This window comes from Pontibacter sp. 13R65 (genome assembly GCF_047525655.1).
Lineage (GTDB): Bacteria > Bacteroidota > Bacteroidia > Cytophagales > Hymenobacteraceae > Pontibacter.
Genome location: NZ_JBLIQL010000022.1, coordinates 1 through 98,158, shown reverse-complemented (window position 1 = coordinate 98,158; position 98,158 = coordinate 1). Strand labels below are relative to the sequence as shown.

Annotated in this window: 73 protein-coding genes and 1 tRNA gene; 33 read left to right on the top strand and 41 right to left on the bottom strand. The window is 45.6% G+C overall.

Annotated elements, in window-relative coordinates; translation table 11 throughout:
* Nucleotides 1–112: 112 nt before the first annotated feature.
* The 3 genes from ACMA1I_RS19570 to ACMA1I_RS19560 all read right to left on the bottom strand — a co-directional run bounded on the left by ACMA1I_RS19570 (nt 113) and on the right by ACMA1I_RS19560 (nt 7,268).
* Complete coding sequence (locus ACMA1I_RS19570; RefSeq protein WP_337070169.1) at nt 113–5,761, bottom strand: HAMP domain-containing protein; 5,649 nt, start codon at nt 5,759–5,761, stop codon at nt 113–115.
* 146 nt (nt 5,762–5,907) lie between these two features.
* On the bottom strand, nt 5,908–6,654 hold the full coding sequence (locus ACMA1I_RS19565; RefSeq protein ID WP_337070168.1) for a ParA family protein: 747 nt from the start codon (nt 6,652–6,654) through the stop codon (nt 5,908–5,910).
* 122 nt (nt 6,655–6,776) lie between these two features.
* Nucleotides 6,777–7,268 (bottom strand): SixA phosphatase family protein, encoded by a 492-nt coding sequence (locus tag ACMA1I_RS19560; RefSeq protein WP_337070167.1) that lies wholly within the window; start codon nt 7,266–7,268, stop codon nt 6,777–6,779.
* A gap of 155 nt (nt 7,269–7,423) precedes the next feature.
* On the opposite strand from ACMA1I_RS19560, the gene topA reads away from it, so the two are divergent.
* From topA to ACMA1I_RS19545, 3 genes are all read left to right on the top strand, one after another.
* Nucleotides 7,424–9,874, top strand: coding sequence for a type I DNA topoisomerase (gene topA, locus ACMA1I_RS19555; protein ID WP_337070166.1), 2,451 nt, complete (start codon nt 7,424–7,426; stop codon nt 9,872–9,874).
* 411 nt (nt 9,875–10,285) lie between these two features.
* A complete protein-coding gene (locus ACMA1I_RS19550) occupies nt 10,286–10,981 on the top strand; it encodes an NAD-dependent deacylase (protein WP_337070165.1) in 696 nt (231 codons plus the stop codon).
* A gap of 132 nt (nt 10,982–11,113) precedes the next feature.
* On the top strand, nt 11,114–11,983 hold the full coding sequence (locus ACMA1I_RS19545; protein WP_337070164.1) for a shikimate dehydrogenase: 870 nt from the start codon (nt 11,114–11,116) through the stop codon (nt 11,981–11,983).
* A gap of 25 nt (nt 11,984–12,008) precedes the next feature.
* On the opposite strand, the gene ACMA1I_RS19540 is transcribed toward ACMA1I_RS19545, so the two are convergent.
* Nucleotides 12,009–12,995, bottom strand: coding sequence for a pectinesterase family protein (locus tag ACMA1I_RS19540; RefSeq protein WP_337070163.1), 987 nt, complete (start codon nt 12,993–12,995; stop codon nt 12,009–12,011).
* Nucleotides 12,995–13,759, bottom strand: coding sequence for a rhamnogalacturonan acetylesterase (locus tag ACMA1I_RS19535; protein ID WP_337070162.1), 765 nt, complete (start codon nt 13,757–13,759; stop codon nt 12,995–12,997). Before ACMA1I_RS19535 ends, ACMA1I_RS19540 begins: the two co-directional genes overlap by 1 nt.
* A 579-nt stretch (nt 13,760–14,338) precedes the next feature.
* Here ACMA1I_RS19535 and ACMA1I_RS19530 point away from each other — a divergent pair.
* On the top strand, nt 14,339–15,058 hold the full coding sequence (locus tag ACMA1I_RS19530; protein WP_337070161.1) for a DUF4197 domain-containing protein: 720 nt from the start codon (nt 14,339–14,341) through the stop codon (nt 15,056–15,058).
* 56 nt (nt 15,059–15,114) lie between these two features.
* Here ACMA1I_RS19530 and ACMA1I_RS19525 read toward each other — a convergent pair whose 3' ends face one another.
* The gene (locus ACMA1I_RS19525) at nt 15,115–16,269 is read right to left on the bottom strand and encodes a hypothetical protein (RefSeq protein WP_337070160.1); all 1,155 of its coding nucleotides are present in this window, start codon (nt 16,267–16,269) and stop codon (nt 15,115–15,117) included.
* 271 nt (nt 16,270–16,540) lie between these two features.
* Between ACMA1I_RS19525 and ACMA1I_RS19520 the strand changes: the two genes are divergently transcribed.
* The 5 genes from ACMA1I_RS19520 to ACMA1I_RS19500 all read left to right on the top strand — a co-directional run bounded on the left by ACMA1I_RS19520 (nt 16,541) and on the right by ACMA1I_RS19500 (nt 23,780).
* Nucleotides 16,541–17,638, top strand: a complete 1,098-nt coding sequence (locus tag ACMA1I_RS19520) for a T9SS type A sorting domain-containing protein (RefSeq protein ID WP_337070159.1) — start codon at nt 16,541–16,543, stop codon at nt 17,636–17,638.
* 301 nt (nt 17,639–17,939) lie between these two features.
* Entirely contained in the window at nt 17,940–18,347 is a 408-nt protein-coding gene (locus ACMA1I_RS19515) for a VOC family protein (RefSeq protein ID WP_337070158.1), read from the top strand.
* Between the two features lie 535 nt (nt 18,348–18,882).
* The gene (locus ACMA1I_RS19510) at nt 18,883–19,716 is read left to right on the top strand and encodes a Cof-type HAD-IIB family hydrolase (RefSeq protein WP_337070157.1); all 834 of its coding nucleotides are present in this window, start codon (nt 18,883–18,885) and stop codon (nt 19,714–19,716) included.
* Between the two features lie 38 nt (nt 19,717–19,754).
* The gene (locus ACMA1I_RS19505) at nt 19,755–20,879 is read left to right on the top strand and encodes a hypothetical protein (RefSeq protein ID WP_337070156.1); all 1,125 of its coding nucleotides are present in this window, start codon (nt 19,755–19,757) and stop codon (nt 20,877–20,879) included.
* 417 nt (nt 20,880–21,296) lie between these two features.
* Nucleotides 21,297–23,780, top strand: coding sequence for a PBP1A family penicillin-binding protein (locus ACMA1I_RS19500; protein WP_337070155.1), 2,484 nt, complete (start codon nt 21,297–21,299; stop codon nt 23,778–23,780).
* Nucleotides 23,781–23,916: 136 nt separating this feature from the next.
* On the opposite strand, the gene gnd is transcribed toward ACMA1I_RS19500, so the two are convergent.
* The 3 genes from gnd to ACMA1I_RS19485 all read right to left on the bottom strand — a co-directional run bounded on the left by gnd (nt 23,917) and on the right by ACMA1I_RS19485 (nt 27,561).
* Nucleotides 23,917–24,879 (bottom strand): phosphogluconate dehydrogenase (NAD(+)-dependent, decarboxylating), encoded by a 963-nt coding sequence (gnd, locus tag ACMA1I_RS19495; protein ID WP_337070154.1) that lies wholly within the window; start codon nt 24,877–24,879, stop codon nt 23,917–23,919.
* Between the two features lie 190 nt (nt 24,880–25,069).
* On the bottom strand, nt 25,070–26,350 hold the full coding sequence (locus tag ACMA1I_RS19490; RefSeq protein ID WP_337070153.1) for an anthranilate phosphoribosyltransferase: 1,281 nt from the start codon (nt 26,348–26,350) through the stop codon (nt 25,070–25,072).
* Between the two features lie 257 nt (nt 26,351–26,607).
* Nucleotides 26,608–27,561: an NADP-dependent oxidoreductase gene (locus tag ACMA1I_RS19485; RefSeq protein ID WP_337070152.1), complete on the bottom strand. Its 954-nt coding sequence runs from the start codon at nt 27,559–27,561 to the stop codon at nt 26,608–26,610.
* Nucleotides 27,562–27,896: 335 nt separating this feature from the next.
* On the opposite strand from ACMA1I_RS19485, the gene ACMA1I_RS19480 reads away from it, so the two are divergent.
* Entirely contained in the window at nt 27,897–28,127 is a 231-nt protein-coding gene (locus tag ACMA1I_RS19480; protein ID WP_337070151.1) for a hypothetical protein, read from the top strand.
* A 142-nt stretch (nt 28,128–28,269) separates the two neighbouring features.
* On the opposite strand, the gene ACMA1I_RS19475 is transcribed toward ACMA1I_RS19480, so the two are convergent.
* Nucleotides 28,270–29,493 (bottom strand): PQQ-dependent sugar dehydrogenase, encoded by a 1,224-nt coding sequence (locus tag ACMA1I_RS19475; protein ID WP_337070150.1) that lies wholly within the window; start codon nt 29,491–29,493, stop codon nt 28,270–28,272.
* A gap of 726 nt (nt 29,494–30,219) precedes the next feature.
* Here ACMA1I_RS19475 and ACMA1I_RS19470 point away from each other — a divergent pair.
* Entirely contained in the window at nt 30,220–31,359 is a 1,140-nt protein-coding gene (locus ACMA1I_RS19470; protein WP_337070149.1) for a BamA/TamA family outer membrane protein, read from the top strand.
* A gap of 371 nt (nt 31,360–31,730) precedes the next feature.
* A complete protein-coding gene (locus ACMA1I_RS19465) occupies nt 31,731–34,088 on the top strand; it encodes a glycoside hydrolase family 127 protein (protein ID WP_337070148.1) in 2,358 nt (785 codons plus the stop codon).
* Between the two features lie 309 nt (nt 34,089–34,397).
* Here ACMA1I_RS19465 and ACMA1I_RS19460 read toward each other — a convergent pair whose 3' ends face one another.
* The 3 genes from ACMA1I_RS19460 to ACMA1I_RS19450 form a co-directional block, all read right to left on the bottom strand.
* Complete coding sequence (locus ACMA1I_RS19460) at nt 34,398–39,344, bottom strand: DNA repair ATPase (protein ID WP_337070147.1); 4,947 nt, start codon at nt 39,342–39,344, stop codon at nt 34,398–34,400.
* Nucleotides 39,345–39,667: 323 nt separating this feature from the next.
* Nucleotides 39,668–41,836 carry a flotillin family protein gene (locus ACMA1I_RS19455; protein ID WP_337070146.1) on the bottom strand — a complete coding sequence of 723 codons (2,169 nt, stop codon included), beginning with the start codon at nt 41,834–41,836 and terminating at the stop codon, nt 39,668–39,670.
* A gap of 2 nt (nt 41,837–41,838) precedes the next feature.
* The gene (locus ACMA1I_RS19450) at nt 41,839–42,465 is read right to left on the bottom strand and encodes a hypothetical protein (RefSeq protein ID WP_337070145.1); all 627 of its coding nucleotides are present in this window, start codon (nt 42,463–42,465) and stop codon (nt 41,839–41,841) included.
* A 1,167-nt stretch (nt 42,466–43,632) separates the two neighbouring features.
* Between ACMA1I_RS19450 and ACMA1I_RS19445 the strand changes: the two genes are divergently transcribed.
* The 3 genes from ACMA1I_RS19445 (at nt 43,633) to ACMA1I_RS19435 (ending at nt 48,444) form a co-directional block, all read left to right on the top strand.
* On the top strand, nt 43,633–44,175 hold the full coding sequence (locus tag ACMA1I_RS19445) for a YsnF/AvaK domain-containing protein (RefSeq protein WP_337070144.1): 543 nt from the start codon (nt 43,633–43,635) through the stop codon (nt 44,173–44,175).
* Between the two features lie 44 nt (nt 44,176–44,219).
* Nucleotides 44,220–45,113, top strand: coding sequence for a YsnF/AvaK domain-containing protein (locus tag ACMA1I_RS19440; protein WP_337070143.1), 894 nt, complete (start codon nt 44,220–44,222; stop codon nt 45,111–45,113).
* A gap of 391 nt (nt 45,114–45,504) precedes the next feature.
* Nucleotides 45,505–48,444 carry an FAD-binding and (Fe-S)-binding domain-containing protein gene (locus ACMA1I_RS19435; protein ID WP_337070142.1) on the top strand — a complete coding sequence of 980 codons (2,940 nt, stop codon included), beginning with the start codon at nt 45,505–45,507 and terminating at the stop codon, nt 48,442–48,444.
* A gap of 91 nt (nt 48,445–48,535) precedes the next feature.
* Here ACMA1I_RS19435 and ACMA1I_RS19430 read toward each other — a convergent pair whose 3' ends face one another.
* The 4 genes from ACMA1I_RS19430 to ACMA1I_RS19415 form a co-directional block, all read right to left on the bottom strand.
* On the bottom strand, nt 48,536–49,342 hold the full coding sequence (locus ACMA1I_RS19430; protein WP_337070141.1) for a DUF1206 domain-containing protein: 807 nt from the start codon (nt 49,340–49,342) through the stop codon (nt 48,536–48,538).
* 182 nt (nt 49,343–49,524) lie between these two features.
* Nucleotides 49,525–50,688 carry an iron-containing alcohol dehydrogenase gene (locus ACMA1I_RS19425; RefSeq protein WP_337070140.1) on the bottom strand — a complete coding sequence of 388 codons (1,164 nt, stop codon included), beginning with the start codon at nt 50,686–50,688 and terminating at the stop codon, nt 49,525–49,527.
* 443 nt (nt 50,689–51,131) lie between these two features.
* Nucleotides 51,132–52,391, bottom strand: a complete 1,260-nt coding sequence (locus ACMA1I_RS19420) for a pyridoxal phosphate-dependent aminotransferase (protein ID WP_337070139.1) — start codon at nt 52,389–52,391, stop codon at nt 51,132–51,134.
* Between the two features lie 383 nt (nt 52,392–52,774).
* Nucleotides 52,775–53,233 (bottom strand): AAA family ATPase, encoded by a 459-nt coding sequence (locus ACMA1I_RS19415; protein WP_337070138.1) that lies wholly within the window; start codon nt 53,231–53,233, stop codon nt 52,775–52,777.
* Between the two features lie 249 nt (nt 53,234–53,482).
* Between ACMA1I_RS19415 and ACMA1I_RS19410 the strand changes: the two genes are divergently transcribed.
* Both ACMA1I_RS19410 and coaD read left to right on the top strand, forming a co-directional pair.
* Entirely contained in the window at nt 53,483–54,370 is an 888-nt protein-coding gene (locus tag ACMA1I_RS19410; protein ID WP_337070137.1) for a DUF3822 family protein, read from the top strand.
* A gap of 2 nt (nt 54,371–54,372) precedes the next feature.
* On the top strand, nt 54,373–54,852 hold the full coding sequence (coaD, locus tag ACMA1I_RS19405) for a pantetheine-phosphate adenylyltransferase (protein ID WP_337070136.1): 480 nt from the start codon (nt 54,373–54,375) through the stop codon (nt 54,850–54,852).
* Here coaD and ACMA1I_RS19400 read toward each other — a convergent pair.
* Nucleotides 54,806–55,486: an NUDIX hydrolase gene (locus tag ACMA1I_RS19400; protein WP_337070135.1), complete on the bottom strand. Its 681-nt coding sequence runs from the start codon at nt 55,484–55,486 to the stop codon at nt 54,806–54,808. The genes coaD and ACMA1I_RS19400 overlap by 47 nt on opposite strands.
* 105 nt (nt 55,487–55,591) lie before the next feature.
* Between ACMA1I_RS19400 and pyrE the strand changes: the two genes are divergently transcribed.
* Nucleotides 55,592–56,230 (top strand): orotate phosphoribosyltransferase, encoded by a 639-nt coding sequence (gene pyrE / locus ACMA1I_RS19395; protein ID WP_337070134.1) that lies wholly within the window; start codon nt 55,592–55,594, stop codon nt 56,228–56,230.
* 444 nt (nt 56,231–56,674) lie between these two features.
* Nucleotides 56,675–57,172: a metallophosphoesterase family protein gene (locus ACMA1I_RS19390; protein ID WP_337070133.1), complete on the top strand. Its 498-nt coding sequence runs from the start codon at nt 56,675–56,677 to the stop codon at nt 57,170–57,172.
* Nucleotides 57,173–57,284: 112 nt separating this feature from the next.
* On the opposite strand, the gene ACMA1I_RS19385 is transcribed toward ACMA1I_RS19390, so the two are convergent.
* Nucleotides 57,285–57,470, bottom strand: a complete 186-nt coding sequence (locus ACMA1I_RS19385; protein WP_337070132.1) for a hypothetical protein — start codon at nt 57,468–57,470, stop codon at nt 57,285–57,287.
* Between the two features lie 74 nt (nt 57,471–57,544).
* Here ACMA1I_RS19385 and ACMA1I_RS19380 point away from each other — a divergent pair, with 74 nt between their 5' ends.
* From ACMA1I_RS19380 to ACMA1I_RS19355, 6 genes are all read left to right on the top strand, one after another.
* Nucleotides 57,545–58,579, top strand: coding sequence for a GntG family PLP-dependent aldolase (locus tag ACMA1I_RS19380; RefSeq protein ID WP_337070131.1), 1,035 nt, complete (start codon nt 57,545–57,547; stop codon nt 58,577–58,579).
* Between the two features lie 768 nt (nt 58,580–59,347).
* Nucleotides 59,348–59,686: a P-II family nitrogen regulator gene (locus ACMA1I_RS19375; RefSeq protein WP_337070130.1), complete on the top strand. Its 339-nt coding sequence runs from the start codon at nt 59,348–59,350 to the stop codon at nt 59,684–59,686.
* 55 nt (nt 59,687–59,741) lie between these two features.
* On the top strand, nt 59,742–61,049 hold the full coding sequence (locus tag ACMA1I_RS19370; RefSeq protein WP_337070129.1) for an ammonium transporter: 1,308 nt from the start codon (nt 59,742–59,744) through the stop codon (nt 61,047–61,049).
* Nucleotides 61,050–61,310: 261 nt separating this feature from the next.
* Nucleotides 61,311–62,444, top strand: a complete 1,134-nt coding sequence (locus ACMA1I_RS19365) for a porin (RefSeq protein ID WP_337070128.1) — start codon at nt 61,311–61,313, stop codon at nt 62,442–62,444.
* Between the two features lie 978 nt (nt 62,445–63,422).
* On the top strand, nt 63,423–64,175 hold the full coding sequence (locus ACMA1I_RS19360) for a DUF6733 family protein (protein ID WP_337070127.1): 753 nt from the start codon (nt 63,423–63,425) through the stop codon (nt 64,173–64,175).
* A 375-nt stretch (nt 64,176–64,550) separates the two neighbouring features.
* On the top strand, nt 64,551–65,174 hold the full coding sequence (locus tag ACMA1I_RS19355) for a DNA-3-methyladenine glycosylase 2 family protein (RefSeq protein WP_337070126.1): 624 nt from the start codon (nt 64,551–64,553) through the stop codon (nt 65,172–65,174).
* A gap of 256 nt (nt 65,175–65,430) precedes the next feature.
* Here the strand turns inward: ACMA1I_RS19355 and ACMA1I_RS19350 are convergent, their stop codons facing one another.
* Complete coding sequence (locus tag ACMA1I_RS19350; RefSeq protein ID WP_337070125.1) at nt 65,431–66,342, bottom strand: DUF58 domain-containing protein; 912 nt, start codon at nt 66,340–66,342, stop codon at nt 65,431–65,433.
* Nucleotides 66,343–66,351: 9 nt separating this feature from the next.
* Entirely contained in the window at nt 66,352–66,768 is a 417-nt protein-coding gene (locus tag ACMA1I_RS19345; protein WP_337070124.1) for a septal ring lytic transglycosylase RlpA family protein, read from the bottom strand.
* Between the two features lie 133 nt (nt 66,769–66,901).
* Here ACMA1I_RS19345 and ACMA1I_RS19340 point away from each other — a divergent pair, with 133 nt between their 5' ends.
* A complete protein-coding gene (locus ACMA1I_RS19340; protein ID WP_337070123.1) occupies nt 66,902–67,231 on the top strand; it encodes a DUF3276 family protein in 330 nt (109 codons plus the stop codon).
* A gap of 381 nt (nt 67,232–67,612) precedes the next feature.
* On the top strand, nt 67,613–68,710 hold the full coding sequence (gene ychF, locus ACMA1I_RS19335) for a redox-regulated ATPase YchF (protein ID WP_337070122.1): 1,098 nt from the start codon (nt 67,613–67,615) through the stop codon (nt 68,708–68,710).
* 517 nt (nt 68,711–69,227) lie between these two features.
* Here ychF and ACMA1I_RS19330 read toward each other — a convergent pair.
* Nucleotides 69,228–69,521 carry a DUF1330 domain-containing protein gene (locus tag ACMA1I_RS19330; protein WP_337070121.1) on the bottom strand — a complete coding sequence of 98 codons (294 nt, stop codon included), beginning with the start codon at nt 69,519–69,521 and terminating at the stop codon, nt 69,228–69,230.
* A 93-nt stretch (nt 69,522–69,614) separates the two neighbouring features.
* Nucleotides 69,615–70,940: a DUF5103 domain-containing protein gene (locus ACMA1I_RS19325; RefSeq protein ID WP_337070120.1), complete on the bottom strand. Its 1,326-nt coding sequence runs from the start codon at nt 70,938–70,940 to the stop codon at nt 69,615–69,617.
* 363 nt (nt 70,941–71,303) lie between these two features.
* On the opposite strand from ACMA1I_RS19325, the gene ACMA1I_RS19320 reads away from it, so the two are divergent.
* Entirely contained in the window at nt 71,304–72,164 is an 861-nt protein-coding gene (locus tag ACMA1I_RS19320; protein WP_337070119.1) for an SDR family oxidoreductase, read from the top strand.
* On the opposite strand, the gene ACMA1I_RS19315 is transcribed toward ACMA1I_RS19320, so the two are convergent.
* Nucleotides 72,161–72,619 carry an OsmC family protein gene (locus ACMA1I_RS19315; RefSeq protein WP_337070118.1) on the bottom strand — a complete coding sequence of 153 codons (459 nt, stop codon included), beginning with the start codon at nt 72,617–72,619 and terminating at the stop codon, nt 72,161–72,163. The two genes, ACMA1I_RS19320 and ACMA1I_RS19315, sit on opposite strands and share 4 nt — an antisense overlap.
* Nucleotides 72,620–73,909: 1,290 nt before the next feature.
* Here ACMA1I_RS19315 and ACMA1I_RS19310 point away from each other — a divergent pair.
* Nucleotides 73,910–77,068 carry a TonB-dependent receptor gene (locus tag ACMA1I_RS19310; protein ID WP_337070117.1) on the top strand — a complete coding sequence of 1,053 codons (3,159 nt, stop codon included), beginning with the start codon at nt 73,910–73,912 and terminating at the stop codon, nt 77,066–77,068.
* Between the two features lie 639 nt (nt 77,069–77,707).
* Here the strand turns inward: ACMA1I_RS19310 and ACMA1I_RS19305 are convergent.
* The 3 genes from ACMA1I_RS19305 to ACMA1I_RS19295 form a co-directional block, all read right to left on the bottom strand.
* The gene (locus ACMA1I_RS19305) at nt 77,708–77,836 is read right to left on the bottom strand and encodes a hypothetical protein (protein ID WP_337070116.1); all 129 of its coding nucleotides are present in this window, start codon (nt 77,834–77,836) and stop codon (nt 77,708–77,710) included.
* Nucleotides 77,837–77,907: 71 nt separating this feature from the next.
* Nucleotides 77,908–79,269 (bottom strand): sensor histidine kinase, encoded by a 1,362-nt coding sequence (locus ACMA1I_RS19300; protein WP_337070115.1) that lies wholly within the window; start codon nt 79,267–79,269, stop codon nt 77,908–77,910.
* On the bottom strand, nt 79,259–80,659 hold the full coding sequence (locus tag ACMA1I_RS19295) for a sigma-54 dependent transcriptional regulator (RefSeq protein WP_337070114.1): 1,401 nt from the start codon (nt 80,657–80,659) through the stop codon (nt 79,259–79,261). The genes ACMA1I_RS19300 and ACMA1I_RS19295 overlap by 11 nt, the downstream gene beginning before the upstream one ends.
* Nucleotides 80,660–81,129: 470 nt before the next feature.
* Between ACMA1I_RS19295 and ACMA1I_RS19290 the strand changes: the two genes are divergently transcribed.
* The 3 genes from ACMA1I_RS19290 to ACMA1I_RS19280 all read left to right on the top strand — a co-directional run bounded on the left by ACMA1I_RS19290 (nt 81,130) and on the right by ACMA1I_RS19280 (nt 84,480).
* Nucleotides 81,130–81,834 (top strand): ABC transporter ATP-binding protein, encoded by a 705-nt coding sequence (locus ACMA1I_RS19290; RefSeq protein ID WP_337070113.1) that lies wholly within the window; start codon nt 81,130–81,132, stop codon nt 81,832–81,834.
* 25 nt (nt 81,835–81,859) lie between these two features.
* Nucleotides 81,860–84,262, top strand: a complete 2,403-nt coding sequence (locus ACMA1I_RS19285; protein WP_337070111.1) for an ABC transporter permease — start codon at nt 81,860–81,862, stop codon at nt 84,260–84,262.
* A gap of 143 nt (nt 84,263–84,405) precedes the next feature.
* Nucleotides 84,406–84,480 (top strand) — tRNA-Glu (locus ACMA1I_RS19280).
* On the opposite strand, the gene ACMA1I_RS19275 is transcribed toward ACMA1I_RS19280, so the two are convergent.
* From ACMA1I_RS19275 to ACMA1I_RS19255, 5 genes are all read right to left on the bottom strand, one after another.
* Entirely contained in the window at nt 84,440–86,098 is a 1,659-nt protein-coding gene (locus ACMA1I_RS19275; protein WP_414703946.1) for a recombinase family protein, read from the bottom strand. The genes ACMA1I_RS19280 and ACMA1I_RS19275 overlap by 41 nt on opposite strands.
* A gap of 94 nt (nt 86,099–86,192) precedes the next feature.
* Nucleotides 86,193–86,495 (bottom strand): hypothetical protein, encoded by a 303-nt coding sequence (locus ACMA1I_RS19270; RefSeq protein WP_337070105.1) that lies wholly within the window; start codon nt 86,493–86,495, stop codon nt 86,193–86,195.
* Nucleotides 86,496–86,765: 270 nt separating this feature from the next.
* Nucleotides 86,766–87,716, bottom strand: coding sequence for a hypothetical protein (locus tag ACMA1I_RS19265; RefSeq protein WP_337070103.1), 951 nt, complete (start codon nt 87,714–87,716; stop codon nt 86,766–86,768).
* Nucleotides 87,717–88,012: 296 nt separating this feature from the next.
* Entirely contained in the window at nt 88,013–90,190 is a 2,178-nt protein-coding gene (locus ACMA1I_RS19260) for a VapE domain-containing protein (protein WP_337070101.1), read from the bottom strand.
* Between the two features lie 317 nt (nt 90,191–90,507).
* Nucleotides 90,508–91,266, bottom strand: a complete 759-nt coding sequence (locus tag ACMA1I_RS19255; RefSeq protein ID WP_337070099.1) for a hypothetical protein — start codon at nt 91,264–91,266, stop codon at nt 90,508–90,510.
* Nucleotides 91,267–91,754: 488 nt separating this feature from the next.
* On the opposite strand from ACMA1I_RS19255, the gene ACMA1I_RS19250 reads away from it, so the two are divergent.
* Nucleotides 91,755–92,060 carry an integrase core domain-containing protein gene (locus ACMA1I_RS19250; RefSeq protein WP_414703945.1) on the top strand — a complete coding sequence of 102 codons (306 nt, stop codon included), beginning with the start codon at nt 91,755–91,757 and terminating at the stop codon, nt 92,058–92,060.
* Between the two features lie 418 nt (nt 92,061–92,478).
* Here the strand turns inward: ACMA1I_RS19250 and ACMA1I_RS19245 are convergent, their stop codons facing one another.
* From ACMA1I_RS19245 to ACMA1I_RS19205, 9 genes are all read right to left on the bottom strand, one after another.
* Nucleotides 92,479–93,081: a hypothetical protein gene (locus ACMA1I_RS19245; RefSeq protein WP_337070097.1), complete on the bottom strand. Its 603-nt coding sequence runs from the start codon at nt 93,079–93,081 to the stop codon at nt 92,479–92,481.
* 98 nt (nt 93,082–93,179) lie between these two features.
* Nucleotides 93,180–93,581: a hypothetical protein gene (locus ACMA1I_RS19240; protein WP_337070095.1), complete on the bottom strand. Its 402-nt coding sequence runs from the start codon at nt 93,579–93,581 to the stop codon at nt 93,180–93,182.
* Between the two features lie 79 nt (nt 93,582–93,660).
* A complete protein-coding gene (locus tag ACMA1I_RS19235) occupies nt 93,661–94,299 on the bottom strand; it encodes a hypothetical protein (protein WP_337070093.1) in 639 nt (212 codons plus the stop codon).
* A gap of 95 nt (nt 94,300–94,394) precedes the next feature.
* On the bottom strand, nt 94,395–94,853 hold the full coding sequence (locus ACMA1I_RS19230; protein ID WP_337070091.1) for a macro domain-containing protein: 459 nt from the start codon (nt 94,851–94,853) through the stop codon (nt 94,395–94,397).
* Between the two features lie 90 nt (nt 94,854–94,943).
* Nucleotides 94,944–95,573: a hypothetical protein gene (locus tag ACMA1I_RS19225; RefSeq protein WP_337070089.1), complete on the bottom strand. Its 630-nt coding sequence runs from the start codon at nt 95,571–95,573 to the stop codon at nt 94,944–94,946.
* Nucleotides 95,574–95,645: 72 nt separating this feature from the next.
* On the bottom strand, nt 95,646–96,119 hold the full coding sequence (locus tag ACMA1I_RS19220) for a hypothetical protein (RefSeq protein ID WP_337070088.1): 474 nt from the start codon (nt 96,117–96,119) through the stop codon (nt 95,646–95,648).
* A 96-nt stretch (nt 96,120–96,215) separates the two neighbouring features.
* On the bottom strand, nt 96,216–96,902 hold the full coding sequence (locus ACMA1I_RS19215; RefSeq protein WP_337070087.1) for a hypothetical protein: 687 nt from the start codon (nt 96,900–96,902) through the stop codon (nt 96,216–96,218).
* Between the two features lie 90 nt (nt 96,903–96,992).
* Complete coding sequence (locus tag ACMA1I_RS19210; protein WP_337070085.1) at nt 96,993–97,481, bottom strand: hypothetical protein; 489 nt, start codon at nt 97,479–97,481, stop codon at nt 96,993–96,995.
* A 109-nt stretch (nt 97,482–97,590) separates the two neighbouring features.
* Complete coding sequence (locus ACMA1I_RS19205) at nt 97,591–98,016, bottom strand: hypothetical protein (protein ID WP_414703944.1); 426 nt, start codon at nt 98,014–98,016, stop codon at nt 97,591–97,593.
* Nucleotides 98,017–98,158: the final 142 nt, after the last annotated feature.

The following is a 98,158-nucleotide window of genomic DNA, read 5'->3' as shown; positions in this document are numbered from 1 at the left end:
TGAGAACAAGAAACAGAAGAGCAGTACGCAGAACAGCCTGTTTTTCTAAAAAACAACTAAATCACGAAAATGCAATGAAACTAACTTTCTTCTATAGAAACTATCATACATTCTAGACCACAACCGATTTCTGAACCTCTGTCGCGGTTAAGATGTCCTGTGTAGACCGCAGCGTTTCGCCACTGGTAGCCGCAATGTTTTTAAATGCACCGGATGCCTCAAACGTAGCGTTCTTACCTTTTAGTACGCGCCCTTCCATGGTAGAAATGGCGGTAGCGGCAGAGGCGGTGTCTTTTTTCACATCGTCTACGAGTGTCGCAATTTCATTTGCTGATTTCCGTGAACCTTCGGCCAGTTTTCTGATCTCTTCGGCTACTACTGCAAAGCCTCGGCCAGCCTCACCAGCACGGGCCGCCTCAATGGCAGCGTTCAGGGCCAGCAAGTTTGTTTGAGAAGCTATATCGGTAATTACCCCAAGTGACTTAGAAATTTCCTGAGACCGTGTGCTAAGTACATCAATGGTTTTGGCTGTAAGGGCGGCTGAACTGGAGATTTCTTCCATGTTCTTTACCACTTCCGCCACAGTTTTAAGACCAAGCTGGGAGGTTTCCTCACCAAGTAAAGCAGCCTTATTCACTACTTCCGCTCTGTTGGCTGTTTCTTTGGTGCCTTTCATGATCTCCTCAATCAGCTTGAAGGCCTGGTCTGTTTTGAGTGCTTGGTTTTGAGCACCTTCCGCCATTTGCTGCATCGCCAGGGCCACATCCAGTGTCACACGGTTCATGTCCAGTCCTTTGCTGGCCATTTCTTCAGAAGAAGAACCAACCACCAGCGAGGAGTCATTTATTTCGCCAAGTAAAGCGTTCAGGTTGTCAACGGCCAGGTTCAAAGCGTTGGCCATATCCAAAATATCACCGGCAGTCATGGCTTCTACTTTCTGGGTCAGGTCACCTTCTGAGATGGCCCGTACCACACGAGAAACCTCCAGCACCGGCGTTACAATAGATTCCAGCAGATCGTTGAGGGTGTCTACCAGTTCTTTCCAGCTGCCGCCTACACCTTGCAGGGTAGCACGTTCGGTGAGTTTACCTTCCACGCCCGCTACTCTGGCTACCCGGCTAACTTCACCAGCCAGCCTGTTTAGGTCCACCACCATGGTGTTGATGGTATCGGCCAGTTCTGCTACTTCACCACGTGCTTCCAGCGTCAGTTTCTGCGTAAGGTCACCTTTTGATACCGCTGTTACTACTTTCACAATTCCCCGCACCTGCGTAGTGAGGTTAGAGGCCATGGTGTTTACATTGTCGGTAAGGTCCTTCCAAACACCGGCTACATTGGGCACGTTTGCCTGGCCGCCGAGTTTACCTTCGGTACCTACTTCTAATGCCACACGGGTTACCTCACCGGCAAAGATGTTCAGGTAGTCTACCAGCTGGTTAATATTTTCTTTTAGTTCGCCTAGCTCGCCTTTCACGTCTACCGACACTTTCTGCGTCAGGTCACCTTTTACTACGGCTGTGGCTACTTTAGCAATGTCGCGTACCTGAGAAGTCAGGTTGCTCGCCATGGTGTTCACGTTGTCGGTCAGTTCTTTCCAGGTACCTCGTACTTTTGGCACATTAGCCTGGCCGCCCAGTCTTCCTTCTGTTCCCACCTCACGGGCCACTCGGGTTACTTCATCCGCGAAGATGTTGAGTGAGTCCACCATTTGGTTCAGGTTTTCCTTCAGCTCAGCAATTTCACCGCGGGCTTCTACTGTAATTTTCTGGCTCAGATCACCTTTCGCTACGGCTGTGGCTACTTTGGCAATATCGCGCACCTGAGAGGTCAGGTTGCTAGCCATATAATTAACATTGTCAGTCAGTTCTTTCCAGGTGCCGCCTACGTTTGGTACATTGGCCTGGCCGCCCAGTTTACCCTCTGTTCCTACTTCTCGTGCCACACGGGTTACCTCATCGGCAAATATGTTGAGCGAGTCCACCATCTGGTTGAGGTTCTCCTTCAGGTCCAGGATTTCACCCCTAGCTTCTACAGATACTTTCTGCGTTAAATCGCCTTTGGCAACAGCAGTAGCTACTTTGGCGATGTCGCGCACCTGAGAAGTCAGGTTAGAGGCCATGGAGTTCACGTTGTCGGTGAGGTCCTTCCAGGTGCCGCCCACGTTCGGAACGTTGGCCTGGCCGCCCAGCTTTCCTTCTGTACCTACTTCGCGGGCCACTCGGGTCACCTCGTCGCCGAAGATGTTGAGCGAGTCCACCATGAAGTTGATGTTCTCCTTGAGCTCGGCGATCTCGCCACGGGCCTCCACTGTGATCTTCTGCGTTAGGTCGCCCTTGGCTACCCCGATGGCCACCTTAGCGATACCTCTTACCTGCGTGGTAAGGTTAGAGCCCATGGTATTTACGTTGTCGGTGAGGTCTTTCCACACACCGGCTACGTTTGGTACTACTGCCTGGCCACCTAGCTTACCCTCTGTTCCCACTTCACGGGCCACACGGGTCACCTCATCGGCAAAGATGTTAAGCGAGTCCACCATCTGGTTCAGGTTTTCCTTCAGGTCCAGGATTTCACCAAGTGCTTCCACCGATACTTTCTGCGTTAAGTCGCCTTGTGCAACAGCAGTGGCCACTTTGGCGATGTCGCGCACCTGAGAAGTCAGGTTAGAGGCCATGGAGTTTACGTTGTCGGTGAGGTCCTTCCAGGTGCCGCCCACGTTCGGAACGTTGGCCTGGCCGCCCAGCTTTCCTTCTGTTCCTACTTCGCGGGCCACTCGGGTCACCTCGTCGCCGAAGATGTTGAGCGAGTCCACCATGAAGTTGATGTTCTCCTTGAGCTCGGCGATCTCGCCACGGGCCTCCACTGTGATCTTCTGCGTTAGGTCGCCCTTGGCTACCCCGATGGCCACCTTAGCGATACCTCTTACCTGCGTGGTAAGGTTAGAGCCCATGGTATTTACGTTGTCGGTGAGGTCTTTCCACACACCGGCTACGTTTGGTACTACTGCCTGGCCACCTAGCTTACCCTCTGTTCCCACTTCACGGGCCACACGGGTCACCTCATCGGCAAAGATGTTAAGCGAGTCCACCATCTGGTTCAGGTTTTCCTTCAGGTCCAGGATTTCACCAAGTGCTTCCACCGATACTTTCTGCGTTAAGTCGCCTTGTGCAACAGCAGTGGCCACTTTGGCGATGTCGCGCACCTGAGAAGTCAGGTTAGAGGCCATGGAGTTTACGTTGTCGGTGAGGTCCTTCCAGGTGCCGCCCACGTTCGGAACGTTGGCCTGGCCGCCCAGCTTTCCTTCTGTTCCCACTTCGCGGGCCACTCGGGTCACCTCGTCGCCGAAGATGTTGAGCGAGTCCACCATGAAGTTGATGTTCTCCTTCAGCTCAGCGATCTCGCCGCGGGCCTCCACTGTGATCTTCTGCGTCAGGTCGCCCTTGGCTACCCCGATGGCCACCTTGGCGATACCTCTTACCTGCGTAGTCAGGTTAGAAGCCATGGTGTTCACATTCTCAGTGAGGTCTTTCCACACACCGGCCACATTCGGCACAATAGCCTGGCCACCTAACTTACCGTCTGTACCTACTTCGAGAGCCACACGGGTTACCTCGCCGGCAAATACATTCAAATATTCAACTAATTGGTTTATATATTCTTTCAGTTCGCCCAGCTCGCCTTTCACGTCCACCGACACTTTCTGCGTCAGGTCGCCTTTGGCGATGGCGGTGGCTACTTTGGCGATGTCGCGCACCTGAGAAGTAAGGTTGGAAGCCATGTAGTTTACGTTATCTGTGAGGTCTTTCCACACACCACCTACATTCGGCACGGTTGCCTGGCCACCTAATTTACCTTCCGTACCTACTTCACGGGCCACACGGGTTACCTCATCAGCAAAGATGTTGAGCGAGTCCACCATTTGGTTTACGTTCACCTTCAGGTCAGCCAGCTCACCTTTTACATTGACTGTAATTTTCTGGCTCAAATCACCTTTCGCTACAGCTGTAGATACGTTTGCAATGTCCCGCATCTGGGCTGTCAGGTTGGAAGCCATGTAGTTTACATTGTCGGTAAGGTCTTTCCAAATACCTGCTACGTTGGGCACGTTGGCCTGGCCTCCTAATATTCCTTCGGTGCCTACTTCACGTGCCACACGGGTTACTTCCGCGCCAAACACGTTCAGCCTGTCTACCATTTCGTTGAGGATATCTTTTAGGTCACCCAACTCTCCTTTCACATCCACCGACACCTTTTGCGTTAAATCACCTTTTGCCACGGCAGTGGCTACATTGGCAATATCACGCACCTGCGAGGTAAGGTTACCAGCCATCAGGTTTACATTGTCGGTCAGCTCCTTCCAGGTACCTTCCACTTTTGGCACATTGGCTTGTCCGCCCAGTTTACCCTCTGTTCCTACTTCACGCGCTACCCGGGTTACCTCGCCGGCAAATATATTCAGGGAATCCACCATCGCATTCAGAATATCTTTCAGCTCGGCGATCTCACCTTTTACGTTTACAGTAATTTTCTGAGTTAAGTCACCTTTCGCAACAGCCGTGGCCACATTGGCGATGTCGCGCATTTGCGAGGTGAGGTTGCTGGCCATGGTGTTTACATTGTCAGTCAGATCTTTCCACACACCGGCTACGTTCGGAACCTTAGCCTGGCCACCCAATCTTCCTTCTGTTCCCACTTCACGGGCCACTCGGGTTACCTCGTCAGCAAAAATGTTGAGCGAGTCCACCATCTGGTTTACGTTGTCCTTCAGCTGGGCAAACTCACCGCGCACATCCACCGACACTTTCTGGGTGAGGTTACCCTTTGCAACTCCAATTGCCACATTGGCAATGTCTCGCACCTGAGCAGTCAGGTTGCTGGCCATGGTGTTTACATTGTCGGTGAGGTCTTTCCAGATGCCGGCTACGTTTGGCACTGAAGCCTGACCACCGAGTTTTCCTTCTGTTCCCACTTCGAGGGCCACACGCGTTACCTCACCTGCGAACAGGTTCAGGTTATCGATGGTGCGGTTAATAGTTTCAGCCATTACCTTAAAGTCCCCAGAAACCGGGATCTGGAAGGTTTCGTCGAGATTACCGCGTGAGATATTTTTTAGAACTTTTCCTACTTCGAGTACCGGAACGGCAATAGAGTCAACAAGTCCGTTTATGTTGTTGATCATGTCTTTCCAGAATCCGGAGGCGCTTTCGGCTGAGGCCCGGGCCTTAAGGTTACCCTCTACTCCAGCTACCTTCGAGATACGGGATACTTCCCCTCCTACACCACCTATCATCTCCACCATGGAATTATAGGCTTCTGCAATCTCCGCAAAGATATCGTTGTCCTGCTTGGTGAGGCGTACAGATATATCTCCTTTTTTAAAGGCATCCAGCGCATAAAGCACTTTATAAAGCTGCTCGTTTATATAAGCGTTGTCCTGGTGCTTTAAGCCATTTTTCTTTTCTTCATCTTTTCCGTTTCTGCCAGCAGCCATGCCTGAAGTTTCAGAAGTTTTAGCTCCGTTGCTGGCAGCCTTTGCAGCTGAAGTAGTTGGGTCGGGAACAGCGGGAGACTGTGCTGTCGTGTTTACTTTGGCAGGAGGTGCAGGTGCAGGATCAGCTGCTTTACGAGCAGATGCTTCTTCCACTGTTGTTACCGGAGTCTTCGCTTCAGCCTTTGCTGCGGGCGCAGGCTTTTTCTCTTCTTTGGCATCTACTTCACTAATGAGCTTATCCTTGCTCAACTTCAAATTTTTACCTAAGGCCATATTAAGTGTGATTTGGAAAAATTCAATTTGATCAGAAGAAAAGGTACTTGCATTCTTGCAAACACAGCCCCCTCACCTCGGCTAAATCAAAACCAATGCAATTTAACTATTTTAATCTTATGTTAAAACAGCAATAATAACCTAGTTTAGGCTCCTACAAGTTCGGCGGCGAGTGCTTTATAGTCTTTTGCGCCATTAGACGAGGCATCATAATCTAATACACTTTTCCCAAAAGATGGAGCCTCTGCCAGTTTCACGTTTAGTCGGATCTGGCTCTCGAAAATTCTTTCTTTTACGTTTTCCTGAAGGTATTCCAGTACTTCCTGACTAAGCTTGCGCCGGCTATCAAACATCACCACTACGATACCTTTCACTTTTAGTTTAGGATTGAAAGCTTTTTTCACCTTTGTAATGGTGTTGAGTATCTGGTCTAGCCCCTGTAGTGTCAGCACTTCCATCTGAAGCGGTATGAGTACCTCGTTGGCTGCCGTGAGGGCGTTAAGTGTTAACACCGACAGAGAAGGTGGGCAATCGATCAGCACATAATCGAAACCTTTGGCATCGGTCAGCACATTTTTCAGAAATTTCTCCCGCTCGGGTTGTGTCACAAGCGATATTTCTACATCTACCAGGTCGTTAGAGCCGGGAGCCATCCACATGCCGCCGGTTTCTACCAGAATATCAGATATGTTGCGGTTACCAAGCAGCACATCGGCCAAAGTACCGTCGGGGTTAGTGACTGCCAGCGAATAAGAGAGGTTACTTTGTGGGTCCAGGTCTATGAGCAGCACTTTTTTACCAAGCTTGCTCAGCGCACTTCCAAGGTTTATGGTGGTAGTAGTTTTTCCAGTGCCGCCCTTCTGGTTAATGACGGCCACAACCGTTGTCTTCATAAGATATATGGTAGAAACCTGCAGGCGAAAATGCCTGTTCAGAAGCTAAATCTATTAAATTTATGCTGAAGCCGAAAGTTTTATGCTATTCATTTTAAGGTGAGGGAACTAAGTACCACCGGTTAAATGTGGTTCATATTGTGCGAGAGAAGCTCTCCCTTGCCCACATAGATATCCTGCCACTGCTCCAGCTCCAGCCTGATGGCCAGCACGTTGGCCGGCTCGAGGTAGCCGATGTGCTTATCGAGCAGGTGGCGGGCCAGCTGTGTTATACCAGGGTTGTGGCCGATTAGTAAAATCGTTTTAACTTTGTCGGGTAATGTGCTAATGGCCTCCATCAACTTAGGCTCGCCTGCATTATATAGCTCCGGCACGTACAAAATATCCTGATCGTCGTAGTAAAGCTTTTCAGCCAAGATGCGGGCCGTGGCACCAGTACGCCGGGCAGGACTTGTAACAATAGCATCAACACGGCTAAAGTTATCTCTGATCCAGTGGCCAGTCTGGTGCGCTTGCAGCATTCCGCTTTTTGTGAGCTCTCTTTCGAAATCCGGTTGTAAAGAATAATGTTCCGTCGCTTCCGCATGACGGCATACGAGTACTTGTCTTTGCATATAGTCCGTATAGTTACTAATATTAAGGCTTGCTTGGATGACTTACAACAAATTTGCACCTTGTTGGCTAATGATATACGTGTGCGTTTGTTTTTGTTGGAAAAATTAATTGAACTTTAGGCAAATTTTGGCTGAAGCCGCCAGTAAAATAAAGGATGATAAAAAACTTAGTTATAGTAGAGTCGCCTGCAAAGGCAAAAACGATAGAAGGATATCTCGGAAAAGATTTTGTGGTGAAATCGAGTTTTGGCCATGTGCGTGACCTGCCTAAAGGCAACAACGCCATCGATATTCAAAACGGGTTTAAGCCAACATATGTCGTTTCGAGCGATAAGAAAGAAGTTATTTCTCAACTGAAGAAACTAGCGAAGGAGGCCGAATTGGTGTGGCTCGCGTCGGACGATGACCGTGAGGGAGAAGCTATTTCGTGGCACTTAACAGAAGCTCTGGACCTGAACCACACTAAAACTCGACGGATCGTTTTCAGAGAGATTACTAAAAATGCCATTCTAAATGCCATCAGCTCGCCTCGTGGCATCGACATGGACCTGGTAAATGCCCAGCAGGCCCGTCGGATTCTAGACAGGCTGGTGGGTTTTGAGTTGTCGCCTGTGCTCTGGAAAAAGATTAAAACCGGGCTCTCGGCAGGAAGAGTGCAGTCGGTGGCAGTACGACTGGTGGTAGAGCGTGAGCGTGAGATTGAGCGCTTTAAAGCAGAAGCCACTTTTAGAGTAACTGCCAAATTCGATGTGCAGGGCAAAACGCTGGAAGCAGAGTTACCAGCTAAGTTCAAGACAGAAGAAGAGGCGCAGGCCTTTTTGCAGCGCTGCCTGGGTGCCAGCTACACCATTGATAACCTGGAAACCAAGCCACTCAAACGTAGCCCTGCTCCTCCGTTTACAACCTCTACGCTACAGCAGGAGGCCAGCCGGAAGCTTTACTTTTCGGTAGCCCAAACCATGACGGTGGCCCAGCGACTCTACGAAGCCGGTAAAATCTCCTATATGCGTACCGACTCCCTGAACCTCTCCGACGAGGCAATTCAAGGAGCAGCTAACGCTATTAAAAACTCTTTTGGGGAGCGTTTTGTAAAAACCCGGAAATTCAAAACCAAATCGCAGGGGGCACAGGAGGCGCACGAAGCCATTCGTCCAACCGATTTTTCGGCACTTGTAGGCAGCACCGACCGTAATGAGCAACGCCTCTACGAGCTGATCTGGAAACGGGCCATTGCCTCGCAGATGGCGGATGCCGAAATAGAAAAAACCACGGCCTCCATTGCCATTGGCTTTAAACAAGGCCCTGGCGACCATAATAGATTGGTGGCTACTGGAGAAGTAATCAAGTTCGAAGGTTTTCTGAAAGTATATATAGAGTCGAAAGACGATGAAGATGCTGAAACAGCCGACGACGATGTAAAAGGTATGCTGCCTCCGCTGAGCATTGGCCAGCAGTTGCAACTGCGCCAGATGCAGGCCCTGGAGCGCTACTCTCGTCCGGCTCCTCGGTATACAGAAGCCAGCCTGGTAAAAAAACTGGAGGAAATGGGAATTGGAAGGCCATCTACCTACGCTCCTACTATATCTACTGTCCAAAAACGTGGGTATGTAGAAAAAGATAGTCGCGACGGCAAAGAACGGAGATTCAGAGTGCTTACGTTGCAAAATGACGACATCACTTCTCAAACCAAAACAGAAATAACAGGAGCTGAAAAGAACAAACTCTTTCCTACCGATACGGCCATGGTCGTAAACGATTTTCTGATCGAGCACTTCCCGACTGTTATAGATTACTCTTTTACAGCTAATGTAGAAGCCGAGTTTGATGAAATTGCGCATGGAACCAAAGAATGGGAAAGCATGCTGGACAACTTTTATCAAAAGTTTCACAAGCGGATTGAGTCGAGCGAGAACATATCGAGAGCCGATGTGTCTGGCGCGCGCGAGCTGGGAGTCGACCCAGCCACCGGCAAAACAGTGGTGGCCAAACTCGGCCGGTTTGGCCCTTACGTGCAGTTAGGTGAGGAAGACACAGAAACCGGTACCAAGCCCATTTACGCCAGCCTCCGGAAAGGACAGTTTATTGAGAGCCTGACGCTGGAAGATGCACTGGAGCTTTTTAAACTGCCTCGCATTGTTGGTACCTACGAAGACAAAGATATGACTGCGGCCATTGGCAGGTTTGGACCTTACATACGGCATAACAGCAAGTTTTACTCTTTGCCTAAAACCATAGATCCGCTTACTGTTACTCCCGACGAAGCCATAGCGCTAATCGAAGCCAAACGTAAGGCAGATGCCGAAAAGCTGATAAAAGAATTCCCCGAGAACCCAGATGTGCAGGTGCTGAATGGTCGTTTCGGACCTTATATAGTGGCGGGCAAAAAGAACGTTAAGATTCCGAAAGGCAAAGAGCCATCGGAGCTGACGCTGCAGGAATGTTTGGATTTGGCAGAAGCCACTCCCGAGAAAAAGGGTCGCTTCGCTAAAAAAGCAGCTCCAGCAGCCGAGAAGAAGGCACCAGCCGAAAAGAAAACAACAGCTAAAAAGCCCGCAGCTAAGAAACCGGCAGCCAAAACCACCAAAGCGGCTCCAAAAAAGAAATAAAATATCCCTTACAAGAAAGCCACCAGCTCCGGTGGCTTTTTTGTTAAAGCTTTCTTCCGGAACTATAAAAGACCCATGAGCAACTAATGCCCAATATACCTCTGGAAGGCTAATTTCATTAGCAGAATTGGAAGTTGGTTCATGATTTTTGGTTGTTAATTGTTAGATTGTGGGTAGCCGGAAACCTGGCAGCATGCTCAGCTACTGTGGGTGTATTAAACGTGAGAAAATCATAATGTAAAGCCTTGCACCTGAAATCATCAAAGTGTCTCCGGAAGGGTAAAATCATTAAAATAATTTCTCCTGGCCTAATCTATCATAGGAGCCGGTACATTAAATAAAGCTGTATAGAGCAGAAGCAGCATAAGGCATTTTTCCGTATGCTGAAGGAACACTAAATGTAGCTAACATATGAAAAAGCGACTTGTAGTTTTAACTGGAGCTGGAATTAGTGCAGAAAGCGGCATTGCAACTTTCAGAGATGCCGATGGTCTTTGGGAAGGACATGATGTAATGGAAGTGGCATCGCCGCAAGGCTGGCGCAGGAACCCTGAACTGGTGCTAAACTTTTACAACGAACGTCGTAAAAACGCCCACTCCGCCAAACCTAACGCCGGGCATCTGGCGCTGGCGGACTTAGAGAAGGATTTCGATATTTGTATCATCACCCAAAATGTAGACGACCTGCACGAGCGCGCCGGCTCCACCAACGTAGTACACCTGCACGGCAAGCTGTTTGAAAGCCGCAGCACCCTCGACGAAAACCTAGTATACCAAATGGAAGGTTGGCAGCTCAACCTGGGAGACAAATGCGAGCGTGGCTCTCAGCTTCGGCCTAACATCGTATGGTTTGGTGAGGCCGTGCCCATGATGGACAAAGCCATAGAAGAAACTTTTAAAGCTGATATTTTTATGGTAGTGGGTACCTCCCTGCTAGTTTATCCGGCAGCGGGTTTAGTGGACCTGGTGAGCGACGAAACTCCTGTGTTTGTGATTGACCCTAAATTACCCAACGTGCGGAAACGCCCCAACCTGCACCTCTACGAAGAAAAAGCAAGCACCGGCATGGAAAAAGTAGTAAAGGTGCTACGTACACAATATGCCTGAAGCTCTAAAACCACATCTACTTTTCACTTTCACCAAGGTATAATTTATTATAGAATTAGGGCCTCTGTAGCGCCCCTACCAGCTTTAGTAAAGTAGGGAAAAGCTATTCTTTACCATATAGAAAATTACGAAATGTCACGTAACCCAGCAGGTTTTCAGGTAAACCTTAATATTCAAACCAAATTTTTGCTGTCGACCTCCGGTAGCCAGTCGTCTATTGAAAAACATAACAAAGCGCTGCAACAGATTAAGGCTAACCTGGTGTATTTCACTTTAGCCGATGACATTACGCCTGAAGTTTACGCAGGCTTGCTGAAATCTCCCATGGTGCGCGGGGCAGCTGTTACAGGAAAAGGAGGATTAAAGTCCACTATTATTCCTTACCTGGATGAAGTGGAGCCCCTAGCGAAAAAAACACTGGCGGTTAATACAGTGGTTAATAAAGCGGGTAAGCTTTACGGCTATAACACCGATGCCTTTGGACTGAAAACAGCCTTGCAGAATGGTATAGCAGAGGCTGGCTACGAAATTAGAACTGCTGTAATTTACGGAAATGGCGGTGTATCGGGTGTTGCGTACCATGTGCTGCGGGAGCTGGGTATACAGGCCACCTTCGTAGGCCGAAGCCAGGAGCGGGTTATGCAAAAAAGGCGGGAACTCGGTCTGGAACATATCGCGCATTTTAAAGGCCCGTATGACCTGGTAGTAGATGCCACCCCAATTTCTTCTGACCCGGATTTTTTGCAGGCAGCTCATTTTGCTGACATACTTGCTGGCTGTAAGATGGTGTTTTGCCACAACATGCCTGAAAAAGACAACAAAACAAATTACCTCCAGCAATACTGCGCCGACCACCACCTTTACTATGTGCCAGGAAAATGGATGTACAATGCGCAGCTGGTAAAACAATACCAACTGTATTTAGATGGCTACACCAAAGCCGACGACGGCACCACTCCTGTTTCAGAAAATGACATCCTGTCGGCTTGGGACCTTTACTAATAGAAATTTCCTGATCTGTTAACGCTTACAAATTGGGGTTCCAGCCAGCTTTACCAGCAAAGATGTTCTCAAGTGTATACTGCTTTGCCTGTTTTTTACTCAGTTGCTTCGACCAGGCTACACGTTCGTTGGGAGCTGCGCCCGGGCCTTTACTGTTGTACTCGGCATAGAAGCTTGTTTTTTCGTTATCGGGGTTGCGCCAGTTGTCCCAACCTTCGGGCCGTATGTGGCTGGCCATATCGGTATTGATGAACACGGTTTTGGCATAAGGCCGCCAAGGCCGGCCCAGAAATACTTTGGTGGCCTCCGGGTCGGCAATTAATTTGCAATTGAGGAACACAAATCCGTAGGCTTGCCGGGGAGTAGTAGAGGCAGCTGTAATGTAAGAGTTGGAGAGGCTTTTGATGGTGCAGTTCTGAAAAACTGCTGTTGCTTCCCCAAAAATAAAATCAGTGGTGCCTTCTATAAAGCAATCCTGGTAGTATTGGCGGCTATTTTCGGTAGCGGCATAAATGGTATCCTGGTTACCGAGAAGTCGGCAGTTTTTCAGTACGGCTCTGTCGCCCTCCACGTGCAGCGCCACCCCCTGCCCTACTCTGCCTGACGCGTTTTGAATAGTCAGGTTCTCTGCTTTAAAATCGTGGCCCTGCACCAGCAGGGTGTACGAGGTAAAGGTGCCAAATTTGTCTTTACCAGACGGATCTTTGCCCGGAAAATCTTTGCCGGTATGGTCGCTGTTGGTAATAATGGTGCCTTCTGCACTCTCGCCTAACAGATAAACTTTTGTTTTCCAGGTCGGGATAACCAGCTTTTCGGCATAAACACCATTCGCAATATGGATGGTTACCTGCTGCTGCGACAGGTCGCGAACGGCATTTATGGCTTCCTGAATTGTTTTAAAATCGCCGCTTCCATCCTGAGCTACTTTAAAGGACCTTGGGTAGGTAGCAGGCTGAGCAACAGCAGGAACAATGGCAAGTAAAGTAAAAAAAAGGAGAATCAGATGTCGCATTAGTTAGCTTTTGAGTCGGAATTCACAATTCTGGAAGCCAGCTCCAGATTTAAATTTTTAATTTCGGCTAATACCAATTGAGCCATTTTGCGTGCTCCCAATTCGCTGAAGTGGGTATTGTCGTCGGAGCCTTTGGGGTAATTGGGATGCTCGCCTGGCTCCAGCTGCAGAAATAGCAATTTAGATTGTTCTTCGCCGAACTGCTGCAACAATTCCTGGCTCTTCCGGTCGAGGTCTATTAGCGGAGTTTTAGTTTCTTTGGCAACCCGACGCACAAGTTCAGAATAAGCATCGTGCGTGCCTACAATTTTACCGTTAACATCGAACTTTCGGCGTGCTGCAGGTGTAATCAGCACTGGATTCGCTTTTTTGCTTCTTGTTTCTGAAATGAACCGCTTTAGGTTTGCCTGGTACGCCTCTTCGGTGGTATAGCTTTTTTTAGTCGGCACCTCATCGTTATGTCCGAATTGTATCAACACATAGTCACCTGCTTTCAGGTTTTCAGAAACCGGCTGCCATAGCTTCTCCTCAATAAAAGTGCGGGTGCTGCGGCCGTTTTTTGCACGGTTGTCTACCGTTACACTTTTGTCGAAGAAGTAAACAAAAGGCATTCCCCAACCGGTTTCCGGATACTTGTTGGTGTCTTTAATCGAAATGGTGGAGTCGCCGATCAGATAGACTTTTATAGGTTTTTTCTCCTGCGAAATAAAAGACATCAGCACCAGGCTAAGCACTACAAAAGCTGAAACGAGTATACTTTTCATATAATAAGGGTTTTGGTAGTTTCCGTTCTGCGGCCTGTTCTTACAGAGCGTCTTTTTAAAAGGTGATATGGGATATAGCTCCGCTACTGGTATGGCCTTCTTTTCCATTCCTTCACGTTCCAAACATTGGCCCTATGGATCCTAAAAGTAAAAAATGCTCCGGAAGATTATTTTCATTAGCAGAATTTACTCTTCAGACTTATCAGACCTGAATGAATGTTTGTAAATGAACAGGATTAAAAATGTAAATATAATAGTCTTGATCAAAGTTAAAGCCAGTTTTACTTACTATAACCTTTCATTTTATTTATAGGTGGCAAGAATGAGACGAACAGCTTCTTAAAAAAGCATGGAACCTGCTGCACTTGCGGTTGCCAGGCCCTCATGCTTTTGTCTGAGGCAAAACACATTCTCCTGGTAAAGAGCTGACAACGAAAGAGTAGTAACGAATGGCATGGTACACAATAAATATCGATAGTTGCGTTGCTAAGTGTAGAGCCCTCAGTATCAAAGAAAGTATAAATTACTTTCTTTAGGAGATTTCCTTTTACATTGCTGTACATTATACCAACTCAGAACATGAAGCAAGTCCTATTAATAGCAGTCTGGTTACTTGCCGGAAGTGGGGCCATGGCCCAGATCAACCTCAATAAAGTTAAGCAAGCTATCGGCACCGGCTCCACCAGTCAACTATCTACAGACGAAGTAGCAGAGGGATTAAAACAAGCCCTGACCACAGGAGCTACGAAAGGAACTGACATGGTTTCGCAGGTAGATGGTTACCTGAAGAATCCAGCCATTATGATTCCTTTTCCGCCTGAAATAAAGCGGGTAGAAGACAGGTTGCGCCAAATTGGAATGGGCGGCGAAGTAGATAAATTTGTGGTGGCCCTGAATCGCGCTGCTGAAGATGCAGCACAGGAAGCTAAGCCTATTTTTGTGTCGGCCATAAAACAAATGACCATTCAGGATGCCTGGTCTATTCTAAAAGGACAGGATGACGCAGCCACGGTATACTTAAACCGCACTACCTCCGCGCAACTAAACGAGAAATTCAAGCCCATTATCCAGAGTTCGCTGAGCAAAGTAAATGCCACCGAGTACTATACCAACCTAATTACGGCCTACAACAAACTGCCTCTGGTACAAAAGGTGAATCCTAACCTGGACGAATATGCCACGGGAAAAGCAATAGACGGACTTTTTGTAATGGTAGCAAACGAAGAAAAGAATATTCGCCAGAACCCTGGCGCCAGAAGCACTGCGCTCCTGCAAAAAGTTTTTAGTGCACAAAAATAAGCTACAGCTACTGCCCAGTAAGTCTAGCTACCTGTTAGGTGCAAGCCAACAGGTAGCTATTTTTTTACCCCAAGCAATCGCAGTTCGTCATCAATCTTCTTGTTCCAGCGGTCTTGAGCCAATGAATCGAGGCTGTGGCGTGTTTCGCGGTCGTACTGCTCCTGCATCTGGTTAAGTTCCCGGTAAGCCTCCAGGTACTGATACTGTATCTGGCTGTTATAATCTTCTACCGTCAGGTTTTCAGGGTCAATTCTTTTCTTAAACCGCTCGGCCACCAGTTTGGCAATATCGAAGTGCCGCTGCTCGTGGTTGAGCGAATAGTCATCGCGGGCCATCGGTTTTACCCAAGAAGAGCTTTGCACCATAAATACATTCAGTGTTACATTCAGGTGGACAATACCATTCTTCACTTCGGTATCGCCCTGGTAACTGAAACCCGGAAAAACAGAGGCAGCATAATGACTCGATTTGCCCGGCTGTCCCGTAAAGTCATTCCAGGTTAGCGGGCGGTTAACCTGGTAAAAAACGGTATCTAATGTGCTCAGGTCTTTCTGCTCCAGAAAGTTAATTTTGATGCCTTTAGCTAGCTTTTCGTGCCGGTTGGCTTCGTTGTTCATCCAGGTGTTAAGGTATTGCAACCCTCCAGCTAATGACTGCCGCAGCGTTGGCTCCACCATTCCTCGCTGGCTCGGCGACCGCACATATCGCGCACCGCCTGTGTACTCCACCAATCGCACCCTATCACTTTCGCGCTGCAGGTCAAAGGCCATTTTTACCACTACACGGCCATTTATCTGGCCTTTTTCTCCAGGAGTTTCGCGCACCATGCACTCCTGCAGCCTTATAACCACCGGCCGCAGTTTGGTATTGCGTGGGAGGCTCTGCTTTACATACTCCCTTAGGGCAGGAAGCTCACCGCCCTGCAGATTTACTGGTTGCACAGTAGCACCAACAGCCAGCACATTGCCCGCCGGGTAAAGGTAGGCCACTGCTTTCCTGTCTTTGCGTTCATCCAGAATATCGGCGATATAAAACTCCTCCGGCGTAAAGGGCAGCCGCTCCGACTTGAGCACCAGAGGCTCCGCGTTGGGGATGGTAGACTGGCTGGCCGTGCTCATAAGCACCAGCAGGCTACCGAGCAGGCTGCGCAACACTGCCCATACCCGCCCCTTCCGAAGCCGAGATTTTATTTTTTTTGATAAAGCCATCATTAACGAGATAATTAGATGGAAAGCGCCACCCCTAAAAATGGGCTGCCAAAAGAAACCCTGCTTCTTTGCTGAACATCAGACCACTAATTTCGGTTCGAAGACCTGCCTGCTTTCAATACTTTACACTTAAATTATTCTATCGCCTATACAGGCAAGCCACTTCTCCTGATCAAGTATGCGAAGAGTTTAGTTAGAAAAGTAGCTTTATGCGAAAGTGATGCGTACTAAAGAGAAGGTAGTGTCGGCCTTAATCGGCCTAATAAGCTTTTATATGAAATATCTACTGCTATTCCTGCTTTTGGTAATGATTACCCCGCTGGGACAGGCTCAATCTCCGGTTGTGGAGGCCTTAACGCCACTGGCTGCCGGCTTAAAAGAGAATTCAGGACTTCTGAACTTGAATGGCACCCTTATTACTCACAACGACTCCGATGGCGACAGCAGCTTGTTTGAAGTAGATTCCGAAACAGGGGCCATTACCCGAACCGTAGTTGTAACCAATGCAGAGAACCACGACTGGGAAGACATTGCCCAAGACCCGATGTACATTTACATTGGTGACTTTGGCAACAACAATGGCGACCGCACCAACCTCCGCATCTACCGCATAGCTAAGAGCGATTACCAGGACCGCAACAATTCTGTACAAGCAGATCTGATTGCATTCAGCTACCCCGACCAAACCGATTTCACACCTAACGTCAATACCAACTTCGATGCTGAAGCCCTGGTTGTTCTCCAGGACAGCCTCTATATCTTCACCAAGAACTGGGCTAACAGGCAAAGCACCGTGTACTCTCTACCCAAAACACCTGGCACTTACGTGGCCAAAAAACTCGGCAGCCTCGAAACGCAGGGGTTGGTAACCGGCGGCACCTACCATACCGAGAAAAATGAAATCATGTTGGTTGGCTATACTCCCTTACAGGCTTTTGCATACAGCCTCAGCGAGATTAATGGCTACAACATATTGGCAGCTAAACAACAACGGCTCGAGCTAAACCTGGGCGTTAGTGCGCAGGTGGAGGGAATTTGCTCCAGCAACGACAATGGTTACTTTATTTCCTCAGAAGGCACTGTACTGGCCCCCGCTACCTTGTATCACCTTAGCTTTGGCACTACCACGAGCTCTGGCAACCTGGCCGCAGTTGCTCCTGTTACCCTGTACCCCAACCCAACAAAAAGCTGGTTGCATGTGGTGCATCCGCAACAGGTGCTCACAGAAATATTTGATACTACTGGCCGAAAAATACTAGTGACCAGCCATACCCGAATTAACCTCGCGCACCTACGCCGGGGAGTGTACCTGGTCCGCATCAGCAAAGAAAACGGAGAGACGCTAGCCGCTGAAAAGCTATTGCTGGAGTAGCCTTTGCTATCATAATTTCACCACCTGCGACTCGGTATAGACCAATTCTTCTAACCAAAATGGCCTTCCGGAGCTTTTCCAAAGTCACACCGCCATAGGCCTTTGCCTGGTAATTGTCTTTAATAAATTTCTGTTGAGTAAGTAAGCCACAGCAAGAGGAAGAGCTACTCATAGCCGTTTCCTTTACTCCTAAATACTTCGTTATACTTGTCGCAAATCCCCCTCAAATTGTCGTAATAGCACATGCGCCCAAAAGCTTGTATTCAGTAGCTTTGTAATGTTCAATCAAACTCATACTGTTATGGCAAAGCAAATTTTCATCAACTTACCGGTAAAAGACCTCAACAGGTCTAAAGAGTTTTTTTCTAAACTTGGATTTACTTTTAACGAACAATTCAGCGATGATAAGGCAGCCTGCCTGGTGCTTGGCGATAATATTTTTTCCATGCTCCTGACTGAGCCCTTTTTCAAAGGTTTCACCAAAAAAGAGATCAGCGATGCCACCCAAAGCACAGAAGTACTGATTGCCATAGATGCCGAAAGTCGCGAAAAAGTAGACGAAATGGTTCGTAAGGCAGTAGAGGCTGGTGGCTCCAGCTACATGGCCCCACAAGATCATGACTGGATGTACCAGCACAGTTTTGCAGATCCTGACGGCCACCAATGGGAAATAATGTATATGGACGAAAGCGCTATGCCCCAAGGGTAAGCGCTGCATATACTTCTATCATTCGCAAATACTTCCAACATCTGCCATAGCTCCCCTACCAGGCACGCTGAATGGCAGATGTTTTTGCATTTGGCCAAGTTGCATGACTTACATGGCTTACACCTAAAGGTGCAATAAAAGGCCTTTAAACTAGCTTAACTACATAATACCATACAGCAACCAGTTCTGGACCAGAAACAATTAAATCAACTGAGCAATTTGCACCAGTATGATGCAAAAGGAACTGCATCGGGACCATACAGCTAAATTATTCGAATAAAAATAGCCTTCCAGAGCCTTTAACTTCAGTTTAAAAGCCAGGCACCTCTCCTTTCCTCAGATCTACATTTTAGCACCACCTGTCGTAGCAGCAGCACCTCTGCCGAAATATCGTAATCTGATTTTGCTCCAGATCAGACAAGTGCCTGTCGAGCTTTGGGAAGTATTTGGCTGTTGCTCCCAAAAATCCTTTGTAACTTTGGGGTACCTCTTGCTACACTAGAGCGAGAGGTGCGAACCAAATTTCTGATTACTTATGAAATACCGTGCGATCTGTACTGACATAGACGGCACCCTCCTCGACAGCCGACGTGAGCTTTCGCCCAGGACCATAGAAGCGTTCCAGAAGCTGGATAAAAATATTCCGGTTATTCTGGCTTCTTCCAGAATGCCCAGCGCCATGCGTCATCTGCAACAGGAATTAGGCATTTTGCATCACCCCATGATTTGTTTTAATGGCGGTTATGTTATCATCTATGAAGGAGACAACACAGCGCCGCTTGTAATCGATACTGTAGAAATACCAGTTTCCATCTGTCTTGATATTTTACTCCGTGCCCGCAACACCGATATACATGTGAGCCTGTATGTGGAGGACTTGTGGTACGCCCCTAAAATTGATCAGTGGACGGAGAAAGAAGAAAAAGTAACCAAGGTATCGGCTAACATTACAGAACTGGAAACACTGCTGCAAGGTTGGCAGGAAACCAACACAGGCGCTCACAAAGTAATGTGCATGGGCCCTGAGGAAGAAATAAAAGCCATGTACGAAGGTTTGCAAAGTACCTACGGAGACCAGATTCATATTTACAGATCTAAATCTACTTACCTGGAAATTGCTCCCCGCTCTATTTCCAAGGCGACAGCGCTCGAGATGATTCTGAAAGATCGCTTTGGTATATCTATGGACGAAGTGGTAGCTTTTGGAGACAACTACAATGACATTGAGATGCTCCAAGCTGTCGGAATGGGTATAGCCGTAGACAATGCCAGAGAAGAAGTTAAAGCGGTTGCCAACGAGATAACGCTCAACAACAAAGAAGACGGCGTGGCTATAGCCATCGAGAAAATTTTTCATTCAACAAAGTAAAGCAGCGGTTAGCGTTTGTTTGGTAAATAGCATTAGTAATGATGGCTGCTCCTGCCCCTCAGGAATTTTTCAGGCTTAACCGGAATACTTCAGAAGTAAAAGCTGAAATACTGCGGCAATTTCTGCCAACCTGGTACCGCATTCAAGTGGGAGCCTCTAGCCTCAAGCCAACAGTAATTGCTGATTTACTGGCTGGGCTGGAATTGCAGGAAACGCAGACTGAGGATGGGCTATGGCAGCTGCTATCTCATTATCTGCCATCAGCATCACCGGAAAGTACACTACGCCTGTTTCTGGGAGCTTCTTCCAAACCGGAGCTGGAGGTGCTAAAAAAACAGCAAGTGGTATTGGCTTCAGAAGGAGAACCAGACCACCCGCCCCTGCTCCTGCACGAACCTGAAACACAGCAGGCACTTATTGAATTGCTGATGCAGGCAAGTCCGGCTTTGCTGGTCTCTGATCCGTTTGCCAGCCCGCAAGCTCAACAACTGCTGCTGGAGAGCTTTACCGCACCTGCTGCCGATTTGCTCTTACTGCTACAGCCAAAAAAATTACGCACAGCCGTAACCGCAAAAAAAACAGCTACAACGGCCAGCGCCATCTTCGGCAGCAGGTGGGGCAATGTGCAGGCATTCTGTCACAAAGAAAAGCATCCGCAGCGACAGGAAGCCTTTTTGGTAAGCACCCTGGAAGAGGTACTGCAGCAGCATGGCTACCTCACCCTGCATTTCCGGGCAGATGCTCCTGATAAAGAGCAAACCAGCCTGCTCGTGCTGCTGGCAACCAAAACGGCAGAAGTCTACAAAGCCTGTAAAGTGCAGCTCCTGCCTTACAGCGATTATCAGCAGGACGGGGTGCCGCTTTTTGGTGCAAACCTGAAGCAGCTGCAACAGCTATCGTTGTTTCCGGAGCAGTTAAAGTTTTCGGTTCAGAAGCTGGCAGAGGATTTAAGCAAAAAAGCAAATCTGTACAATTACAAAACAATTGAAAAGGTAGCTGAAGATCATCATACCGGTACGCCTTACATTCCTGAAAATTACCGTATGGCCTTCGAAAAGCTCCGCGATCAGGGCCTGGTGGAGATACTGAACCCCAAAACTTTGCAAACTGTACGAAAAGCTACCCTAGCCTCTCCTGTAAAATACAAAACCAGAACGAGCTAGGCAGCCCATTTACAACGCTCCAGTACTACGCTGCATCAGGTACTAAGGAAAAAACAGCTAACTAGCTGAAAGGAAGGAGGTGAAGAACTTCTCCTGATGGAGCTGAAGGTGTAGGCAGGACAACTTTCAAAGGGTATGCAAAGGAAAAGTTGGATATTAAGAGCTCTTATACCTAATCCGTCAGATTGCTTCTGGGAGGCCTTTTTCATTAGAATAATTTAATTTGACAGTACTAGGCACCTGCAGTTTTGGCTGTGGCTCTGGCGCAATTCTTGCGAGGGGCAGTAGCAGCAGCAGGCGAAAGGAACTTGAAAGGCAAACAAGGTGTAACTAATCCCACTAATTGTCTGTACAGGAATCACCTCCCTGGTCTGTCTTAATATTGGTGTCGCATATAGCTTCTTATTATAAAAACGAGTGCTTCGAAAATTTCTAAACTTTATATTTCTCGGGCTTGTCTTCCCGGTTTTCAGATTTCTAAAAAAAGAGTTCTCCGAATTCTTCCTGAGCCAAAAGCCAAAATTTACAGCCCGATACTGGAAGAAAAAATGGCAAGGTTTCCGAAACTTTAACTGGAGCAAGGCCCGCCCGTCGAGTTTTCTTTTTCTGTTCCGATGGGCTTATAAGCTGGGACTTTTTCTGCTGGTGCTCGCGCTCTCGTTTTACCTGGCTATTTATATGGGAGCCCTGGGTCACATTCCATCGCGCAAAGAGCTGAAAGCCACCCAAAACAGCACCGCCTCCGAAGTGTACTCTGCCGACAATGTGCTACTGGGTCGGTACTACCTGCAGGATCGCACTAACGTGAAGTACGAAAACATATCGCCAGCTGCCATAGAAGCCCTTATTGCTACTGAAGATGCGCGTTTTTACGAACACAGTGGTATCGATTTCCGGAGCCTGGGCCGTGTGTTTGTAAAAACGCTTTTAATGCGCCACGAAAGCTCGGGTGGCGGAAGTACACTTAGCCAGCAGCTGGCCAAGAACCTGTACCCCCGCAAAGATTACCTCCTCTGGGACATGACTGTGAACAAGATCCGCGAAATGATTATTGCCCGGAAGCTGGAAAGCATCTACTCCAAACAGGAACTGCTGGAGCTTTACCTGAACACAGTGCCCATGGGCGGTAATTTGTATGGCATTGAGCGCGCTTCTCGCCGCTTTTTCAATACCTCCGCCGATTCTCTTAAAACTGAGGAGGCGGCAGTTCTTATTGGTATGCTAAAAGCGACCACTTCTTACAACCCGCGCCTTGACCTGGAGCGATCTCGAAAGCGGCGGAACGTGGTGCTGAACCAAATGGCCAAGTATGAGTTTTTGACCCAGACCAAAGCCGATTCGCTAAAACAGCTGCCCCTCACGCTCCGCTACCGGTACGAAACACATAACGATGGCATGGCTCCCTATTTCAGAGAAATGTTGCGGCAGGAACTGGTAAAGTGGTGTGCTACCCAAAAGAAAAAAAACGGCGACCCATACAACCTTTATACCGATGGGCTAAAAATTTACACCACCTTAGATGCAGGTATGCAGGCGCATGCCGAGCGGGCGGTGCGACAGCGAATGGCCGCGCTACAGAAACAGTTTGATGCCCACTGGCAAGGCCGCTCCCCGTGGGGCAACGATCCTGCAGTAATCACTAATGCCCTGCACCGCTCCGAGCGCTACAAAAAAATGAAAGCTGCCGGCAAGTCCGAAGACGAAATTCGGGATGTCTTCAGAGAGCCGATTCAAATGAACGTGTTCAGCTGGAGTGGTATTTCCAAGAAGAACATGAGCCCGCTCGACTCCCTGCGCCACCACCAGAAATTCCTGAACACAGGCTTACTGGCTATGGAGCCTCACACGGGCTATATCAAAGCATGGGTGGGAGGAATAAACCATCATGTTTTTAAATATGACCATGTGCGCTCCAGGCGGCAGGTGGGGTCTACTTTTAAGCCCATTGTGTATGCTGCCGCCCTAGAGAAAGGAATTGCACCCTGCACCTTTTTCCCTAACGAGCGACAAACTTACACAGAGCACGAGGGCTGGTCGCCCCGCAATGCCAATGAAGTGTACGGTGGAGAATATTCTATGCGCGGGGCACTGGCTAATTCGGTTAATACAGTTTCGGCGCAATTGATTATGCAGGCCGGAGTAGAGCAAACCGTAGGCCTGGCTCGCCGGATGGGGATTCAGAATGAATTGCCGCCGGTGCCATCGCTGGCGCTGGGAACGGCCAACCTGTCGCTTATGGAGATGGTACGAGCTTATGCTTCCTTTGCCAGCGAAGGCTATAATGTTCAGCCTGTTTATATAGAGCGCATTACCGACCGCACCGGCAAAGTGATAAGAGAGCACCAGCAACCAAACACAAATAGAGCCCTATCTCGCACCAATGCTGCTATTATGTTGCAACTGATGCAAGGTGTGGTAGAAGAAGGTAGTGCCGGCCGCTTACGAACAGAGTTTGGTTTGAAAATGGATATAGCCGGCAAAACGGGCACTACACAGGAGCAGGCCGATGGCTGGTTTATTGGTATTACACCTAACCTGGTTACGGGTGTTTGGGTAGGTGCCGAAAGTCCGAAAGTTCGTTTCCGAACACTGGAGCTGGGGCAAGGTTCACGAACTGCGCTACCTATATGGGGCGATTTCACAAAGCGTGTGGCGCAAGATCCTGCTTATGTTGGGTTTTACAACAGTCGGTTTAAAGCCTTACCACCCGAATTACAAGCCAGGCTGGCCTGCGAATCTTACCGGGAGGCGGCACCGGACCAGAACATTTTTGAGCGGGTTTTCGATTCCATTACAGACAAAGTAAACCAAACTTACGACGATTGGAAGAACCAACGCAAGAGCCGCCGGGAAGAGAAGAAGCGCGAAAGGCAGGAAAAACGAAAGAACAAAAAGAACTAGCACCTGCACTGTTTGCTTATCAGCAATTGGTTTGGCTAGTTGTGAATAAGGGGGAACAGATACTAAAAAGATAAGCCGTTCTGATTAAGGTTGAACTCTTATCAGAACGGCAGATCTTTTTATGTTAATTTTTAAGCTATAAATCTCTTGGGAAGTCGCCAATTCGGCTGTAGGCTCGGTAAGAGGCAATAAACTCGTTTGGCCCAAAAGGGTGATTGCCGAAGCCATTGCGCATCATAGCCACTGCCTTTGCCCATGTTTTGTCTTTGTCGCGGGAGGCCAGGAGCTGCATTACAGATTGTGCAATAACAGGAATGGGCACTTCCATGTTCATGGCATCGTTTACCAACCAGTTTACTTCTCCGGTGTCTTCTACGTGGCTTGGCACTTCATGAAAGCCTCCTCGCTCGCTATAGGCCCTTCCCATAAGTTCTACCAGCCAAGAGCGTATAACAGAGCCGTGGTTCCAGTTATTCAGTATGCCCTCAATGTCTAGTTTATCTCTGTAGTTTTCGAGCAGATCCACCCCTTCTCCAATGGCCTGCAACATGCCAAACTCGATGCCATTGTGTACGAGCTTTGTAAAATGCCCTGCTGCAGGTGGACCAGCATGTACATATCCGCCTGGTACGGCCAGACTTTTTAGGATTGGTTCTACCCGCTGCACAGCTTCGGGCTCCCCTCCCACCATAAAGCAGGCACCGTTTCTGGCCCCCTCTACCCCTCCACTTGTACCACAATCTATAAACTGAATGCCACGCTCTTTTAGCATGCGGTATCGGCGTAGTGAGTCTCCCCAGTACGAGTTACCTCCATCCAGGATGATATCGCCCGGATCAAAAACTTCTGCAGCTTCTTGTATAATGGCTTCTACTATAGGTCCTGCAATTACATAAATGAACACAATGCGCGGACTAGGCAAACAATCTTTTAGTTCCTGAAAAGATAAACAGTTTTGAAGACCAGCCGCCAGCAGATCGTTTGTGGCACCTGCCCTATCATAGCCGACCACCTGATAACCGCGGTCCAACGCCTGCAGGGCCAAATTGCCCCCCATTCTACCTAACCCTATTACACCAATTGTATTATTATCTTCCATCTTTTTAGATTCTATGTTGCTCCTGTAGGAGTTATAGTCTGATGCGAAGGCTTTTGTTACAGATATCCGGAATAGTTTGCAGAAGATTCCCCTAGAGCATCCTGAGGCTAAAACACCTCTGGAAGGGCTTATTCATTAGCATAATTTAACAGATAAGTGAAAAGCGGCGGAAGTATGGTACCTGCCCCTCTTAAGAAAGCTGCCAGTGTTCCTGCACCCAGTTAAGCCCCTGCTGGTATAAAGCGAACGCCAGGTGCACACGTTTATCAAAATCGAGGTTACCGGTAGCTTCGTTTTCTGTAAATGTGTTTATGAGCCTGATGTTCTCGTTTACTTGCAGTGGTTCTACGTTTTCGTCGGCCTCAGCTCTGTAGGCCTCCAAAGTAGTAGAGGCTGCATCGAATGTTTGGGTAAGAAAGGTGCCATCTTGTTGCCTGGCAGCACATAAAATACCACTAGCTTTTGCCAGCGATGGTGCCAGAGTACCTTCCAGCCCCCGCTTCAGAATAATCACACCTTTAAAGCCGGCCATATTGGCAAGCTTGACCATTTTTTCCATGTAGGTGATATGGAACACGGACGTAATTAGTACATGAGCTCCAGTAGGGTTCAGCACTTTTTCTGATGTAGCCAGAAAGGGGCGTTTAAAAATTTGTCTTCTGCGATCCACCCACTGATCGAGGGCAGGAGAAAGGATTTTCTGGTCCAGTACCCAGCCAAAGCGGGGTGCTTGCTGCTGCAGGTCAGTATTTGCCTGAAGAAAAGAAGCAGGTAGTTGGTGGAACAAATCAAGTGCATTTAATGCCAGCTTAGGACCAGAAGACCTGCCTACGGTGCTAATTACTTTATAGCCTAATTGCTGAAGCTGAAAAGCAAGCAAGGGAGTAATCATAAAAGAATGTTCCACGCCATCAAAAGGCTCCGCCAGTTGTACCAGCACCCCTTTTTGCTTTGGCACCTGCTCTCTAAAGCCGGGGGTGTAAGTAGGTTCGGCAGATTCAATCAGCCCCTGGTACTCTTCTTCTGTTTCGTACCGGATGCGGAGCATGCTGGCTGCCATTCCTCTGAAACTCTCACCGGGCAGGTCAGAGTAAAGGTATTCTCCTAGTTGCCGCGCCTCTTTCAGGTTTAAAAACTCCTTTTGCAGCAGTTTCACACCAATTTTTTTCATAGAAGAAGGCGCATCTGTACACAGACTGTTGTAAATTTCTTCTATAGTGGGTGCTGTGGTTCCCGGCACAAGCGCTTGCAGGAGTTGCTTTTCCAGCTCTGTTGGTCCTTTGGCCAAAAGAGCACCATAAAACGCTCCCAGCTGAATTGGCACAGCATGGCTACTTTGCATGTAGTCCAGAATCTGGTAAAGCAGGTCCTCGGGAAGAGGCTTGCTGCCGTGCTTTCCTATCCCTATAAATTTTATTCCCTGCACAATGGGATTTTCGAGCGGGGTGTATGTTGCTGGTGGAGTTTCCATGTTCTAAAAAAGCTTTTGTAGGGGCTGAATTTTGCTTTAAAGGCATACGGCTTTTAACCTTTTAAAAGTAGCAGCCTTTTACAAATATAGAACAGCCGCTTGTTAAATACCGCTGCAACAAAATTGTTTCTACAAGCTGAGTGATAAAGCAGAGCATTTTGCTCAGAACCTCACATGTCGGAAGCAGGATTAGCTGCTCACATAGGTTAGTAGGAAAAGCCGCTACAGCTTGTTTTATTTGCTGCAGCGGCACCAAATTAAGCTGACACAATTACGATTTTACCTTTTGTATGAAGTGTCTGAATTTGTTTCTGGGCTTCTATAGCCTCCTCTAATCTGTAGGTTTTACTCACGTGCACCTGCAGTTGGTTCGACTCCACCAGTTCTCTAAGCTGATAGAGTTGCCTTGCATTAGGCTCCACAAAAACATATTTGAAATCTATATTCGGATCTAATCCTTCGCCCTGGTGTAAAATAGAAACGAGCTTACCGCCAGGCTTTAAGACTTGAAGGCTCTGTTCCAGTGTTTCGCCACTGGCACAGTCAAAAATCAGGTCTACACCATTGGGCATCAGTTTCTTTGCAACTTCTCCTACGTGGTTGTTTTTATAATCCAGCGTAAAATCCGCTCCGAGCTCTTTCATATACGCATGGTTTCTTTCGCTAGCGACACCTATTACCTTTGCACCCTTTGCTTTTGCCAGTTGAATAGCAAGGCTGCCTACTCCTCCAGACGCGCCTAAAATAAGCACAGTCTGTCCTTCCTGCAGCTTACCTGCATCGAACATCGATTGCCAGGCCGTGAGCCCTACTAAAGGAATACCAGCCGCTTCTTCCCATGATATGTTCTGTGGTTTTTTGGCCAGGTATGTTTCTGGCAAAACAATATACTCGGCATAGGTGCCATTTTGTACATGAGGTCTTCGGGCATAGGCATATACCTCGTCACCCGGTTCAAATCGCCTGGCACTAAATCCTCTGTCTTCTACCACACCGGCTACATCCCAACCCGGAATTATAGGAAAAGATGAAGGAAGATAGTCTTTTAGGTAGCCTTCCCGCACCGCATAATCAACAGGATTTACGCCTGCGGCCTTTATCCGGACCAGTACCTCCCCTTCCTTCAGCTCGGGTACTGGAACTGTCTGTACCTTTAGTTTATCAGGACCACCAAACTCTTCGTATAGTACTGCCTTCATTTGTTTTGCCATAGCTTATTTCTTTTAAGATACTTATAAATCAGAATTAACTGATACATACCATAATTACCGCTAAAGGTTTATAAATGGCAGGAGTTTACAACCTGTAGATAACAAACCCTGAATAAATAAAAGACAGCACTGCTTAGGTTTATTTACAAATAAAACTAACCTAAGATTCTAGTTAGTCTTCTCACGTTTTACAAGCTGATAAACTATTGTATCATATTTTTTTGAAACAAGGCAAGAGTAACATCATCAAAATATTAATTTGAAATATTTTATTCATAAATTTTGAAAACAAGACAATACCATATAATATCGCATATCATTTTCATAAGTAAACAATGCCCCAGTTAAAATATAGAAAACATATAGACAGTGTATTTGAAGTGCTTCGTACTCCTTTCATGTCTGATTATACTTTCAAAGAATTAATAGATAGTATGGGAAAGGATTATGGACTTACTTACGAACAGATGGAGCGGGACATTGAGGAAGGTGTACAACATGGCTTTTCTCCAGAATTTCAGCTGAGGCTCTTTAAAGACCTACTGGCCAGCCAAATCAGGAAGTAAATGTATTATCATTAATTTCCCTCCATACACCGGCTCAGGTTTTTCCAGGCATATCCTTTTTAATTTCCTAATCTCCTGAAAATAAAAGAAGCCTCTGCTACTATCAAACAGAGGCTTCTTCACAATTTAAATAAGGAGTTTTTTATGGTCTGTAAGCTATTCTGTAAATCACGCCGTTTGTATCGTCAGACACAAGTAACGAACCATCTTCGTTAACAGCCAAACCTACTAAGCGAGCGAAATGTGACTGGTTATTGTTTATCAGGAAACCGGTCAGGAAATCTTCGAACCGCCTTGGTTGTCCGTTTTCAAATATCAAGCGCACCACTTTGTAACCAACCGGGTTACTGCGGTTCCAGGAGCCGCGCATGGCCACAAAGGCACTACCTTGATAATCGGCCGGAAAGCTTGTTCCAGTATAGAAAACCATATCCATTGGGGCTGCATGTGCTTCCTGGTAAAGTAGCGTAGGAATGGTAGTCATGTTGCGGTATTGCTGGTAGGTAGTGTCTCCCTGCGGACGCTCCAACGGGTTGTATTTGCCATCGTCGTAGATGTAAGGCCAACCATAATGCTTGCCTTCCTCTATTTTGTTTAGCTCTTCTTTCTGCTCCTGGTCACCAAGCCAGTCGGTTCCGTGGTCCATGCCCCAAAGTTCTCCAGTTTGCGGATGCCAGCCAAAGCCGATGGTATTGCGCAGGCCCCTAGCAAATATTTTTCGGTCGGAGCCGTCCGGGTTGGCACGTAGCATTGTAGCATGCTCCGGATTTGATTCAGTGCAGGCGTTACAGGTACTTCCAACCGAAATATAGAGCTTGTTATCCGGACCAAAAGCAATGGTTCTGTTCGGGTGCTGCCCACCATCCGGCAGGTCATCCTGGAGTAGTTCCGGCTGCCCTAAAGTTCCATTTGGATTTATGGTGGCAGCATACAATTCCTTCACCGAAACAATGTAAAGTTTTCCTTCATGAATGGTGAGACCGTGAGCCTGCTTAATTTCTGCCACTGTCTCCTTCCGATCGGCCACACCATCTCCATTAGTGTCTTGCAGAAGGAGTACTTTGCCTGCTTCACGATCGGTTGCATAAATATGGCCATTGCTGCCGGCCACTATAATGCGGGGTTTGCCTACATTCTCTGCAAATTTATTAACCTGAAATCCCTGCGGCACACGCAGTTGCTGCACATTGGCATCTGTGGGTTGTGCCACAGCTGGGCGGAATACGTAGCCAGAAATTTGGGAGGTGGTGGGACTATCATCTGTCTCCGGAACCATCCAGTCCCAGAAATCATCGTCTTTGCTACATCCAATAACTCCTAAAGCTAAGGTAGCTACTACTACTCCTGATTTAATCCAGTTTCTCATTTTAAAGTAATTATTGTTTTCATAGATTCACTTATTTAAAAACAGCTATATAAACTATATTAAATATAACTTATCAAATACTACTTAAGGTTACGATCAAATGCAGAGGAGGTTCTGGGCATAAAAACGCGCTTTACAGGAAAATATCCAGAGCAGGTTTGAGAACAAAATTATATTGTAGGATTATTCTAACACCAGTTTTATTAATAGAGAAATTTCAAAAGCAAGATTTGCAATAAATTCAAAAACATAATATCCCTAATATATACACTTCATATATTAATACCATCTTTTTTGGTTCATCATCTGAATTGTTGCTATTGTTACATGTCTACCCTAGAAAGGCTAGCTCTTGGCGTGGCTATTATTTAATTCTCCCAAGATGTACTTAGTTTCCAGGCAAGCTATACTTCTATAGAAAAATACTTAAGAAATAGTTGTTGCTATAGAGTAAGATAGGAAAAGCGGCAACCTAAAGCCTCTATTAGCGCACACTACTTTAGTGAATAAAATTTGTGAAGGCATCGCAGAATTCGACCATCAGCAGCAGATACACTTTAATCGATTATTGTGTAACTTCGCACCTGAGTTACAACATCCATCTTAATTAAAATACAGTTCAACATTCCTGCACTTCTTTTGTTTAAGGATATATTTAGCCTTGCACGAACGAATCATAAGGAGGTGTAATTTGCTGCAATTATTGCCTACGCGAAACATTAAACTATGAAATTCTACATAATTTCGCTCTGCCTTGTACTGTGTACACTCATCAGTACAGGTGCCAATGCTCAGAAAAACAATATCGTTAGCAGGTATTTTAATAAACTGGTAAACGATACGAGCGATGTTTCGCAGCCTCAGTTTCTGGTGTATCCTACGTTGGCATACTCTCCTGAAACAAGCTGGGAAATTGGCCTTAGCAGCCTCTATGTTTATTATGCTAAGAACGACACTGCTAATCGGCTAAGTGAAATTAACGGGTTCAGTTTTCTGACTCTGGAAAACCAATACGGCATCTGGTTTGACCACGCACTATACTCGCATGAGAGCAAGTGGTTTTCGTTGGGCCGCATCCGCTACCAGAGTTTCCCGTTGCTTTACCATGGTATTGGCCCAACCTCGCCCGAAAATTATCTGGCATTGGTAGACGCCCGTCAGTTGCAGGTAAAAGAACGGATTTTGCGCAGAGCAAGGCCTAACCTGTACATGGGCATTGAAATAGATTATCAACGGCTCGGCTCTGTTAGGTTTAACACTGATTCAGAAGCCCCATTAGCCATGCCAACAGGCAGCGAGGGCTCCTCTAATTTAGGGTTTGGCATGGGCATTATTTACGACAATCGCCATAACATTTTGAATGTGCGGGAAGGGCTTTTCTCGGAGCTGGCGTTTATTCGCTACAACAGGCTCTGGACCAGCGACTATACTTTTGCGGCCATTACATCAGATACCCGTATTTACAAAACCATTCACAAAAACAACGTGCTGGCAGCGCAGTTGCTGGGGCAATTTAATATAGGAAACGTACCTTTTAACCAATTGGCCCTAATGGGTGGAGAAAGTATGATGCGCGGGTACTACCTGGGCCGTTTTCGCGATAAAAACCAATTGGCCGCACAGGTAGAATACCGGTTTCTGCCGCTTCCCCTGAGCTTTTCTAACAGAATTGGAGCCGCCGTATTTGCCAGCACCGGAACAGTATTCCCGGACCTTAACAGCTTAAATGCCCGCCACCTACAAGTAGCAGGAGGCGGTGGCTTGCGTTACCTGCTCTTCCCTAAAAAAGATATTTTCACGCGTCTGGATGTAGCATTCACCAAAGAAGGATCAGGCTTCTATATCTTTATTGGGGAGTCGTTTTAAAACTATTCCAATCTGCATTGTTCCTTTCTTTAATTAGTGGCACCTTTGACTGTGTTGCACAAGAGCCTTATCCTGCTTGCAAATTATGCTAATGAAAACGGCCCTCCGGAGCCTTATTCTTTAGTAGCAGCCCTTAATGGATGCTTGCCTGAGTTCATATAGTCTTTCTTCCTTATAGGTTTACCCTAAGAGCCTTGAATTCCAACACCCATCTGTAAGGGCATTTTCATTAGAATAATTCAGGCATCGAACCTTGGTTAACAGTAGACTGTAACCGTTTAACTAAATGTGCTGCCACTAATTTATTATTGTCAATCAAACAGTTAAAAAAATTTACTAACTTTGGTTAGTTTCACATGCTTCTTAAATAAATGAAAATAAGGCTTTATTTCTCAATTGCCCTGCTTGCCGTAGCACCTTTTTGCTACAGCCAAACAAATCCTGCCCTTCAGTATTTTCCATTAACAGCCGTATCTCTGCAAGAAAGCCCCTTTCTTAAGGCTCAGCAAACAGATATGCAGTATATTCTGGCTTTGGAGCCTGATCGATTGTTAGCCCCTTTTCTGCAGGAAGCTGGTTTACAGCCGAAGGCCAAAAGCTACGGTAACTGGGAAAACACCGGTCTGGACGGGCACATCGGGGGGCACTACCTTACAGCCTTATCGCTGATGTATGCATCTACCAAAAACGAAGAATTGTTGCAGCGGCTCAACTACATGGTAGATGAACTGGCTAAATGTCAGCAAAAAAACGGCAATGGCTATGTAGGCGGCATACCGGGTGGTGAAGCCATGTGGCAGCAGGTTGCAGCCGGCAACATAGAGGCCGACAACTTTTCACTAAATAAAAAGTGGGTACCACTCTATAATATTCATAAACTGTATGCAGGCCTTGCAGATGCCTACAGAGTGGCCGGGAACCGACAAGCCCTGGAGGTGCTGGTAAAGCTATCGGATTGGTGTATTGACATAACTCAAAACCTGACCGACGCCCAGATGCAGCAAATGCTGCGCAGCGAGCATGGCGGCATGAACGAAGCTTTTGCAGATGTAGCCGAAATAACCGGCGGCCAGAAATACCTACGGCTGGCGGAGCGCTTTTCTCACCAGAGTATCCTGAATCCGCTACTCGAACAAAAGGATGCGCTCAATAACCTGCACGCTAATACTCAAATTCCTAAAGTTATAGGTTACAAACGTGTGGCCGATGTCGCAGATAACAAAGCCTGGGATGAAGCCGCTACCTTTTTCTGGGACAAGGTCATAAACGAGCGCACCGTATCGATTGGTGGAAACAGCGTAAGAGAGCACTTTCATCCGGCCGACAATTTTACATCCATGATCGAATCGGAGCAGGGTCCGGAAACGTGCAACACCTATAACATGCTGAAGCTTACAAAGCTCCTGTTCGCTACGAACCCCGATGTAAAGTACCTCGATTACTATGAGCGCGGCTTGTACAATCACATATTGTCTTCGCAGCACCCAACCAAGGGCGGGTTTGTCTACTTTACGCCCATGCGTCCACGGCATTACCGCGTGTACTCTAATACCCAGGAAGATTTCTGGTGCTGTGTAGGGTCCGGCCTCGAAAATCATGGAAAGTATGGGGAACTTATTTATGCCCATACTTTCCATGATCTTTATGTGAACTTATTTATTCCTTCCACTTTGGAATGGAAAGAAAAAGGCTTAACCCTGCAGCAAAAAACTTCCTTTCCGTTCAAAGAGTCTTCTCAGCTGCAACTAAAGCTGAAGAAATCTCAAAAGTTTACGCTAAACCTCCGTTATCCGGGCTGGGTTAAAGCTGGTGAGTTAAAGGTAAAGGTAAACGGTAAAGAAATAAAAACAGATGCTGCTCCCTCTTCTTTTGTACGCATCGACCGCAAATGGAAAAACGGGGATGTGATTACGCTTGCCTTGCCCATGCACACAGAGGCAGAATTTCTGCCTGATGGCTCCTCCTGGGCCTCCTTTGTTCATGGCCCAATAGTATTGGCCGCAATAACCGACACGACCGATATACCGGGCCTGTGGGGCGATGGCAGTCGGATGGGGCACGTGGCCAATGGCCCCATGTACCCCATCGACCAGGCTCCTGTAATTGTTGCGAACAAACCCGAAGCAGCTGCCACCCTAAAACCAGTAGCCGGCAAACCTTTAACATTTACTGCTGCGGCTGTTTCTCCGGAAAAATTTAATAACGTGCAGTTAATTCCTTTCTTCCAGGTGCACGAAGCGCGGTACATGCTATATTGGCCGGTACTCACACCCGAAGAAAAGGAAAAGCAACAGTTGCTCCTACAGCAGGCAGAACAGGAAAAGCTGGCTCTGGAAACGAAAACAGTAGACCAGGTGGCAACCGGGGAGCAGCAACCCGAATCGGACCATAACTTTAAAGGCGAAGGCACCGATATGGGCACGCACCAGAACCGCTTCTGGCGCCACGCCACCAAATGGTTCAGCTACGACCTCCGAAACAAAAACCGCGAAGCCAAAATGCTCCGCATCACTTATTTCGGGCAGGATAAAGATCGCTCTTTCGATATTTTGGTGAACGATGTACTGGTAAAAACAGTGAAGCTGGATGGCTCAAAAGGTGATACATTTTATGAGGAAGATTACCAACTGCCCCAAAAAGTGCAGCAATCAGAAAAGCTGACCGTAAAATTTGTAGCCCATAAAGGTTCTGTAGCAGGTGGCATTTACCATGTGAGGTTGATGAAGTAGCAGATTAAGATAGAAGTCGAAGAAGGGCTTCTATCTCAGAGTTGGAGTTTTCAGCCTCTTTGCCATATAGTTTGGTAGAGAGGCTGATTTTTTTTCATTTGATAGGTCCATTCCAACAAAAGCTCTCCCTATGCCGCAAGTTTAGCAATAGCGTAATTTGTGGTTGTACAAGAGGAAAGGTAGTAATTTGAAACAGTTTGAAAGGAGAAAGTCTACGCAGTCTAAAAACCTAACTTCTTCCTATTCAATCAGTTGCTACTTTGCTCTACCTGAGGTTTACTGGGGACTGCAGAGAAAACCCAAACTTACCTATTCCTTCAGTCCCTGCATTACCTCCTTAATTCCCACCAACCCTTCAGAAATATTCTCCAGCTGCGTAAGCACCTGCCCAACCTGGTTGTTGTCGCCAAAGCCTTTTAGTTTCTGGTTACGCACGAAAGTCGTTTTTATCTCTTCCCAGCGCTGCGAATCTGCTTCGGTGGCAATGCCAATGAGCTGCTTAAACTTAAACATATTGGCTTCGGCACCGGAAGTTAGCGTTTGGGACTCCGCTTCGTAGTGCGATAAAATCAGCGTCTGCAGTTCCTGTTCATTCATAATCGGTACCACTTTCTCAGCCAGCTTGTTCATGTTGCGGTAGGAACCCTGTAGCTTAAAGGCCGGCTCCATGCGGTATTCTTCCTGCTGCGCCGCCGACCGGATGTACTCCAGATTCACCTTCAGAATCACGTCCTGTACCTTAAGCAGCTTTTGCAGTACCTGCACATATTCACTTAGTTCAGCAGGTGAATGGTGGCCTTCAAATTGCAGTCCCTCGCTGTTACCGGTTTGTGCCAGTTGCAGTATCGCAAACACATCTTTATGACTCTTTGCCGCCAGCTTAGCCAGAATAGCATTTGAGGTTAACGCGTTTTCGATGTAGCTTAACTTAAAGGCTTCCTCCGTGTCGCCAATTATATCACCGAGGTTGTAAATATCTGCGCGGTTGGCAAGCATATCCGGAATGCGGAACTTCTCGCCAGTTTCGGTATAAGGGTTTCCGGCCATTACCACGCATACTTTGCGCCCCCTGAAATCGTAGGTCTTGCTACGGCCTTTATACACACCCTCTATTTTGCGCTGGGCATCGCAAAGCGAGATAAACTTCTGCAGCAGCTCCGGGTTGCAATGCTGAATATCATCGAGGTAAATCATCACATTGTCGCCCATTTCAAACGATAAATTTAATTTCTCCAGCTCTTCTCGGGCAGCAGCATTCGGTGCTTCAGATGGGTCAAGGGCTGTAACATAGTGCCCTATGGCAGGTCCGTTTATTTTCATAAATATAAGTCCCAGTCTGTTGGCTATGTATTCCATAAGGGTGGTTTTGCCATAGCCCGGCGGCGACAACAGGAGCAGCATGCCCATCAGGTCGGTTCGTTTGGTCTCTCCTGCCGTACCCATTTGCTTGGCTAAGTTAGCCCCGATCAACGGCAAGTATACCTGGTCTATGAGTTTGTTGCGCACAAAAGACGACAGAACCCGAGGCTTAAACTCCTGCAGCCGTAGTTCCTCTTCAAAGCGGTGGCTCAGTTGCTTTTTCAGGTCGGTAAATTCAACGAAGGCTTTGGCAGTGGTAGTGGTGTACTGCCGCATCTTCTCTACAAAACTATAATACTGTAGCTCATAGGTTTGTTGCTCAAGAAGCGGGTGTGTTCCCAGCATTGGGCGCAGCTTTGCCTCCAGCACCGTATGAACCACCTGCTGCTGGTGATAACTGTTGGTAAATAACAGCACAGCTGCCTCTGTTATATAAGTTGATTTATTATGTAAACCAGCATGAGTAATGAAAGCTTTGAGCCAGTGCTGAATCAGCTCGAACCGTTGTACAGGGTTATCAGCCAGCGCTTTTACTGATGCCTCGAAAGCCGCTGTTACTTTATGTTCTGCCAGGTAATGCTTGAAACTCGCGTACAGTTCCGCTGACTGATGGTCTATAATAAACTGGTTGCCTCGCGTGAGTTCATAAAACAGGTAATCGCCTGCCTCTTCTGCTCTTGCATCCGTACAAAGTCCAGTCTCCTGCTGAAAAGTCGCTACCTCTGCACGAAGCTCCTCCTTTATAGCATCGAACTCATGCGTATCGGGAAAAACCTGCAGAATGGCACCAACGCCTTTTAGCTGATGATGAAGCCTGACTTTGCGATCTTCCGGCACAAACGCCTTCCAGTGCAATTGTGCACAGGCCCTGGCAGCAGATGGGTATCGAAGTAGATCAGCGGTTTTAATAAAACGTGTTAAGGCTTCCAATATAAGGGCAGCATCATGATCGTGCACACCCTTTAAATAACCATCGCTGAAACGTATAGCCATGAACTGGTTCGTATAGGCTATCAGCTCTGCTTCCGTTAATTTATACAATTCGTCTATCGCAAGCGCCGGTTGTTTCAGTTTCTGAGCCTGCTGCAGTATTTTCTTATCCTGGGCTACTTCCAGTATTTTGAAAGCCAGGAACTCCGCCCGGTACACCTGGTTGTTTTCAGATACCAATGTTTGCTCCCAAACCGGCTTATAACTCTGAAAAACCTCATCAGTAACGCGCTCAAAAAAGCTGGTGCCGGCAAGGTGGAAGAACATGGCCTCGTTTCGGTGCACCATGCTCAGCTCCAACGGTTGGTTGTTTACGGTAAACTGGTGCTTACCCAGGCGAATGATATTTGCGCCTTCAGAGAACAGTTCCTGCTTATCCTTTAGCTGCCGAACAGTGTCTTCCCTCAAGGTTTTCAGACGGCTCTGAATGGCATCGGCTTTAACAGTATCGCCCAGCTTCAGCAATTCTTCAACTGCGTTCCGCACCTTCTCTATCATCAGGTCGGAGGCGAAGTAGCCGTTAATTTCAGTTACACTGCTAAGTTTGCTCATGCGGCTCTGGATTGCTTTTAGCATCCTGTCTGCTGCCTGTTGCAAGCTATTGGCTCGTTTATTCCGACTCTCCTGTAGCGCTACTTTCTTTGTTTCAAATGCGCTGTATATTTCCTCCCGCTTGGTAGTTATCTGCTCCAGAAAATCTTCAAAATCCGGAAATTTGCCTTCCAGTTCCTCTAGCTGCACCATAAGTTTGGCCAGGTATTCTTCGCACTTCTCAGGCGTGTCGCATACATCCAGGTAGTTGATCACGCTTTGGCTAATGAGCTTCAGTTGTGCGCTAAACTCTGCTTTTCCTTCCTGTGTCAGTAGCTCTTTTCGCTTCCGGCGCAGAGCTGCTCTAACCTGGTTAAAGGTGGCGTAGATTGAAGAAATGGTATCGATAATGCTGGTCGTTTGGGTGGCATCCTCAATCTTAAGGTTACTGACCACATCTATCAGCATTTCCAGCTCAAGTGCTACAGCAGCTACCTCTTTGTCTATGGCATCGGCTTCTATTACCTTTACTACCGCCTCTATGGCAACGTGAATGTGCTGCACTTTCTCCTCGTAGGGCTGCAGGGCATTGGGCTTCAGTAGGAAGGTAACGGTGGCATTGGAAATATTTTGAGTAAAATCCTGTAGCTGTGCCTCGTAAGCCTCAATTTTCATGAGGTCAGCATAGCGCAGGTCCCGCAGTGACACTACTTCTCCTCGGATGGTACGCAGCTCTGCCAGGTACCGCACATAATCATTTATGTGCTCAGCCTTCTGGAACTTCAGCAAGTTCAGCAGCGAATCCGCTTTACCTAGCACCTCCTCCAACTGCTGCTTTGTATTTTTCTTTATACTGGTAACTTTCTCAAATTCTTCTACAGCCGCTGTAGCCGTTTGCCGAATAGCCGACATAGGGGCTGCCAGGTTGTAGGTTTCAGCACGATTCAACCAATGGTACGAGTCCAACACATCGGTTGTCTTCTTTATCAGGTCGAGGTACAGGTTCTCGTAAGAATCTTCTTTCTGCAGCAGGGCCAGCACCTCGTTGCTCTCGGACATGGCGCTTACAATGTCTTTGTTGCCTATTTTGTACAGGTATGACTCTTGCGTAACCGGAATTATAAAGTTGGGCCCGATATAAGGTGTTTGCCATATTTGGATGGCATGGTGTTTCTGAGGCTCCTCATCGGCCCGGAAATAACAAAGCTCTCCATTTTCAAAAACAGCATAGCCGTGGCAAATAATAGGTGTTTCTATTTGCTGTGTGATCAGGTTGTAAGACAGCAACAGGTACAGACCCAGCTCCTTGTTGTAAAAAATATACAGAAAATCTTCGCCGTTTGGTGATGCGATCCGTTTTTCGAAAAGCATGTCCTGCAGGTTGTTGTCGAATTCTTTAAACTCGCCAGTTTGCAGATAATAGCCATAGGCATAAATAATTCCTTGGCCGTCTGGCAACAGCACACAGCTATGCTCCAGCGCGTCTATGCGTCGCGCCTCTTTCAACTTGGCATTGTAGACTATGTACCGGTAATTATTTTCGCGGTAAGGGCGTATTTTCAGAATAATGATGTTGCCGATAATCGAATAATAGATTTCAGAATCGTCGAGAGTCTGGTCTTTATCTTCTACTTCTTCTGCATAAATGCCCTGGCCTGTGTCGGTATTATCTTCCACCTTAATTGTCAGGTCGCCCCCGGTAGTTTCTACAAATACTTTGTCCTCGATGGAAACATGAGGAAACTTGCCTTTTCGCTGCGACTCCCGTAAGGTCCGTTTCCAGCTAAAGTCATACTGGTTTGGGAACACAAACTCATGGTCGCTGCGGTTGTCAAGGTAAATAATGGCATCGTCCTGCAGCAGCCATTTAAACGTTTTGATGTCGTTTAGGCCTTTGCCTACCCTGAACACCATAAACAGGTGCGTACCAAGTACGGCAAATTTTACAAACTGCGTATTCTTGTAATATTTATAAAGCTTTTTAAAATCTTCTACAAACTGGTTATGTTGCAGCAGTTCCAGTGACTGCTGATGGAAAGAATGGCCCTCGTAGGTGTAAACGCCAAAAACATCCGACAGCTCCACCTCCGATTTCAGGCCAAGATGTACATTGTACCCGAATACCATACAATAACCGACCGGCACCATATCCATTGGTACGCAGTTGTTTTCGGTGGTAATACGTTCTGTTGTAAGCAGGGCCGTTTCGATGGCACCAAATACACCTTTTCGCTCCTGATTCAGTTGCTCCAGTAATGCCCGCAGCTCATTTCCGTTTTTCTGCAAACGGTTGCGTAGTATTTCATAGGTACCACCTTCCAATTGCACAACTTCTGCTGCTTCTGGACTTGTAGTGGTTGTAGTATTGTCTTCCATGGGTGGAAAGTTTGGCTTTATCGGCAATGGTTTTGGCTGGTTCAATCGAGCTGAGATTATTCTGTTTTGTATCGATACATCAGTAACCTCTTGGCTAGAGCTGCATCTTAAATGTTTGCACAAACTGATTACCCCCAAGGCGTGGGCTTTGAAGCTACCCTCAGGGGCTGGAATCTAGTTCAGCAACAATACAGGAAGCCCTTACTCTCTGTCAGTTGAATCAGATTCTAGAATACCTAAAAAGAAATAAATCAGGTTAAGTAGCAAAAACAGTGAGGTGTGTTCTTGTTACTTAACCTTATCCCTATAAATTCACCTATTCCTTAGTTCAGAGAAATATAAGGCTTATCCGCAATGCCCATGGCGGTTGCGGTGGAGGTTAATTGTTTTAGGGTGTTGAGGGTGCTCTCATCAGCACTGTTTTGCATCATCTTCAGAAGCAGCGCCGATACACTCAGGTTGCGCACATCATCGGTAGTCATACCAAATTGATTCACGAAGTTTTGGAGATTGGTTTTAAAGTCGATGTCTCCGTTGCTGTTTACATGGAAAAACGCATCCTTCACTGTGCCTAATACGTTGCTGTTGCCAACTAACCTGTCGACAGCTTTGCCTTTGGTGATGGAACCTACAATCTGGTCGAAGAACATAGTTTCGCCACCCACAATATCTATTTTAGCTGCCTTCAGCGCTTCCGAAATAACAGAAGCCTGTGAGGCGGCAATGTCTTTCTGAATATTAATTTGCGCCAGTTCAATTGATTTTTCCTTATCCAGACGGAGCTTGAACTCTTCGTGTTCTTTGCCCACGCCATCGAGTTTGCGCATTGCTTCGGCTTTCTCTTCTATGCCTTTGGCATCTACAGTAAACTTCTCTCCTGTTACACGCGCTTCTGCTAAACCTTTCTTCTCGTCGGCTGCCGCTTTGTTTTCAATTACAGTGGCATCGGCCAGCCCCTGTTCTTTGGTTACTTTAGCTGCAACCAGGCCTAACTTCTCATTGGCTTCGGCTTGCGCTTCTGCTTTAGCGCGGGTGGCCTTGGCTTCTGCTATGGCCTGTAGTTCTATTACAACCGCTTCGGCTTCTCCTTCTTTCTGCATGGCCTGCGCTTTGGCTTCCATTACTTGTGCTTCAGACAAGCCCAGGGCTGCTGCGTGGGCAGCCTCTGCCTCTGCCATCACTTTTATTGCCTGCGCTCTGTTGTTGGCACTTGCCTGCTCCGCCTCTGCATCTATCAGCATTTGCTTGGCACGGAACTCAGCGGCGTTACGGGCAGCCTCAGCACCTTTAATTTCTTTCACCAACGACTGCTCTGCTTCTTTCTCCGCATTTTTAATGGCAACTGCCTTCTCACGTTCTGCCTCTGCAAATGCCTTGGTGTCTTTAATTTTCTCTTCCTCTTCCACCACTGCTTTCTCCACGGTAACCCGCTCACGGATAATGCCCTGAATGTTTTTGCGTTCTTCTTCTATCGCCTTTTCCTTTTCTATCTGTGCGAGTGCCACAATGCGTTCCCGCTCGTTTGCCTCCAGCATGCGAGCCTGCTCTACCCGTTCTGTTTCAATGGCATCGGTGCGCTGCTTGCTACGTTCCGCTACCAAAATCTGACGGTCTTTGTTTTGTTCTGCAATTTTTACTTCTTCTTCGGTAATGATACGTGCCTTCTCCGCCTTCAAGCGTTCTTCCTGGCGCACCTTCTCCATTTCGGCAAACTCCCGTGATTTAATGTTGGCTATTTCACGCTTCTGCTTCTCTTCGTTCTCGGCAAGCTGTTTCTCCAGTTCCAGAATGGTTTCCTGGGCTTCCACATCCTGCTTTTTAATTGTTTTCTGTTTTTCGCGCTCAATCAGGTTGGCCTGTACTTTTTGTTTGGCGGTGAGGTCAATTATTTTTTTGATACCCTCTGCATCCAAAATGTTGTTCTCGTTGAGATGCGTAAGAGGCGTTTGCTCCAGGTAATCTATCGCGCAGTCATCCAGCACGTAGCCATTCAGGTCGGTTCCTATAGTTTGCAGGATCTGGCGCTTAAATTCTTCCCGACTTTGGTAGAGGTCTACAAAATCAAAATGTTTACCCACTGTTTTAAGTGCCTCCGAAAACTTCGCGTCGAACAGGCCTTCCAGGGCTGCGTGATCAGAAGCACGCTTACATCCTATAGACTGCGCCACCTGGATAACATCTTCAGGCGTTTTGTTTACACGTAAAAAGAAGTTCACTTTTATATCGGCTCGTAAATTATCCTTACAGATCAACCCTTCTGCCCCAGTTCTGGATATAACAATAGTCTTCAATGTAATGTCCATCACCTCTAGTTTGTGGATGACGGGCACTACAAAAATGCCAGAAAAAGATACTAGTGTATCCCCAAGTCCGGTGCGCACAAGCGCCTCGCCCTGAATGGCTTTCTGATACATTTTAATAACAAAGGCAATCAAGCCAATGAAGGCTACCACCAGCATAATGGTGACAGACCAGGATACTTGTTCAATCATGGTTAATCGTTTTGGTAAGGTTCTATAAGGTAAAATTTATGCGGTTTGTCGTATTCCAATACAATGGCCCTGTCGCCTTTTCGCACAGACTGCCCTGCGGATGTTTTTATATTTAGCAGGAGTAAACCATCTGCTGATTTAATAGTAGCCTGCCCCAGCTCATGGCCATCTGCAGCAACAATTACAGTACAGAGCTTTCCAATTATATTAGAAGCCGAAGTATGGTCTTTCTCCATTGTATCAAATAGACTGATAAAAGGCGTAGTAAGAATCTTGGCCACGAACAGCCCTATGATGAAGGCAGGCACCAATAGTACCAATGCCAGAAAGACGGAAGAATTATCAAGGTAATGGTTCGCCAGGATAGAGATAGTCCAAACGGGCAGTACTAGAAACGTTAGGAAGAGCATCAGCGGAATGCGACCCAAGTTGAAAAAAGCCAGTGCTGAGTTGAGCCAGCTCACAGATGTAACTGCCTCCGATGCTGTATTGAACTCCAGCTCCAGATCAAAATAATCGAGGCCGACTACTCCAAGGATTACTGCTATCCAATAGAGCATCACGAACACCAGCATCGCGGTAGGGATAATATTGACGCTGGAAAAGGCAGCCTCGAATAGTTCCGACATTGAATCTATGTTAAAATATGGTTTGCAGTGTTATGATGGTGCTCCAACAGCGGAGAACCTGTCTGTAAATTTAAAGCCTTATTCAACCCAGAATTGAATAAATCATTCAGGAAAATGGAGAGCTACTTGTAGAAACAGGCAGCCGGATGTTTAATTATCTCAAGGCAAAAGGTACAACAGCTTGTATTGTTTTCTTTAATCCCACTTGCTACCTCTTATGTTAGAAAGCTAAGCCCTCCTAAGAATAAAGAGAACTTTTGAATTGCTCGTAACTCTAAATATAAGTAGTGCGTTGCCTCCGCTAAGCCCCGACCCGCAGCAATTTCAATTGTTTGAACATTTTTTTGTATAATAGTAGGTTATTTTTTAGAATTTCTCAAACTATAACCATTAAAATCCAAAAAAAATTTACTCTTTTTAATAAAATCTACCTCATGTAGAATTGCACTTAAACGTATGTTATTGCTGTGTAAGCTGCTGATATTCAACCAAAGCATAAGCATCACCCACCTTGCTATAATAGTGTAATCAGTACTCAAATTTGCAAATCTATCGCTCAAATTATTGTAATGAAAAAGGCCTCTCCGAGTATTTTTTCTCAATAAAGACGCTAGGCAGCACTAGGCTTTTATAAAGAACCGGCTACTTTTAGAAACGATTCCGGTTCTAAAAGTGACTTGACTTTGCCTCCTTCAGAGCATCAGCTTCTTTACCTTTATTAATTTGGCTCCCTTTCCTCTATTGGCAGGGCTCTGAAGTACTTCCTAATATGCTTGCTTTCACTAAAACCACCTACAGAGTAAAACGATTCTTTTATACTTCCCCTATGTAAAATTAGCATACCATGTTAAAGACAGACAAAATAATATTTTTTCAAGGTTATTAAATTATGAATTTTGCTCTTTAATCCACGTATTAGGTAAGCAAGTTTACATTCTAATTAAGTTCTCTCACCTCTTATAATTAAAGATTCACGTTATTTACCCATACTCTAACTTAAAGATTTAATATCAACACAAACTCTTCTTTTTGTTCCTTTTCTACTATTGCTCTTCCTTTCAATTGACTTTTTGTCATAACCCTCCCTGGTAGTGCCCGTAAAAAAACAAAGCGCCCAAGGCATCAAAAAACAAAGTCTATATAAAAATATGTACATATTTAAACGACATGGATAAATCTAAAGACACTGATTTAAAAGATGAGTTTGAGCAGAAGCTCCAAAGAAATGCAAACCAAACCCAAAACCGGGACAATTTGTCACATCCTGCTAGTGCACCTGATGTGGTAAACGATGATACAACTATTAGGAATAACAGAACCACAGAAGAGGTCGACACCACTATTCCAATAATTGAAGAACGTGTAGAGATAGGCAAAAGAGTGGTAGAGACGGGAGATGTGTACATTTCTAAGCAGGTGCATGAAGACAATGTTACCATAGACGTGCCCACCACCAAAGAGCATGTGCACATAGAACGTGTACCAATAAACAAATATGTAGACACTGCCCCTGCTGCTGTTCGGCACGAAGGCGATACCATGATTATACCGGTACTTCGCGAAGAACTGGTGGTGGTAAAAAAGCTTTTTGTTGTAGAGGAATTACATATAACAAAGAAACTGGAAACAACTCACGATTCGGAGCAAGTAACCCTCTTGAAAGAAGAGTTGCATGTAAACCGGGTTTCTAAAGATACCCCACGAACTTAAATCCTGGGCTTTATTTATTATTTAACTTAAAATCTAAATTCATTATGTCACAAACAGTTGTAGGAATATTCGATAAAGGTATAGATGCGCAAATGGCTGCTCAAAGTTTACAAAGCAGTAACATTAGCCCAGCATCGATAGATATATTACATAACGATTCTGATAGTATTCAACCATCTGCCACAGCCGCTGGTGCTGCAGGCATTGCACCTGGTGCTACTGCCACTCCATCTCAGCAATCTCAAGGTTATGAAAACCGCGACAAATCAGGTAGTGTCAGCAATTTCTTTCATAACCTCTTCGACGATAAAGATGAGGCCAGAAAGTATACTACCGCTGCGCAAAAGAGCTGGATTGTAACGGTGCATGCCAACTCTAAAGAAGAGGCAGAGCGTGTAGCCGAAACAATGGATAGCTGTGGAGCAGTAGATGTGGAGGAGCGTAGCCTTAGAACCAACCAGGGTGCAACTGGTGCCACCACTGCTTCAAGCGCTAGCACAGGATCTTTAGATCGTGATTTTGAGCGAGGAGAAACTTCCATTCCGATTGTGGAAGAGCATATGCAAGTTGGCAAACGCGTACAGGAAACCGGAGGTGTACACCTGAGAAGCCGAATTCTGGAACGACCAGTTGAGGAGAAACTGAGACTGCGCGAAGAACATGTTTTTGTAGAGCGCAACCCAGTAAATCGTCCTGCCACCGAAGCAGATATTCAAAACTTTAAGGAAGGCGAAACCCGCATTACAGAACATGCCGAAGTTCCTATCGTGAACAAAGAAGCAAGGGTGGTGGAAGAAGTGAGGGTTGGCAAAAGAACCGAATCTCATGAAGAAACCGTTCGTGGAACTGAGCGCAAGACGGAAGTAGATGTAGACAAGCTTAATCCGAACCGAGATAGCGACATCGACAGAGAACCAGGAAACCCTGCTATCCGCTAATACAGGCGCTAAAACAAACTTAAAATAGCATTTAATTTTCTGAAAAGGCAGCCACTATGTTGGCTGCCTTTTCTATTTTTAATAATGCTATCTTTCTGCCAAATTTCTAATAAAACAGTTTAAAATTTCTAATAAATACCAGAAATAAAGCATACAACTTACAAAAACTACATTCTTTCTGCATGCGCCACTTTGACTTTACCTGTGTTCAACTTACCTTCGGGTCGTGGAAACATGTGAACGATGTTTTGTTCGTGCTGCACAGTACCAACAGGGTAAGCTTCTAAAGCCGTTTATGATTTCTTCAACCATTTCGTTCGATTTTTTTAAGATTTTCTAACTGGCACGCTACCGCTATAAAGAGCAGGCAGATTGAGCCGGGCTACTATACATGAACTCACAAAAACTGCAGCAGCTTTCCCGCCAATTAGAGGGTGAGCTACATTTCGACAGCACCATGCGTACCCTGTACGCCACCGATGCCTCCGCTTACCGAGAAATGCCTTTGGCTGTCGCTTTCCCTAAATCAGAAGCCGACATCAAAACCCTTATTTCCTTTGCCCGCAGAGAAGGAGCCTCGCTTATACCCCGCACCGCCGGCACCTCGCTGGCTGGGCAGGTAGTAGGCAGTGGCATAGTAGTAGATGTATCGCGCACGTTTACCCAGATTCTGGAAGTAAACTCGGCGGAGGGGTGGGTGCGGGTGCAGCCAGGCGTTATCCGCGATGAACTGAACATGTTCCTGAAGCCTCACGGCCTGTACTTCGGCCCGGAGACTTCTACAGCCAACAGAGCCATGATAGGCGGTATGGTAGGCAACAACTCCTGCGGCTCAAACTCGATAGTGTATGGCAGTGCGCGCGAGCACCTGCTATCGGTAAAGGCTATTTTGAGCGATGGCACTGAAACAGAATTCGGGCAACTTACTTTACCGGAGTTTGAAGCAAAATGCCGTGGCGAAAACACCTCTGGTGAACTGGAGACACGCATTTACCAGGCAACAAAAGCCATGCTCTCACATGAACAGACGCAGGAGAACATTCGTCGCGAATTTCCAAAGCCAAGTATACAGCGCCGCAATACCGGGTACGCCATCGACATGCTGCTGGAGTCAGAGCCTTTTACTTTTGGCAAAGAGCCTTTTAACTTTTGTAAACTGATAGCAGGCTCAGAAGGTACCCTTGCCTTCCTGACAGAAATAAAACTCCATGTGGATCCACTTCCTCCGAAAGAGATTGGTTTGCTCTGTGTGCATTGCAACAGCGTAGATGAGTCGTTGCGGGCGAACTTGGTGGCCTTGCGCTTTAAACCTACCGCCAGCGAACTTATGGACCACTATGTGCTGGAGTGTACTAAAACAAACATCGAGCAAAGCCAGAACCGCTTTTTTGTGCAGGGCGATCCGGGTGCCATTCTGGTAGTTGAACTCTCCAGCGACTCAAGAGAAGAAATAGATCAACGTGCAGCTGCCCTGGTAGCAGAACTACAAGAAAACAACCTCGGCTACCACTATCCGCTAGTTTTCGGACCCGACGTTAAAAAGGTTTGGACTCTTCGTAAGGCCGGTCTCGGATTGCTCTCAAACGTACCTGGCGATGCCAAGCCAGTGGCTGTAATAGAAGACACGGCCGTAGACGTAAACGATTTACCAGAGTTTATCCGAGAATTTAACCTGACGCTGGAGCAGTATAACTTGTATTGCGTACACTACGCGCACGCCGGGTCAGGTGAGCTGCACCTGCGCCCTATTATTAACCTTAAAACAGAAGAAGGCAATAAGCTCTTCCGGACCATTGCCGAAGAAATTGCGAGCCTGGTAAAAAAATACAGAGGCTCCCTAAGTGGCGAACATGGCGATGGCCGTTTACGCGGCGAGTTTATTCCCTTTATGATAGGGGAAGAAAACTACAAACTGCTGGAGGAAGTGAAGCGAGTGTGGGACCCAGCCAATATCTTCAATCCGGGTAAAATTGTAAACACACCGTCTATGAACACCTCGCTCCGCTATGAGCCAGGGCAACAGACACCGGATTTTGATACAGTATTCAAGTTCAGGCAGCAGGATGGGGTGTTGAGGGCAGCCGAGCTTTGCAATGGTTCCGGCGATTGCCGCAAAACGCACCTGACGGGTGGCACCATGTGCCCTAGCTACATGGTCACCCGCAACGAGAGAGATACTACCCGCGGTCGCGCTAACGTAATGCGGGAATTCTTAACAAACTCCAGCAAAAAGAACCGCTTCGACCATGTAGAGATCAAGGAAGCAATGGACCTGTGCCTCTCCTGCAAAGGCTGCAAATCGGAGTGCCCATCTAACGTAGATGTAGCCAAGCTGAAAGCAGAGTTCCTGCAGCACTACTACGATGCCAACGGAGTGCCATTCCGGACACGTATGGTGGGCAGTTTCACTAATCTGAACAAACTGGCTGCTCTGGCTCCTGGCATGTACAACTTCCTTTTCAAGAACACGACGACAGCCGGTATTGCTAAAAAAATGATGGGTTTTGCCCCACAACGAACCTTGCCTTTGCTACAGGAAATAACGCTGCAAAGCTGGTTTAAAAAGCATAAAAGGAAAAAAGCAAATCAGCCGAAGAGTAACAAAAAGGTTTACCTTTTCTGCGACGAGTTTACCAACTACAACGACACCCACATTGGCAAAACGGCTGTGCTCCTGCTAGAGAAGCTAGGCTACGAAGTAGAAATTCCGAAGCACGAGGAAAGTGGCCGCACCTTCATGTCGAAAGGCTTGCTGCGCGATGCCAAAAAAATTGCGCAACAGAATGTGGCCCTGCTGAAAGATGTAATAACAGCAGATGCGCCGTTGGTAGGAGTAGAACCGTCTGCTATCCTTTCATTCCGCGATGAGTATCTTGACCTGGTAGAGAAAGATCAAGTGGAAGACGCTAAAAAGTTATCTGTTAACTGCCTGCAGTTCGATGAGTTTATAGCCCGCGAGATAATAAATAAGCGCATCGAAAAAGATATATTTAAAGATGAGCAGAAGCTGATAAAGCTCCATGGCCACTGTCACCAGAAAGCATTATCGTCAGTGATTTACACGCAGCAGATGCTCACCTTGCCGGCTAATTACAAAGTAGAAGTAATACCCTCAGGTTGTTGTGGTATGGCTGGTTCTTTTGGATATGAGGCCGAACATTATGACGTATCGATGAAGGTAGGCGAATTGGTGCTGTTCCCGACTGTGCGTCAGCAGCCAGAGGAGGTGATTATTGCAGCCCCAGGCACGAGCTGCCGCCACCAGATTCATGATGGCACCGGCCGCAAAGCTCTGCACCCGATTGAGGTTCTGTATAATGCTCTAAAGTAGCTTTTGATTAAGACTGCAAAAGAGGTTATCACTATTTTAAATGAAAAACAAAAGGTAGTACTCGAAGAGTGTACTACCTTTTGTTTTTCATTTAGTCTTTTTCAAACTTATAATAAGCGGCAAAAATAAACATAAACAAACCATAGCAAATGGTGCCGGCCGCGACCAGAAAAAACAAGCTATCGCCCCAAAAGCCTCCCCCAATAAAATCAAAGGCGGAGTCTGTGTCTCCTATGGCATTTGCATTTGATTTAGCAGCTCCTCTTATCATAAAGTAGGCAAGCACCAGCAGAATGATTCCCCTTGCAAAATAGCCGGCCCAAGCCAATACATGGAGCAGGCGCTTCTGATAAGTAGCCAGGTGCTCAATGTCGATGCGTTTCTGGTAATCTCCTTTTACCACAAACCAAAACTGAACCAACCCAGCCAATGCTGTAACAGCCCCCATGGCACCTACTATTATGCTCCCGCCATTCCAGGACAAAATTTGCGAAATCAAGAGTTGCCTTTCTTTTTCGCTGTTACCGCCATTGCCCAGAAGCACATCTATCGCAGAATAGGCAATAAAGCCATAGCCTACCCCGCTTAGAGCCACTCCTATTCTCTTCGACAGTCCACCTAAGTCGCTGCCAAACTCATACGGATCGGTTATAGCTTCAAAAATACGCCAAACAATATAGGCTACCATTCCAAGCAGCACTACCCAAACAGCAATTTCACCGAGGGTAAAATCCAACAAAAAATCAAGCATGCGTTCCTCGTCAGCCGATGCGCTAGCCATCCGAAATAAGGATAGGTTAGCAAAAGTCCCGATCAGAATATAAACCAAACCAATAGCAAAACAGCCGAATCGGGCCAGATGGAATACCAAGTTCTTGTACTTATCATTATTGGACATGGGGGCAGGTAAATATTGGATGCAAATGTTAGTGAAATTTAGTTTACTTGTTTCTGCGTTGGAGGTTCAGAAAATAAGCCTGGTATTGGCACTTGTTCGCATTATACTGTCTCATTAGTCTACTAACACTCATAAAAAAGCCGCCCATTAGTTGTGGGCGGCTTTTCAGAGAAGGCAGGTTATTATAAACTCATGGTCAGGATTTTTTCTACATCCTCTACCTGAATATCGGCTCGCTCACCCAGGTTGCGTACGCCTCTTCTCTCGAAGCGTGCTACAATTTCGGCAATGGTACTACTTTCCACCTCATATTCATGTAAGGTAGTTGGCACGCCAAGAGAGTTAAAGAACTGCACTGTTGCCTGAATGGCCTCTTCGATCCGCTCCTCCTCAGTTCCATCTTTAATGTTCCAGATGCGGGCGCCATACTGCAAAAGCTTTTCTTTTTTGGTCTCGCTCTTGTAACGCAGTAGCGATGGCAAAACGATAGCCAGGGTACGGGCATGATCGATGCCATGCAGAGCGGTGAGTTCATGCCCAATCATGTGTGTAGCCCAATCGGTAGGTACACCGGCGCTCAGCAATCCATTCAGAGCCATGGTAGCAGACCACATAAAGTTGCCCATAGCTTCGTAATCAGATGGATTTTCCAGTACCTTCGGTCCCTCCTCTATCAGGGTCAGCAACACACCTTCGGCTATACGGTCTTGCAGAGGAGCGTTTACAGGGTAGGTCAGGTACTGCTCCATTACGTGAGTAAAAGCATCTACCACACCATTGCTGATCTGGCGTGGTGGCAGCGAAAAGGTTGTTTCCGGATCGAGCACCGAGAATTTAGGAAAGGTAAACGGGCTACCAAATGTCAGCTTCTCCTTTGTTTCCGCTTTGGTAATAACGGCTCCCGAATTCATTTCGGAACCTGTGGCAGGCAAGGTTAGTACGGCTCCAAAAGGTACCGCAGCTTTTACCTTTACGGCCTGTTTTTCAGCTAAAAAGCGCCAAGGATCTCCTTCTTCAAACTTAATAGCGGCGGCAATAAATTTAGTGCCGTCCAGCACCGAACCACCACCTACCGACAATATAAAATCAATATCCTCTTTTTTAGCTAACTCTACTGCCTGCATCAGCGTTTCGTAATGAGGGTTAGGTTCAATGCCGCCAAATTCAACAACAGTATGTTCTTTAAGGGCAGCCAGTACCTGGTCGTATACCCCATTTTTCTTGATGCTGCCACCTCCGTACGTCATCAGAACGCGCGCTCCTGCAGGCACTTCTTTAGCTACTTCTGCAATAGTACCTTTTCCGAAAATGATTTTTACCGGATTATAAAATTTAAAATTATTCATGTCGTTGGATTGAATTCTTTGTTTTGATTATGCATGTGCTATAGTGAACAACTAATTGCGGGCCGAAATTTATAAACTGCAGGAATGATCCTGATTACAGCCAATTTGGCAGAAGCACACCGGCCCCTCCTGCTTTAGTAGCGTGAAAACTCACTGATAGGTTTTAAGTTCCTAACCTGCTTTTGATGAGAATAGTTAGTCTTAGGTTCAGGTTTATCTAACTGATGAACAGCTTGATGCCTGGAGAAAAATCAACCTTAACCCCTCTGGAAGGGCATTTTCATTAGAATAATTTGAGTAGAATGTGTCCCCGGCAAGTACTAAGGAACTGATTTAGAGACGAAGAATTTTAATTCCGACACAGTTAATGGTTTAGAAACAGCAAAGGCTCCTGTAGCAGGAGCCTTTGCTGTTTCTAAAAAGATGAATCGGGCTGAATCAATTTAGTTAACATCCATGCCAACCTCCAGCCCTTTTGGAAGCGATATAGTTTTGGACCCTTTGTAGTGCTCCAGGAATAGCGCAAGTTTCTCCATGGTTTCGTTCAGTTCCTCTACAGTAGGCAGGTACACAACCCTGAAGTGGTCGGGCTTACTCCAGTTAAAGCCACTGCCCTGCACCATCAGCACCCGCTGCTCTTCCAGCAGATCCAGTATAAACTGCTGATCGTCCAGGATATTGAATTTCTTCACATCTATTTTCGGGAACATATAAAATGCTCCTTTGGGCTTTACGCAGGTAATGCCCGGAATTGAAGTCAGCTTTTCGTAGCACACGTCCCGCTGGCGGCGCAGCCTTCCTTTTGGCAACACCAGGTCGTTGATGCTTTGGTAGCCGCCTAAAGCCGTTTGGATTACAAACTGCGCTGGTGCATTGCTGCACAGGCGCATGCTGGCCAAGGCATTAAGCCCTTCTATATAAGACTTGGCAATAGACTTTTTGCCACTGATAACCACCCAGCCTGCTCTGAAACCGGCAGCACGGTAGTTTTTAGATAGGCCGCTATAAGTCAGAAACAGCACATCATCGGAGAGTGCCGCTGTAGAGAAATGGGCGGTATCGTCGTATAAAATCTTATCGTAAATTTCGTCTGAAAAAATAATCAGGTTGTGGCGCTCTGCCAGCTGCACGATCTTCTGCAGCACATCGGTTGGGTAAACGGTTCCGGTAGGGTTGTTAGGGTTGATGATAACGATACCTTTTGTACGGCTCGTGATCTTACTCTCCATATCAGCTACATCCGGGTACCAGTCCGACTCCTCATCGCAGAGATAATGCACAGCCTTGCCGCCCGATAGTGTGACAGCAGCTGTCCAGAGTGGGTAATCCGGAGACGGGATCAGAATTTCATCACCATTGTTGAGCAGCGCCTGCATCGACATCAGAATAAGCTCGCTCACGCCGTTGCCGATAATGATGTCGTCAATCTTCACATCGCGCACCGACTTGCTTTGCATATAGTGCATTACTGCTTTGCGGGCCGCGAAAAGACCTTTGGAGTCGGTGTACCCTTGCGCGTTGCGCAGGTTCAGAATCATATCATGTATGATTTCGTCTGGGGTATCAAATCCAAAAGGCGCCGGGTTTCCAATATTCAACTTTGTAATCTTGTAACCCTGGCGCTCAAGCTCTTGCGCTTTCTCATAAATGGGCCCACGTATTTCGTAAAACACGTTATCGAGCCGCGAACTCCGCTGTATCATAAAATCAAATTTTCCAAAATTAAACATTTGGAATGCATTGCAAACAAATTACTTCCGAAATTTTAATTCCGGTGCCTTCCTTCTTCAACATTTGGCGTCTGAACTTAAATTCCATTTGCACCAACTATATTTATGAAAGTCAATATTTAGTCAGGCACCAAGGCTGCTGCATCAAAATCAAAAATAGAAAAAACAGTTCCATCCTACCATCAGGTTCTCAACCAAAATTCGATTTTCTTTTTAAATAGCAGTAGCACCAGAGCCAATAGATAGCTCCGGCAGGATTTGAAATGCTAACACCTGCCCTGCATAGAAACCTGTTAAAACACCTCCGGAAGTTGATTTTCATTAGAAGAATTGATGGGGAGCCGGCGATCTATTTTTTAAAACGCTACAGGGTTCGCTGATTGCAATTCCACACGCCAGCTGCCGCCCTGATCCTGCCTTACGAGGTAAAGCTGGTCGAAACCTTCGGAAAACGTGGGAGGCTGTAGTCTTTTCCTTGTACCGAAAATTCCTTTTTCAGGAACATACTGCCGGCCGGAGCGCAAGCTGTTCCGGGCAAGGGCAAGGGCTATGTCGGCCTCAAAAAAGTAACCAATCACTTCGTAGCGAGCCTCTTTGGCGAGCTCTATGTACTTTTGCCGCTCCAGCACAGTTGGGTTAGTATTGTCTACGACAAAGCGCTGCTGGGTTTTAAGGCATGCGGCCAGAAAGACCTGCTCTCTGTGCCGGGTCCGCAGCAGGTCCAGGCTAATGCGCACATGCGTCTGAAAAAAGTGTTCTTTATAAAAAGTAGATTTGCCGCTTGCCTGTATTCCACAGAAAATAATTGCCTGCATCTGCCTCCTTCATTTATTTGCTGCATCCTGCCCCTTGGTACGAGGCCTGCGCGGTAATTGATACGAAGGCAACACCATCCGTTTTTAAAATTTGCTGCATACAACTTTGCCATTGACGGTTGTTTTATAGTGAATATACCCGGCAGTTGCGCTTGCAGGCTCCACATTTGCCAGAAATTTTATATACTTGCAGCATGCGAGGCAGTAAATCGCTTGCTTCAGCTTTCAGTATCTTTCATTCACAAAAATTTGAATACGAACAGTACGTACTTCCGGCTTTCCCACAAGATTCTTGATGAGGCTTTTGCGCTTTCGCAGGCTCCAGACAGCAACCTTTACCTGGCACTCAGCCAGAAATCTGTACGGCTGGGGGTGGTGGACCTGAAACGCAACAAGTTTGTGGTACTGGAAGACTATGAACTGCTAACTGTTACTACACCGGAACAGGTGGCGGCACAGCTCCGGCTCATTGCCAGAAGCAGCTCTATTTTGAATTATAAAGGCTGGCGCAGCCTGCGCGTAATGATCAGCAACCTGAATTTTACGCTCGTACCCGAAACGCTTTTTGAGCCGGAACACCAGGCCGACTACCTGCGCCTGCACAGCGAACTGCACCCCGAACAGGACCAGGTATTGGCCTATCGGCATGCCGACCTGGAAGCAGTTAACATTTTTTCGATACCGGCTGTTATTCGGGAGGTAGTGGAGGAGATTGCGCAAAGGCGACCGGTGCAATATCTGCACCAGGCAAGTGCACTTATCCGATGCCTGTTGCACCAGACCGGCCGCAGCAGGGCACGCCGCCTCTACCTTTTTGTGGAGCAGCAATATGTTACCATTCTCGTAATCAGCCAGAGCGGGCTGGAGTTCTGCAATATATTCCAGTATCAGAGCCCTGAAGACTTTATTTATTTTGTCATTTTTGTGATGCAGGAGCAGAAACTAAATCCAGAGGAAGAAACCATAACGGTGCTTGGCGATATTACCCACGACTCCACTCTGTTTTCTATTTTACAAAAATATGTGCGCCATGTAAGGTTTGGAAAAAAACCAGCCGATGTGGCGTATAGCTATAAGTTCGACGACTTGTTCGAGCACCGGTATTTTGAGCTCTACAGCGTGCACCTCTGCGATTAATTATGAAAAGAATAGCCCTATTCCCCGGATCTTTCGATCCTTTTACAAACGGACACTACGATGTGGTGCTACGCGGTGCCCATTTGTTTGATGAGATCATAATTGCTATCGGGAACAATACCACCAAGCAGCGGTACATACCCGTAGATCGCATGGTGGGGGTTATCAAGGAAGTATTTAAGGATCAGCCAAATGTACAGGTGCAGTCCTACAAGGGCCTTACGGCAGAGTTTGCGCGTGAACAGGGAGCCAGGTTCCTGCTACGGGGCCTGCGCAATACAACCGATTTCGAGTATGAGAACACCATTGCTCAGGCAAACCGCCACGTGAACCCCGAGCTCGAAACAGTGTTTCTAATTACGGCACCTCGCCTGGCAGCCATTAGCTCCTCTATTATCCGGGAAATTCACAAGTTTGGCGGCAATGTAGATGAGTTTATACCTTTCCCGATTTCAGCGATTGAAGGTAATGCTTCATTATAAAACTGATGGATGTATAGGCGTTGGGTAAAACCTCTTTCACTTCCTCAATGGTCATCCAGCGCACCTCTTCTATAAACTCCTCAGCTTGCGGCTTCATCAGGCTGTCGTCGGTGCAGTTCATCAGGTACCAGGAGGTTTTCTTCAGGATTTTATTTCCTTTGTAGGCGTAAGAATGCCAGGTTTTGGGCAGTTTGCCTACTATCTCCACCTTTATATTACATTCTTCCTCTACCTCACGCAGGGCACCTTCCTTTACCTTCTCTTTTTTGTTGAGCTTGCCTTTTGGCAGGTCCCAGGTGCCGAGCCGGTAAATCATGAGTATCTTGTCGTCTTTCACCACCAAGCCGCCTGCCGCCTTCACGATCTTGAACTGGTCTTTAAGGTGCAGCATGATCTTCTTAATTTTGTCGGCCACCAAGGTCAGCGAGTCAAGCTTTTTGAGCTTCTTTACTTCCATCAGGCGAACCAGCTTGTCTATTAGAGGGGTGTCAGCGTCTTTTATCAGCACATCGCCTATCAGATCTTTCGAAGAAAATTCATCATCGGCACTCAGAACCACATCATAATGGTGCTTGTATACCTTCTCGGTAGATTTCTTTAGTATTAAAGGAATATCGTTTATAAAAACGTTCATGTCTGGTACCTCTGGTAGTCTTCAAATATACACAAATGAATAAATAAATCTGCTGAAAGAAAATACTGCCTCCCAAAAAGGTAAATATTTCTGTATTTTCGCCCTATGGATTCAAAGCAAACTGCACATCAGGTAGCCTCCTTTCTGCTGGAAACAGAGGCAGTGAAATTAAGTCCGGCCAACCCATTTAAGTGGAGCTCTGGCTGGAACTCACCTATTTACTGCGACAACCGCGTAACATTGTCGTTTCCGTTTATCCGGAGTTATATAAAAGATCAGCTGGCGAACCTTATTAAAGCCAACTTTCCGGATGCCGAGGCTATTGCCGGTGTTGCCACAGCCGGTATTGCGCAAGGCGCCCTGGTAGCTGAGCTACTCGAAATGCCTTTTCTGTACGTAAGGCCGCAGCCAAAGAGCCATGGCATGGGTAACCAGATCGAAGGCCGCCTGCTGCAGGGCCAGAAGGTAGTGCTCGTGGAAGACCTGATCTCTACAGGCGGAAGCTCCCTGAAAGCTGCTGCAGCCGTGCAGGCAGCCGGTGGAGAAGTAGTGGGCATGGCCGCCATTTTCACGTATGGCTTTTCGGTGGCTGAAAACAATTTTAAAGAAGCAGGCATACCACTTTTCTGCCTCAGCGATTACCAGGCGCTGACCGAGGCAGCTCTGCAAAATGGCTATATACCAGAAAGCGCTATGGCAACTCTTGCTGAATGGCGCAAAGCGCCTGAAACCTGGGGCGTATAAGCCAGGAACAAACCCGGTTGTTATAAGTTTTGCATGCAGCCAATTATTCTAATGAAAATGGCCTTCCGGAGTCGGTTTGAATAAATAAGAGGCAGGGCTTGAAAAAGTTATTTTAAGCCCTGCCTCTCCTGCTCTTCCTAAACGTTGTGTCAAAGGCTACAGCCGCATGGCAATCCTGCTTCATTGCCACCCGAAATGGCAATAACAGGTAAAGAGAAACATTTTGAGCCTGAAACGGACCAGCTGCTCTACTAATGCATAGGGCAGTACAAAGAAGTTTTCAATTCTTCTAATGAAACAGCCCTTCCGGAGCTAAATTCAATCTTTTTGATTCAAGGCCTCGTTTAATCAACCATAGCAGTAGCTGAGTATGGAACAGTCTTTCTCATTTTCACCAAAGACCTCTCCCCTCTCAGCGCTTCAACAAACCCGACGCAGCAGCACATGAAAATAGGCCTTCTCTCTGACACCCACAGTTACCTCGACGATCAGATACTCCGATTGCTTAGCGACAGAGACGAAATATGGCATGCAGGCGATTTTGGTACGCTGGCCGTGTCGGACAGGCTGCAGCAGCTGGCACCTGTAAGGGGCGTTTATGGCAATATAGACGGGCCCGATGTGCGGCAGGTGCACCCCAAAGTAAACCGTTTTACCCTAAATGGCCTGGAGGTGCTCATGACGCATATAGGAGGCTACCCCGGCAAATACCACCCCGACATCAGGCAGGAAATACTGCAACGACCACCACAGCTGTTCATAACAGGACATTCGCATATCCTGAAGATCATGACGGATAAAAAACTCCAAAACCTGCTGCATATTAACCCCGGCGCTGCAGGCAAGCATGGCTTTCATACCACGCGCACCATGGTACGCTTTACCATAGAAGCCGGATTGGTGCAGGAGCTACAGGTAATAGAACTTGGCAAACGAGCATAAAAAAAGTGTGCCTGCTATGCAAACACACTCTAAAGATCTTTATCTAGTAAGCCGCCGCCATTTGCTGAAATAGCAGCGGCAGGCAGATGGACTTACTTTCCCGTAAAAGAAACTATTCAGCAGCTGTTTCTTCTGCAGCTACTTTGTTTTTTGGAGCTTCGCCAAACTGAGATCTCAGCTCATCCATGTCAACATTCTTGATAACTGGCGTTAATAACAACTGCTTTATCTTCGCAATTCTGTTGTTAGCTCTTGCTTTATTCTTACGGTCTTTTCTTTTTAATCTTGTAACTCCCATCGTTGCAATATTTAATTTGAAGGGCAAAAGTAAGTTATTATTTTTACAAAGTAAAGTATTTATTCTATCAAAATATGTTGATTACCGATTTACGCAGCGATACCGTTACAAAACCTACCCGAGAAATGCTGGCTTATATGTTTGAAGCTGAGGTAGGTGACGATGTATACGAGGAAGACCCCACTGTAAATGCTTTGGAAAAGAAGGCGGCTAAAATGTTCGGAATGGAGGCTGGCTTGTTCTGCCCGTCAGGCACCATGACAAACCAAATAGCCATAAAAGCACATACGGAGCCGCTTACCGAAATTATCTGTGATGTTACCTCGCATATATACCAGTATGAAGGAGGCGGCATTATGTTTAACTCGGCTGCCTCTGTAGCACTGGTACATGGCGAACGCGGAAAGCTGACTCCCGAACAAGTAGCAGCACACATTAGGCCTCTCGACAACGTTCACTACCCTGAAACAAGACTAGTGTCGTTAGAGAACACAGCCAATAAAGGAGGAGGCGCTTATTACACTATAGATGAGATTGCCGCTATTTCTGCGGTTTGCCGGCAGCACCGCCTGGCTCTGCACCTGGACGGCGCCCGTGTATTCAATGCCCTGGCGGCCGCAAATGAGCAGCCTCTGGCCTATGGCCAGTATTTCGACAGCATCTCGATTTGCCTCTCCAAAGGCTTAGGCGCCCCTGTTGGCTCTTTGCTCCTGGGCAGCCAAGCGTTCATCCGAAAATCGAAGCGCATTCGTAAAGCCTTGGGTGGTGGCATGCGGCAGGCAGGCTATCTGGCAGCTGCCGGCCTTTACGCCCTCGATCATCATGTGGAGCGACTTATGGAAGACCACCAACGGGCAAAGGCATTGGAAGAGGTATTGCTACAGGCTAATTATGTAGAGCAGGTACTACCGGTGCAAACTAACATTGTTATTTTTAAACTGAACGAAAAGTTTACAGGAGCAGCCTTTGTGGAGGCGCTTGCACGCCATCAAGTACGGGCTACCAGTTTCGGGCCACAGTTGGTGCGCTTTGTTACCCACCTGGATTTTACAGAAGAGCAACTGGCGCACACGGTTCAGGTGCTGTCTTCACTGAACAACTCCCACTAAGGGCACTGCACTTTAGGACAATTTAACTGCAAAGGCATGAATTCCACCGGAGTTCATGCCTTTACTGTTCACTACCTCCTCCTTCTACCCCTATTGCAGACGCACCTCTTTCCCTTTTTCCTGTTAACTTATATAAAGCCATTGTAAAAGCTAACTATACAAAGGCAATTTAATAACAAAAACACCGCTGAACAAGCGCAATACCTTCATTTAAGCCAGTCCTATACAATATATATGTATAGCACATATACCTATATTTTAAATATAGCCTAACTCTTTCAACTTAGATTTTTAAGCATTACCCCCTATAGTAAACACAGGGGGGGGGAATTTATTTTTATGTTTTTTGATTTTTTTTTCAAGGAAACCAGATCTGCCTTTGTTTCTATTTTAATAAAATTCTGGCATATTCGGCTCCCATTTAGGGCATTACGTTCCAAAGGGATTTGAATACCTTAATATATCCATAATACAATAATTCTGAGTATACAGCTGCTAATTTGCTCATTCCTGCTGTTCCTGCTGCACTTACTATGCTATTTTATGCATTCTGTTACCAAATACTCGTTAGCCATATTCTATATTTTTTACAAACTAGAGCAGTGCAATTAATTTAAAAACCACCCTTATTATAGATAGGGGTCTTTTATGATTTTACTATAAATTAACTAGGTACCCCTATTGTTTTTTAATATATCTTTAATAACTTTATCATAATTAAAATAGATACCCCCTTAAAAACATGGATATAGATTAAATTTACTCCTTATGAAAAAGATAGAAGCAATCATTAGAACATCCAAATTCGAAGAAGTCTACGAGGCGTTGACTGAAATCGGTGTTCCATTCATGTCCACCTACGATGTGAAAGGATTTGGACTTGAACATGGCTCGTCGCAGGTATATAGAGGTACCGCTTACAACGTTGGCTTTATTCCAAGAACAAAAATTGAATTAGTGGTTACCGACGATCAATTGGATGACATAGTGAGCACTATCTTAAAGGTAGCCAGCACCGGCAAGGTGGGAGACGGCAAAATCTTTATCATGGATGTACAGGAGGTAATCCGGATCAGAACCGGGGAAATTGGGGAGCTCGCTCTTTAATAAAAGGCTACACTAACTATTCAAAACTTATCAAATAACCTTAATTCTCTAACCCATGTCACAAGAATTATTTGTTGTAAACAACGTTTGGATGATGGTTTCCATCTTTCTCGTTTTCATCATGCACCTGGGATTTGCCTCACTGGAGTCAGGCCTGGCCAGATCGAAGAACACGGTCAACATCCTCTTTAAAAACAGTATGATCCTTCCTGTCGGATTGATCACCTACACCCTCTGGGGCTTTTCAATGATGTACCCTGGAGATGCCTTTGCTGGCGGCTTCTTTGGTTTCTCAGGCTTTGGAATTCCTCTACCAGAAGGCGGCGAAACATCTGCTTATAACGAAGGCTATACTTTCTGGACCGATTTCCTGTTCCAGGGCATGTTTGCTGCCACTGCTGCCACTATTGTGTCGGGCGCTGTTGCTGAGCGTGTAAAATTAGGGGCCTTTATGATCTTCTCTATTGTATTTGTGGGCATCTGCTACCCTATAGTTGGCATGTGGAAGTGGGGAGGCGGTTTCTTAGATGCTTTAGAAACTCCTTTTTACGATTTTGCAGGTTCTACTCTGGTACATTCAGTAGGTGGCTGGGGCGCATTGGCAGGTATCCTGATGGTCGGCCCGCGTATAGGAAAATACGTTGGCGGCAAAGTAAAGCCGATTCAGGGGCACAGCATGCCATTGGCTACTATCGGGGTATTTATCCTGTGGTTAGGTTGGTTTGGATTTAACGGAGGTTCAGTTTTGTCTGCTGATCCGGGTGCTGTTTCAAGAGTACTGGTAATGACCAGTTTGGCTGCTGCCTCAGGTGCTATTGGAGCCTTTTTCGTATCCTACGGCTTATTTAAATCAAGCGACCTTTCTATGGTCCTGAACGGCATCCTGGCTGGCCTGGTAGGCATAACAGCCGGTGCAGACATGATGGGCGTAGTAGACTCTGTTGTAATTGGCCTGGTAGCAGGTAGCCTGGTAGTATTAGGTGTAATGTTTTTCGACAAATTAAAAATCGATGATCCAGTTGGAGCGCTTTCAGTTCACTTAATCTGCGGTATCTGGGGAACACTGGCCGTAGGTTTACTCGGAGATCTGGCCGGAGTAGATCAGGTAATCAGCCAGCTTATTGGGATAGGCATAATTGGTGCCTTCAGCTTTGTCTTTGCCTTTGTACTGTGGTTTGTACTGAAAATAACATCAGGCATACGTGTAAGTGAAGTAGAAGAAATAGAAGGACTTGATATGCATGAACACAAAATGCACGCTTACCCAGACATTAACGCTCCTGCCTACGAAGTTACACGACTTGAAAACGGTTACTCTACCGCCGAAACCAAGAAGAAAGCTACCGTAACAGCAAACAACTAACTATATTCTAACTCCCTCCGCACTTCTTGTACTTGGATGGTTAAAAACAAGTGGTAATGCGAAAACCACATTACCACTGTTTTTACTACCATAAAAAACTCCGCCTCACCAGAAGGTGCTCTTGCCTTACCACTTACATTTCCAGCATTCAGATCCTCCTTCACATTTCTGCTGACTTAAACGGCATTTTAAGTCAGTATGAAGAATGGGTTTCCAAAGTACTTTTCTAAGGATATTTATAAAATAATAAAGCACATGAACATGAAAAGATTTTTACCTCTCGCTGCTGCGGCATTCTTTACTACTGCAAATATAACAATTGCACAGGATATTCCCGCACCTGCATCTAAGAGCAAGTTCGAGTTCTCTGGCTATGTTGATGCTTACTACCAATATAATACAAACAGCCCGCTTTCTGACATGAATCAAGGCAGAATTTTTGACCTTTATCACAATAAAGTGGCAATGGGTCTTGCTCAAACCATGTTTGCTTATAGTTATGGTAAATTTCATGCTGTGGCGGACTTAACCATAGGACCCAACGCCGAATTAGGCAACTTTGGCAATGAAGGCAATACCAAATTTATTAAGCAGGCTTTCCTTACTTATGATGTAACAGATAAACTATCGGTAACGGCAGGTCAGTTTGGTACACATATCGGCTATGAACTTATTGATGCGCCACTTAACTTTAACTATAGCTTATCTTACCTTTTCGGCAACGGCCCTTTTTACCACACAGGCGCTAAATTGAACTATGCCATTAACGATAAATTTGGCGTAATGATGGGTATTGTACAGGGCTGGGATGGCATAAAAGACTATAACAAAGAGAAATCGCTGGTTGCGCAGTTCTATTTGGCCCCAGTTTCCGGTTTCGACATCTACCTGAACTGGATTGGTGGCGACGAACATAATACTGCGTCTAACTTTGGTGAGTTGGACGGCTCCTACACTAGTCTTTTCGACTTAACTACTTCTTACCAGGTAACCGAAGATTTTAAAGTTGGCATAAACGCAGCTTATGGATCGTTTCTGACAGGTAACAAAGAAACTCCAAATCCTGCTCCTCAAGATCCATGGTATTCTGATGCCTCATGGGGTGGTGCAGCCTTATATTTGAACTATAACACCAGCGACAAGTTTGGTTTAGGCCTACGCACAGAATACTTTTCAGACCCAAGCGGTGTTCGTTATTTCGGCCCCCTGGAGGTAACCTCCTTTACCCTAACCAGTGACATTAAATTAGCTGATAGCCAATTTATCCTGAAGCCGGAAGTTAGAATGGACTTTGCCAACAACGGGTTTTTCGAAGACAAAGCTGGCAACATGGGCAAGAAAAACCAAACTACATTGGGGGCTGCCTTTATCTACACCTTCGGCCTGTGTAAATAAAAGGCAGTGCATGTAGTGAACTGGAGTATGTTCTGGTTAAGGCCTCTCCGCTAGAGCTAAGCCAAAATAAGTTCGATAAACACACCAACGGCCTCAACCCCTAGCCAATTAAAAGATCGCGATTGTATTATAGAAAGTGAGCACTTCAACTAGTCAACTCATCCAGTATAAGCACTTAAAACGAATCAATATCCCATTTTAAAACCATAAATCACCTGTGCCTATGCAAACAAAAAACTAATCTATTGGTCTATTTAAGCTATTGACTTTTTACAAGCAACATGGTAAGGCAGAAGCCAGGTACTGAAAAGGCCAGGCTCCTGCCCTTGTTTTTGCGGCTACCCTTAAATAAAAATACCTCGAAAGCCTCTGAAAGGCCGTTCTTATTTAAAGAATTAGTTTGCATCATACCCAGTGTTGACATCATAGAACAAAAAAGTAATACTTAAATACCGAAACCCCATTGAGTTTAAACCAATCTCAATGTACTGTTTCAGCTTAGTCGCAAGGCAATTCAGGAGAAACATTTGCTCCATGTTTTAATAACCCCCCCTCAAAACAGGGTGAGTTCCTGACGAAAAACAACAAAATTGATTTACCACCTTTACACTAAGGGGGTAAATCAATTTTATTTTATATTTTTACACAAAGACCCCTGTTTTTATAAACACCATTATTTATATTTATATCAAATTAGACAAACACGCCTCTAGTTACAGGGAGTATCAGTTTAAATAATGCTTTGTTTACAAATAGCAGCTGATGCAGAAATATGCAAATAGAGAAATAAGTATTGAGTTTGGAGATAACACTACTAATGCCATTTTGGCAACACCTGATAGTTGAATGAGATCCTAACTCGCAAAGCCAACCAGTTACAGGCACGTTGAGTAAAGAACTTGAGCCCACAGCTGATTTAATACGAATTATGAATTTAACAAGATTAGCAGATATATTTTTAACTTAAACCCTTCATTCATGATTAGATCATTTACTAAAACAACCACCCTATTATCGCATCTTTTCTCACTATTGTTAATTTCTACATCAGCATCCGTTATGGCGCAATCAAGCTCCGATGATGACGATGACTTTTCTTTTACAATTGGCCTGACATCTGACCAGTTTTTCGGTTTTGCACCTTCTTTTTCAGGTTCTTACGGTGTTTCTTCTAAGGTAGGGCTCACGTTTTATGGTATTATGTGGTCAGGTGGAACAGGTGGTGCCTGGGGGAACTGGACAGAATTTGGTGTTGGTGCCAACTTTAACCTGGCCGATGGCATTAGCTTTAACCCAAGCCTAGGGGTAACTGGCGGTAATCTGCTCTCGAGCGGGGCGCAAGGGCCTGCTATTTTTGGCGATGGGATTGTACCAAATATGTTCTTTAATATCAACAAGCCGAAGGTAGAAGGTGAAGTTTATTTCGGCTACTATGCCCCGCTGCGCGACAAGGCACCTGCTGAGGGCGGCACTACACTATCTTACATCCACTACTGGGCAAATCTTGGGTACAAGGTAAACTCTAAATTCTCTTTTGGCGCCCACTACGAGCATCTTGTTAACTCCGGAGGATCTAACGTTAGCGCCTCTACAGATGTGTATCAGTGGGTTGGTCCGTATATACAGTTTTCTTCGCCAAAGCACAGCATTTTTGGAAGGCTCAGCGGCGGAGGTGACTTGGTGGAAGGCAACGACTCTTTCTTTAAAGTTACCACTGGTTTTAGCTTCTAACTTATACCTTGCCATACACACGCTTTATCCTAGGGTGTGTATGGCCTATAGCCGGGTACAGTGCTCTGCTACCAGACTTACCGGTTACAGTAACAAACACAACACCTTAACTTTATATGCCTATGCAAACAAAAAACTAATCTATTGGTCTATTTAAGCTATTGACTTTTTACAAACAAAAAGGTTGGGCAGAAGCCAGGTACTAAAAACGCCAGGCTCCTGCCCTTCTTTTTGCAGCTACCCTTAACTCTAAAACACATAAATAGCCTCTGGAAGGCCCTTTTCATTACAATAATTCAGAAGCAATTATTGTGTTGCTTGTATTAATTTGAAAATTCTTGAATAATAGCCATATTGATAGCCAACGCCACCATTATGGAAAACTCAATTACCAGCGAGACCGCTTTAGCAGCACTCTCACAAGACCCTGTACTGGCTGCACTTATTGCCTCCGGCAAACCCCTCTCCTCTTCCCCCTCCCAGGATATTTACTTCAGACTTCTAAGCGCTATAGTGTCGCAGCAGCTTTCTACCAAGGTGGCAGCTACTATTTTCAGAAGGTTCACGGCGCTTTTTCCGGATGCCTACCCAGCCCCTGCTTTGGTACTGGCCATGCCCGACGAGGTGCTACGAAGTGCAGGGCTGTCGTTTCAAAAAATTGGCTACATTCGGAATGTGGCGGCTTTTGCTGAGGAAGGTCAGCTAGAACATGCTACTATAGCCGCCCTGCCCGACGAAGAACTGATTGTACACCTCACGCAAATTAAAGGCATTGGCCGCTGGACAGCTGAAATGCTGCTGATGTTTGCCCTGGAGCGGCCGGATGTATTGCCACTGGACGACCTGGGCATTCAAAATGCCATTAAAAAACATTATGGGCTGGAAGAAAAAGGCAAAGCGCTGAAAACAAAAATGATGGAAATTGGAGAAGCCTGGCGCCCCTTCCGCACCATCGCCTGCAAATACCTGTGGCAGTCGCTTGATAACGCTCCGAAATAATAGACTTTTTGCCCCTGCTGCAGCTACTTAAGGAAAATCTCAATACGCTGATTAATACACTAAACGTTTTATTTTGAGTAAAGGCCTACGGAAGGAGGTTTTCATTTGCATCATTAGGGAGTGTGCTATAGCCTTATGTTCTCCTTCAGAAGCCGGTTTCCAAAGCATTGTGTTATCCGGTAAATTAACCAACAGGTAACCTCTAGGATGAATAATTTTAATGATAAAATTCACTTTACATAGCATTAGCAACCAGTTACCGCACCTTCGCCCTTTTGGTAAGGTAAGAATAAAGCACTTTATCGAAAGGTTCGCTGATATCGACAGGCACAAAGTCTATTTTGTACTGCCCACACTTCAGCACCAGGTCCTGTTTAAAGCCTTCGACGGCAGCTTTGTACTGCTCCCTGACCTGCGAAGGCTGTAGCTTTAGCTCTTGCCCCGATTCCACATCCACAAAAATATAGGGGCGCTCTGCAAAATCGAACTCCTCTTCTGTTTTCCGGTCCATTACATGGAAAATCAACACCTCGTGGTTCTGGTGCTTCAGGTGTTGCAGCGCAGAAAAGATGGCTTCTGTGTTGTCGTGGCGGCCGAGCATGTCGCTAAAGATAACCACCAGCGAGCGTTTGGGTATTTGCTGAGCAATCTGGTGAATAACTTCTGCTACATTTGTGTCTTTTGCTACTGGTTTTTCCTGCAGCTGTTTCTGAAGCAGGAGCAGGAGCGTGTGCAGGTGCGATGCCGTGGAGCGCACCGGTGTCTGCAGCTCAATTTTATCAGTAAAGGTAACAATGCCTACCGCATCACGCTGTCGCCGGAGCAGGGTAGCCAGGGCGGCGGTACATAAGGCACTAAAAGTAATTTTGCCGTTATTTTCGGTGGGATAATACATAGAAGGCGACACATCGAGAAGCACGTGGCAACGCAGGTTAGTTTCTTCTTCGTAGCGCTTCACAAACAGCTTGTCGGTGCGGGCAAATACTTTCCAGTCGATGTGGCGGGTGCTTTCGCCGCTGTTGTAGAGGCGGTGCTCCGAGAACTCCACCGAAAAGCCATGGTAAGGCGACTGGTGCAGACCGGTAATAAACCCCTCTACCAACTGTTTGGCCAGAAACTCCATATTCTCGAATTTCTGTACGTCGGCTAGTGTAAGAGGCTTTTTCATGAGCAGGTATTAGTTATTGGTTGCGGCTTCAGCTTCTGAAACGCTTAAAGGCTGATCTTGTTGTGTCACAAGTTCGTCTGTAAGTTCTCTCAGGCGCACCTGGCCAACGCCTTCCCGCACCAGGTCGAGTTGCAGCGCTGCAGCCCGCGATACATCTATAATAGTATGGCGTGAGCGCGACATACGATCATTTACCTTCACCACCACACTTTTGCCATTCCGCACATTGGTCACCAACACACGGGTGTTAAACGGAAGAGAAGCATGGGCTGCGGTAAGCTGTGTTTTGTCGTAGCGTTCGCCGCTGGCAGTCTGGTGCCCCTGCATGCGGTCTGAGTAAAACGATGCTTTGCCATCGGCTACATACGCCACTTTATCAGTCATAAAGAGAAAAACAAATACTAGTATAATCGAATTTATATTCATGCTATACTATAATTGGTCCGTCTCAAATATAGTATAATTTTTTTTATCAAATTTTAAATTCAAAAGTTTTTATATATCAGAACAATATGTTACTTTTAGGTTCATTAAAGTGGAATTTAACGTCTATTAAACGGTGGAAGAGAACAACGAAAAAGCAGAAATTTTTTCCCAAAGAGTTAGAGCAGGAAAGAGAACGTATTTCTTCGACGTGAAGTCAACACGCTCGAATGACTATTACGTGACCATCACGGAGAGCAAGCGGAAATTTAAGGATGAAACTTTCTCTTACGAGAAGCACAAAATCTTCCTTTACAAAGAGGATTTCGCCAAGTTCATGGAAGCGCTGCAAGGAACAATCGATCACGTTAAATCGGAGTTGTTAACAGAAGAAGCTCTAGCCGCCCTTGAGACACCGGTAGCAGAAACAGAGCCATCTTTTGATGATGAATTGAAATGGGAATAGGCATTTGCCTGACATTATAATAGAAAAAGCTTACGTTAACGCGTAAGCTTTTCTTGTTTTTGCACCAAATAATGACACATTTAGCCGTGGGTGCAGTAGTGACCTACAATTTCTGAGCAGCTGTGGAGGACATTGGTGTTATTTTCCTCTCTCCTTTAGATGCTGCTCAGGTTATGGTTCCACAGACTGGTTTTCCTTGGCCTTTTTGGCCCAATATGCCTCCGGAAGGCCTTTTTCATTAGCATAATTTAGTTCTAGCTGGCAAGGCTCCTGCTCTTTTGCATGAAGCAGCCTTTTCTTGATTGCCTTTTAGAGGGCAGGCATCTGCAATGCTTGTTAAATTGTTGTATATTTGCGCCCTGATAATAAAAGATTATTTCAATGGGACTCAGATGCGGAATTGTAGGACTGCCAAATGTTGGTAAGTCTACCTTGTTTAACGCTATTTCTAATGCCAAGGCAGAATCTGCCAACTATCCTTTTTGTACCATAGAGCCAAACGTGGGTGTGATTACCGTGCCCGACGAGCGCCTGGATATATTGGAAGAACTGGTACACCCGGAGCGGGTATTGCCTACCGTTATTGAGTTTGTAGACATTGCCGGCCTTGTAAAAGGAGCCAGCAAAGGCGAGGGACTCGGCAACAAGTTCCTGGCCAATATACGGGAGGTAGATGCTATTATACATGTGGTACGCTGCTTCGAAGACCCGAACATTGTTCACGTTGCCGGCAAAGTAGATCCTATTTCCGATAAAGAAATTATAGATACGGAGCTGCAGTTAAAAGACCTCGACTCAGTAGAGAAGAAGTTACTGAAGGTACAGCGCTCTGCCAAAGCCGGCGATGCCAAAGCCAAAAAAGAATTTGCCAGTCTCGAAAAATACAAAGCGCATCTGGAGGCAGGCCTGAGTGTTAGGTCTTTAGACGCAACCGACGAGGATAAAGAGGCTGTAGAAGACTTGAACCTGCTGACAGAGAAACCAGTAATCTACGCAGCCAACGTAGACGAGAACTCCATGAACTCCGGCAACGAATTCTCTAAAACGCTGGAAGAACATGTAAAGAACGAAAATGCGCAGGTGGTGCTGATAAGCGCATCTATTGAGGCTCAAATTGCAGAACTTACCGACCCCGAAGAAAAAGAAATGTTCTTGGCGGAATATGGTCTTACAGAGTCTGGCCTGAACAAACTTATTCGTGCTTCATACGAACTGCTGAACCTGGTAACATACTTTACCGCCGGTGTAAAAGAAGTTCGCGCCTGGACCATTGGCAGAGGCTGGAAAGCACCGCAGGCCGCTGGCGTTATTCACTCTGATTTCGAAAAAGGCTTTATCCGGGCTGAAGTTATCAAACTGAAAGATTACCAGGAATATAAAACAGAAGCCAAGATAAAAGAAGCCGGTAAAATGGCAGTAGAAGGAAAAGATTACGTCGTACAAGACGGTGACATTATGCACTTCCGTTTCAACGTTTAGTAATTAGTTGCTAGATTATAGAAACTAGATAAACATTTCTTTAAAAGAGAAGGGCAGCTTAAAGGCTGCCCTTCTCTTTTAAAGAAATGTTTGCCAGCAAGAGTACATATAAATACCCAAGGCCTCTCTTCTTTAAAACTCCTCCAGAAAGGCATCTTCATTAGAATAATTTCAAATTTTTACAATATCCATTAGAAGACAATGTATTGCGGCAGGAGGCAACGAAGAGAACACCTGAGCCAGATGCACCTATTGACGATTTTTTGTTTGAGCGTTCAGCGAGTTTAAAATTGTCTTGATTTTTTTGGTTCTTTTTGTATCAAGACAAAAAGAACAAAGACTCCAGCAATACAACAGCTTCAGCCTGATGAAGAGGTAAACAGCAACTATGCGAACTTAAACTAAATATGCTCTTGGCTCTCGCCCACAAGATCTCTACAAAATGATAAATAAGATATGTGAAGAGAAAATATCGAATATTTTCGATCGCTCTGATGAGAGGTAATCACCAAACAAGTTACCCTTCAAACCCTTCTACTACCAGCATTTTGGTATGAGCAGCGCGTTGCCGAATGCCTTTCGCTTTGGCATACTCAGGTGAATTCCACCATTCCTTTGCCCGCTCAACCGTCGGGAATTCCAGCACCACAATGCGCTGCGGGTTCCAATCGCCTTCCAGGCTCTCCATGCTACCGCCCCTCACCACAAATTTACCATCGTAGGCCGCAATGGAGCCAGGAGTATAAAGTTTGTATTCTTCGTAAGCGATTGGGTCTATTATCTCAATTTCTACTATTACAAATGCTGACATAGCTATTAATTCAATTCGTGACTAATTAAGACTTGTGTGAGTTACAGGTCGCACAATAACCGTATCTCAAATACAAAATGCCCGAAGCCTTTCCTAAAACTTCCTGTTATACCCAATCTCCTCATAGCCAATCAGCATATCGGCGCGGGTACCGGGGGGGCGATAGTACACCAGAATATCGTAGGTGTTGCCCGTGCCGAAATGGCTGCCTTCGAAATAACTGGCATCAGCCTCGGCACTGCCTGCTCCGGCAAGTGCATAGTAGTAGTTGTAGTAGCCTTGTTTCAGGAGCATGCGGCCTAAGTAGGCACCACGTTCCTGGTTATAGCGCATCTTCGCCTGCTCCGTCAGGCGCCAGTCAGTCAAGGCACCTTGTAGGTACACTTGGCCGCTCACTTCTTCCGACGATCTTAGTTCGAACTCCACCCAGGCATAGTCGCCGTTTACATCGCCGTTGCCGTATTCGCGGTTGCCGAAGAGCAACTTGCCATCAGCATCGGGGTCTTGGCTGTAGGCAGCTCCCTGGCGGCTCTTGTCCTGCTGCAGGTTAATCATAATAGGAGTAGCCTCCAGGTTTATTCCCTGCACGCCCAGCCCTTTGAACCTGATGCTGCGGGTATCAAACACACGGAACTCACTCAGGCCCAAAAAATGGTCTTTAGGTTCAAAGAAAACATACTCCAGCCTCCTAGCTTCGTCGCGGACAAAAGTAGGGCGGGCATACGATTTGGCATTGTCCCAACGGTGGTTCTGCCGCATAACTACTTTAACCTCCTGGGCTGGGTTCACGAGCGGAAAATCTTTATAGAATATATTAAACTCAACTGGCTGTCGCGAAAAACGGCCTGATGGTCCGGCTGGCGCACCTAACTTAGCGGCAACCGCTACCGCATTTTCGTACACAAGCATCCTGCGGGTAAGCAGCACATTACCACCCTCCTCAGTTACTTCCACTACATAATTGCCACTTATTTTAACGCGAGGCACCTGAAACGTATAGTGCACATACGGCACACGGGTGCTGACAGAGTTCTGCACATCTGTTATAAAGAACTCGTTAAAATCGTTGAGATACTGTGTTACGTTTAAGCCAGACGGCGACCAGTCAGCATTACAATGATGGAGTTTCACGATCAGGCGCTGCGGCCCCGCCTGCAACCTATCGAACTTCAGCACAACGCGCTGCTCTTGGCTCAATGGCAGCACCGCCGGGTTTAGCACCTCCTCAGGTGTGCCGGTAGCCCGGTAGCATTGCACCGAGCGTATGTTCTCATTATAAATAAAATCTTCGTATCGCAATGTTGCCTGTGCCACACTGCCTCCATACCCTTGCCCCTGCTGTTCCAGCGGTACACAGGCGCTTATGCCCGTTGCCAGCGCTGCCGCCAAGAGCAGAGAAAAAACTTTTTGTTTAAACATGTAGTAAAACAGGGTTTAGCATAGCAGCACCTGCCACAGCTTCTGCCCTTTTGTTAGTTGGATGTACTAAGATAGGCAGACCACTTTAATTTTTCGTTTCTGAATACAAAAATTGTTCTGAAAGAACAGAGGGAAATCTTTACTGACCCGACAGGCAGGCCATTAGCTGGCTAATAAATACCTGCAAGTTTTAGTTTACCATGTTTACGCTGTAGCAGAGCAAGTTTGTCTCGCTTGCTGGAGTTTGAACAATAGCATTGGTAAATGGCAGGAGTAAACGCTTTAAAGAATAGAATTTCATAGTAATTGCACCAACAAACGTTAGTTCATATATTTACTTAACCAATACTCTCTTAGGAGCCTATGAAAACAATTCTCTTAGCTGGTGCTACCGGAAACCTGGGGATGCACTTGTTTCAGGAACTCAAACAACAAGGGTATTTTGTAAAAGTTCTTGCCCGCGATTATTCCAAAGCTGAGGCGCTTACTCCTGCACCTGACGAAATTTTAGTGGCAGATGCCACTGACCGGGAATCTTTAAAAGGTGCCTGCGAAGGAGTAGATGTTGTCATATCGGCCATTGGCAAAAGCCTGCGCCTGCAAGACAGGTGCAAAGCCTCGTTTAGAGAAATAGACTTTCTGGCGAACCTGAACCTACTCGGCGAGGCAGAAAAGTCAGGCGTAAGCCAATTTCTTTACATTTCTGCTTTCTCGGCCTCGCATTACCCACACCTGGCCTACTTTAAAGCGCATGCCGATTTTGCAGAAGCCCTGAAACAAAGCCCGATCAGCCATACTATTCTGGAGCCAACTGCACTATTTGCCGCCTTCAGAGAAGTAGTAGCGATGGCATCTAAAGGCATAATCGGTCACCTTGGCCGCGGCGACAAGCGTGTAAACCCGGTTTATGAAGGAGAGGTTGCCCGCGCTGCTGTAGCAGCTATTGGGTTGCCATCACAGGTAATCCCAATTGGAGGCAGGCGCATCTATACCCGTTCCAAGCTTATCAGGCTGTCATGCAAAACGGCCGGGCACAAGGGCCTCGTACCTATTATTCCTTATTTTGCGCTTAAAGCGGCACTCCCGGTTGTAAAACTCCTGAAGCGCAACTTATATGATAAGCTTGCCTTTTTGATTGCCGTTACCAAAGAAGATTTTTTAGCGCCACCGCTTGGCGTGCTCACCCTGGAGGAATATTTCGAGCTTGAAACACAAAAAGTTTAAAGCTTATCCGGAAAAGGCAGAGCTGGGTCCAGATAGGTTTCTACCAGCACCCCCGCCTCCAGGGTGCGCTGCACCGGACATCGTCCTGATATTTCCTCCAGCCGCTGCCGTTGTGCTTCGTTCAGGTCGCCAACTAAAATCAGCTGTTTGGTAATCAACATTTTTTTCACCTGCTTTTCTGGCTGTACGGGGTCTTGCACGGTTACATATTCGTGCTGCAGCCTGACCTCGGCACGTTCCAGCGGCCAGTTTTTGCGGCTGGCATACATGTGCAGGGTAACTACGGTGCAGGCTCCCAGTGAACTTAAAATAAAATCATTTGGGTCTGGGCCAGTTTTGTGTCCCTCTTCTACGGCAGATTCGTCTATTTTCATTGCCTTCGCTCCTGCTATTATATCGGCCACATAGCCGGCTGAGCTGTCGGCACTTACAATTACTGTTTCACTTTTCGCCATTTCACCTCCGTGTTTAAATACTTCAACTATAGTACGATAACAGACAGGGAAGGAAACAAAACCGCTTTAAAAGATGCTAAAAAAGAGCGGCGAAGTAAATGATTCTAATGAAAATGGCCTTCCAGAGGCAAAAACAAGATTTAAAGTTCAGGGTCTCGTTCATTATAATGTTAGAGACCTTTGCAGGGGCTACACATTTTATAGCTTAAATTTAAGTGGATGCGTGGGTTAAAAAGTCCTATTAAAGGTTTATGAAAAAGAGTGGAGTTGCCATGTTTTACTGGAGACTTCTTCAAGCAGCCACTGTTTGATTGCAGAATAGATTTTCATGCTGGCAAAGAGTAAGGTAGCCCAGAGCTGAATGCCTCCTCTTCCTGGTTTAGAAACCTTCAACATTTTAAATACGGTTAATCCAGCTTACTGTCTGGTAGCAAATTCGTGGCGGCAACCATTCTTTATTGTCTTATAGAAGCTCTCAACTACGGCGTTCTCTCAGCAATTTCCCCTGTGGCTCATACTTTGCACGACCGGCACCTTCTCCAACTGCTCCCCGAAGTCACTTCAGGCGTTACTGCACTCCTCGGTCAGAGTGAAACAATAGGTATAAAATACAGGCCTGTTTCTGGTGGCCACCTGGAGAACAGCCCCTGCGGCTGCCTCCGCCTTCATCGTCTCACCCAGTGCCCACCCTACCACTTTTCTGTAGGCCAAGTCCACTTCAAGCTAGCCTTCCCTGGTCCTGATACAGGTGAGATCTCAGCCTCACTTCTTTGCCGGTCTTAGCGCCCGGAACTCTCTTGCCACGAGAATTCCCAAGACGAATTCTATGACGGAATGAGGTAGTATAAACCTGGATCAATATCCACTATAAAGTATCACCCCAAATGGTGTAACCTTAAACCTGCGAAAGAAAATAGTTCATCCATTCCAGTCGCATTCACCCCTGTTGGTACACGATGCCATACAGGCACCAAAGCATAGTGAAACTGACCAGAAACCGGCTGTTAAATAATAGTAAGTTAATTAGTGGTTGATACAGCCTTAATATAGCCGACCTACTTTTGCAAGCATCAAAATCAGGTTCAATTTATAAAAAACATCGCTGATCTTATTTTGAATAGTGCTCAATGATACACTCCAAGGAAGTACTATTTGATGGTGTTTAAACATTCGGGCCAAAAGTCAATCAAACCCTACTTTACCAAAACCTCTGCACCGGAATTTCAAGGGTGTTAAAGGAAAAATTCAACCTTATTTTATCAAAACTATCTCTTACTTAACTATCAGGAAATGAAAAAATTATTTACTGGATGTATGGTGTTGCTTGCAATACTAATTTCTTCCTACTTACCTTCTTACGGACAAGGTAATGAAGCAACAATCATTGGGAGAGTTACCGAAGTAAAAGCGGGACCTATTATTGGTGCTAGGGTTTTGGTCAGAAATGAATCTACCGGGTTTCAAGCCGGTACTGTAACCGACGTAAACGGGGACTACATTATTAAACAGCTGCCTTTAGGCTCGCCTTATTCCATTACCGTATCTTATATAGGTTTTGGTGAACAAAAGAAATCCGGTTATGCCCTCAACCTAGGGGACCAACTGCGGCTAAATTTTCAACTAGAAAGTAGCTCTACTGATCTGCAGATGGTTGAGGTTTCAGGAAATGCTTTAAAAAATACCGTACCAAACTTAGGTGCTTCTACTCCTGTTACCGCCAGAGATATTGCCAAATTACCTGTTAACGGCCGGAATTTCACCTCATTAATAGATCTTTCGCCCTTAAGCAATGGAACGAGTTTGAGCGGCCAACTGGCCTCATCAACTAATTTTACTGTTGACGGCATGACGTCGCGCGGTACAATTGCAGGTGGTGGTACTTCGAGTGCTTACTCTATTTCCATGGAAGCGATTCGGGAGTTTAAGGTGGCAACCAATGAATATGATGTGACGATGGGTCGCAGTGGGGGCGGTACCATTAGCACAGTAACCAAATCTGGTACAAACAAACTGTCAGGAAGCGCATTCAACTTCACACGTACCGATTGGCTGTCGAGCCCTTACGATTTAAGAGGAAATAAAAGACTACAAGATTTCTCCACTAACCAATATGGATTTTCATTGGGTGGACCTATCATAAAAGATAAAGCGCATTTCTTTGTTGCATGGGACCATCAGGCCGACTCTCGACCGGTTTATATTGGCAATATTCAATCGCCCGCAGATGAAGCTGCTAACCGTGTAACGCAAGAAACATTGGATAGATTTCTGGATATTGCCCGGTCAAAATACGGTGTTTCTAACAATCCGCAGTTTGGTCAATTCGGGAAACAGAAAGGAACAGACGCCTTTTTTGCAAAAATCGATTGGCAGTTGAACTCCAAGAATCTGCTGACTGTGCGAAACAACTTGGTTCGCGAAAATGATATGTTATCGGAAGGCGACAACTCCGGTATTAATGCCCTGGAATCGTACATCGACCGGAAGAAGTTTGACAACAGTTTAATGCTGTCACTGCGAACCAGCCTGAACCCTAGAATAACGAATGAACTGAAAGTACAGCATTTCCACCAATATGAAGCCGTAATTCCAAGCCCGGAACTTCCTGCTGCCGGTATCCCGCGTGCGATTGTTGAAAACGTAGAATCTATTGCAGGCCCAAATACTTACTATAACTCCATTCAGATTGGTGGCCAACGTTTTTCTCCGGAATGGTTTAAAGGCGACGTATTACAGTTGGTAGACAATTTATATTATAGTACTGGTAATTTCCATTTTACTTTTGGCTTCGATCTGATGTACAACCGGATGCATTCTCTTTACGGAAGTGAAATGAATGGCCGTTTTTACTTCACCGGTCTTGAAAACTTCAACAACCAGACACCATACCGTTATGCCAGAGAAATCAACCTGCTGGAGGATCCTAGCAACGTGGTAAATTCTTTGAGTTCAGGAGCATACGCTCAAATGGAAACCAAACTGGCGCATGGTTTGGATGTGACAGCCGGTTTGCGACTGGACGACACCCGTTACCTGAATAAAGCTAATTTCAGCCAAGTGGTTTATGATGAACTTGGTATACGTACTGATAATGTAATCAAAACTACCCAGTTGCAGCCCCGCGTACAGTTTACCTGGGACGTGAATGAGGAGCGCAAAAACATCATCCGTTTCGGAGCTGGTGTTTTTGGTTCGGCTCTAAACCCTTACTCCATGATCAACAACATGTTGTTTGACGGTACCAGGGTGGCTTCCGTTGAAATTCGGGGCCCCTTAGTACCAGCGCCAAACTTTCCTGGGTACCGCGAAAACCCAGCCACCGCACCAGGTGCCGAGTTGTTTAACATTTCCGGCGTTGAAAGATTATTGACTATTAACACCAATAGCAAAGATACTAAGGTACCGGTTATTTATAAAACAAACTTTTCCCTCAACCACTTTTTCAACGACAACTTGCGGGTAGGTATAAGTGGATTTGCATCCTGGGCTCGTAACAACTACATGTATGTTGACCGCAATATGGTGGAAGAGCCATATTTCAGGATTGAAGCAGAAGGAAATCGTGGCGTTTATGTCCCAGCTTCGACCATAGATACCGAGAACGGGGCTACTAACTGGCTGAACAGCCGCCAAACCACCCAGGTAGGGCGTGTGCTGGAGTTGAACAGTGAAGGAAAGAAAAACCAGTACGCCTTAGTGATAGATGGAACCTACCGATATTTCAGAGACGGACAGATTACGGCTTCGTATACCTGGAACGACTCTAGAGACAATACCTCTTACAATGGAAACGTAGCCAACACAGCTACTTTAGCTTTGATGGTAAATGACGACCCCAGAGACTTAAGTCGGATGAATTATGCCGATAACCATTTCCGCAACAAGGTGGTAATCTATGGTACGGCACCAAGCGTTTGGGGCACCACGTTCAGTCTGCGCTATTCAGGTATTGGTGGAACACGCTATTCAATGGCTGTAAACGGCAACATGAACGGAGATTTTGTTTCTTCAAATGACCTGGCCTACATCTACGATGTTAATAATCCTGAAGTGCCGGAATATCTGCGCACAGGAATTCAGGCCATCCTTGACAATCCGAATGCTGAGCAAAGCGTTAAAGATTATATTCGTCGTAATATGGGTCAAATGGCAGAACGCAACGGCGGTATCAATGAATTTTACGGAGCATTTGACGTAAGGCTTGCCAAGCGTTTCAAAATAAGCGGCGATCATGGCATGGAATTTTCAGTTGATGTTTTCAACGTGGGAAATCTACTGAACAGGAAGTGGGGTGTCGGACACAATCTTAATAAGCAAAACCTGTATACCATTACAGGTTTTGACCCTACCACTGAACAATTCAAATACAACGTAAACAGATCGGCTGGTGTATCCGGCCTAAATGGTAATCCTTACCAGATACAGATAGGAGCCCGTTATTCTTTCTAAAATATTATTTTATAAAAACAGAAGAGCCGCTATACAGCGGCTCTTCTGTTTTTATTTCCAGCTGTAATTAAAAACGATACGCACATCATACAGAACCTTCATGAAGTTGTTGATTCAAATATGTTGAAAAAGAAAATTCAACCTTTTTAGCATGATGAAAAACAACAGGATTTTTTGAAATATATTCTTTTATGTTCCACCTGGCATTGGACTTACTAAACACTACTATTTAATTGTCATAAGGCCTTTTTTAATCACCGTTAAAATAGACAGCTTGCATTTGGATTTGAAATGTTTTACTGCAGACTTTTATCAGGCAGCTACTACTTTTTGTAGAATAGATTTTTATGCTGACTAGGAGTTAGATTGCCAAGAGCTTATCCTTTTCCTGTTGTGGGAGCTACCGATGTACCTGAAAACAGCCAGCCTTTCGTGGTACTGATGTAGGTGAGATCATAAACCCTCTTCCTGCCACCTTAGCGCCTGAAATTCTCTTGCTAGGAGGCTCTCAGCTACTACCAGCTCCTGTAACGTTTAGCTTGCATGGGCAGTAAAACAGCCACCTATTTTATAACCAACAACATCGAAGCTTTTTTAGGTGCCAGATTCAACACTTTAGAGCTTAAACCGCTCTAGACCTTACCATACCACATACTTGTTTATCAGCTTATTCATCACGGCCACCAAGGCTACTCTCTCTGCTTTTCCGGCCGCCACCATCCGCTCATACAGCACCCGGCAAGCCCGGCTGTAAACTTTGGCCTTCATGGAACATAGGTACAGCGAACCCGTTGCAACAGGTGCCTCTCTTCCACAGTTTTATAATTAAACTAACTAACTTAAAAACGTAGTATAAAGGTAGTGCCCTTGCCTAGTGTCGATTGAGCTGAAATAGTGCCTTTGTGCAGGCGCATGATTTGCCTTGATAAGCTAAGGCCAATGCCGGAGCCGCTTTTTTTAGTGGTGTAAAACGGAATAAAGATCTTGGACATCGCTTCATTTGTCATGCCGGTGCCATTGTCAGCTACTTCTATGCTAATGCGGCTGCGCTCGTCTACATACGCTTTTACGCTTACCAGCTTCTCGGCTTGCTCGTGCGTGGCTTCCATGGCATTTTTTACCAGGTTTATGAGCACTTGCTCCACCATTGTGCGGTCGGCTGTGAGAAGAAGGTTCTGAGACCCCACCTCCAGGTCAAAGTGTATTTGCTGGTTTGCCAATTGCTCGCGCAGCAGAATTTTCAGTTCTTTTAGCAAATCCCCTACATTAAATAGCTGTAGCTGCGGTTGCTTTACCGCTGTTAAGTTCCGGAAGTCGCTTACAAAATGAATAAGGCCTTCGCTGCGCCTGCTGATCGTTTGCAGGCACATCCCAATTTCTATAAGCTCCTCTTTGAGCAGGGTAATTTCTGTGGCAGCCGTATCGGTATAGCTGTTCACCTCTTCGCCTGCACTCGCCGCTAATGAGGAGATAGGCGTTACAGAGTTCATAATTTCGTGAGTGAGCACCTTTATCAGATTATACCAGGCCTCCATCTCCTTTTCCTCCAGTTCCGGCTGTATGTTCTGCACCGATGCCAGCCGGATGGTGTTGCCCAACATAGAGAGCTCCATCACATGAACCGACAAATGCACTAGCTCCCCCTCCTGCCGCACCTGCAACAAAACCTTGTCGCCGTGTGCCAGATCCAGGAAGCCAGTAGTTTGCTCCTTACTTACAGGCTCTACCTGCAGGTCCTGCACCTGGCGTGCCTGGTTGGCCTGCAGCAATTTTTTGGCCGCATTGTTCATCAGCAGAATAGTGCCATTTGGCTGATAGGTAATAATGCCTGTGCCGATGTGCTGCACAATAGCCTCGTAGTACTGCAGGTTAGCTTCCTTCTCAGCCCGAACCTCCCGGAATTTTCGCATCACCTCGTTTAACTTTACTGAAAGCTCGGCTTCAATTTTTCCTTCTCCGGCAGCCTTAAACTGCTCCGAAAAATCATCGAACTGGATGGCATTCAGGAAGCGAAGCACCTGCCGATTGGTTTTTTCCTGAAACCGGATCAGCAGCACCCCCTGCAGCAAAATAAAAAGAACGAGACCAATGTAGGTGCTGCGATACGCCTGTGTAAATTCCATCGTCGCCAACACATATACCGATACCAGTAGCAGCAGCAGGCGCAATAAGAGTTGCAGCCGAAAGTTCTTAAAGAGCATACTTTTCTAACCTTCTGTACAGCGCGCCCCTCGATAACCCTAGCTCTTTGGCTGCTTTCGAAATGTTTCCGTCGTGTTTTTGCATTGCCCGCTGCACCGCCTCACGCTCCAAGTCGTCGAGACTTTGAATTTCGGCTGGCGCTTCGACCACAGCGGTCTCGGGGGTATTATGATGACCTTCTTCGGGCAGAAAAAAGAAGTCTTCGGGTTGTAACTCGCGGTTGTCGCTAAGAATGGAAGCACGCTCCAGAGCATGTTGCAGTTCCCGCACGTTGCCAGGCCAACTGTAGCGCTGTAGTTTTTGCAGTGCCGCCTGCGAAAGCACCTTGTGCGGCTGCCGGTACTTCCGGGCGTAGGTGTTCAGAAAATGGTCTGCAAATAAAGGCAGATCATCGGTTCGGTCGCGAAGAGGTGGCAGGTTTAACTCCACAGTGTTAATGCGGTATAAAAGGTCCTGCCGGAACTCCTGGCGGCGAACCATCTCGCGCAGAGGCATGTTTGTGGCGCAGATCAGGCGCACATTTACTGGTATAGGCTTGTTGGTCCCAACCCTAATCACTTCGCGACGCTGCAAAACAGTAAGCAGTTTCGCCTGCAGTGAGGGCGAAAGATTTCCTATTTCGTCTAGGAAAAGTGTTCCGCCGTTTGCTGCCTCAATACGGCCAACACGATCGTCTTTGGCATCGGTAAAAGCGCCCTTTTTATGGCCAAAGAGTTCACTTTCGAAAAGGCTTTCTGTTATTGCGCCCATGTCTACGGTTACAAATATTTTGTCGGCCCTGGAGGAGCGCTCGTGTATCGTACGGGCTATAACTTCTTTTCCGGTGCCGTTTTCGCCAAGCAGCAGGATATCAGCATCGGTCTTAGCCACTTTATCTATTAGCGTAAACAGCTGGCGCATGGCAGCGCTCTGCCCGGTTATAATAGGTGCCGCTGTACTCAGCTCTGCTACCAGTGTCTTGTTTACCTCCTTCAGCTGGTTTACCTCTTTCAAGGAATGCCGAAGTTTAGAGGCGGCTGTAAGGGTGGCTAAAAGTTTCTCGTTCTGCCAGGGCTTCAAAACAAAATCGGTGGCACCTTCTTTTAGAGCCCGCACCGCCATCTCCACATCGCCAAAAGCAGTAATCATTATCACCACGGCCGAGGGGTCGTATTTCAATATCTCCTTGAGCCAATAATAGCCTTCCTGTCCGCTTGTAATATCATGGCTGAAGTTCATGTCCAGCAGGATAATATCAAACTCTTGATTCGACACCAGAAAAGGAATTTTTTTAGGATTCTTCTCCATCACCACCTCAGTGGCGAATTTTCGGAGCAGCATTTTCGAGGAGAAAAGAATGTCTTCGTTATCATCGATAACCAGAATACGCCCGAGGCTTTTTTCTTCCATGGCTCTTTAATAAAGATTAAATTGTGAGGTTTAGTATCCTTTACCTGTTTATGCTGAAAGACACTTTACAAGACCGCGTAATTTGCAGCCCCTTCTGTTTGGCTTCACCCCAGTTAGAAAGTATTTAATGTGGGAATATAATCTTCTGATGTCGCGACTCCCTCTCTACTTCTTTCATATTCTCCTGGCTCAGCCCGATTAGTCTTTTCTGCCTTTATCATTGCCGCATCCTTCAGAAAATATTGTGCCAGGCTAATTCTTCTCTAATTTAAAAATATTTCAATTAAAATCCACTGTTATACTGTTCACTATCGGACAATGTGTGTTCAGCTCTGGACAATTAATTGCTTTAAGAATGGCTGTGATTAGGAGCTTTGGCAGTTTTGCATACTGGCACAGCTCTTGGCATAGGTATAGTAGCTTAGTTTGGTAGCAGATATATATGATTCGCCGTTGTACAAAATAAATCTATGAAAAACATTGTCATCCAAGCATCTCAGCTGGAAAAAAAATACATGACAGATACCGTAGAAACCACCGCACTTACCGGTGTGGAAATGCAGATTGCACATGGAGACTTTGTGGCTATCATGGGGCCGTCTGGCTGCGGGAAGAGTACGTTACTCAATATACTCGGCCTGCTCGATATGCCCACTGGCGGGAAGCTTTGCTTTTTAGGAGAAGATGTGACGAAGGCTCCAGAACGCAAACGAGCTAACCTGCGCAGGCAGCACCTGGGTTTTATTTTCCAGAGTTTTAACCTAATAGATGAGCTGACCGTGCAGGAGAATATTGAGTTGCCTTTATTTTACCAGGGTGTACCCAAAGCCGAAATCAAAATAAGGGTGCAGGAAGCGATGCAGCGTGTTGGTATCGCGCATCGTCACGCTCATTTCCCACAACAATTGTCAGGGGGGCAGCAGCAACGAGTAGCCATTGCGCGCGCCGTGGTTGCCAAACCCAGCCTAATTCTGGCCGACGAGCCTACTGGTAACCTTGATTCGCAGCATGGTCGCGAAGTTATGCTCCTGCTCTCTGAGCTGAATACCCAAGGTGCCACTATTGTGATGGTTACCCACTCCTCTTCAGATGCAGAATATGCGCATCGGATAATCAACCTTTTCGATGGGCAGGTGGTTACCGAACGCAACACCAGTCCGCTGGCTCTTGTGTAATTCCGGAGTTTAATCATCGCTGATCATGCTGAAGACCTATTTCCTTACTGCCTTGCGCTCCCTGCTCCGAAACCAGAGCTACACTTTTCTCAACATCCTGGGGCTGGCTTTAGGCATCACCTGCAGCATCCTTATTTTCCTGGTGGTTAAGTTTGAGCTGAGCTACGACAATTTCCATGAAAACAGAACACAAACTTATCGAATAGGTATTCACACCAATGAAGACGGCACAGAAGGCGTACAAGCCTCTATGCCGGTTCCTATTACCGATATTCTACGCCAGAACAACCCTGGCATTAGTTTGATTACACAAGTTTTTGGAGAAGAAGACGGTCAGATTTCGGTGCCGGCGCAGGGGAATTTGCCGGCCAGGCATTACCGGGAGCTTAGCCCCATAGGCTTTGTAGAGCCTGAATTCTTCCGAATGTTTAGCTTCGATACCGGGAATGGCAGCTTTGTGGAACGGCTTCGGGAGCCCAACACCATGGTGCTAACCCAATCGCTTGCCGATAAGTATTTCCCAAACGAGGAAGCAGTAGGCCAGATTCTAAGGCTCAACAACAAGCTCACGCTGCAGGTGGTGGGAGTTATTCCGGATTTACCTAAAAATACTAGTTTCCCTTTTTGCCTGTTTATTTCTTATATTACTGTAAAAGATTTTTCACACTACGATATAACAAAGTGGGGCACCGTTGTCAGCCATCAGAACCTGTACGTCATGTTGCCTGCCAACGCAGATCCGGTGGCAATGGAGGCCAAAATAAATAAGGTAATTGTGCCGCATGTACCAGAGAAGCATAACGACCTCAAGAGCTTTTTCTTACAACCCCTGAGTGACCTGCACCACAATCCTGATCTGTTTAACTACGCTGATCGGGTAGTGCCAATGGAGGTAATCTGGGCCATGGGGCTTATTGGCATTTTACTTATTGTAGCGGCTTGCATTAACTTTATAAATCTGGCTACAGCACAGGCCATTAAACGCTCCAAAGAGGTAGGAATGCGCAAAGTCCTGGGGTGCAGCTTTGGCCAGATCATGTTGCAATTCCTGGGCGAAACGTTCCTTATCACACTCACAGCTACGCTAATCTCCATTGTTCTTACGGAGCTTTCGCTTCCTTTCCTGAACCAGCTGCTGGTGCTGCAAATAACGTTCAGTTTTCTCTCAGATCCTCTTCTGCTGCTCTTCTTTGCCGTTTTAACTATTCTGGTTACGCTAGTGTCTGGTTTGTACCCGGCCTTTCTTCTGGCTAAGTTTCAACCAATAGCCGCTCTAAAAAGTCGTATGGGCACACAGCAGGTGGCAGGTCTATCGCTACGGAGGGCACTGGTAGTGCTGCAGTTCACTATATGCCAGGTGCTCATTATCTGCACGCTTGTAGTCAGTGAGCAGATGAACTACTTCCGCAATAAACCGCTTGGTTTTAATAAAGATGCTATCGTGCTGCTGCGTCTACAGATGGGCAATGCCGATAAGCTGATGGCCTATAAAGCTGAACTTACTAACAAACCATTTATAAAAGGTGTAAGCTTTACCCTAACCCCTCCGGCATCGTATATCACTGCCGAAACAGGATTTCGTTTTAATGGGTCTGCAGAAAACATGCCTTTCCGGTCGCACACCAAATACGCCGACGAACATTATTTTGAGCTGTTTGGTATTTCTTTCGTTGCCGGCCGCAATTTCGTTAAAAGCGATACAATCCGGGAATTCGTTATTAATGAGACCATGCGCCGCAAACTTAACTTTAAAGATCCAGACGAGGCACTTGGCAGCAAACTGAGCCTCAGCGGTAAAGAAGGGCCCATTGTTGGTGTTGTACGTGATTTTCATCAGAGTTCATTACATTCCACTATTGAGCCTGCTATTATTACAAGTCATCGCGATTCTTATTTTAATATGGCCGCTAAAATAGACATGAGCCAACCCGAAGTAGCTATCCGGCATCTGGAAAAAGTGTGGAGCAAAGCCTACCCCGACGATGTTTTTAATTACGAGTTTTATGATGAGACCTTTGCCCGCTTTTACCAAGAGGAGACCCGGCAGCAAGCCTTGTTCAAAGTGTTTTCCTTTATAGCCATCCTGATTGGCTGCCTTGGTTTGTATGGCCTCATCTCGTTTATGTCGGCACAGCGTACTAAAGAGATTGGCGTACGAAAAGTGTTAGGAGCATCTGTATTCGATATTGCATTTCTGTTTTCCAAAGAGTTTGTTAAGCTGGTTTTGCTAGCTTTTCTAATAGCTGCTCCTATAGCCTATTATCTTATGCACAAGTGGCTGGAAGATTTCACCTATCGTATCGAAATCAACTATGGCGCCTTTTTGGTGGCAGGTATCACGACTTTGCTGGTAGCTCTAATTACGATGAGTTCCAAAGCCATTCAGGCAGCAATGGCCGATCCGGTGCAATCGTTAAAAGCGGAGTGAGTATATTTTTAAGAAATCTTAATTTTTTCTTTTTAAAAATGAGACACTTACGTAAGCCACCCCATTTTATCTGTAAAATTTTAGCGTTAGGTGTTTGGTATTTAAAATGGACCCTCTATATTTGCAACACAATACGACACAATGGTCCGTTCGTCTAGGGGTTAGGACTTCAGATTTTCATTCTGGCAACAGGGGTTCGATTCCCCTACGGACTACCAAGAGGGAAAAGTTAGTTTCGCAACTACTTTTCCCTCTTTCTTTTTGACCCATTTTCTGCGAAATCTCGCTGGCAAGGCTGAAAAAAGAGTTGACGCGGGTGGTTCGATAAGCCTCTTTTTCACGGTCATATTGCACCCCTTCCGGAAACACCAACGCTTGCAGCCTCCTCCGCTTTGCTGCATCCCCCTTAGTCCATGAAGATGAGAGGCTTAGCATCATTTTCAGCCCGTTCCCCAGCAGCATTTTGTGGTTCGATAAAGGACTTGACAGTTTTTCCAGGTTAGCTGCCAGTTCCTGCAACGCTGCCTTCAGTTCTGTACTGAACTTTTGGTATATCTCCCGTTCAATTTCTTCATAAGCATATCGCCGCTCCAATCTTTCCAGCTTCTTTGTTAGCTCCGTTTGCTGCAGCTTTAGCCGCTTCTCTTCCTGCTCGTGGTCCTGGCTGAGCTTGTTGAACACCTGGCTCATCATCTCCTGTACCTGTGGCAAGAGGATGGGGTCAATCTGGTACTGCTTTAGCAAATCCTGATAAAGCTCATGCATCTTTCCGGCATTGCGGTTGAGGCAGCAGCCTTTGGTGTTGCACTTGTAGTAGTGGATGCCTTTCTTTTTCATCTCATAGCCCGTGAGTGGCTTATGGCAGGCCCCACACTGGATGTGGTGACGCAGCGGCAGTTGCGCATCTTCCTTTACCTGGGTGTAGCCGTGGGCATTCTGCGCCTGCAGGCCGTTCACCTGCAAGAAAACTTCTCTGGATATAAGCGGTTCATGCTTGCCCACTACCACTTCTCCTTCTGCCAGCAGTCCATGAGAAATAAGGCCACAGTAAAAAGGATTGCGGAATATTTTGGTAAGTGTCTGGTTGTAGAGCGTGAGCCCCTGCGCCTTTAGCCTTTTGATGATGTCGGTGTTACTCAAGCCCTGTTCAGCCTTTAGCTGGAAAGCCAGGCGAATGAGTTTACCGGTTTTGTTTGGCTTGATCACCTGCTCGCCGTTCAGCTTGTATTGGTCATATCCCATCGGTGCCTTTCCAGGAAGATAACCTTTGCGCACCTTAGCCTCCATGCCTGCCATACACTTTTCCCTGCGCTGGTCGTTGTCGAACTGCGAAAAAAGGAACTGGATGCCCTGCTGCAGCTTACCAGAAGCTGTCATGGCGTCTACTGGCTGTGTGACGGCAACAATAGAGATTCCCAGCTGAGAAAGCTGGTCAGCTATATAAATGGCATTCGAGCCGGAACGGGAAAAGCGGTCGTGGCTGTAGACGATGATATAGTCTATGCGTTGCTTGCTCATCTTTACAAAGTCGAGCATCTTATTAAACTCCTTCCGCTCATCTGTCTTGGCACTCTCATAAGTACCGCCAAAGGAAGCAACCACATCATAGCTGTGGCGCTCGGCATAGATGCTGCACCGCTCCAGCTGCGTTTCAAGACTTTGGTTTGTCTCGGCTTGTTCCTTGGTAGAAACGCGGGTATAGATAACAGCTCTTTTGCCTCTTTCGCGGGTACGGCCATTCTTTTTCTTGCCATGTTGCAAGGAAGCAAAGATGCTCAGATCCTTGTTGCTTTGTGTTGCTAACCTGTTGCTTTGTGTTGCTTTCTGTTGCTTCATCGTCTTATTTTATCTCTGCTACGGTGGTTGCTTTTTGTTTTTGTCCCAAGCCCAAGTTTTAAGCAGCAATAGCGGGCGCCAACACTATTTGCTGTTATTTTGCTTCTTCTGCTACCAGTTCGTGCAGCAGGCAGGATAGTTGAAGCATTTGCGCTACTATATCTTCTGCTTCCGCTGTTGTTAGGCGGCTGTATCCTGGCGTCTCCAGAAGTTTTGCCACATGATAGGCATTCAGCTGCTCATCTTGTTTTACCAGCTTGTAAAGTCCTTCTTCCGGTTGCTCCTCTGCTGATGCGGAAGTATCTTTTACCTGTTGAATGAGTCCCTGGACTTGTTGCTTATTAGTGCTTTGCTTGTTGCTACGTGTTTTTGTTTGTTGTTTTAATTTAGTTTCCACGGAATGATGAGGTTCCGCAGCTGCCTGGCTTATCCAGTGGAGTTGCCTTTTTTGTATCCTGGCCTGAGGCTTTCAGTGCCTTTTTAGTTGTTGCGCTTTGTTGCCAACTGCTTTCTGCCTCCTGCAGCATGTTGCTTTATGTTGTCTGGGGGCTAGCATAGGGCGTTTTTACTGTTGCTTCACGTTGCCTTCTGTTGCTTCTGCCGTTAAGGCTTTTTAAACAGCTATAAACTTAAGAGCAGACTGTTTCTATTTTAGTTAACTACTGCCTTACTGCAGACGTCTTCTTTTACTGCGTTCAGAGAGCACTACTTCGCCTCTGTTTGTTTTTAAGTTGACATTCGTATGGCCCCTGAGCTTGAGAACTTCCACTATCTGGCGCATTGTTTCCACATCGAGCTCCTCCTCCTGCTTGGTTACCAGGTCCATGTGCCGCTCACCTCCTTTGTCCACAAACAGGATCGTCACTTCCTTGGCTTTCTTGTCGCGGATAGCACGCAGCACTTCCCACTCTTGCGGAGTTGGCAGATCCAGGTCTTGTACCTTTTTGTGGATCGTACTGTTTATCCGGAAAGCAGCTACTTCTTCCGTCATAGAAAGGTATAGATGTGTCTGGTTTGGTCTTTCCTCGCCCGAGGCTTCTGACCAAAGTTTAAAGGTGCCTGTTGGGAAAATAATGACTCCTGTCTCATCGGGAATCATCAACTGGTAGAGTAACAGCATTTCCAGGAGCGGCATTGCTGTGCCAGACAGGTGCGCAAAAGGGTGCTCTGCTTCCAGCTCATCGAGTATTTCTTCCCGCTGCTCCTCGGGCAATTGCAAATCTTCTACGACCTGGCGTATTATGGCAATCACTTCCGTGTTGCCAGAGGATAAGAAGCTGGCGACGTCCATTTCCTTGAACAGGTACTTCTTTAGCGGCCGGATGTAGCCCAGCGGGCAGCCCAGCGAGCGCAGCCTGTCAATCATGCGCACCCAGATAAAGTCCGGGAAAGAAAGCAGGTTCTTCTTGCCTTCTGGTATGCTGAAAGGCAGCAGTCCCGCCCGGTGCCAGTCGTGGAAGCGCTTGGGTGCTATGCCCGTCTCTCGCACGGAGAAGATACTGCTATGAAAGCGCTCCTGTAACGCTGCAGCCTCTTCTGGATTTTGCAGGCTAATGGAAGTGAAAAGAGTCGCTTGTAGAGTCGTCTCTACTAATTCTATGGCTGGTTCTTGTGTCATTTTTTGTTTGTTACCTAAAGGTAATAAAATATTCAGAAGATCGTACGGCAATTTTTCTTTAGTTTTCCTTTCTTTTCAGTTGATCAAAAGTGTTGGGTAAGATGGGTAAGCAAACTTTGACAAAAAACTTACCCGCTCTGAATGGGCGGCAGTGCGTAGGCAGGAAAAGCCGCTGGGATAGGCTACAGCGGCTTTTTTCCTATTCCTGCCTGCTGCTTTAGGGCTGGGTAAGCTCTTTTTCTTTTTTACCCGAACTTTGCTTACCCATCTTACCCGCTTTTAGTGGCTCGTTATTGTTAGAATGGAGGAACTACATCTGGTGCATAGATAGGTAGCTGACTGTTGTTAGAATCTACCTGGTCATAAGTCAGCTCCCGCACCAGATAGCCGTAGCTGCTACCTCGCTTTTTCCGCTCAAAGCCATGCTTACGCAGAGCCTTGCCCAGCTTATTGGCGCTGGCGTCACTGACATTGATCTTTGCCTTCTCCGCCAACTTGGCCACTAGCTGCGAGGTAGTTAGGAACAGGCAGGCTTGGCCTGCTTCGGCTTTCACAAACCAAGTGAGTAAGAGCTCTTCCTCTACACAGAGTACCTGAAAACGCTCGTTGCTGGAGGTAATGAGCTTGATCTCTTCTTTGTCGAACCAGAAGCGGAAGCCTTCCTTGTAAAGGTGCAGTGCCTGCGCATAGGCCATCTCCAGGTTTGCCTGGTGCTGGTAGTCAATGTCTGTTACCTCAAAGCAAAGAAAGCGCCTGCTACCGGTGGTGTCGTTGAGAAACTGCGCTGTGTTCACCGAGCCTCCAAAGCTTGCCCGGCGGGGCATCTTCTCGTGGTGGTGTCCATAGGCTTTGCGTACTTTTATCTCGCTCTTGGTCACCATCTCCTTCAGGGCTCCGATCTCACTGCGGTTGAGATTCTCCAGCTCATCAAGGTTGATGAGCATGTTTTCCGAGAGTTGCTGCAGCGTATCTTTGTTGCTAGGGTTAATCTCGCCCGAGTAGAGGTATTCTTTCAGCTCCGCAGGTACTAGGCTCAATACCCAGGTTGTTTTGCCCAGCCCCTGCCCGCCGCTAAGTACAATAACAGTATGATTGACTACCTGCTCATTCAGCACACCGGCTGTCATGGCCACAAACCACTTCTTAAAGCACAGCTGCCATTGCACAGCATCAGTGGTGGTGATGGTGGCAGCCAGTTGCGCGATGTAATCAGTCGCTGTGTCCCAGGGAGGCAGGCTTTTGAAGTAGGCCTTAAACGGATCGTAAAGCGGACAAAAGTCAGATGAAAGTAAAAAGCGTAGCTCTGCCTGGCTTACCCGCACCTGGGCCTTTTTCAGTTCGCGCAGCATCGTACTTTCGGCTCTGTCGGTCAGCGCTTTCCACTTTGCCTTTTCACTTGTTCTGTACTCCGTTCTGCTCGTGACGCTATTGAATCGGAAGCTATAGCGATCCAGCAGGAACGCTTCTATCTTGTCGATTTGGGTGCCGCCGACTGATTCTTCCCTAGTGGGAAGAAGGTTGTTGTCAGCAGCTTCAGACACTGTTACTTTTTGTTGCCTGTGTGGTGCTGATACTGGCTGTTGCTTTTTGTTGCTAGAGGCCCGAAAGGCAAGCGAGGCATGTTCCTCCAAGTTACTGTAGGCACTTTTTACAGCAGCGGTGACTTCCTGCTCGTTGTAATTGTAGTCAGTGCTCACGAATTGGAGCGACTCATCCTGTGACATGCCGTAGCGGTTGAGGTTACAAGCCAGCTGGTGCACAAAGTTATTGCGGCTTCCCTCCGTAAAGGTGTACCTGCGCTCGGTCAGCAGTACACATTGCTTGTATAAATCCTGTGCATCATGTAGTAATATGCCTTGATTCTGGTTGTTGCTTGTAGTATGCTGCCCTATGTTGCCTGCATGAGCAACAATAGGCAACACAGGCTCAATAGGGAAAATAAGCGCAGAATCGTTTAGATATAGATCGCTGTCATAGGAAACAAAGCACAGGCGTGTCACGTCACTGCCGGACTCATCTATCTTTAGCCCCAGCAGACTAGCATAGTACGCCTTTACTTGACTGTATGCCTGCTTATGCTCTTGGACTGCACTGGATACGCACACAAGTATTTTCAAGCCGTTACCGGACGGACTGGTGAAGGCGGCATAGGTATAAGGTTCCTTGCTTGCCCGCTCTTTTGCTGCAGATAGTTCGTCAACATGGAGCTTGTCCAGGTCCAGCACCACCAAATTAGCGTAGTGCTGCAGGTGCTCCATTTTGCGGCCGCCCAGGAACTCTCCACAGGGTGTGAAGGCAGGCAGGTTCTTTTTTGCCCGCTCGTACTCCTGCATTCTTTCTTCTTGAAGGAATAGGCGTACCTGTTCTACCTGCTGTTTGTAAGTACCGCTTTTGATACTTTGGAGAATCTGTCCGATTGGCTGATTCTCCTGTACTTGGTTAAAGTTTTTAAATAAACTAACTGTAGGGATCATGTTGTGGCACACTCTGAGGAGGGTGCTACATGTGATGTGCTTGTAGCGCTACTGGGCTGCAGTATCCGCACCTTCGCATTACTAGTTTGTCGTTTTTGCAGGGCTGCTGCGCGTCGAAGCTTAATGATGCATTTAATAATTGCTTCAAGCATTCCCCACACTGGGAAAAGATAAAAATATTCCATTGTTTATATTATAAATGTTGAACAATGGCCAAAACAAGTAATAAAAAAGCACCTTATTTTTTTACCATATGAAATAAATCATTTACCATATACTTTTATGCGTTTTGCCATAATCTATTGTTGCTGGCAAGATCAAAGTGTTTTACGAAGTACATCTAACCTACTGTTTTTCAGCTTTTCGAATGTAACTGGCATAAGATTAATCATTCTGTCACGTAAACCCTTGTTGTGTGTATGTTTCCCATACTTCTGAAAAAAACGCTTTATCATATCTTTCAGATATTCACCGCTTACAATTGTCTTTAGCAGTTTGTCTCCTGGGATAACAGCCATTTCGCCTGTTCCGCTAAACCAAGATCGCATAAACAAATCAAAGTCATAGGGATCCATATTCTGATCTTTATTTTTATCCTCAAAAAGAAGCTCATCTTCAAACCAAAACTGTATATACGCCACTGGGATAGGATTACCTCTTGCATCCATAACTGTAATTCTCTCATCAAGCTTCTGTAGGCCGCCTGCAATGTTGAAGTCAATTTTTTTAGACTCAAGCCAGCCCTTTGCAACAGGTTTTATTTTTCTTCTAAACCATTCAAGCGTTACTGGATCAAGGTTCTCATGCCACAGCTCTTTGTAAGTCCACTTAATAAAGTTTAGATAAAAGGCTGACTGACCCTTGAAAGCTGCTTCATGGTAACTGAGGAATGCATACTTCTTTTCAAAATCAAATTCTGTACTTCCAAGAAAAGAAGCATATTTACTGATCAATTCTTCTCTTATACTGTTATTATCTTCGGCATAAGCATTCTCTTCTTTGTCTAATATTAATTGGTAAGGACTGCTTGCCCTGCTTTTCTGGAATGTATGCGACAGGTATTTTTCAATATGCATTTTATAATTGTATTCTTAAAAGGTTATTCTGCAGATGTAGTTTCAAAGATATACAGCCTTAGTGGTATTATAATTATATGAATAGTTTCAATCTAGAGAAAGAGAATTGAAAGGTTGAATATTTGGTTCATTTGAATGAATTTTGATGTTTTCAATCAATAACAGCTGTATTTTCTTTATACTTTTAAAGCCATGTTTGAGATAGGTAAAATTTATAAGCGCAGCACGCTGCATGACCAATTTGGGGGCAACAGACAAGGAGGAATAGCCAATTGTTCTAACCATCCTTACATTTGTATATTTACTGGTAAAGCTGGTGAAGCGCATGGCTAGGAGGATGGATGGGATGAAAACAATTACTTTTCTTATACAGGGGAAGGTCAATCTGGAGATATGACCTTTACAAAAGGCAATAAAACTCTTCTAATTTTGTTAATTGGTGCGGAGAGAAAGAAATTAAGCTGCACTACACGTAGCCTGGCAAGCCGATGCAAAATGGCTACATCGAGCGCTTCAACGGGAGTTATCGAAAGAACAAACTGGACGCTTACCTATTTCTTGAGCTGGGGAAGGGCAGGGAGCTAACCCAGAAATGGATACAGGAGTACAACACCAGGTGGTCTTATGAGGCGCTGGGTAATCGGACACCAAGTGAGTGGCCACTGAAAAGCAGAAGTGGTAGTAAGCAAAGAAAAACACCTCAGTTAAACTGTCCAAAAAATGGACCACTTACAATAACAGTTTATAAATGCTTTTTCTTAAGCTACTGTAAGCTGCTCCGTAAGCTACCGTAAGCTTGCTACCGTAGGTGATCGTAAGGTCTCCGTAGTCATTTGTAATAGGTTCTTAAATACTAAACAGTAGCATTTGATAGAGGAAGCAGTAACTATTGCTGTTTTATGGATGCCCATGTAGCCACAGCGCCAGTTATTGCCACTTCCTAACCCCGATTTGTTCCACAATAGCCATATTTTAAAAACCAGCCTACTAATGAATTATCTGAAATAAGTAGATTTTTCCTGCTTCCTTCCTAATTTTAGTTGCTGCAGCAAAAAAGTAACTGGATAAGTAAGGCCATAAAAGGAACAGAGACACACTTTCCAATTTAATAAATCTATGGCTTAGGTGAAGTTATGCCTAACGGACCGCATGTATACCAAGCCTACTGCGAAGCATGGGTTTGGTATACATTGTGTTGGCAAACGTTATATTTTAATGGCTATATAACCAATAGACTCTTTCATTATTTTTCTCAGCATTTTTACAGAAATCAATAACCTTATCTATAATCGCTGCAAATTTCTCGAAGCGAGTTGTCTTTTCAAGAAAGTATTTTTTGTTATTAATTATAATCTCTTCTGAATAATTTATCCATATACTAATTTCTGCTGGTTCCATTGGGTAATTGACAATTTCAACTTTATCAGTCACATTATAATAAAAAGAATCTCCTTTTATCCAACATCTGCTTTCATTTATGATTAAATCGGTAATTAAACCTTCTTTTTTCATTCTTTCAAAATCAATATCAATTTCGAAAGCTAAAGAGTCTCGATTGTTATCTAAGTACCTTTTAACTTTTTCAAGTACAATTCTCAGCTTAACAGGATTTACTAGCTTTACAGATTCATCTTCAAACTCTTCATAATATGGAGCTTTGAGTAATTTAACCTCTAATTCATTAAGGAAAGGCTCTCTGCCTTCCCAAATCGCACCGCGTGTTATTTCAAAATAAAAATCACGTCCAAGAAATGGCGCTAATTCCTTATCATCATATTTGTCGCTTTCTAAACTTATATGAATTTCCGCTCCCATTTATCTTTTAATGTTTTCCAACGGTCTGGTATAGCAGATTGCGAGGCGTAAGCCGAAGGATGACTGCTATACTTTGTTGGAAACTTTATTTCTTTGTTTCAAGCTATTGGCTCTTCAATGTCTTTTGGCAGCTGTCTTTTTATTTCAGAGAACTCAACCACTTTAAGTTCATAAACTAAGCTTTCAAGACTCTCAACTAAAATTTGATCAATGCCTTCTGGAATATCCATACCTGAATCGTTGTACTGCTTACAAGCAATCTCTATCAGTTCTCTAACTGTAATTTGACCTGTAGCATCCAGATAGATTTCTTGAGACCAAAAGTCAAATGTTATCATTGTTGGCTTTCCATCCACATTTTTAGGTAGATAAATTTCTTCTTTGTTCAGCCAACCCCAAGGATTTGTCCGGATAAAAAATAGATCTTTATTTTTATAATTCTGAATGAAATTTAATTCAGGCTTTGCAGGCTTTTGCTTTTTAAAGAGATTTCCCAGCATTTCTATAAATTTAATATTCTTTCCAACGGTATTCGTACATGAGGTTAGCAAGGCGTAGCCGCTTAGCTTATGTGCAGGGTTACCTGCTGGTTTTCTTATACTCCTTGATTAGGTATACCCCTGCAACTACTGGAATCAGTGTTATGAAAATTAAGCCAATTGAGCTTCCTAAATGAGCTTCAGAGAATCCATTTCTAAATAGAATAAGACCCAGTATGAGTCCTAAAATCACTAGTCCATAGCCCCATTGCATACTATTTTTTGCTTCCCATTTATTTTCTGATTCTTTATTTCTTTTTAGTCCTTTTATCAAAGCTAATTTCAATTCAGAATAATTGATGTAACTCGATGATGATATTTTAAATCTTATGTCATCACCAAACAAGACTAAGTCCTCCCATTCCATATGTGAAAGCTTATTTTTAAGGGTCGCATTTTCTTTTTCAATGGCAGAATAAGACTTAAATTTTTTTAATGTTATCACTTTTTTTGGTTTTCCAAACAAAGAATTTATAATCAATTCATTAGGAGTCACAATCAAGACATCAAAGTTTAAAGCACTATAAACACTATATGCTCCCAATAATAAAAAAGGAAGTCCGAAAATAAGGGATGCTAAATTTCCATTTAATACAATGTAAATTCCGCACATAGCAGCTCCAGCCCCTCCAATTAGACCTATAATGAATGTAGAAATTTTAATCTTTGACTTTAACACTATTAATTCTTTTAACTTGCAGGTAACGGTGTGGTACAGGCTGTGAACGAGGCGTAGCCGAGTATGGAGCCTGTGCAGGGTTACCCGAAGTAGTTCTATTCTTTTTCAAACACTACCAGGGTATGTTCTTCCCCTTCCAACTCTTCATCAATTATTTTAGAGATTGTCTTCCAGTCGCCACCTGCAAGACCAGCTCCGATAGCAGGGTATGCTATTCTTAATCCAGAGAAGGTCTCTTTTACTTTTCTGAATGCTGAACGTATAGCTTCATAATCTGCCTTTACCCCTTTACCTCTCCAGTCATACTGCGTGTAGGCATTTACAATTTTCAGTTTTTTACCGTTCACAGTTACTTCTGCGCTCCTGATGGAGCCAAGCTTTGACTTGTCGCCTTTGACTGTTGCTAAATCAGCCTTATACGCTTCAGGAAACTCTTGCTTTATAGTTTTAGCTATCCCTGCTCCCATAGTGCAAAAGCAATTACAGCCATGAATGATAAGGTCAAATTCATTTCTCAAAGCTTTCTTTACTAAGTCTCCTTTAACTGTTTTCATGAATTCTATTAAGGGTAACGTTACTCGTGCAGCCGATGGGCGAGGCGTAGCCAAGCATAAGGGCTGAACTTTGTTGTGCATCGATTTTCTTCAATAACAGTGCAATACAAAGAGCGTTTCTTCAGTATGTTTTAAAATTTCTCCAGATTTTGGATTTATATTAAGGATCTCTACATCAGAAGAGCACTTCTCTTCTTTGAGCGTATTTACTACTGCCCAATAGTACTTCTTTTCTTTAACATCATACTCTAAATACCTCCTCGGCTTCTCTTTTGCTACCTTTAAATTCTGCTTGTTTATAATACTATCAATTTGTTCAACACCTAACCAATCAGATTCTCTGCCTTCCATCAGAAAATCAGGGATTCTCTCCAAGTTAATTTTAGATTCTAAACTTAAATCAGATGTTAGAGGAACAGTAACAGTAGTAGGATGTGGAAATTCAGGATGTTTTAAAATAAACCTTATATTTTTCCCGTTCACAAAGTCACCTTTTGTTTTGCTGCCCCTGTTTATACTTCTCCAATTCTTTCTTCCTAATCTGGTTTTGTACTCGTAATCAGAATTTGGATCAAGCTCAAAGTATTTAAATAGCTCATCACCTACAGCCAATTTCAAATATGATTCAGCTTTTCCAATTACTTCCTTTGTCTGATAACTCTGTGATTTAACAGATCCAGAAAGAAAAGTTAACAACAATATAAATAGCAGCTTTTTCATCTTTCAATTGTTGCACAACGTGCTCGTGCTATAATGTGGGGAGGCGTAGCCGAACCTAAATTATGCACCTTGTTATGCAGTTTTATTCTTAGTTACACCTTCTTTTCTTTCAGATATTTCCCTTATTGCTGCTTCCAGTTTAGGTAAGTCGTTTTCGTTTGTTCTGAACTTAATTTCGTGAACTGTTCTTCCTTTGTGAAGAATCATCTTATCGTAGCTGAACTGGAAAAGCATATCAGCCTGCCACCAGATTTCTTTTTGGGTTTTGTCCTTGTCTTCTCTGATGACTTCTACTTTGTCCACATGATTCAAGTCATGTTCTTCTTTAAAAAGGAATGGTCTTAGAAAGTAGAACTTAGCTACTCCGTTTTCCAGATGTACCACGCTGTCGTAGTAGCTAACCCACACATGCAGTATAAGCCCTGAAAGGATACCCAAACCAATCGCTAATAGAGTATTTTCTAAGAAGTATTCAAATAGTAGAGTTAGAACAACTACTTTGAGAATCAAAGAATATGCATTAGCTGGTATACCTGTTTTTACCATTTCATAAATTCTAATACTGCATAACGGACTCGTGTAAAAAACGTGCTAGGCCGTCGGCCGTGGCATGATTTTTACACAATGTTAGGTGCTGATTTTTTACTTTTCATAAACAGTATCTATAGTACCGTCTTTCTTGTAGTAGGTTGAACGGACATACTCCCCATTCTCATATTCTGTCCTATAGTGTAAAGTCCCGTTATCATAATATACTTCGGAATGACCGTGAAGCAATCCATTGTCAGAGTACCTGTTTATTTCCCTAGCTTTCCCTTTCTTGAAGTAAGTCCAAATGCCAATTGGTTTTCCATTACGCAACTCACCCTTAACTTCTTCATTCACTACTTCCCCAGAATATGAGCTATACTTTTTTAAAAATTTCTTGTCTGCAATAACTTCCAAGCGGTTCGCTGGATTGGCATTTAGTAATTTGCTTCGTGAGCAAAGTCCCGTATAATATTTTCCTTTGTTGAATGATGAAAATATAATCCAAGCTTGACCGACTTTGAAATTCAATCCACACGATGCTCCGTCTAGCCCCGTTGTAACTGTTATTGTGTCAGCCTCTATATTCCCTTTATAAAACTTTTTGATTTTGAATCTGACTTTCTTTTCCCAAGCTTCTTTATTTTCAGTTATTGAAACCACTTCTCCCTTAAAAACTAATTCATACCAATTGTACTGCCGAAAGCTCATGTCCTTATAGTATTCGCACGAACATGCTTTAGCGTTGCTCCAAATGAATTGAAGGAATAATATGATTAAAACAGCTTTTATGAATTTCATTTTTATAATTTGCACCTAACGGCTCTGCTAAACGACGGCGAGGCCGTCGGCCGAAGGCTGGCGTTTAGGTTTTGTTGGCAAGCGAATTTCTTATACAGTAATTTCTATTAATCCAAAGACGACATTATCACCGTACTTTGCCTGTGCTTCTGCTTTATTTAAGAACTTAACCTTTATTACTTGTTCAGCTTTCAGCTTGCTTAGCTGGCTCCGTCTGTCTGTATAGTTAGCAGTAAGCTTTCCATTTATTGCAATTGGAATCTTATACTTGGTTCCAATCTGCTGTACCTGCTCATGTACTTGTCTGTAGATATAGTTCTCTATGTTGAGGTCAACGGACGATTTGACCATCACACATTGGCTGTTGCTGAAACCAAGCTTTTCTAACTTTTCTTGGCTTACCGCCTTTTCAAAATGAGCAAGCTTGTCGGGGGTACTCTCATTGGGAGATGAAATCAATCCATCAATCACATGGATGCAGTCTTTGTTATTCATGTTTACTTCCAATACTTTTTGGGAGTAAACAAGGGTACAGGCAGTGAAAATGAACGAACAGGTGATGAAGAATTTAATTTTCATAGTTAATTTTTTAATGATTTAATTGTTTGCCAACGTCTCGTGTATACCTTGTGCGAGGCCATCAGCCGAAGCATAGGGTATAAACCTTGTTGTGCTAAGCTTTGCTTTTTTAAGCGTCCGCCTGCATGTACACCCTTAAAGCTTCTTTAGTCTTTACATTCATTTCGACTGTAATCCTTGGTCCGAAACGAGTTTCCCCAGCAGGACGAAACTCAATTTGATAAATTTCTGGCTCTACAGAGGAATTACTGTAGCCAACTATTTCATATTCCTTTATTTCTGTCTGATTAAACGGGAAGCTATATAGGTCTGCTGGGAAATTCTTTTCTCTTTCTTTCTTGGGCTTCTTCATGTTCCTAACTGAACGATGGATAGCTTCAACTGCCGCTTGTGTTACATCCTTATCCCATGGATAATTTAGCTCTTGCTGGCTTTGATGAATGGCTGAATATTCAGAAGGATTCTTTTCATTCCCCACAGATGAGCAGGAAGAAACAGAGAGAATCATTATTGAAATGTAAATCAGCATTTTCATCAATTTAAGTTAAGCACAACGGTACTCGTGCAGCCGATGGGCGAGGCGGAGCCAACCATAAAGGCTGAACTTGGTTGTGCGGAGATATATTATTTTAATGCTTTGCTTAATTGAATATAATTTTCTGATTCAATGAAGTTAA

Bases quoted from the DNA above. Each gene is read 5' to 3' on its own strand.
- ACMA1I_RS19560 (WP_337070167.1), bottom strand. From the start codon at position 7,268: ATGCAAAGACAAGTACTCGTATGCCGTCATGCGGAAGCGACGGAACAT.
- ACMA1I_RS19470 (WP_337070149.1), top strand. From the start codon at position 30,220: ATGAAATTCTACATAATTTCGCTCTGCCTTGTACTGTGTACACTCATC.
- ACMA1I_RS19330 (WP_337070121.1), bottom strand. From the start codon at position 69,521: ATGTCAGCATTTGTAATAGTAGAAATTGAGATAATAGACCCAATCGCT.
- ACMA1I_RS19430 (WP_337070141.1), bottom strand. From the start codon at position 49,342: ATGTCCAATAATGATAAGTACAAGAACTTGGTATTCCATCTGGCCCGA.
- ACMA1I_RS19215 (WP_337070087.1), bottom strand. From the start codon at position 96,902: ATGAAATTCATAAAAGCTGTTTTAATCATATTATTCCTTCAATTCATT.
- ACMA1I_RS19425 (WP_337070140.1), bottom strand. From the start codon at position 50,688: ATGAATAATTTTAAATTTTATAATCCGGTAAAAATCATTTTCGGAAAA.
- ACMA1I_RS19275 (WP_414703946.1), bottom strand. From the start codon at position 86,098: ATGAAGCAACAGAAAGCAACACAAAGCAACAGGTTAGCAACACAAAGC.
- ACMA1I_RS19260 (WP_337070101.1), bottom strand. From the start codon at position 90,190: ATGATCCCTACAGTTAGTTTATTTAAAAACTTTAACCAAGTACAGGAG.
- ACMA1I_RS19525 (WP_337070160.1), bottom strand. From the start codon at position 16,269: ATGATGGCTTTATCAAAAAAAATAAAATCTCGGCTTCGGAAGGGGCGG.
- ACMA1I_RS19315 (WP_337070118.1), bottom strand. From the start codon at position 72,619: ATGGCGAAAAGTGAAACAGTAATTGTAAGTGCCGACAGCTCAGCCGGC.
- ACMA1I_RS19365 (WP_337070128.1), top strand. From the start codon at position 61,311: ATGAAAAGATTTTTACCTCTCGCTGCTGCGGCATTCTTTACTACTGCA.
- ACMA1I_RS19240 (WP_337070095.1), bottom strand. From the start codon at position 93,581: ATGCTGGGAAATCTCTTTAAAAAGCAAAAGCCTGCAAAGCCTGAATTA.
- ACMA1I_RS19300 (WP_337070115.1), bottom strand. From the start codon at position 79,269: ATGCTCTTTAAGAACTTTCGGCTGCAACTCTTATTGCGCCTGCTGCTG.
- ACMA1I_RS19455 (WP_337070146.1), bottom strand. From the start codon at position 41,836: ATGATTGAACAAGTATCCTGGTCTGTCACCATTATGCTGGTGGTAGCC.
- ACMA1I_RS19385 (WP_337070132.1), bottom strand. From the start codon at position 57,470: ATGGGAGTTACAAGATTAAAAAGAAAAGACCGTAAGAATAAAGCAAGA.
- ACMA1I_RS19370 (WP_337070129.1), top strand. From the start codon at position 59,742: ATGTCACAAGAATTATTTGTTGTAAACAACGTTTGGATGATGGTTTCC.
- coaD (WP_337070136.1), top strand. From the start codon at position 54,373: ATGAAAAGAATAGCCCTATTCCCCGGATCTTTCGATCCTTTTACAAAC.
- ACMA1I_RS19345 (WP_337070124.1), bottom strand. From the start codon at position 66,768: ATGAATATAAATTCGATTATACTAGTATTTGTTTTTCTCTTTATGACT.
- ACMA1I_RS19435 (WP_337070142.1), top strand. From the start codon at position 45,505: ATGAACTCACAAAAACTGCAGCAGCTTTCCCGCCAATTAGAGGGTGAG.
- ACMA1I_RS19515 (WP_337070158.1), top strand. From the start codon at position 17,940: ATGGCAAAGCAAATTTTCATCAACTTACCGGTAAAAGACCTCAACAGG.
- ACMA1I_RS19565 (WP_337070168.1), bottom strand. From the start codon at position 6,654: ATGAAGACAACGGTTGTGGCCGTCATTAACCAGAAGGGCGGCACTGGA.
- ACMA1I_RS19225 (WP_337070089.1), bottom strand. From the start codon at position 95,573: ATGAAAAAGCTGCTATTTATATTGTTGTTAACTTTTCTTTCTGGATCT.
- ACMA1I_RS19530 (WP_337070161.1), top strand. From the start codon at position 14,339: ATGAAGCAAGTCCTATTAATAGCAGTCTGGTTACTTGCCGGAAGTGGG.
- ACMA1I_RS19535 (WP_337070162.1), bottom strand. From the start codon at position 13,759: ATGAAAAGTATACTCGTTTCAGCTTTTGTAGTGCTTAGCCTGGTGCTG.
- ACMA1I_RS19325 (WP_337070120.1), bottom strand. From the start codon at position 70,940: ATGTTTAAACAAAAAGTTTTTTCTCTGCTCTTGGCGGCAGCGCTGGCA.
- ACMA1I_RS19540 (WP_337070163.1), bottom strand. From the start codon at position 12,995: ATGCGACATCTGATTCTCCTTTTTTTTACTTTACTTGCCATTGTTCCT.
- ACMA1I_RS19390 (WP_337070133.1), top strand. From the start codon at position 56,675: ATGAAAATAGGCCTTCTCTCTGACACCCACAGTTACCTCGACGATCAG.
- ychF (WP_337070122.1), top strand. From the start codon at position 67,613: ATGGGACTCAGATGCGGAATTGTAGGACTGCCAAATGTTGGTAAGTCT.
- ACMA1I_RS19245 (WP_337070097.1), bottom strand. From the start codon at position 93,081: ATGGGAGCGGAAATTCATATAAGTTTAGAAAGCGACAAATATGATGAT.
- ACMA1I_RS19475 (WP_337070150.1), bottom strand. From the start codon at position 29,493: ATGAGAAACTGGATTAAATCAGGAGTAGTAGTAGCTACCTTAGCTTTA.
- ACMA1I_RS19305 (WP_337070116.1), bottom strand. From the start codon at position 77,836: ATGAAGGCCAAAGTTTACAGCCGGGCTTGCCGGGTGCTGTATGAGCGG.
- ACMA1I_RS19250 (WP_414703945.1), top strand. From the start codon at position 91,755: ATGCAAAATGGCTACATCGAGCGCTTCAACGGGAGTTATCGAAAGAAC.
- ACMA1I_RS19490 (WP_337070153.1), bottom strand. From the start codon at position 26,350: ATGGAAACTCCACCAGCAACATACACCCCGCTCGAAAATCCCATTGTG.
- ACMA1I_RS19380 (WP_337070131.1), top strand. From the start codon at position 57,545: ATGTTGATTACCGATTTACGCAGCGATACCGTTACAAAACCTACCCGA.
- ACMA1I_RS19320 (WP_337070119.1), top strand. From the start codon at position 71,304: ATGAAAACAATTCTCTTAGCTGGTGCTACCGGAAACCTGGGGATGCAC.
- ACMA1I_RS19230 (WP_337070091.1), bottom strand. From the start codon at position 94,853: ATGAAAACAGTTAAAGGAGACTTAGTAAAGAAAGCTTTGAGAAATGAA.
- ACMA1I_RS19360 (WP_337070127.1), top strand. From the start codon at position 63,423: ATGATTAGATCATTTACTAAAACAACCACCCTATTATCGCATCTTTTC.
- ACMA1I_RS19420 (WP_337070139.1), bottom strand. From the start codon at position 52,391: ATGATACAGCGGAGTTCGCGGCTCGATAACGTGTTTTACGAAATACGT.
- ACMA1I_RS19220 (WP_337070088.1), bottom strand. From the start codon at position 96,119: ATGGTAAAAACAGGTATACCAGCTAATGCATATTCTTTGATTCTCAAA.
- ACMA1I_RS19570 (WP_337070169.1), bottom strand. From the start codon at position 5,761: ATGGCCTTAGGTAAAAATTTGAAGTTGAGCAAGGATAAGCTCATTAGT.
- pyrE (WP_337070134.1), top strand. From the start codon at position 55,592: ATGGATTCAAAGCAAACTGCACATCAGGTAGCCTCCTTTCTGCTGGAA.
- ACMA1I_RS19355 (WP_337070126.1), top strand. From the start codon at position 64,551: ATGGAAAACTCAATTACCAGCGAGACCGCTTTAGCAGCACTCTCACAA.
- ACMA1I_RS19415 (WP_337070138.1), bottom strand. From the start codon at position 53,233: ATGCAGGCAATTATTTTCTGTGGAATACAGGCAAGCGGCAAATCTACT.
- ACMA1I_RS19400 (WP_337070135.1), bottom strand. From the start codon at position 55,486: ATGAACGTTTTTATAAACGATATTCCTTTAATACTAAAGAAATCTACC.
- ACMA1I_RS19210 (WP_337070085.1), bottom strand. From the start codon at position 97,481: ATGAAAATTAAATTCTTCATCACCTGTTCGTTCATTTTCACTGCCTGT.
- ACMA1I_RS19440 (WP_337070143.1), top strand. From the start codon at position 44,220: ATGTCACAAACAGTTGTAGGAATATTCGATAAAGGTATAGATGCGCAA.
- ACMA1I_RS19255 (WP_337070099.1), bottom strand. From the start codon at position 91,266: ATGCATATTGAAAAATACCTGTCGCATACATTCCAGAAAAGCAGGGCA.
- ACMA1I_RS19295 (WP_337070114.1), bottom strand. From the start codon at position 80,659: ATGGAAGAAAAAAGCCTCGGGCGTATTCTGGTTATCGATGATAACGAA.
- ACMA1I_RS19450 (WP_337070145.1), bottom strand. From the start codon at position 42,465: ATGTCGGAACTATTCGAGGCTGCCTTTTCCAGCGTCAATATTATCCCT.
- ACMA1I_RS19285 (WP_337070111.1), top strand. From the start codon at position 81,860: ATGCTGAAGACCTATTTCCTTACTGCCTTGCGCTCCCTGCTCCGAAAC.
- ACMA1I_RS19460 (WP_337070147.1), bottom strand. From the start codon at position 39,344: ATGGAAGACAATACTACAACCACTACAAGTCCAGAAGCAGCAGAAGTT.
- ACMA1I_RS19505 (WP_337070156.1), top strand. From the start codon at position 19,755: ATGATGGCTGCTCCTGCCCCTCAGGAATTTTTCAGGCTTAACCGGAAT.
- ACMA1I_RS19480 (WP_337070151.1), top strand. From the start codon at position 27,897: ATGCCCCAGTTAAAATATAGAAAACATATAGACAGTGTATTTGAAGTG.
- ACMA1I_RS19550 (WP_337070165.1), top strand. From the start codon at position 10,286: ATGAAAAAGCGACTTGTAGTTTTAACTGGAGCTGGAATTAGTGCAGAA.
- ACMA1I_RS19310 (WP_337070117.1), top strand. From the start codon at position 73,910: ATGAAAAAATTATTTACTGGATGTATGGTGTTGCTTGCAATACTAATT.
- ACMA1I_RS19485 (WP_337070152.1), bottom strand. From the start codon at position 27,561: ATGGCAAAACAAATGAAGGCAGTACTATACGAAGAGTTTGGTGGTCCT.
- ACMA1I_RS19510 (WP_337070157.1), top strand. From the start codon at position 18,883: ATGAAATACCGTGCGATCTGTACTGACATAGACGGCACCCTCCTCGAC.
- ACMA1I_RS19520 (WP_337070159.1), top strand. From the start codon at position 16,541: ATGAAATATCTACTGCTATTCCTGCTTTTGGTAATGATTACCCCGCTG.
- gnd (WP_337070154.1), bottom strand. From the start codon at position 24,879: ATGGAAGATAATAATACAATTGGTGTAATAGGGTTAGGTAGAATGGGG.
- ACMA1I_RS19465 (WP_337070148.1), top strand. From the start codon at position 31,731: ATGAAAATAAGGCTTTATTTCTCAATTGCCCTGCTTGCCGTAGCACCT.
- ACMA1I_RS19205 (WP_414703944.1), bottom strand. From the start codon at position 98,016: ATGAAAATGCTGATTTACATTTCAATAATGATTCTCTCTGTTTCTTCC.
- ACMA1I_RS19290 (WP_337070113.1), top strand. From the start codon at position 81,130: ATGAAAAACATTGTCATCCAAGCATCTCAGCTGGAAAAAAAATACATG.
- ACMA1I_RS19350 (WP_337070125.1), bottom strand. From the start codon at position 66,342: ATGAAAAAGCCTCTTACACTAGCCGACGTACAGAAATTCGAGAATATG.
- ACMA1I_RS19265 (WP_337070103.1), bottom strand. From the start codon at position 87,716: ATGACACAAGAACCAGCCATAGAATTAGTAGAGACGACTCTACAAGCG.
- topA (WP_337070166.1), top strand. From the start codon at position 7,424: ATGATAAAAAACTTAGTTATAGTAGAGTCGCCTGCAAAGGCAAAAACG.
- ACMA1I_RS19445 (WP_337070144.1), top strand. From the start codon at position 43,633: ATGGATAAATCTAAAGACACTGATTTAAAAGATGAGTTTGAGCAGAAG.
- ACMA1I_RS19545 (WP_337070164.1), top strand. From the start codon at position 11,114: ATGTCACGTAACCCAGCAGGTTTTCAGGTAAACCTTAATATTCAAACC.
- ACMA1I_RS19375 (WP_337070130.1), top strand. From the start codon at position 59,348: ATGAAAAAGATAGAAGCAATCATTAGAACATCCAAATTCGAAGAAGTC.